We start from the raw sequence: 106,688 nt of genomic DNA, 5'->3' as shown, positions 1-106,688 counted from the left end.
GTTTTCACTTTGGCCGTAATCATCAATCGTTTTGACCCTATTGAAATCAAAACCGCGCGAATCGAGGCCACAATAGGAAACGTTTCCAGTTTCTTCGACACAATCATTCCCATCTGGCGCATCCCCAGCCATCCAGAGTGCCGTGACCTCCGCATCGCAGCGGAATCGCACAGGCAACGACCGGGCCTGCAGCTGTATCGCAGGGTTCCTGGGCCAGGCACCGCCAGCATCCACCTCAGAGCATGTGCCGAGCGATGTCCCGATATTTCACCTTTGCCGACTACCGCCGTTTCGGCAACCGCCATGGCTTCGATTACCGCGCCGATCCAGAACACCTGCGCGACGACCAGTGGGCCGGCCACGGCGAGGTCAACGAACAGTTCCTGCGCGGCGGAATGAGCCTGATCGCATCCGATGTGCACAATCGCTTCCCCTACGTCGCCACTGCCCAGCAGCGACCCGGGCTGGCCATCCGCGTGATGCTGCAGGGCGAGGTCGACGTGCGCATGCCACGACGCGCCGGCTTCACTCTGCGCGCCGGCACGGCGATGACCGCGCACCACCGCGAACAGATCGAGATGACCGGCGCGCATCCTGGGGAAACACGCATGCGTGGGGTCAGCGTGATGGTGCCGAGCGAGCTCGATCCGGACCTGTTCCAGCTGCCGCAGCTGGAGAGCGCACTCAATGCGCATCTGGAATGCCGCCACTGGGCGATTCCGCACACGCTGCTGCCGGTGTTGGGGCAACTGTTCGACAGCCCCTGGCAGGACGGCATCGATGCGCTGTGGCGCGAGGGCGTGGCCCTGCAGTTGCTGGCGGTGGGCCTGCAGGCCGAGGATCTACAGACCGACCACGTGCGCACGCTGCGCGCGGGACAGCGCGAGCGGCTGGAGCGTGTGCGCGCCTATCTGCATGATGACCCCAGCCACGCCCACAGCCTGCTCGAACTGGCGCAGCTGGCATGCATGAGCCCGAGCTCGCTGCGTCGGCACTTCGCCCAGCAATATGGCAGTTCGGTGTTCGACTACCTGCACGAGCAGCGCATGCGCCACGCCGAACAAGGCCTGCGCGAAGATGGCTGGACGGTCGAGCAGGCGGCGGCCGCCAGTGGCTACCGTCACCCCAGCAATTTCGCGGCCGCGTTCCGCAAGCGTTTCGGCCTGGTGCCCAGCCGCTGGCGGACCGGTCCGTCAAAGGTCGGGTAGCAGCTCCTGCCCTGGCAGGTGTCGACCTTGGTCGACACGCTTTGGCACCGTCGCGGATGCCGGCCAGCGGCCGGAACTACCCCCATCATGCGACCACGGCCAACGCGCCATGGCCCCGCATTGGTAGGTGTCGACCTTGGTCGACACGCTTCGGCGCTACCGCAGCCGCCGGGCATCGCGTGCCCGGCGCATCTCATCAAACTCAATACACCGGCAGATCGATGTAGCTGGCCTGCGCCGCGCTGTGCCAGACCCGCTGCGTGGCCTTCTGGTAGTCGCCCGGTTTGGCCAGGTAGATGTTCGGCACGTAGGTCTGCGGGTTGCGGTCGTACAGCGGGAACAGGCTGGACTGCACCTGCACCATCACCCGGTGCCCCTTCTGGAAGGTGTGGTTGGCGTTGGGCAGGTCGAAGCGGTACGGCAGCACTTCGTTGGCAGCCAGCGGCTTCGGATCGCTGAAGCTCTCGCGGTAGCGGCCGCGGAAGATCGCCAACGACACAGGCAGCTCGTAACCGCCCATCTCCGGCGTCGACGCTTCCTGGTCCGGATACACGTCGATCAGCTTCACCACCCAGTCGCTGTCGGTGCCGCTGGTCGACGCCTGCAGGTGAACCACCGGCGCGCCGCCGATGCGCAGCGGCGCGGTCAGCGGTTCGGTGATGAAGGTCAGCACGTCCGGGCGGCCATCAACGAAGCGCTGGTCCTTGACCAGCCAGGTGGTCCACATGTCGCGGTCGCCGAAGCGCACCGGGCGCGGCACGAACGGCACCGGCTTGGCCGGGTCGGATACGTATTCCTCGAAGTCACCCTCGCCCGCCGCCGGCGCCTGGAACGCCAGCTTGCCGCCGGCACGCAGGTACAGCGGCTTGCTGCTGGCGGCACAGCCCTTGTCACAGCTGCGCGGCCAGCCCTTCAGGCGGTCCCAGTGATTCTCGCCCGTGTTGTAGATCAGCACCGGCGGCGTGTCGGCCTTCGGCGCTCCGTCCACCAGGTACTGGTCGAAGAACGGCTTGAGTACATCGCGGCGGAACTGCAGCGCGGTATCGCCATCGAACTTCAGCGCACCCAGTTCGTTGCCGCTGTAATTCACCTGGCTGTGCCGCCACGGGCCCATCACCAGGTAGTTGCGGTTGTTGCCGCTGTCGCGCCCTTCCATCGCCTGGTAGGCGTGGTTGGCACCCCACATGTCTTCCTGATCCCACAGGCCTTGCAGCCACATGGTCGGCACCTTCAACGGCGTCTTGGCCATCACCGCGTCCAGCGCCTGGCCCTGCCAGAAGGCGTCATAGGTCGGATGCTCGACCAGCTTCTTCCACCAGGTCAGCTGGTCCACGCCGGTGAACCGCGCGTAGTCGCCGGCCGAACCGATGCGCAGGAAGGTGCTGTAGTCGTCGTAGCCGAGACTGGGCAGCGGCGTGCCCTTGCCGCGCTTCTCGGTCTGCATCGCGAAATAGTTGAAGTTGACCTGGCGGAACGCGCCGTAGTTGAACCAGTCGTCACCCATCCAGCCGTCCACCATCGGGCTCTGCGGCGCGGCCACCTTCAACGCGGGGTGTGGGTCGGTCAGCGCCATCACCACGGTGAAGCCTTCATACGACGAACCGAGCATGCCGACCTTGCCGTTGCTCTCCGGCACGTGCTTCACCAGCCAGTCGATGGTGTCCCAGGCATCGGTGGAATGGTCGACCTTGGTGTTGTTCAATGGCCCGCGCAGGGGCCGGGTCATCACGTAATCCCCCTCGGAGCCGTACTTGCCACGGATGTCCTGGAACACGCGGATGTAGCCGCCATCGACGAACACCTCGTCGCCCTGCGGCAGCAGGTCGCGCATGCGCGGCGAATCGCTGCGGTTGGCCCGGCCGGCGGCATCGTAGGGCGTGCGGGTCAGCAGGATCGGCGCGTTGCGGGCGCCCTTGGGCACCACGATCACCGTGTACAGCTTGGTACCATCGCGCATCGGCACCATCACCACGCGCTTGTCGTAGTCGCGGCCGACATCCGGCGCGACGAAGGGTTTGCCGCTGATGTCCGGGGTCATCGGCGGGGTATCGGCAGCCAGCACGCTGCTGGACAGGCAAAGGGCGATGGCTACAGCAACGGCTTGCACACGCATGGACAACCCCTTCCGGCAGGAAAGCCCCAAGCCTACTCCCGCCGGGTGCCGGGGAGTGTGGGCGGGCTTTGCATTCTGCGGCGGATGCAGGCAGGACTGATGGCACATGTGCCATCGCCCGGTAGTGCCGGCCGCTGGCCGGCAACGTCATGATCCCGGGGGCCGGTACGCGGTTGCCGGTCAGCGGCCGGCACGACCGATCAGGCTGTCGCTACTTCGTGCAGCGCCAGCCAGTGCCAGCGCCCTGCTTCCTGCCGCAGCACCGCCAGCGATTCCCGCCATGCGGGTGCGCCGCCATCGATCGAATGTCCTTCGCGATAGCGAAGCACTGCCAGTGGCGACGGCGCATCCACCACCTGTATGGAGTCGATGGAAATCTGCAATCCTGGGCGCGCGCCATGACCACCGGCGAACAGTGCCTGCACGGCATCGCAGTCCAGTCGACGGCCGCTGATGCCGACCATGCTGAAGTCCGCACAGAAGTGCGTCATCAGATCATCGAGCGCATCTGCGCCGACGTCGGCACGGAACCAGGCCTGCAGTTTGTCGTGCAGGTGGTGGATTTCATGTTCTGCGGTGGTATCCATCAGGCATTCTCTGGTTGCGGGAGGGAAAGCAGCTGCGGCCGGTGCAACAGCGCCAACGGCAGCAAGGTCAGTACAGCGGCCAGTCCCAGCGCCACGCTCGTGGCGCGTGCCGGCAGCCATTGCATGGCCAATGCCAGCAGCAGCGCGATGGCGGCGGTGCCAAGGCAGAAACTGAGCTGGCGGTTGAGATTCCACAGCGCGCTGGCATCGCCCAGTGCGTCGCCCTCGACACCGTGGAAAGCCAACGTCTGCGCGGTGCTGCTGCACAGGCTGCCGCCAGCACCCATCAGGGCAAACAGCGTGGCAGCCACGGCAAATAGCGGCTGCGGCAGCAGTGCCATCAGCAGCAGTCCAGTGGCCTGCAGCAGCATGCCGATGCGCAGGACCCTCACCGCGCCGAAACGCGCCAGCAGGCGCTTGCTGGCCGTAATCGCCAGCGCCGAGGCCAGCGCCCATGGCAGCATCAGCGCACCGATGCGTGCAGCGCTGTAGCCGGCCTGGTGCAGCTGCAACGTGCTGGCCAGTTGGCTGCCAATGAACACACCGGGTACTGCCAGATACACCAGCATTGCCAGCCGCAGCCCGCGATGGGACAGCAGCGACCAGCGCAGCAACGGATGGACCTGCCGCCGTGCATGCCGCAGGTGGGCCACCGCCAGCAGCAATGCGATCAGCAGCAGAACGGCACCGGCGGCACGATGGCCGGGCTCGCCCAACCAGGTGAGTGCCAGCAGCAGCACGCCCAGCGCGCTCATCGCCGTAGCCAACGCATAGGCCTGCAGGTGGGGGGCACGGCGTTCGCCATCGGCCGGCATCCACGCCAGCAACAGACCGATCGCCACCAGCGCCAACGGCAGGCTGGCCCAGAGCACGCCGCGCCAGGACAGCCACTGCACCAGCAACCCGCCCAGCGCCGGCGCCAATGCGGGCACCAGCAGCGCCACCAGCAGGATGCGCCGGGTCAACGCGCCGCGTTGGTCAGGCGTGCAGTGCCGGTACGCTGCCGCCTGCGCCACCGGAATCAGCAGGCCACCGGCCAGGCCCTGCAGCAGGCGCCAGCCCAGCAGCCAGCCAATGCCCGGCGCAGCACCTGCCAGCGCGGCAGCGGCCGCGAACAGCAGCAGTGCCGCCAGCAGCAGGCGGCGCTCGCCACAGCGTGCGGCCAGCCATGGCGCCAACGGGATTACCACGCTCAGGCCCAGCATGTAGGCGGTACCGACCCAGGCTAGGGTGCCGACGTCGGCATGCAGCTCGGCCGCCAATGCCGGATAGGCCACCGTGGCAATGAACATGTTGACCAGGTCCAGGGCGAACACCAGCAGGAAGATCGCCTCATGGCGCAGGCGGGGGGACGGCATCGACGGCGCTCCAGCAGGGAAGCGGCCAGCATGCCTTCCCGACCTTGTTGGAAAAACAAGACGACAACTGCAACACTGTCAAATCTGATTTGACAATTGATGCCCATGGTCAGCCTTGATCGCTTCGATATCTTCCGCGCCGTGGTCGAGGCCGGCAGCCTGACCGCCGCGGCCGACCGCCTCGGCCTGAGCCGCGCGGTGGTCAGCTTCAACCTGAAGCGGCTGGAACAGGAGCTGGGCGTGACCCTGCTGTTGCGCAGCACCCGCCACCTGGCCCTGACCGAGGCCGGTGAACAGTTCCTGCAGCACTGCGTGCAGGCGCTGGATGCTGCACAGGCGGCGATCGATGCCGCGCGCCGCGACCAGCACCAGCTGCAGGGCGTACTACGCCTGACCACCACACCAGAGTACGCACAGCTGCGCCTGATTCCGGCGTTGGAAGCGTTCCGCGCGCGGCATCCTGCCTTGCAGCTGCACCTGTCGACCTCGCCGGCACCGGCTGACCTGATTCCGGAGCGTTTCGATCTGGCCATCCGCCTTGGCCGCCTGCCCGATTCAGGGCTGCATGCCATCGAACTGGAAAGGCATCCGCTGTGTGCAGTGGCAGCCCCTTCCCTGCTGGCACGCCTACCCTCCGCCGAGGCCGTCGATGATCCGGTACAACTGGGCACCCTGCCCCGTCTGGGCTATCCGCGCCTGGCCGACGTGCCGGTGGTGGCCCCTGACGGCAGCGACGCCCTGTTTGCCACCAACCCGGGCACTGCGGTGGTGCGCGTGGATGGCGCCAGCAGCCTGCGTGCGTTCGCCGTGGCCGGTGCCGGCGTTACCGTGCTGCCGCGCTGGCTGATCGAGGACGACCTGGCCATGGACCGGCTGCGGCCCGTGCTGCGCCTGCATCGTTTCCCCCAACAGAGCGTGTACGCGGTCTATCCCCACAGCACGCAGCCGTCGCCCAAAGTGCGGCAGCTGATCGATTTCCTACGCGACTGGTTTGGCGCATGAAAAAAGGGGACGGAGGGAATCAAGTCGTTTATGACGAAAACGACTTGATCCCCTACGTCCCCTTTCTCAGACACGGCCCTTGCGGGGCCGTGTCCGCGTGCATCAGCGCAGCACCTGCTCCACCAGCTGCACGTCCACGCTCTGCAGTGGCTCGGCCGCGTTGCGCGACAGCTGCACCTGGTATGTACCGCCATCAATCTTCCACTGGCGGGCCTGCGCGTCGTAATGGGCCAGCGTCTTCGGCTCGGCTTCAATGCGGATGCGGCGCTGTTCGCCCGGCTGCAGGTTCACCTTGTCGTAGCCGATCAGGCGGATCGGCGTGGTGCTGCCGGCCGGAAGCTTCAGGTAAAGCTGGGCCACATCGGCACCGGTACGCTTGCCGGTGTTGCGGATGTCGACGCTGGCGACCAAGCGCGAGCCTTCCACGCTCACCTTCAGGTTTTCATAGGCGAACGTGGTGTAGGACAGGCCGTGGCCGAACGCGAAGGTCGGGGTCAGGCCCTTGGCCGCCATCCACTTGTAGCCGACGTTGGCGCCTTCAATATCGAAATCGAACACATCACCGAACGGCTTGGCCGGCTTGAAGCCGAGGCCGTCGATGTGCGGGCGCGGCAGCTGCGATTCGTCCACCACCCAGGTCACCGGCAGGCGGCCGGACGGATTGGCCTGGCCGGTCAGCAGCGCGGCGATGCCTTCGCCACCGCGGATGCCCGGATACCACGCCTGCAGCATCGCCGGCACCTGCGCCAGCCACGGGGTGCGCACCGGGCCGTTGGTTTCCAGCACCAGCACGGTCTTCGGGTTGGCCTTGGCCACGGCCGAGATCAGGGCGTCCTGGTTGTCCGGCAGCTGCATGTCCGGCAGGTCCACCGATTCGGCCGCCCACTGGGTGGCGAACACGATGGCGACGTCGGCCTGCGCGGCTGCCTTGGCCGCAGCGGCGGCGTTGCTGCCGTCCACATATTCGATGGTCGCGTCGGGGCGCGCTGCACGCAGCGATTCCAGCGGCGAAGACGGGTGGAAGATCACCGGGCCCGGCCAGGTGGTCGGCATCACGCCCGGCACCGCATTGGTGCCCTTGGCGGTCACGCCCACCATCGACGAACCGCCGCCACCGATCACGCCCTTGTCGGCATGGCCGCCGATGATGACGATGCGCTTCACGCTGTCGGCCAGCGGCAGCAGGTTGCCCTCGTTGCGCAGCAGCACGCTGCCTTCTTCCACCGTGCGCTGGGCAACGGCGAAGCCGGCCTCGGCATCCACTTTCTGGTGCTGCGGCGGGTTGTCGAAGTTGCCGTGCAGGAACATCGTGCGCAGGATGCGCGCCACCATGTCGTTCAGGCGCGCCTGCGGCACCACGCCACCGTGCACGGCCAGGCGCAGCGGTTCGTCGAAGAAGACGGCGGCGTCGAATACTTCACCGGCCGACTGCTGGTCCAGGCCGGCCAGCGCCGCCTTCGAGCCACTGTGCACGCCACCCCAGTCGGACATCACGAAACCGGGGAACTTCCATTCCTGCTTCAGCACCTGGTTCATCAGGTAGCCGTTCTCACAGCCGTAAGTGCCGTTGATCTTGTTGTACGAGCACATCGCCACGCCCGGGCGGCCCGCTTCCAGCGCGATCTCGAAGGCCAGCAGATCCGACTCGTGCATGGCCTGTTCGCCGATGCGCACATCGTGGAAGTTGCGGCGGGTCTCCATGTCGTTCAGCGCGAAGTGCTTCATCGAGGAGATCACGTGCTGGCTCTGCACGCCCTGGATCAGCGCGCCGACCATCGAACCGGCCAGCAGCGGGTCTTCGCCGGCGTACTCGAAGTTGCGGCCATTGCGCGGGTCGCGCTGCAGGTTGACGCTGCCCGACAGCAGGATGTTGAAGCGCTGCTGCCAGGCCTCGCGGCCCATGGTGGCGCCGCCGGCAAAGGCCACTTCGCGGTTCCAGCTGGACGCAGTGGACGGGCCCGACGGCATCGCGGTGGCGAAGTCGCCCGGACGGATGCCACCCGGATTGGTCACGCCGACGCCGGCATCGGCCGACTGCTGCGAGGGAATGCCCAGGCGCGGCACCGCCGGGACGAAGCCGGCCGAACCGACCGCGCCTTCCGGCAGCGGACCACCATCCTTGCCCAGCCCGAAGTAGCTGTGCAGCATCTGGAACTTCTCATCCTCGGTCATCGCCTTCAGCAGCAGCGCAGCGCGCGCATCGGCGTTGAGGGTGGTGTCCATCCACGGCGTGTCGCCATGCGTGTCGGCGGCATAGGCCAGGGTCAGCAGCGTGGCACGCAGGCTGCTGCCTTCCACCTTGAACGGCGCACTGCTGGCGGCCTGGAAGCCATCGCTGAAGTAGCTGGCGTCCGCTTCCAGTGCGACACGCGCCGGATCGAAGCCGGCCGCCGTGGCCGACTCGCCAGCCACCGCACCGAGCAGCACCGCCGGCGCACCCAACCGCGAACGCGTGACCAGTGCCGGCAGCTGTGCCGCGCCTGCACCGGCATCGGTATAGACCGCCACGGTGTGGCGGCCATCGTCCAGGCGCAGGTAGTTCAGGCCCGGCTGGTCGGGGCCGGACTCAGCGGCGATCGGCAGCCGGGTCAGCACGGCCTGGCCGCGCTGAGTCTGGCCATCGTCCTTGCCGGCGGCAATGAAGCGGTACTCGTAGCCCAACCCATCGGCCAGCACCTGCAGCGGATCGACCTGGCCGATGCCGCGCTGCACCTGGCGCACGCTCACCGCGTCCACCTTCAGGCTCTTCAGCTGCGCAGCCAGCGCCGGCATCGCTTCGGCGCCGGGCGCCTGTTCCAGGGTCAGCACAGTGAACGCCGCAGGGTCGGCCCAGGCCGGGGTGGCGAGCGCAGCAGACAGGGCGAGGGAGAGGGCAAGCGGCTTTGTAAACGTTTTCATCGGCAGGCGTAATTCCGTTGCCAAGGCAATCGGTCCAGGGAAAGTGCCGCCGAAGGGTGCAGCGTTCATGCCGCGCAGGGGTTGCCAGGCAACGTCCCGCAGGCCGAAGGACGGGCCGGTCTGCGCGCGGGACCCTCCTCCCGGCGTGACAACCTGCCTGTCCGGGCCGCGCAGGGCGACCCAATCCTGTGAAGATTGTGCGAGGGCGTTCACACCTGTCAACAGGACCTAAGTCACAGGGGCAACCTGGTCACCGGTTATCAGGCCATCACCGGCAGTCATCAGCAGGCCGCACGGGGCTGCCGATAATGGGGCGTCACCGGCCCTGAAACCCGCCCATGAACATACACCGCGACTTCGATCATCTCTGGCGCGACCGCTGTGATACCTCGAGCCAACGCAGCCCACGCGTGTTGATCCGGGTGTTCGTGGCCCCGGGCCAGCTGGAGCAGAGCGTGGCTTTCTACGAGCAGTTGCAGGGCGTCGTGGCCGATGCGGGCTTCCCGTTCCCCGATGCCGGCCTGCGCCTGGCGATGGTCGGAGCCTTCCTGCTGATCGAAGGGTGCGAGGAAGCGCTGGCCCCCTTCACTTCGACCACCGGGACGCTGCTGGTCGACGACGTGCGGCCTTATCACGACCGACTGGTCGCGGCGGGGGCCGAAATCATCTTCCCGCTGCAGGTGGTGCCGACCGGCGCGGCGTTCAACGCAGTGCATCCCGATGGCACGGTGGTCGAGTACGTGCATCACCGGCCCGACCCGCACGGGCGCTGAGGGCACGCGCCACATCTCAGTAGATCCACGCCACGCGTGGATGGCTTGCCCACGAAGCCCTGCAGCACGATGAACGCTATCCACGCATGGCGTGGATCTACTGCCCAACCTGCTGCATGACCCCAGCGCATGCACCATCCACGCATGGCGTGGATCTACACTTCCTCCATGTCCTCTCCCGCCCTGCCCTGGAATGGCACGCTGCTGCTGGATGCCCACCTGGCCGTGCTGCAGGGCCATGCCGGTGGCAGCGCTGCGCATGCGCACTACGCCCATCAACTGCTGCTGAGCGATGGTGCACCGTGGCAGGTCGAGATCGATGGCGTGCAGCAGCAGGGCCAGCGGCTGTGGCTGCCTTCCTTCCAGTCGCATGCCATCCTTTCGGCACCACAGGACGGTTGCACGGTATTTCTTGAGCCGGCACATGCCGATCCCACACAGATCCAGCGGTATCTGCACGACCTGCCTGGCAACGCGGTGGCACTGCAGGACTGGCTGCCACGACTGAGCCGTCCGCAGCCGCTGGATCGACGCGTGCAGGCGGCACTGGCCCGTATCACCCACTACCTGCCTGGCCCGGTGCCGGCCGCCGATATCGCCGCAGCGGCGCATCTGTCGACCAGCCAGCTGCATCGGCGCTTCCAGTCCGACCTGTCGGTGACCCTGCGCGGCTGGGTGCTGTGGCAACGGCTGCGCAGCGCGCTCGCGCATCATCTGCGCGGGCACAGCCTGACCGACAGCGCGCACGCGGCCGGGTTTGCCGACCTGGCCCATCTGTCACGCAACCTGCACCGTATGTTCGGCATCGGTGCCGTGCAGTTGCAGGGCCTGCAGCTGCACGCGATCTGACACGCGGGATCATCCGCGCCTGCGCAATCCTTCGGGCAGCTCCGGTACCTCGCCATGTGGCAGCTCACGGAACGGTGCCAGCAGCTGCCCGGGATAATCGCGCGGATAATCCGGCTGGCTGCCGATGCCCAGATCGCGTTGCCGCAGCCGATAGCCCGGTGCATCGAAGGCGGTTCCCAGCAGATGATCCCAGACGGTCAGGAACAGCCCGAAGTTGACGTCGCCGGCGGTGCCGTAGCGCATGTGGTGGAAACGGTGCAGCGGTGCCCACGCCATCACCCGGCCCAGCACGCCGGGGCGCATGTCCACGTTGGAATGCTGCAACAGCAGCTGGATGGCAATGGCGAACGCCAGCACCGCCGCCACCGGCATCGGCAGGCCCAGCACCAGCAGCGGCAGCACACCGCCCACTGCTTCGGCCGCCTGGTGCAGCGGGTGTTTCATCAGGCCGTTGAAGCCGTACATGCGGGTGACGCTGTGGTGCACCGCATGCAGCCGCCACAGCCAGCCGATGCGATGGCTGGCGTAGTGCACCAGGGTGATGCCGAGATCGGCGGCGATGATGGCCAGCAGTACCTGCAGCGCGAAGGGCCACTGCACCGGCCAGGCCTGCCACGGAATGAGCGCTGCCAGCAGCGGCACCGCGGCGATCGAAAGCAGGTTCAGGCTTTCGTTGACCAGCGCATGCAGGGTGTCACGCACGCTGTCGCCCTGGTCGTGGTTGAACGCAGGGTCGTAGGGCCACGCGCGTTCGGCGGCAAACGAGAGCGCGATGGCAAGCGCCAGCAAGGCCAGCAGCCACAGCGGGTCGCCCTGTTGATGGCCAACCCAGGCAATGGCAGCGGCGACGAATCCAAGCAGGAACAGGGGGGCATACAGGCGGAGCATCCAGTGCTTCATGGGCAACCCGGAAAATGAGGGGCCTGCATGCTGGCGTGACGTGTGGGTTGCTGGCTTGAACAAACGGCGCAAGCGCGTGCCGCGGGTGGATGCGGAGCGTGGTCGGCACCGTGTTTCCTGCATCCACGCGTGGCGTGGATCTACAATGGCGCCCTCATCGCGCCCGGGACCGGCATGGACTCCTTCAACCTGATGCGTGCCTTCCGCCGCATCGTCGAACGTGGCGGCCTGGCCCGTGCCGCCGAAGACCTGGGCATGTCGCCGGCCGGATTGAGCAAACAGCTGCGCACGCTGGAAACCCACCTGGGCGTGGTGTTGCTGCAGCGGACCACGCGGCGCATGAGCCTGACCGAAACCGGCCATGCCTATTACCGTGAGTGCTGCCGCCTGCTCGACGAGCTGGACGCGCTGGAACGTGGCATCGCCGAACAGCGTGGCGAAGTGGCCGGGCGCCTGCGCGTCAATACGCCGCAGTCGTTCGCGCTGAGCACGCTGTCACCGCTGCTGCCGCGCTTCCTGCAGCAGCACCCGCAGCTGTCGCTGGACCTGGTGATGGAAGACCGCCTGCTCGATGCGGTCGGCGAAGGCTTCGATGTGTCGCTGCGGCTGCGCGCCGAGCTGGACGACTCGCGATTGGTGGCGCGCCGGCTGGCCTCGCTGCAGCAGGTGCTGTGCGCGGCCCCGTCCTACCTGCAGCAGCATCCGGCACCACAAGCGGTGGAGGATCTGCAGGCGCACAGCGTGCTGGCCTACAGCCTGTCCGATTCACCCGGCAGCTGGCCGCTGCTCGGCCCCGATGGCCAGGTAACGATCACCCTGCCGGCACGCGTCACCGTCAACAACAGCCTGATGCTGCGCGATCTGCTGGTGGCCGGTATGGGCATCGGCGCCCTGCCCTCGTTCCTGGCGGCGCCGTCACTGGCCCGCGGCGAACTGCAGCAGGTGCTGCCCGACCACCGCTATCCACCGCGCTTCGTGCATGCGGTCTACCCCACCTCGCGCCACCTGCAGCCCAAGGTGCGTGCCTTCATCGATTTCCTGCACGCCGAGCTGCCCGCCTGCGCCGGCCTGGATTCGTAACCGCCAGCGAAAACTGAGCTGCCTGCGGCGTGCTGTTTCAGCCATGCCGCGCTGCCTACTCTGCCGCCTCCCTTCTCACCGATGGCAGGCCGATGTCTTCCGTTTCTTCCCCCGCCACTGCCGCGCCAGTGGTCGATTTCTTCCACGACGTGGTCTGCGGCTGGTGCTTCGTACTGGCCCCGCGCCTGCAGCAGGTCTCGGCCGAACTCGGCATCCAGGTGCGCCACCGCAGCTTCGTGCTGCAGGACTCGCGCGCGCAGATGATCGAGGTATTCGGCTCGATGGAGCGCGCCAAGGCGATCATCCTGCGCCACTGGACCGACTGCGCCGCGCATGAAGACAGCGCGCGCATCGATATCGAAGGCATGCGCGCGCAGGACTTCGAATACCCCTCCGGCTGGCTGGGTGCACTGGCCTGCCAGGCCGCCGGCATGCTTGGCGGCAATGAGGCCCACGGCGTGATGTTCGACGCGGTGCAATGGGCGCACCTGCACCAGCACCGCAACATCGGCGACGCCGAAGTGCTGCTCGATATCGCCGAATCGCTGGGCCATCCCCGTGGCGCCTTCGCTGACCACATGCGCAGCGACGCAGTACGCCAACGCGTACAGGCCGACCGCGCCGACGCCGCTGCGCTCGGTATCCGTTCCATTCCCACCGTGATCGGCGACAACGGCCTGCGCCTGCAGACCCTGCCGCTGCCGCACCTGCGCCAGGCCCTGGCGCCGCTGGTCGCGGCCTGAGCCGCGCCCCCCACCCTGCAAGGAGATTCCCCATGACCCCACGTACCCTGGCCACTACACTGGCCCTGCTGCTGGCCGGCACCGCCGCTTCCACCACGGTGTCCGCGCACGAACGCGTTCCTTCCGGCCAGCAGGTCGGCACCAGCCCCTGGGGGCCGAAGGACGAGATCGGCCGCCTCAACCTGATCACCGAGGCGTCGCGCGCAGCGATCCTGTCGCGGGTCAGCGGCGGCAAGGCCTATGACCTGGCCACCGAGTACTACGTCGGCATGCCCAGCTGGCAGGACGCCGGCGACCCGCACTACCAGTTCTGGATGACCCACACCCCGCGCGGCACGGTGATGGACGATCCGATGGGCGTGGGCGAGACCATGAACCTCACCCGCAGCTACACCGGCACGGCGTTCTCGATGTACAGCCACACCGGCACCCACATCGATGCGCTGAACCACTTCGGCATCCACGGAAAGATCTGGAACGGCTTCGAGGCCGACACGCATCTGGGCGATCGTGGCTGGAAGGTCACCGGCATCGAGAAGTTCCCGCCGCTGATCGCGCGTGGCGTACTGATCGACGTGGCCGGTGCCAAGGGCGTGGACATGCTGCCGGACAGCTACCGCGTCACCCGCCAGGACCTGAAGGATGCGCTGGCACGCCAGCGGGTGAAGCTGCAGCAGGGTGACATCGTGCTGATCCGCACCGGCCGCATGCGCCTGTTCGAACAGCCCAGGGCCTACATGGCCAACCCGCCGGGCATGGGCCTGGACGCGGCGCGCTTCCTGGTCGAAGACAGCGGCGCGATGATCGTCGGCGCCGACAACCTCAGCTTCGAGACCTTCCCTTCGGAAGTGTCCGATGACTACGTGCCACTGCACACCTACCTGCTGGCCCAGCAGGGCGCGCCGATCATCGAGCTGGTGGCGCTGGACGAACTGGCCCGCGACAAGGTCTACGAATTCGCCTTCATCGGCGGTCCGTTGAAGATCCGCGGCGGCGATGCCGCGCCGCTGCGCCCGGTGGCGTTGCCGGTCCGCCCGTAACCGGGGCCCGTGGGTGCCGACCTTGGTCGGCATTCCGTCGCATGCCGGGTGGGTGCCGACCTTGGTCGGCACTCCTTTCCCCCTTCAGCAACCTGAAACCCGACCCTTCAATTTCATTAGTAATTCTACTCACAACACGAGTAGCATGTCCGGTCTCAGCCCCTGATACCGGCCCGTCGATACTCGCTCCATGCCCGCCGTTTCCGCCCATTCCTGTCGTCCCCAGCCCGCCCGGCACCTCCCCTGGAGGACCGGCTGATGGGCGCCGTCGTCGCCCTCGACCGGCTGCTGGACGGGCGCCAGCTGTGGCGCGGCCCGGCTCGGCAGGGCCCGGCCAGCGACCACCTGGCCAGCGGCCACCCGGCACTGGATGCACGCCTGCCCGGCGGTGGCTGGCCGGCCAGCGGGCTGTGCGAGGTGTTGCAGGCAGCACCCGGCGTGGGCGAGTTGGCGCTGGTCTGGCCGGCGCTGGCGAAGCTGAGCCAGCGCGAACGCCCGATCGTGCTGGTCGCCCCGCCCTATCGCCCGCATGCGCCGGCCTGGGCGGCGGCCGGGCTGGACCTGGCCCAGCTGCAGATCATCCACGCTGCGCCGAAGCAGGCGCTGTGGGCCACCGAACAATGCCTGCGTTCTGCGGCCTGCGCCGCGGTGCTGTGCTGGCCCCAGCAGGCCGACGACCGCGCCCTGCGCCGGCTGCAGGTGGCCGCCGACAGCGGCCAGTGCCTGGGCTTCGTGTTCCGCGAGGCGCAGGCAGCGCGCAACCCCTCCCCGGCCAGCCTGCGCCTGCAGCTCGACCACGGCCAGGTGCAGGTGCTGAAGTGCCGTGGCGGATTGCCGCCCGCGCAGCCGTTGCCGCTGGCCATCGCCCACTGAGGTCGCGCCATGCACTGGGCCTGCCTGTTGTTGCCGCAGCTGGCGCTGGACAGCGTGCTGCGCCTGCAGCCGGACCCGCAGCGGCCACTGGTGCTGCTGCAGGGGCCGGCGCAGCGTCGCGTGCTGCGAGCGGTCAGCCCGTCCGCACGCGCAGCCGGGCTGCGCCCGGGCATGCTGCTCTCGGCCGCGCAGGTGCTGGTGCAGGACATGCACCTGCACGACTACGACCCGAACGCGGAGCAGCACACGCGGCAGCTGCTGGCCAGCTGGGCCTACGCCTACAGCTCGCAGGTCAGCCTCGATTTTCCGCATGCGCTGGTATTGGAGATCGGTGCCAGCCGTGCCCTGTTCGGTGACTGGCTGACCATCGAACAGCGCCTGCGCAACGAACTGCACGAACTCGGTTTCCGCCACCGCCTGGTGGCCGCGCCCACCCCGCATGCCGCACGCGTGCTGGCCAATGTGCATGACGGCCTCGGCATCGATGCACAACAGTTGCCAGCCGTGCTGGCACAGCTGCCGTTGCCACGCTGCGGCCTGCCCGGCGATGCGGTGACCGTGCTCGGCCGTTCCGGCCTGCGCACGCTGGGCGCGGTACTGGACCTGCCACGTGACAGCCTGGCCCGCCGTTTCGCGCCCGAGGTGCTGCAGCAGCTGGACGCGCTGCGTGGCCTGCCTACCGCGCCGCTACGCTACTACCAGCCACCGGATCGTTTCGACGCACGCATCGAGTTCGAGTACGAGATCGAATCCAGCCAGGCCCTGCTGTTTCCACTGCGTCGCCTGCTGCTGGACCTGGCCGCCTTCCTGTGCTCGCGCGATGGTGGCGTGCAGCGCTTCGACCTGCATTTCGAGCACGACCTGCTGCCACCCAGCGTGCTGACCATCGGCTTGCTGGCGCCCGAACGCGATGCCGCACTGCTGTTCGAAATCGCGCGCAACCGCATGGAAGCCTTCGCCCTGCCCGCCGGCAGCCGCGCACTGCGCCTGCAGGCCGAGCAGCTGCCGCCCTTCGTGCCCGCCGCGCGCGACCTGTTCGACACCCGGCCGGCGCAGGCGATGCCCTGGAGCCAGTTGCGCGAGCGTCTGCGTGCGCGGTTGGGCGATGACGCCGTGCAGCCACTGGCGGTGCAGGCCGACCATCGCCCCGAACGCGCCAGTGGTACCCAGCCGGCGATCAAACCGCCGTCGTATTGGCCGCTACGCCCGGGCTGGCTGCTGGATACGCCGCAACCGCTGCGTGATCCACGCCTGCGCATCGTCGCCGGGCCGGAGCGGATCGAATCGGGCTGGTGGGACCAGGCCGATGCGCGGCGCGATTACTACGTGGTGGAAACCACGCATGGCCAGCGCGGCTGGGCTTTCCGTGAGCGCAACGATCCGCATGCGCCGTGGATGCTGCACGGCTGGTTCGGCTGAGCCGCCATGCCCAGCGAACTGCCCGGCTACGCCGAACTGCATTGCCTGTCGGCCTTCAGTTTCCAGCGCGGCGCCTCGATCGCCGAAGAGTTGTTCGCGCGCGCCGCCGGCCAGGGCTATCGTGCGCTGGCAATCACCGACGAATGTTCGCTGGCCGGCATCGTGCGCGCCTGGCAGGCGGCGAAGACGCATGGCGTGGCGCTGATCGTGGGTGCCGAATTCCAGGTCGAGGACGGCCCGAAGCTGGCCCTGCTGTGCACCGACCAGGCCGCCTATGCCGGGCTGTGCCAGTTGATCACCACCTGCCGGCGGCGGGCTGCCAAAGGCGAATACCGCTGCCTGCGCGAGGACCTGCTCGGCCTGCCCGACGGCCTGCTGTGCCTGTGGCTGGACCGGCAGCCGGCCGCTACCGATCTGGAGCTGCTGCGCACCGGCTTCGATGATCGCCTGTGGCTGGCGGTGGAGCTGCACCACGAGCATGACGACGCGCGACGCCTGCAGCAGCTGCAGGCCTTCGGCGAACGCCATCGGCTACCCCTGGTCGCCAGCGGTGATGTGCACATGCATGTGCGTCGCCGCCGCGCGCTGCAGGACACGCTGACCGCGATCCGCCACCGCTGCAGCGTGGCCGAAGCCGGCTGGCGCCTGTTCCCCAACGGCGAGCGCCACCTGCGCCCGCGCACCGCACTGGCCCAGCTGTATCCACCCGAACTGCTGGCCGAGACCCTGCGCATCGCCGAACGCTGCCACTTCACCCTGGAGCAGCTGCAGTACACCTACCCGCGCGAACTGGTGCCGGAGGGCCATGACCCGGACAGCTGGCTGCGCGTACTGGTCGAGCGCGGCATCCCGTGGCGCTGGAAAGATGGCATCGAACCGGCACAACGCACGCAGATCGAACACGAACTGGCGTTGATCCGGCAGAAGAACTACGCCTCCTACTTCCTCACCGTGCAGGACATCGTGCGCTTCGCGCGCAGCCAGGGCATCCTCTGCCAGGGCCGTGGCTCGGCAGCCAACTCGGCGGTGTGCTTCGTGCTGGGCGTGACCGAGATCGACCCGGCGCGCAGCAACCTGTTGTTCGAGCGTTTCATCTCCGCCGAGCGCGATGAACCGCCGGATATCGACATCGACTTCGAGCACGAGCGCCGCGAGGAAGTACTGCAGTACGTGTTCAAGCGCTATGGGCGTGAACGTGCTGCATTGACGGCAGTGGCGATCAGCTACCGCGGCCGCAGCGCGATCCGCGACGTCGCCCGCGCGCTCGGCCTGCCGATGGACCAGGTCAACGAGCTGGGCGCGGCGATGGACCACTGGGGCGGCCACGTGCCACTGCCCGAGACACTGCGCGAGCGCGGTTTCGATCCGGAAACCCCGCTGATGCGCCGGCTGCTGTCACTGACCGCCGAGCTGATCGACTTTCCGCGCCACCTGTCGCAGCACCCAGGCGGTTTCGTGATTTCCGAGCATCCGCTGTCGACCCTGGTGCCGGTCGAGAACGCGGCGATGGCCGACCGCACCGTCATCCAATGGGACAAGGATGACCTCGATGCCACCGGCCTGATGAAAGTCGACTGCCTGGCGCTGGGCATGCTCACCGCCATCCGCAAGTGCCTGGCGATGCTGCAGCAGCACGGCCTGCACGAAGGGCGCATGGATGCGATTCCTGATCAAGACGGCCCGACCTACGACATGATCTGCGCCGCCGACACCATCGGCGTGTTCCAGATCGAGTCGCGCGCGCAGATGGCGATGCTGCCACGCCTGCAGCCACGCGAGTTCTATGACCTGGTGATCGAGGTGGCGATCGTGCGCCCCGGCCCGATCCAGGGCGACATGGTGCACCCCTACCTGGAACGGCGAAAGATCCTGCGCGAACAGGGTCCGGACGCGTTGAACGATCCGGACAATCCGCTCTATCCAGCGCAGTTGGAACGCGTGTTCGCCCGTACCCTCGGCGTGCCACTGTTCCAGGAACAGGTCATGCAGCTGGCGGTGGAAGCCGCCGACTACACGCCTGGCCAGGCCGATGCCCTGCGCCGCTCGATGGCCGCGTGGAAACGCCGTGGTGGCCTGGAACCGCATCGCGAGAAGCTGCTGGCGGGCATGTTGAAGAACGGCTTCAGCCGCGAGTACGGCGAACACCTGTTCGAGCAGATCAAGGGCTTCGGCGATTACGGCTTCCCGGAAAGCCACGCCGCCAGCTTCGCCCTGCTGACCTATGCCAGCTGCTGGTTGAAGTGCCACCACCCGGCCGCGTTCACCGCCAGCCTGATCAACAGCCAGCCGCTGGGCTTCTACAGCCCCGACCAGCTGCTGCAGGACGCGCGCCGACATGGCATTCGCGTGCTGCCGGTGGACGTGCGCCACAGCGACTGGGACTGCACGCTGGATTTCAGCAAGGGCGCGGCCGCAATCCGGCTCGGCCTGCGCCTGGTCGATGGCTGCAACGAGCCCGCCGTGCAGGCCATCATGCGCGAGCGCGCGCGACGCCCGTTCGACGACGTGGGCGACCTGTGCCAGCGCACCGCGCTGGACCGCCGCCAGCAGGGCCTGCTGGCCGATGCTGGCGCGTTGCGTGGGCTCAGCGGCCATCGCCATCGTGCGCGCTGGGATATCTCCGGTGTGGAGAACCGGTTGCCATTGTTCGATCAGGCGCGTGCCACCGCCGAGGCCCGCGTACCGTTGCCGCTGCCCAGCGCGTGGGAGGACATGCAGGCCGATTACCGCAGTACCGGCACCACGCTGGGCCGCCATCCGCTCTCGTTCCTGCGCGCGCAGCTGCGCAGCCGGGGCTGCCTGGATGCCGCGCAACTGGCGGGTCACGGCCATGGCCGCCGCGTGCGCATTGCCGGCCTGGTGCGCATGCGCCAGCGTCCGCAGACCGCCAGTGGCGTGACCTTCCTCACTCTTGAGGACGAGACCGGCATGGTCAACGCGGTGGTCTGGCGCCACCTGGCCGATCGCCAGCACCGCGTGCTGGTTGATACCCAGCTGATGCAGATCGACGGCCGCCTGGAGCGCGTCGATGGCGTGCAGCATGTCATCGTGCAGCGCATGCACTGCCTGGATGAGCTGCTGCAGGGACTGCGCAGCCACAGCCGCGATTTCCACTGACGATACACAACGTCACACAACGAACTGGCCATTGCCGGTCCGCATCCGCTATCGTCGGCACATCCAAGGAAGGACGATCCGATGCCCCGTGCACTGCTGCTGACCACCCTGGTGGTCTCGACCCTTGCCCTGCTTGTTTCCGGCTGGACGGCCTGGAGCCTGCATCGCAGCCAATCGCCCCAGCGCATCATCGAAGCGCGCGGCCTGGTCATCCACGATGACAGCGGCCAGCCGCGGGTGATCCTCGGCGCACCGGTTCCCGACCCCCTCAATCAGGGCCGCCCCCTGGGACCGCGTGCCACGGCATTGTCCGGGCTCATCCTGCTCGGCCCGGACGGTACCGAGCGGGGTGGCTATGGCACCAGCGACCGCGGTGGCGAAGCCCTGCTGACCCTGGACGACGCCAGCGGCAGCACCGAAGTGTTCAAGGTGGTGGCCAACCCGGATCGCGGTGCAAGCCTGATGGTCAAGCACCAGAACAACACCGGCGCGATGCTCACCTCCTGGCAGGGCAAGCCGGAGCTGATGTTCGTCGATGACAGCGGCCAGTCCTACTACGTGCGGCCGGGTGCCAACGCCGCGCCCTGATCTGCTTTTGTAGCGTCGAGCTTGCTCGACTTTTGTTGGCACGAGCAGTCGAGCAAGCTCGACTCTACAGTCCAAACACCCCCGCCAGATCGTCGGCCAGCTGCCGCTGCTGCACCAACCCCAGCGCCGCGCAGGTGATGCGCAGGCCATGCCCCGGCGACGCGACTGCAAATACTTCGCCCGCGCGCACATGCCATCCGCGCGACGCCAGCGCCAGCACCTGTGGATGGCTGTCAGCCTGCAACGGCAGCCACAGGTTCAATCCTTCCATCGGCTGCGGCGTCGGCACGCCCCGTGCACCCAGCAATTCCTGCAACGACAGCAGCCGTTGCTGATAGCGCTCGCCCGCAGAAGCGATCTTCGCCCGCTGCGACGCCGAGCCCAGCACCGACGTCGCCGCATCCTGCAGAAGGTGGCTGACCCAGCCGGTACCGGACGCCAACCGCAGCCGCAACCGCGTCGCCGTCTCTTCATCGCAGGCCAGCCAGGCCAGCCGCAGATCCGGACCCAAGGGCTTGGACAGCGAGCGCAGCAATGCCCAGCGCCGGCCATCAAGCGGCAGTACCGAGTGATAGGCCTGCTGCGAAAGCAGCGCGTAGTGATCGTCGATCAGCACCGCCACCTGCGGATAGGCCGCCAGCAACTGGCGCAACGCACGCGCCCGCTTCGCATCGAGGCTGGCCCCGGTCGGGTTGTGCGCACGCGGGGTCAGCAGCACCGCGCGTGCGCCGGCCTCCAGTGCGGCACGCAGCGATTCAACCTGCATGCCATGCGCATCCACCGCAACCGGCAAGGGCGCATGGCCTACCGCGTTGAGTACGTTGAGGCTGCCGAGGAAACATGGATCTTCCACCGCGATGCGATCACCCGGCAGCAGCCACGCCGCCAGCAGGCGCTCAATGCCATCGACCGCGCCATGGGTCAGCTCCAGCGCATAACCCTCGGGGCAATCCGCATCCAGCGAGGCCCGTGCCAGCGCCTGCAACCGCGGGTCGACCGTGCCCACCCCATACAACCGTGGCGCCGCCGGAGCCAGTCGCAGGTTCGGCAGCAGGCGCGGATCCGGGTTGCCACCGGCCAGGTCATGCAGGGCCAGCCCCGGCGTGCTGCCCTCGCGTGCGATCGTTGGCGGCAGCCCACGCACCACCGTGCCGCGGCGGCCCGCCGTGCTGGCCAGGCCGGCCGCATCCAGTCGCTTGTAGGCGGCGGCCACCGTATTGCGGTTCACGCCCAGCTGCTCGGCCAGCTCGCGTACCGGCGGCAGCACGCTGCCGGCTGGCAGGCGGCCCTTGCCGATGCCATCACGGATGCTGTCGAAGATCGACTCAGCGCTATGCCCGGTGATTTTCATTTTGTCCTATGCCAAACTATGTCTTGTCCTGTGCCAGTGTATCCCACCCTGGCCCTCCGCATTGAAGGTGCCCGCATGCCTCTTGCCGCAGCCGACTGGCCCGTTGCCCAGTCCGTCGAACAGATCGCCGCCAACCTGGTCACGGTGCGCCAACGCATCGCCGAAGCCTGCGCCCGCGTTGGCCGCGATCCGTCCAGTGTCCGCCTGCTGCCAGTCAGCAAGACCGTCGATGACGCCCGCATCCGCATGGCCGTGGCCGCTGGCTGCCACGAACTGGGCGAGAACAAGGTCCAGGAGGCACAACGCAAGGCCGAGGCCATGGCCGACCTGGGGGTGCATTGGTCGGTGATCGGGCACCTGCAGACCAACAAGGCGCGTTACGTGGCGCGCTTTGCCAGCGAGTTCCAGGCGCTGGACAGCCTGCGCGTGGCCGAGGCGCTGCAACAGCGCCTGCAGCTGGAAGACCGTACGCTGGATGTATTCGTACAGGTCAACACTTCGGCCGAACCCAGCAAGTACGGCCTGGAGCCCGGCGCGGTCGATGCATTCGTGCAGCAGCTGCCGGCGTTCGATCGCCTGCGTGTCCGCGGCCTGATGACCTTGGCCATCTTCACCCCCGAGGTCGAGCGCGTGCGTGCCTGCTTCGTGCGCCTGCGCGAACTGCGCGACCAGCTGCAGCACATCGCGCCTGCCGGCATCGACCTGTCGCAGCTGTCGATGGGCATGTCCGGTGACTTCGAAGTGGCGATCGAGGAAGGCGCCACCGTGGTCCGCGTCGGCCAGGCCATCTTTGGCGCCCGTGCTACCCCGGACAGTTTCTACTGGCCCAACAGCGGAGCACCGGCATGAAGCACGCGGTGGTCCTGCAGCACGTTGCCTTCGAGGATCTCGGCACCCTGAAGCCGCTGCTGCTGGCGCAGGGCTGGCAGCTGCAGGTGGTACAGGCAGGCGTCGACGGGCTCGAACCGGCCTGGGCGGCCGACCTGCTGGTGGTGCTGGGCGGCCCCATCAGCGTCAACGAGGTTGATCGTTATCCGTTCCTCAACGACAGCATCAGGCTGTTGCAACAGCGCCTGGAACAGCAGCGCCCCACCCTCGGCATCTGCCTCGGCGCGCAGCTGATGGCGCGTGCGCTCGGCGCCCATGTCGTCGCCAGCGGCGGCAAGGAGATCGGCTTCGCGCCACTGCTGCTCACCGATGACGGCCAGCGTTCACCGCTGCTGGCACTGCAGGGCATTCCGGTGCTGCATTGGCACGGCGAGGCGTTTGAACTGCCCGCGAGGGCACGCCGCCTGGCCAGCACTCCGGCCTGCCGCCACCAGGCCTTTGCCATCGGCAATTACGCACTGGCGCTGCAATGCCATCCGGAACTGGACGCGCGCCAGTTCGAGCGCTGGCTGATCGGGCACACCCTTGAGCTGGCCCAGGCCGGCATCAATCCCAGTGACCTGCGCGCACAGGCCCGCCGCTATGGCGCACCGCTCGCCGCGGCTGCCACCGCGATGTTCGCCCATTGGTTGCAGGAACTGCCGGAGACCGCACGATGAACTACCGTCTTCAGATCCATCGCCACGGCGCCTACTGGGGCCACTTCGACTGCAGCGGGCCCGGCGCCCTGCAGCGCCTGGACGCCATCGCGGCGCAGCTGCCTGCCGAGCAGGGCTTCCTGCTGAAGCGGCAGAAAGGTAGTGGCGAAGAACGCATCCTGTCCAGCACTGCCGATGGCCTGCGCGTGCTCGCCGCGCAGATCCAGTACCGCGACATCTGACCCGATGAGGGTGGTGCCGGTCGCTGCTGGCTCGACACCCCCGCACAGGCGATACTGCGCGAATGCTCGACGTACCGGCCAGCCTGCATGACATCGCCTGCGATCTTCAGCAACGGTTGCAACGCATCGAGCTGCAGCCCAGCAATGGCGACTACCGGCTTTTGATCGGTGGAGAAATGCTGCGCTTCCCCTATCGCATCTACGCCGACAGCACGCGCCTGAGCCGCTTGGCATCTTCGTTGCATGGCGATGCACGCCTGCTGTGCCTGTGCCTGATCACCCGCCATCCGGATGGATTCATGCGACAACGTGCCATCGAGGCGATGGGGCCGGTTTCTGCACCGTGGGCGCTGGCGTTCCATCTGGCGCAGCTCAATGAGTATGTCGAAGAGATAGCGCTGGCGATCGATCAGCAGGCCCGGCAGATCGGCCTGACCGCCTACGCGCCGCTGATCGGCGAAAACTCCCTCTTCTTCGAACGCTGCCTACAGCGCGCCGCAAGCTACTGGAATGTCTACCATCGGCAAAAGCATCCAACGCTGCGCACGTTTCCCGCCCACCGGCTGCTGCGGGACATGCGACGCGCCAGCCATACGGGCTGACCAGGCAGCCGGCCACCCGACAACTTGATGCAAATGATTCTCTTTTGCTGTAAGGTGCAGCCGCTGCCCTTGCCGCCGCGGGCTGTTCCCTTTCCCAGTTGTCGCCCGCCCCGTGTCCACGCCTGTCGAACCGACGGATGTCGCGCATCTGTGCGCGGCCCATTACCGGCCGCTGCGCGCCCATGTCCGCCGCAAACTCCCGCAACCCAGCGACGCCGATGACGTCGTCCAGGAAACCTGGCTGCGTGTCGTCAAGGTCGCTGCCAGCGGCCTGCTGAACAACGGCCGCGCTTATCTGTACCGCGTTGCCCACAACCTGATCGCGGATCACTACCGGCAGCGCCAGCGCCGTCGCGAAGAGACGCTGGATGACGCCCAGCTGCATGCCATCGCCGACCCTGCGCCCCTGCCGGAGCAGCGCCTGCTGGATGCAGAGCAGCTGCGTCACCTCGATGCGATCATCGCCGCGCTGCCACCGCGCTCGCGCCAGGTCTTTCTGCTGGCCCGCGTGGAACAGATGGCGTTGGCTGAAATTGGCCGCCAGCTTGGCATCAGCCGGCAGACCGCGCATGGCCACCTGTTGCGCGCCCTGGTTGCTCTGCAGCAGGTGCCCAGCCCATGAGCCAGGAGGCAATTGCACGCGAAGCCGCCCGCTGGTGGCTGGATGGGCACGACGGCGACCGCGACGAGAACGCGTTCGACCAGTGGTGTCGAGCCGATCCGCGCCATGCCGCACAGTACCTGCACCTGCAGCAGCTGTGGCAGGCCGGCGCGGCGATGCCCAGCCTGCAGCGGCAGCAGCAACGGCGGCAGCGGCGGCGCCTGGGTGAAGCTGGCGTTGCGGTGCTGCTGCTGTGTGCGCTCGGCCTTTACAGTCGCCATACCTCGCCGCCTGCCGCACAGGTAGTGCGCACCGCCGCCGGCGAGATCCGTGACGAAGCCCTGCCGGACGGTTCGCATGTCCTGCTGTCGCCGGGCAGCGAAGTGTACGTGCGCATCAGCGCAGAACGCCGCCAGCTGCAGCTGAAACGCGGGCAGGCCTGGTTCCAGGTGGCTGCCGACGCCCGGCGACCGTTCCAGGTGCATACGCCACACGGCACCGTCACCGCGTTGGGTACCGCCTTCGACCTTGCCGTACAGGGCAGCAGCAGCGTGGTCACCGTCACCGAGCATCGCGTCGGCGTGGAAAGCGGCAGCGACAGCCTGCAGGCGCTCGAAGGCCAGCAGCTGCGTTTCGACGGCCAGACGCCGGCCCTGCCCCGCGCCGCCGATGCAGGTGCATTGGCCTGGCGCGAGCGGCGCCTGCACTGGGTCTCTGCGCCGCTCGCCGAAGTAACCCAAGGCCTGGATCGCTGGCACGGCGGGCACACCTGGATTGTCGGCGCGCGCCTGCGCCAACAGCCGGTTACCCTGCTCGGCAGTGCCGACGGCGCGGCCGGCAATCGCGACCAGCTGGCCTCGCAACTGCACGTCCGCGTGCTGCGGATCGGTGCAGGGATGCAGGTATGGCTGCCGCCGCGACGGGAACAACGCAATGCACCCTGACATCGGCCCCTCTTCTGCGTCTGCCCAGGATGACGACGCTCTGCGTCAGCCCCTGGAGCCCCCGATGCTGTGCCCCCGCCCCCTTGTCCTTGCCCTGTCGCTGGCCTGCGCCAGCACCGTTGCGCTGCTGCCCGCCAATGCCCACGCACAGGCCGCCACACGCACCTTTGACCTGCCCGCCCAACCACTGCCTGCCGCGCTGGATGCCTACAGCCGGCTGACCGGCATCGATCTGGTCGTTGCCGCGGCGCTTCCCGCCGGCCACGCGGCACCGGCGCTGCGTGGCGATTTCGACGATGCGCAGGCCCTGTCACACCTGCTGGTCGGCAGTGGCCTGCGCCCACGTTTCATCAATGCACGTCGTGCCACGCTGGAACCAGCGCCCGCCGAGCGCCGCGATGGCAGCCGCCGCACCGGGCCCCTGCGCGTGCAGGGCGACACCGCGCACGGCCAGGCACCAGGCACCGGCGCCAGCCAGTACGTGCCGGCCACCCGCGATGGCTTCACGCCCGCGATCGGCAGCGAGCGCATCGCCATGGCCGAGCGCCAGGAAGGCAACAGCCTGCTGCGCTCGATGCCCGGCACCCACAGCTTCCATTCGCGCAGCCAGCCCGGCCTGCAGCTCAACATCCGCGGCATGACCGGCTCCGGCCGCGTCAACACCATGATCGACGGCGTCACCCAGACGTTCCGCAACAATGCCGGGCACGGCTCGGGGGGGCCGTTCGCGTACGTCGATCCGTTCCTGCTGGCCGGCGTGGACGTGCAGCGCGGCGCGGTTGCCGGTGGCGATGGCGCTGGCACGCTGGCCGGCAGCGCCAACTTCCGCACCCTGGACATCGACGATCTGCTCGGCGCAGGCCGTGACTGGGGCCTGCGCGCGGGCTACCGCCAAGGCAACAACGGCTATGGCAACGGCCGCACCTTCGCCGGCGCCTGGCGCCACAGCGAGGACGGCGGTGACCGCCAGTTCGGCCTGTTGGCCGCTGCCAGCAGCAGCCGCAGCAGCGAATACGCCACCGCCCGTGGGCAGAAGAACAGTGCCGATCCGGGCAGCCAGCAGCCCAGCAGCTGGCTGCTGAAAGCCCGCCTGCAGCCCAGCGACCAGCATCGGCTCGACCTGAGCCACATGCATTACGAAAACGACTTCTACCACAACTACCCGTGGCAGATTTCCGCGCGCAACCAGCGCGCCAGCTACCACTACACGCCCTATACGCCGTGGATTGACCTGCGTGCGACCTTCGCCAGCAACAAGACCCGGCTGTTCTACCCGCCGGTGGAGGATTCGAGCTACATCGGCCGCCGCACCCACAGCAGCCTGAGCAGCTGGACCGTGGACAACACCAGCCGCTTCGACATCGGCGCGCTGCAGGCGCGCTGGAACACCGGCATCAAGCACCAGTCGGACATCTTCGTGGCCGACACGCCGACCCTGCGCGGCGCCAACCCACAGGGGCGCAGCCAGCTCGACAGCGTGTTCAGCACGCTGCAACTGCAGTACGACATCTACGCAGTGACCGCCGGCCTGCGCCAGGACCGCTATGGCATCCGTGGCCATATCCCCACGTTCTCCGACGTGCCGGGCCAGTGCGCGGAGATCAACGGCGGCGACATCGATGTGCGCCGCACCGAGCGTGCACTCAGCCCCAGCCTGGCGGTTTCGCTGCAGGCCACCGACTGGCTGCAGCTGTTCGCGGAAGTCTCACGCACCTCGCGGCCACCGCGGGTGCAGGAAATGTTCTTCGAAAAGATTCCGCTGGAGGGCATGAGCGATGCCGACGGCGTCGGCGCCAATCCGTTCCTGCGCCGCGAGCGCTCGCGCAACCTGCAGTTCGGCGCCAACCTCAGCACCGACTCGCTGCTGGTTGACGGCGACCTGGCACAGCTGCGCATCACCCGGTTCGACAACCGCATCCGTGATTACATCAAGCCGCAGTACCTGCTGATCGTGCATCCACCGGAAGTGGCGCCGTTCGTGGTGCCGATCGACAGCGACCCGCAGCTCAACGCCTGGACCGATGTGCTGGATGCCGACGATTTCAGTGCCACCACACGCTGGATGAACCACCAGGGCATCGTGCGCATGCGCGGCATCGAGCTGGAGGCGCACTACGCCAGCGAGCATTACCACGCCACCCTCAGCTGGACCCGCTCGCAGACCAGCGCGCCGGCCATCGAGTTCGTCAACCTGGAAGACATCACCGCCCTGCCCGACCGCTACTGGACGCTGGACGTCGGCGGCCGCTGGTGGCAGCAGCGCGTGCAGGCCGGCCTGCGCGCCGAGTATTCCGGTCCCACCGAGGAAGGCTACGACTTCTTCCAGACCCGCAAGACCGGCGGCACCGGCGTGCTGCTGGACTTCTACGCCAGCTTCAAGCCCCAGCCCAACACCACGCTGTGGCTGAACATCGAAAACCTGCAGAACAAGTCCTATGACAACAATGCCTCGATCGACAGCATCTTCAGCCCGATCCTGGACCGCGGCAACGGCCGTGGCCGCACCGTCTCGATGGGCGTCACTGTGGCGTTCTAGCCGTCGCTGGTTGCCGCTGTGCCTGCTCGCGCTGGCCGCACTGGCCAGCGCGCAGCCGATGCCCGGCACGGTGATCGACCTGGCCAGCGGCGAGCGCCTGGACGAGGCCGCGTTCATCCAGCGTGCGGCTGGCGCCCAGCGACTGCTGCTGGGCGAGCGACATGACCTGCCGGGTGACCATGCTGCCCAGCGCTGGTTGCTGCAGACGCTGCAACAGCAGCGCCCGCAGGGTGCGCTGGTGATGGAGATGATCGCCAGCGAGCGCCAGCCGCGGCTGCAACGCGTGCAGCGCTGGCTTGCCAAGGGTAATCACGCCGACGGCTCACGCCTGCAGGAACTGCTGGACTGGGATGCGCGCTGGCCGTGGGCCGCCTACGGCGGGCTCGTGCAGGACGCCGCGATTGCGGGCATTGCGCTGGTCGGCGGCAACCTGTCGCGCACCGAGGTCAACACGTTGCTGGCCTCGTCGGAACCGGTCGCATTCCCGGTTGCTGCGGCTCGGCAACGGTTGTCGGCGGTGGTGCTGGCGCAGCATGCAGATGCAGCACCGATGCTGGACGGGATGCTGGCTGTACAGTACGCCCGCGATCGCCGCATGGCACACGTACTGACCGATGCGCCGGCCCCGGCGCTGCTGGTCGCCGGGCGCTGGCATGTGCTGCGCGGCACCGGCGTGCCGGGCCATCTACCACCGGGCGGCGCAGCGCTGGTGATCGTGCTGGCGTCGCCAGGCGAACAGGTCGATGCGACCGACGCCGACCTGCTGTGGGTGCTGGACGATGAGTGAACGCGGCCAGCATTGGCGCGCGGTCGCGATCAGCATCGGCCTGCATCTGCTGCCTTTGCTGCTGCTGGTGCACTGGGTTGCGACGCCGCCGTCACTCCCGCCGCCCGAGCAGGACGTGCGCATCAGCCTGCGCCTGCTGGCACCGGCCACGCCGCCGCAGCCGGTGGAGGAACGCCAGGCCGACACGCCCAGCCAGGCGCAACAGGCACGTGCATCGCAGCCGACGAAATCGCCCCCACCGCCCACCCCCACCGCAGCACGCGAGGGTGAGCTGGCCGCCAGCGAGACCGGTGGCCGTGGCCGGCAGCCGCTGCCGGTCGCCCCGCCAGCGGCCGTGGCCGATGCAAGTCCCGCACCCGCATCGATCACGGCCGCGCCGCCCGCTCCAGACGCACCCCCTGCGGACTTCCAGGCCGGCGCCGCCAGCGACCAGTGGGAAGCCCGCCTGATGGCGCGGCTGGAGCGCTATCGCTACTACCCTGCTGCCGCGCGCTCGCGTCGCCAGCAGGGCACGGCCTGGGTCAGGGCCAGCATCGACCGCGAAGGTCGGCTGCTGGCGCTGCGGTTGGAGCAGTCCAGTGGCCAGCCGATGCTGGATGATGCGGCGCTGCAGACCTTCCGCCGCGCGCAGCCGCTGCCGTCCATTCCCGCTGAAATGAAGGCGCCGCAGGAACTGGTGGTGCCGGTGGAATACTACCTGCGCTAGGCGATATGCAACTGCGAGGCAGTCTGCGACCTCAACCCGGGTTGAGGTCAACTACATCCGACGCAACAGAGTAGTCCGGCACGCGCAATGATCGCGATCCCTCGTAGCGTCGAGCTTGCTCGACCCTACGATGCCGGATCACGTCCACGCCGGATCGGCGGTAAAATCGATGGTCAACCAGAACGTGCTGCCGCGAGCATCCAGCCGCACCGCGATCTCGTCACGCATCGCATCGACCTCGCCCACCGAGCCCAACGGCGTCGCCGGGTCGGCCAGCACATGGATCTCGATGAAGCGCATCCGCCCCATCTTCGCCACGTGGCTGGTGAAACCGGCATAGCCACGCTCGGCCACGAACGCCTGCATCACCTGCTGTACGCGCCGGTCCAGGTCATCCGGCGCCACCTGCAGCACTTCACGCATGGCCCTCCAGGCGCTGCGTGCAGGCACCGGCAGCACGGCCAGGCTGATCAACGCCAGTACCAGCGAATCCAGATAGGGCACCCAGTGATGCCACTCGCCGCCGTGCAATCCCAGCGCCAGCACGAAGGCCAGCACCACCGCCAGGCTCATCAATCCGCCCAGCAGCCAGCCGCGCACGTCCAACCACAGCAGCGCCGAGCGCAGGCGCCTTGCACGCTGCGCGACGAACGCGGCCATTGCCAGGTTGCTGGCACTCAGCAACGCCGCCCACCACAATGCGGGCCCGAACTTCACTTCGTGCCCGCCCGTGGTCAATCCAATCACCGCGTTGGCCAGCGCATAGACGCAGGCGAGCGACAGGATGACCCCGCCGAGTGCCTCCACCATCGGTTCCAGGTGCCAGTAGCCGTACTGGAAGCGCGGGCTTTGTTCCCGCGCCACCAGCCGCAGTACCGACAACGACACCAGCGTCAGGGCTACGTCGACCAGGCTGTACACACCATCGAACAGGATGGCCTGCGATCCCACCAGCAGGCCACCGATGAAGCCGACCGCGCTGACCGCAATGGTGACCCCGATCGAGAACTTCAGGATGCGTTGCTCGCGCGCGGTATCCATCGTTCGCCGAAGGGCCGACCGTCGCCGGTCAGGCCTTCAACACCTCCACCTTGTACGACGTCTCATCGCCCTCGTGCTCGATGATCAGCCCGTGCACGTCCGACTCGAAGCCCGGGAAACGGGCATTCTGCTCGCGGGCGATGCGCAGCGACTGGATGATCGGCTCGTCGCTGTCGCCGAAGCGCTCACCCGGCATGATGGTCGGGATGCCCGGCGGATAAGGTACCAGCATGGTCGCGGCGACACGGCCACTGATCTGCTCGATGTCGACCCGCTCGATCTGGCCCTTGACCAGATGGTTGTAGGCATCGGCCGGGGTCATCACCGGCGTCGGCAGGTCCACGTACATCTCGCGCATCACCTTGGCCACCGAGAATTCCTGGTTGAACGCATGCAGCGCGTCGCACAGGTCCCGCAGGCCCCAGCCGGCATAGGCATTGGGATAGTCAGCGGCCAGCGATGGCAATGCCTGGCTCAGCGGCGCGTTGCGGTCGTACAGCTCCTTGAACGCCATCAGCTCGGTGACCAGCGTGCTCCACTTGCCCTTGGTGATGCCCATCGAGAACAGGAACAGCACCGAGTACAGGTTGGTCTTTTCCACCGTGATGCCGCGGCCCCACAGGAACTTGCTCAGCACCGCCGCCGGGATGCCCAGCTTGCCCATGCTGCCGTCCATCGCCAGCCCCGGGGTCAGCAGGGTCACCTTGATCGGGTCGATCAGCACATAGTCGTCGACCAGGTTTTCGAAGCCGTGCCAGTGCGCATCCGGCTGCAGGTACCACTCCTCGCGCTTGGCTACCAGCGGTGCCGGCGTATCACCCTTGTCCAGGCTGCGCTCGACCTTGGTGGGCTGCCACACGCTGAACCACCAGTCGTCGCGGCCCAGGTCATCGCGCACGTGCAGCATCGCGCGGCGGAACGCGATCGCCTCGTCATGCATCTCCTGCACCAGCGAACGGCCGGCGTCGCCTTCCATCATCTTCGAGGCCACGTCACAGGCCGCGATCACCCCGTAATGCGGGCTGGTCGAGGTGTGCATCATGAACGACTCGTTGAAGCGCTCGGCATCCAGGTTGCGCTGCGCGGAGTTGCGCACGTGGATCATCGAGGCCTGCGAGAACGCGGCCAGCAGCTTGTGGGTGGAATGGGTGGTGAAGATGATCGCATCCTGCTCACGCGGCTTGCCCTTGGCCATGCCGTAGTGGTTCTCGTAGAACGGATGGAACGCGGCGTAGGCGTACCAGGCTTCGTCGAAGTGCAGGAAGTCGACGGCGCTGCCGATCTCGTCGGCGATCTTCTCGGCGTTGTAGCACAGGCCGTCGTAGGTCGAGTTGGTCACCACCGCGATGCGCGGCTTGGAGCCGGCCTGGTAGGCCTTGCTGGCCAGCGGATTGGCGGCGATGCGCTGCTGCAGCGACTCGGGCGTGAACTGGTCCAGGCTGATCGGGCCGATGATGCCGTGCGCGTTGCGGCTGGGGGTGAAGTACACCGGCACCGCGCCGGTCATGATCAGCGCGTGCAGCAGCGACTTGTGGCAGTTGCGGTCGACGAACACCACGTCGCCACGGGCCACCGTGCCGTGCCAGACGATCTTGTTGGCGGTGGAGGTGCCGTTGGTGACGAAGAACGTATGGTCGGCACCGAAATTGCGCGCTGCCTCTTCCTCGGCATCCTTGATCGGGCCGGTATGGTCGAGCAGCGAGCCCAGTTCCGGCACCGAGATCGACAGATCACTGCGCAGGGTGTTCTCACCATAGAACTGGTGGAAGGCGCGCCCCACCGGTGACTTGGTGAAGGCCACGCCGCCGGCATGGCCCGGCGTGTGCCAGGAATAGTTCGATTCGGCAGCGTGGTGGATCAGGGCCTTGAAGAACGGCGGCAGCAGGTTCTTCATGTAGTCTTCGGCCGCGCGCATCACCTGCCGCGAGATGAAGCTCTTGGTGTCTTCGAACAGGAAGATGAAGCCGTGGATGTACTTGAGCAGCTTGCTCGGCACCTTCTCGATGGTGCGGCGCTCGCCGTACAGGAACACCGGCAGGTTGGCGCGGCGTGCGCTCTGCTCACGCAGGAAGGCGGTCAGGCGCTGGAATTCGCCGTCCACCTCTTCGCTGCCATCGATCGAGATCAGCACCGCCGAGGCCGCCACGTAGGTGCGGGCACCGGCACGGGCATCATCCAGGTTGAGCCCGCACAGCACGCGCTGGTCATTGCTGCGCAGCTCCTCCACCAGCGCACGGATGAGAATGCCGCCGATGCGCGGCGAATCGTAGTCGTTGTCGATGACAATGACCGGATAGTCCAGGGACTTGAAGTACACGTTGATTCTCCTTGTCTAACTCAGGAACGCTGGGCACTGGCGGTGATCGCCGATGCCTCGCGGGCGCGCCGCCGCTGCTGGCGGCGCTCCTCGCTGAAGAAGGGATAGAACACGGTGATGAACAGCACGAACAGGAACGCGTACTGCACGATGGTTCCCGACGAGCCGTAGATCGCCCACAGGCAGTACACGACGGTCAGGCTGGTCAGGGTCCAGAACGCGCCGGTATGGATGATCGTGTGCGAGCGTTCGACCACGAAGTAGCAGGCCACGCACGAGTAGATGTAGGGCAGCAGGGTCAGCACCACCGCCGCGGAGGTGATGACGTCGAACTGCGCCGAAGCGGTTTCCGAGGTGGAGGTGACCAGCACCGCCAGGGTCATCAGCACCGCCACGATCAGCACGCCCTTGACCGGCACGTCATCCTTGTTGGTCTTGCTGAAGATGCTCGGGAACAGGCCGTCATCCGATGCTGCCTTGGCGCTCTGTGCGGTCAGCAGGATCCAGCCGCCCAGCGAGCCGGCGGCACCGATGAAGGCGCACAGGCTGACCAGCGCGCCGCCCCAGCCACCCACTGCCTTGGCCGCGGCCAACGCGAACGGCGCATCGGAGGTCTGCAGTTCACCATTGGGCACCATGCCCATGATCACCGAGGAACTGGCGATGTAGGCGATCGCGGCCAGGAACACGCCGGCCAGGGTTGCGCGGGCAACGTTCTTTTCCGGGTTCTCGACCACGCCCGCCGTCACCGAGGCCGACTCGACACCAATGAAGGCCCACAGGGTCAGCGCGGCGGCGCTGGAGATCGCGCCGAAGTTGGATTCGCCGGACACGTTGTAGGCGCCCTTGAAGATGTCGGCATCGAAGAAGAACCAGCCGAAGATGGCGATGCCCAGGATCGGCACCAGCGCGAAACTGGTGGTGACGGTCTGCACGCGGCTGACGAAGGCCGGGCCGATCATGTTGGCAAAGCTGAGCGCCCACACCAGCACCAGTACCGCGATGCAGCGCACCAGCGGCTCGGACAGGATCGGGAAGAAGTAACTGAAGTAGCCCACCGCGGCGATCGGGATGGCGACATTGCCGATCCAGTTGGCGAACCAGTAGATGGTATTGGTCTGGAAGCCCATGTAGGGCCCGAACCAGTCACGCGCATAGGCGTACGGACCGCCCGCCTTCGGTGCCAGCTTGCCCAGCTTGGCGAACACGAACGCCAGCAGCAGCGCGCCGGCAGTGGTGATCAGCCAGCCCCAGATCGAGGCGGTACCGATCTTGGCCAGGCTGGACGGCAACAGGAACACACCCGAGCCCATCATGTTGCCGGCGACGAGGAAGGTGGCTCCGACCACCCCGATTTTCTTTGCTTCTGCCATGACAATCTCCTGTACTGGCATGAGCCCGGTGCGACCGGGCGTGGGGACGGTTGCGCTGGCGTACGGCCGCTGGCGCTTACTTGATGAAGTTGTATTGCAGACTGCCCTGCACCCGGACCGTGTCGCCACGCGCACCGCCCTGCTGTTCCAGGCGGCCATACAGCAGCTCCATGCCCATCGTCCACGACGGCGCCGGGCTCCAGATCAGGTTGAACACGCCGTAGCGACTCTGCCGGAACGCGTCGGCCGCCAGTGCCGCGTTCCGCTCCAAAGTCAGCTGGCCGAAGATCAGGTTCGAACGCCACAGCTCGGACCAGTAATGGGTGTAACCCACGAAGCCACCGTGCAGGTCCAATGCATCCAGGCGGCCATCGGCGCCGACCACCGCGTCCAGGCCGGAGCCGGTCAGGTCGGCGGTGTAGCGACTGAGGCCGCGGCCACCGAGGGCACCGAACAGCAACAGGTCGCGTTCGCCCATCGAGGCCGAGCCACTCAGCTGCAGGCCACCGGCCATGCGCCGGTCGCGCTCGCCATCGCCGTCATAGGCCAGGCTTCGCGCCACCGCGCCCAGTTGCAGATGGCCCCAGTCGCGTTCCATGCGCGCAGTCACCGTCACATCCGGCAGCCGGTTCACGGCGGCCCGTTCCTCGGTGGCGCCAGCCAATTCGGTCTTCGGGTCTTCGGCCGCCACGGTCAGGGTGTTGCCCTTGCCCATCGCGAAGCTGTGGTGAATGCCCGCCACCAGCAGATAGCCGGCGCCGCCCGGCCCTGCGAAATCCAGCGTGTCGGGCAGGCTGTCCGGATCCATGAAGCTGGAGTAGCCGTAGCCGGCGTAGGTATTGCCGAGCTGGCCATACGCGTGGCGCAGCCGGAACTCATAGCCGTCGCTGCTGCCGAAGAAGTCGTTTTCCAGGTAGAAGCGCAGATTGCCGTGCGTGGTCGGGCGCCGCGCTTCAAAACTGAAGCGGGTCTGCTTGGCGTGGATATTGAAGTTGGACACGTCGCGATGGCTGCCACCCACCGGCATCGATGACGGAATGAACTGATCCTCGTCGCCGGCCGCGCGCGAGTCGGCGATGGCATCGAGCTTGGCGTAGCCCCCGATGCGGATCACCGTATCGGTCCCGGGAATGGCGAAGAAACCCTTCAGGTCGGGATCGGTTGGGCCGGCCGCACTGTCCGGACGCGATGCCGCAGTGGACGGATCGGCCACGGATTCGCGTTGCGGCAGCACCGGCTGCGCCACGCCCGGCACCTGGGTGCGATGGATCACATCAGCCGTGGCCGGGGTGACCGCCGTTGCAGCACCTGGCGCTACAGGCGCTGCCGGCACCTGCGCCAACGCAGCCGCAGGTGTCGCGTCGCGCTGTTCAAGCCGGTCCAGGCGCTGCTGCATGCCCTCCAGCGCCTGGCGCATGGTGGCAATCTCACGCCGCAGTGCCTGCGCATCCTCCACATCGAGCGGTTGCGCATACGCTGGCGTGATCGCCAGTGCACCCAGACATGCCAGACTCAGTACCGCCAAACGCATGGCATCCTCCCCGGACGAACACTCGCATCACGTTCCCGGAGCGCACGTATGCGCCGCCCTGGCTTCGCGTTGCCGTTGCTGGAAATGCGGGTACTGCGTCGACGACACCGGTCAGCCTGCGCGTGGCAGGCAACAGAACGATGACACTGCCCTGCCTGCACCCATGTCGACTCCATCGAGGCCGCGCTGCCGGAGAGGTGGCGACCGCAGCCGACTGGGTAACAAGCAGGGAGTGAGAGTGTCGTGAATGGCTGTGCCGGCCTGCCCGGATCAGGGCAGCCGCGGCGCGGCATCCATGGCGCGTTGACGCTGTATTCCATGCGTCAAAGGCTAGTCCACCTGCCGTTTTCGGCCTTGATTGGAATCAAGGCGCAATGCTTGATCTCAGTCACGATTCAGGCGTGACGAAGGACAGGTCATGCGCAGACGGTTGTGTCTGGCTTGACCGCAGGACGCAGCAGGCCCGCATGTCACCATGCGGGCCTGCGGTTCACGTCATGCGATGCGGGTTTCGATCAGCGCGGGCCGAGCACCGTCTGCAGATCATCACCCTGCGGCAGGCCGGCACGACGCTGTACCTGACCCTGCGCGTCCTGGAACAGGATACCCGGCGTGCCCTGGAAGCCCATCTCGACCATCAGCACCTGATTGGCGTCGAGCTTGCCCGCGATGTCGCGGCTGATGCTCGGCAATGCCTTGATGCCGCCACGGTCGAACTGGTGCTCGTTCTGCAGCAGCGCCGCACTCGGATCGCGCGCGGCAAGGATCGCCGCCGCCTTGGCCGGGCTGTCCTCACGGATCACGCCCACCATGATGTGACGCAACTGGACCTTGCCCGCATCGACCCAGGGGCGTGCCGCTTCCCAGAACTTGTGGCAGTAGGGGCAGTTGGCGTCGCTGAAGGTATAGACCACCCGCGGTGCATCGGCCTTGCCATCGCGCACCCATGCGCTGGCTTCCAGCTTGGTCCACATCTTGGCCGACATCGGCGCGGCCACCAGCTTCTCCACCGCCTCGGCGGCCACGTCGTTGCCTTCAGCATCGAACAGGCTGCCGACCAGCACGTGCTTGCCATCGGCAGTGACATAGGCTGCAGCCGGCTGCTGGCCACCCACCACACCGGCGAAGCCTCGCAGCCCGCCTGGCGCATCGAATTCGGCGACGACCTCGAAGCCGTGCTTCTCGATGCCCTTCAACACGGCAGGGCGATCACCCTGGGTGGCAGTGGCCGACGCGCTTGCGGTCGGTGCCGCGGCAGTCTTGCCCGGCGGTGTCTGCGCCTGGCTGCAGGCGGCCAATGCCAGCATGACCGGCAGCAGGAGCACCGCCGGGGCAGTGCGCAGGGAAGTCGACAACATGAGAACTCCGTAGTGAGATGCCCGCGCAGGCTACCGCAGCCGGCGAAGTTTGTGTTCAAGACCGGCTGCAGTCAGTTCGCCCAGGTGCAGTTCACGCAGGCGGCCATCGGCATCGAAGAACAGCGTTGAGGGATAGGCCTGCACACCCAGCACGGTGGCAGCGGCGGCCTGATAGTCGAGCAGGACATTGCCGAGCGCCAGCCCTTCACCAGCAAGGAAATCCTGGACCTCGCCAAGCGTTTCCCCCTGGTTGAGAAACACGAACTGCACCTCCGCGTGCGTTTTCTGTGCTGCCGACAGCACGGGCATCTCCCGTCGACAGGGCCCGCACCAGGTCGCCCAGAGATTCAGTACTAAAGGCTTTCCACGAAACTGCTGCAGATCGACCTTGCCACCGTGCAGGTCCACCACCTGCAGGGTGGGCAACGGCATTTGCCGCTCCTGCCAGGCCGACAGCACCTGGCCGCCTCCCACCCACGCCAGTACACCGGCCAGCGCACCCGCCAGCACCGACGCCCGCAGCGCGCGCCACGGGCGCAGCCGCCACAGGCCCCACGCCAGCCCTGCCACCAGCACCACGCCCACGTGATAACCGCCATCGGTGATCTGCAGAATGCTCCAGGGTGCCTCCTGATACAGGGTGAAGTTCAAAACAACGAAGCTGATGCGACCGCACAGCAGACCGATCAGCAGCATGTCCAGCACCATGCTGCCTGCCGACGGCAACGGCATGTCATCGCTTCTGCGCGGCCACAGATGGGCTATGACCATCGCCAACATCGCGCAGACAAGGATCAACACCACCGGCATCGGCACCGGTCCAACGCTCGACATCAGCCCACCCGTTCAGTCATCAACTGCCTGCATGGTCGAAGCGGCGCGCCCAGGTTGCAAGCGCCGCCGCACAACAGGCATCACGCAGCACTTCGCCCCAGCTGTGCCGCCGAAGGCGCCTGCAGCCCGCGCAGACTACCTGCTACTGCCGGCATCAGAGGACGTTCACGCCGCTTGCTGTTGACGTGACGGCGATAGTTGGCAGGCGTCATGCCGACGATGCGCAGGAACAGGCGACGGAACGCGCTCTGGTCGGCATAGCCCACCCCCCACGCCACCTCGTCGATCCCCGACCCCTGCTGCAGCAGGGTCTGCGCCTTGGCAATGCGCAGCCGCTGGCAGTATTCGATTGGTCGCAGACCGGTGGCGCGCAGGAACCGCCGCTGCAGCGTGCGCGGCTCCAGCCCGGAGACCTCGCAGATTGCAGCCAAGGTCGCGCCTCGTGCCGCCGTTGTATGCAGCCAACGTTGCGCTTTGAGGACATCGCGGTCGCCGTGGGCGAAGTTGGCACTGAAGCGCTCCAGGTCCTGCTGGATCGCCGCCGGCACGGTGATTCCCAGTTGTTGTGCAACCGTACTCGCCACCCCCTGGCCATGCAGCCGGTACAACAGCCGCAGGCCGAGGAAGCGCCAGGCCTGCGATCCGCCCACCGTCAGCAGATCGCCGTCGTCAACCAGCGCCCGTTCGCTCGGCGCCCAACTGGCTGCCTGTGCCTGCAATCCGGGATGTCGGCCGAGATCGGGCCCGCTGACCGTACGCCCGGCCAGCAGGCCCGCGCGCGCCAGCACGCTGACCCCATCGCTGGCGGCGGCCAACAGGCTGCCACCGTCGTAGTGGGCCCGCAGCCAGTCCAGCAGGACCTCCTCGGCACGCAGGCAGGTACCCGGACTGATCTGGCCGGGAACGGCGATCACTGCCGGAATGGCCGCGTCCAGCATCTCCGCTCCAGCGATGCGGTGCACGCCGGTCTGGCTGGCAGGGACGATCCAGCGGGTGACCACGACCCGTTTGAACGGACGCCGCTGCTGCTGGGCCAGGCGATTGGCGACGTGCGCCATTTCCGCCAGCACCGAAGCCGCAGAAGGGTCGCCTCCGGGGTACTCGACCACCGCGACCTCGACGAATCCTTCGTGCTTGATTCCCTCCATAGACCCTCTCCTCGATTCATGTCCGGCCATCGAACGGCCGGTTCAGGCGAAGGGTAGGAACTGGTCCTGCGGCGGGGCTATGAAGAAAGTTGCAAAGTGCGCTGAATACGGGCATTCAGACCGGGGCTTGACGCTTGACCAGACTCAAGACTTCACAATGGCGCGAGCATCCGCAGGACTCCGTCATGAACATTGGACAACTGGCCCGCCAGGCGGGCGTACCGATCGATACGGTCCGCTACTACGAACGGCAGCAGCTGCTGCCGAAGGCGGCACGTTCGGCCGGCGGCTACCGCATCTTCGGTGACCCGGACCTGCGTCGGTTGCGGTTCATCCGGCGCGCCAAGGCGCTGGGCTTCACCCTCGAGGAAATCGGCGAACTGCTTGCGCTCAGCGATCACCATCAACAGGACATGGGCAGCGTGCGCGACACCGCCCAGGCTCGCCTGCAGGACATCGCGCAACGCATGGCCGAACTGCAACGCATGCACACGGCACTGTCGCAACTGGTCGAGGCCTGCCCGGGCCATGGCGCGCTGGATCAATGCCCGATCCTGGCCGCGTTGACCGATGAAAACCGATAGCGGTGCAAGGCCGACTTCGACGTGCCGATGGGCGTGAAGAAAAGTGCAACAAATGCTTGCCAACCCCCAGGGGCAAGGCTATTATTTCGCTCCTCAGCGACGTGGGGCCATAGCTCAGCTGGGAGAGCGCCTGCATGGCATGCAGGAGGTCAGCGGTTCGATCCCGCTTGGCTCCACCAATCTTTCGGCATTAGGCCGTCGAAAGGTCGCTAAAGAACATTGATGAGAATTGCGTCCCCATCGTCTAGAGGCCTAGGACATCACCCTTTCACGGTGGCGACCGGGGTTCGAATCCCCGTGGGGACGCCACTCATCATGAACAACGAGGACCCGGCCGATAACCGGGTCTTTTTTGTTCACCGCCTACCGGCATTCAGGTTGTGGCGTTGCGGCTCCCCCGCCCTTGTGGCGACGGTTGAACCGGAACGAAAAAAGTTCAAAAAAGACTTCCACAAATGTGAACACGCAGGTATGATAGGCGGCTCGGTAACACGGGGCCATAGCTCAGCTGGGAGAGCGCCTGCATGGCATGCAGGAGGTCAGCGGTTCGATCCCGCTTGGCTCCACCACTTTCGACAATAGGCCGTCGAGAGTTCTACAACTTGAAGTTTTTCGTGCGTCCCCATCGTCTAGAGGCCTAGGACATCACCCTTTCACGGTGGCGACCGGGGTTCGAATCCCCGTGGGGACGCCAGTTATAAAACGGACTCTGCTCCCGGCAGATCATCCGGAGTTTCATCGGGGCCATAGCTCAGCTGGGAGAGCGCCTGCATGGCATGCAGGAGGTCAGCGGTTCGATCCCGCTTGGCTCCACCACTTCGACATTAGGCCGTCGAAGCATCTACAACTTGAAGTTTTCGTGCGTCCCCATCGTCTAGAGGCCTAGGACATCACCCTTTCACGGTGGCGACCGGGGTTCGAATCCCCGTGGGGACGCCAATTCTTAAAAACCTCGGTTTCGGCCGGGGTTTTTCTTTGCCTGCGTTTCATGGGAAGGCCCTATCCACGCATGGCGTGGATCTACCGCAGGGCCCGGGCAGATCCACGCCATGCGTGGATGGCCCCCTCCCCTCAGAACCGGCGATACATCCCGATCGAGGCCGGCGCGGTGGGTGCGAATCCAAACTGTGCGTACAGACGATGCGCTTCGCCATCGGCCAGCAGGCTGACATACGCCGACGGCGGCAGGTTCACCTGCATCCAGGCATCCAGGCGCTGCATGACCTCCTTGCCCAGCCCCTGCCCCTGCAACCGGGGCAGCACGGCGATGTCGCAGACCTGCAGGTGGCATCCCCCATCACCCACAATGCGTCCCATCGCCACCAGCTCGCTGCCCTGGTACGCACATACACCGAACACCGTATTGGGCAGCGCGCGGCTGGCAGCTTCCGGGCTCTTGGCACTGAGGCCGGCCAGTACACGCAGCTGGCAGTAGTCCTCCACCGTGGGCACGGCCTCGCGGAACTGGCAGGCGACCGAATCACTCATGCGCTTTCTCCCTGTAGGTGGAGCTATCCTGCCGCATCCGCGTCGCAGCCGTTGCGACCCATGCTGGTCGAGTTCCCATGTGCTATTCCGCCCTGATCCGCGCCGACTACGCCAAACTGGTGCGCGAGTTCGGCGCCATCCTCTCGCTGGAGGAATTCGCCGAGCTGTACGCGCACGATCCCGGCAAAAAGCGCCCGAAGACCCCCAAGGCCATGGATGATGGCTTTGCCGGCGCGCGCACCGAGCAGGGCCGCGACATCGTCGCGAAGATCCAGCAATGGCATGCGCAGGAGCGCCAGGACCTGGAAGCCGAACTCTCCCGGCAGCGTGAACGCCGGGACATCGCCCATGCCACCCTCGCCACCCGCCCTACCCAGAAGGCACGAAACGACCTGCGCGTGGCCGGCAACCGCATCGAGCGTGCGCAGGCGCGGCTGGAAGACCTGCACCGGGTGCAGCTGCTGCCACGCGACAACCGCATCTTTCCGGGTACCTATGCACCGGTGATGGTCAGCGAGAACGGCCAGCGGGTGATCAAGCCGATGCGCTATCAATGCCGGCTGCCCGACAAGCCGGCGCGCAACGATGTGCTCTACCCCGGCACCTACAACGCGCGGCGCGACAGCCTGGAAGGCTACTGGCGAGGTGCATTCGGCCTGCGTCACGGCGTGGTGGTGGTGCAGGCGTTCTACGAACACGTGCCCCGTCACGCCATCGCCGGGCGCTCGCTCGAAACCGACGAGAAGGAACAGGACGTGGTGCTGGAATTCCGCACCGACCCGCCGCGCGACCTGCTGCTGGCGTGCCTGTGGGCGGAATGGGAGGGACCGGAAGGCCGCCTGTTGTCGTTTGCCACGATCACCGATGCCCCGCCCAGCGACATTGCCGCAGCCGGGCACGATCGTGGCGTGGTACCCATCCGCCGGGAGCACCTGGACGCGTGGCTCAACCCGGATCCCGAGGACCTGCCACGGCAGTACCGCATCCTCGATGACCGCGAGGACATCCGTTACGTGTACGAAGAGATCGCCTGAGCCGTAGAACTCAGGCCTTGACGCTGGAACGGCCCACTGCGCGATCCAGCGCCCGGGTCAGATCCGCCGACAGATACGGCTTGACCAGCAGTGTTCCGGCCAGCATCGACGCCGGCAGCTGTTCGGCCAGCATCCCGGTGGCCAGCACGAAGGGCACCCGTCGTGCCGATAACGCGGCAGCCACCGGCTCACTGGTCTCGTTGTGGGCCAGGCGATAGTCGAGCAGAGCCACATCCGGCGTGGTGTCTTCCAGCAGCCGCAGCGCTTCGGCGACGCTCGCCGCCAACCCGACCACGGTCGCGCCGGCGTGCACCAGCTGCATCTGCAGCAGTGCGGCGCTCATCTCGTCGTTCTCGACCACCAGCACCCTCAGGTCCTGCAACACGGTCATTGGCTACTGCTCCTGGAGGCATACAAGCCGCCGCAGTATAGCCACCATGGGGGCGATGCCGACAGGATGCGCCCTGATCGCCCCTCCCCCTTTGAAAGCCCGGCTGACCTCGGTTACACTCGCACGCTGCCTGCCGGTGTGGCGGAATGGTATACGCAGCTGACTCAAAATCAGCCGGGGGTAACCCCATGAAGGTTCGAGTCCTTTCACCGGCACCAAAGACCCTTGCAGCATAAGGGCTTCAACGAAAATGGCGTAATGGAGTCGTGAATCTTCCGGCTCCGCCTTTTTTCTTAACTACCCTCTCGCTACACGCCGCGCTGCATCTGCTGCAGCCCTGCCCTCACCCACGCCTTGCGCGCGTCCTTCGGGCGGGGCTTGGTCTCTGCCGGCGGCTTGCGTGGCTCCAGCGCTGCCTTGATCCGCTCGACCTCCTCAGCTCCAGCCTCAGCCAAGCGACGAGCCTGTTGCTGCTGCTCGCGGGTCGGCGGCAGGCCGGGCAGTGGTGACGGCGGCTGGATCGGCGTGCTGTCGGTCAGCCGGGCGACTGCCTCGCGCAGGGGCAGATAGGGATAGAGCCTGGCCGCGCACCAGCGCTCCGCGTAGCGCTTCGCCTGCCGGACGTTGGCCGCGCGCGCTTCCTTGGTCTGCCACATCTTCTGGCCTTCCATCCACAGCCGGACGCCAGGACCGCCATCGAACGTGACGTTCGCCGTTTCCCGGCCGTTGTACCAGAGCGCCCAGCGCTCGCCGGTCTGAACCCAGCCAGAGGGAATCGGGGCAGTGCGGAAGCCGTGGGAGGAATACATGGCCGGAAGGATACGACCGGCCGTCGCAGATCCTGCGAACGGCGCGGCCACCTCCATGAACCGTTCGGGATCACATGCCGGCCACGGCCGGCAGCGCTACCCTCCGGCCATGTGCGGCCGATTCGTCCAGCTCCCCGTGATCGACTTCGGCCAGCCGGGGCTGGCTGACCTTGCCCCCGGCCTGGCCGAGATCCAGCCCAGCTACAACTTGGCGCCGACGCAGCGCGCTTCGGTGATCCTGGACCGCGGCGAAGGTAGACAGGTGACCCGCCTGGCGTGGGGCTTGCTCCCGTTCTGGGCCAAGGCCAAGGGCCTGCAGGGCTCGACCATCAATGCCCGCATCGAGACGGTGGCCACGAAGCCTGCATTCCGCTCAGCGTTCAAGAAGCGCCGGTGCGTGATCCCGATGGCTGGCTACTACGAGTGGTCGGTCAGCCCTGAGGACGGGAAGAAGGATCCGTGGTTCATCCACGCCAAGGGGCCACTGCTGGCCGCCGGCCTGTGGGAGGACACCAGTCCGGTGCTGCCCGACGGCAGCCTGGGCACCTTCACCATCATCACCGGCGACAGCAGCGGCGTATCGGCCGACATCCACGACCGCATGCCGGTCTGGCTGACCGTCGGCCAGATCGATGAGTGGATGGGCGGCAGCCCTGACGACGCGATGGAGATGCTCCTAGCCAGCAAGCCGCCGGCCATGGAGGCCTACCGGGTCAGCCGCTCGGTCAACACGCCGCGGAACAACCGCGAGGATCTGCTCGAGCCAGTGGCCTGAACATGTTCGCGGCGGCCAAACGCGAACGGCTTTGCATAAGGCGCATGCCCCCGATTGGGCGTAACCTCTGCCCATTCCCCTCTACCCGGAGTGCAGGATGCGTGCGACCCTCATCACCGCCATTATCGGTCTTACTGCATCCTCACAAGGTTTCGCGGCCGACGCCATCATCGGTCAGCCGCGAACGGTCAGCCTTTTCCATGAAACCTCTTTCCAGGGTGAGAGCGTGGAGGCGTTCGTGCTGCGAATTGCCTACCGGATCTCGAAGGAGACTGACAGGATCAATGCAGAGGTCTGTGCCGTCATTGTCAACGAGGATGACCGGCATATGGTTGACGTACGAACCAGCAAAAGACTGACGAGCTGCGACGTACCCAAAGGGGATTTTGTTACGGTCCACAGCCACCCCCGCCTTGCCACCCCAGAATTCTCGCCGAGCGACTACGAAACACCCGGCTATCTGGTGCATGGAAGGAACGTGTATTTCCAAGATGGGCCAGGAACCAGCCGCTTTATTGGCCGGGCTTCAAAATCCCGTTACGTCGAGCACCAAAAATCGGGCGTCGTAGTTGACGATAGGATTAAGGAATGAAGAGGGTCCAGTCTGCACAGTATAGATGGCCGTCTTCAGATCAGCGGATTGCCTGTAGCTTCCTCTGATCTGGACAATGTTGTAGTACGAGTTCGGGCCACCTGGAATGGGCACGTTCGCGGTAACCATTCCTGGCTGCGCATGCACCATCAGGTAGGTCCTCCCCGCCGGAACCGGATAGGACAGCTCCGATCCGGAGTTGTAGGCGATCCGAAGGAAATCCACGACCCGCGCATATCGAAATAGCGAGTCGTACCTAAGTGACCCGTCGGCACCGAAGACCTGCAACCCGTATGTTGACGGTGATGAGTTCGGCGGCTTGTCGAAGAAGTAGCAGGTGTATGCGTAAGTACCAGCGTTTGCGCCGAAGCAGATTCGGTAGTTGTAAGTGTTACCAACCACGCTCCTGAGCTGCAAAAAGTGCATCTGGCTTGTGTCCACCGCAACCATCGGCGGGTTCGAGCCGGTCACGGTGAACGAGACATCGGCGTGCGGCCGCGTGCCCCAGGATTCCGTTGAGCCGACGTCGAAGGTGGACTGGCCTGACACCTTACTGATGAGACAGAGGTTGTTGTAGTCGTCACCGATCTGCACGGTGTTGGCGTCGTTGTATACGGTTATCCCGGCTGGCATCAGTAGGTCCCATAGACAATGGTCGCAGAGCGGGCATACGCAGTCCCACCTGCATTGAAGAAACTCCAGCTGATCCTAGTTCCGCTGATCTCTACGTTTGGAACGATGTTGCCGAAATCTGCAGCTAGGAGACTGTACCAGGGCGCCCCCTGAGCCAGGCTGGGCACATCAATGAATCCATCCACGATTCCCGTTACGACGCTGCCCATGACGCGAGTGATCCGCCAATTCGTGTCCAGCGCCACGCTTCTGTCAGCATGGAAAACCTGCAGTCCCTGACTCAAAAGCCCACCCCCACTCGTACGCGCAGAACCCCATTCCCGTCGAACACTCTGATCAGGCTATCGCTGATCGTGAGGTATCCCCCATTGCTCGGTCCCGTCATTGTCAACGTTCCGTTCTTGTCGAGTTTCCACCGCGGCTGCCCGCCAGCACCGACCGCCGTCGACTGGATCACGTCACCGATCATCGCGTTCTGGATCCAGCCAGTGCCGATCAGCGCCTGGCTGATGAACGTCTGGCCGCCCTGGATCACGAAGGGCGTGGTCACCTGCCCGTTTACAAGGTTGATCAGCGCCAAGCGATCGGCCTGGAACAGGATCTGGCTCTGATAGCTGCCGTCCGGCTGCTGCTCAACGCCAAGGCCCATGCCCGCCGCATAGATCTGACCGCCCGCGGTGACCTGCGCGCGCAAGGTGTAGGTGCTGCTGACCTTTCCATCCAGCGTGACAACTGACTGACTTACCTGCTGCACGGTCGCTTTCGTGTCGGCGAGGCTCGCATTGGTGGTGTCTACCCGACTTCCAAGCGATGCATCGGCTGTGGCCCGCGCAGTGGCCTCCGACTGCACTGCCGCATTCGCCTGGCCCAGCCCGACCTCGACCTGATCGGTACGAATGGCCTGCGCCAGGTCTGCATTGGAGAACACGCTCTGGATCGTGACAGTGCCCGCGTACACGTCAACGCTGCCAGCGCCCCAACTCGCATCCCCTGCCCCCTTGGGAGAGATCTGCGCGGTGATGCCGGAGATCACCTGCCCCTGCGCCGTTACCTTCCCATCGATGATTCCGATGTTCTGCGTGTTGACGTTGACCTGGCTCACCAGCGCGCCGTAGCCGGCCATGCCGGCACCCACGTCCTGCCAGTTGGGCCCCGGTGGCTGCTGGTTTCCCGGCGTCGGGTTGGTCCAGCTGTAGGTTCTGCCATCCCGCACCACGGTCTGGCCCTGGCTGTAGGTAGCGCCGGGGCTCCAGAGCAGCGGCAGCAAAGGCTGCAGACTGGTGATCGAGTCGATCTTGCCCAGCAGGCTCTGGCCCAGCGCGCTCTCACTGACCCTTCCAGCGAGGTAGGCGTCGTAGTCGCTCTGGTCGGTGCTGGCCTCGCCCATGACACCGGCGCCGGCCGGATGCCACGGACCGATGTTGCCGCTGCGGTCCACCAGTCGGCCCCAGAAGTAGAACCGGGCGCCGGCGGCCAGGCCGTCCAGCTGCAGCCGATCCTGCGGATAGGCGTAGTCACCCAGCTTCACCGCGCTGTCCTGGTTGGGGCCGGTGCTGCGCCAGATCTCGGTCCGTTGCGTATCGGTGGCGCCCTGAGGGAAGCCCCATTTCAGCGCGATCGCGAACGGAAGCGAGGTGGCCGTCAGCGAGGTCAGCGCCGGCGGCGGCGTGGTCTTGCCTTCGATGTTTGTCAGCGGGCTTAGCGCAGGCTGTGACACCGCCCCCACGGCATTGATCGCTCGCACGCGCGCCAGGTACTGCCCGGCGTAGACGCCCGGGACATCAATGCTCTGCGTGGAAGAGCGGCCAGCCCGCACCCAGTCCAGGTCGCCGCGCTTCCACTCCACGTCGTAGGCGATGGCCTTCTCGGCCTGGTCCCACGCGATCGTCAGCACGTGGGTGGCGATCCCCTGGTCGATGACCGAATGCGACGACAGGTGCACGTTGGCCGGTGGCGGCTGCACGCTCGGCGGGATGATGCTGATCGGCGGTTGCTCGATCCGGGTGCCGTCATCGATCGCGGCGAACTTGCCCGGCACATGCTTCAGGCCGACCACGTCGTAGGTGATGCCGTCCTCGCCGGTGATCGGGCGCTCCGTGATCGAGATGATACGGACAAGCTGCAGCGCCAGCTCGGGCGATTCCATGGCCCAAACCGACTGCGCGACCGGCACGGTCGACCACGGCACCGTGACGCGCACCTCGTTGCCGTTGACCGACTGAATGGTCCGGGTCTCGGTAACGCCGCTGGGCAGCGTGGCGTGAATCGTATGTCCGGCGGCAGTTTGCTCCGGCACCCGGTCCAGCACCAGCGAATTGGCCGTAGCGCTACGGATGCGTCCGCCCATGCGCCGCCCGGCCTTGTCGGGGTCGGCGATGCGGGCGATATCCCCAACGCTCACGCGCAGCGAATCAAGGCCCACCGAAAATGAGATGGTTCCTGTCTCGAGGTTCTCGCTGTAGAGAATGTGATTGCCAACGCGTTGGGCCTGGCTGCGGCGATCGCAACCGAACGCGGTGACGCTGGTGCTGTTGATGCCGTGGCGGGCCATGCCGCTGCGCAGCTGGACCGTCTCGACCTTCTGTCGGCCGAAGTCGTCAGGATCGGTCCACGACACCTGGGCGACGGTGTGGCGCGCCTTGCGCCCGGTGCCCTCGTCTGTGAAGCGACCATCCACAACGTTGGCCTGGGTGTAGGTAAAGGTCGGATCCTTGGGCATATCCGCCGAAGCAAACACCTGCCCTGCGGCGTAGAAGCTGATTCCGCGGAACATGGACGCCATATCCTGCAGGACACGGAACGCATCGGCCTCGGTCTGCAGGTACAGGCTGCACGTGAAGCGCGGCTCCATGCCGCCCATGCCGTCGCTCACCAGCTGGTCGCAGTAGCGCGCGATCGCGTACAGGTTCCACTTGTCGACGTAGGCCTGGGGGATCCGGTGGCCAAGGCCGAACCGGTCATTGGTCACGATGTCGTAGAACACCCATGCCGGGTTGTTCGTCCATGCCGACTTGAACGTGCCATCCCACACGCCCGAATAGGTGTGGTTCAGTGGGTCATAGTTGGACGGCACCCGGATGATGCGGCCCCAGATGCGGTAGGCGGTGCTCGGCTTGCCCTGGAACTGGCTGCCGTCCACCTGAATCGCCGAGAGGGCGCAGTTCGGGTAGCGCAGCTTTGCGTCGATCACCTCAGTGATCGAGGCGACGGTGGTCGTGTCGGCGATGGTCTGGCTGTCAGCGTTGGGTGTCAGCCGTCGGACGCGGGCCTGCCACTGACTCCCCGCGGGAAGATCGATGCGATGGCTGCGCTGATACTCGGTCGTGGTCTTGCCTGTGAAGGCAGACGTTATCACCGTATTGAACGGCCCATTGTCCGTCGACAGGTCAATGGCGTAGTCGATGGTGTAACCCTCTGCGTCGCCGTTCTCGGTGTTGCGCTTCACCAGCTGTGGAACGGCCAAGCGCACACGAATTGCCGACAAGCTGGATCCCGAAACGGCACGCGTCACCGGCGCATTGCTGCGCAGCTCAACGCCCACACCGATCTCGTTCTCCACCGATGGGAAGCCCGCGATGTGAGGCTGGTCCTGCGTCCCTGAGCGGGTCTCGACACTGACACCCTGGAAATTCAGGGTGCCGTCGGCGTTCTGGATCGGCACCTGGTCCAGGTAAATCGACTGGTTGCCCGCGACCAGGCCACGGATCTCGCCCTCGCTGATGAGGTCGAGAACGCGGGCAAACGAACGCGATCGCAGGGTGTCAGGACCTTCGACCGGCTCGCGCGACTTGCTCTGGCCCTTCTTGGCGCCGCCCAGGTGCAGGTGACTCGGCTTGGCCGCGGTAAGCTCGTTGCGGATGGCGCCGACAATGGGCAGCTGGCGCATGACCGCTGCGCTGGGTTGGGTCATGGTCACAGCTGGTCCTCTGCGTAGATGCCGCCACTGATGATTGCCGAGCCCACCAGCATCCCTTTTTCGTCGTGGCCGCCATAGGACAGCGGCACGGGACCACCAGCGGCTTGCGTGTTGACAACGCCGTTCATGCTGTAGTTCGGGGTGTTCTCGGGCTTTTCCTTGCTGCCGAGCGTCTTGGGCGGCGGCGCCAGCATCTGCGACACGCCGCCGAGCGTCAGGGCCATACCCACATTGGCTGCCGCCGAGTACGCGGCCAAGGCGAAGCCAGTGGCGCCGATGCTCATGAAGGTGGCCACGCCCCACAGCACGCCGCCGACGATGGTCTGCAGCGCGCCGCTCTTGGCGCCCACCAGCACTGGGGCGATCTTGATCACTTCCTCGCCAGGCGGATCGAGCAGCTGATCCTTTCCGACGTTCTCGGCGCCGACGAAGATCGCGAACCGAACGCCTTTGCCCTCAGCCTCAAGCAGGTACTGCTGGAAGCCGTCGAACAGCACGCCGAGCGCGCGCACAGCCTCAGCAGCGTTTGCCACTGCCAGGCGGTGCTCGCGACCGAAGCGCTTGCCCAGTGCTCCGTAGAGCCGGATCTTGCGCAAGCGGTCAGTCATGGCGTGCCTCGCGGTGTCGCACGATGTAGCGGGTGCGCTCCGCCCACATACCGCCATAGACGGCCTTCTCAGACAGCCGACCGTACAGGTGGTGCAGCATCAGGTCGTCGCCCAGGTAGACGCCGGCGTGGTTCGGAACCGGCGAGCGGACCTGCATCAGGATCATGTCGCCGCGGCGCGGGGCGCCATCGATCAGTTCGAAGCCCTCGGCGCGCAGGCGGTCCAGGCTGTAGAGGTCCTGGCCGTTGTCCCACCAGTTATCGTCGCGCTCGTACTGGCTGAGCGTGATGCCCAGCTCGAGCGCGTAGAAATCCCGCACCAGGCTGTAGCAATCGAGGATGCCGTGGGAGAACTGACGGCCCTCCAGCGGCACCACATAGCCGCACGGCTCGATGGTCTGGATGTCGTGACAGCCAGGCACCTCGCCCGCCACCTGGCCCACGCTGACGATGTGCCAAGGCAGGCCACTGGCCTCGCACATGACCCGGTCAGCGTCCGAGGCGGCGGCGGAGGCGTTCGGGTGGCTGTGCACCACAGCGATCACATCGCCACGATCCTCCGCCGCGGCATAGTCCTCCGCCGGCATGCGGAACTGGTCGGAAGGCTTGGCCGCGGTGTTGGCGCAGGGAACATAGTCCTCGCCGGCGGCGGTGGCCACGACCAGACCGCAGCACTCGCGCGGGTACTCGGCCACGGCGTGCGCCTGGATGGCCTGAAGGGTGCTCTGTTCCATGTGTCGCTCACGAAAAAGCCCGCGCGAGGCGGGCTGTGGGGTTGCTGTCGATGTGCTGCAGAATCAGGTGCGGACCAGGCCAGCAGCGGGGAACCCACCGTACGGAAGTTCGTTGTTCTCGCCGAACCGGCGTTTGCAGCTGCGAACCAGGCCGGCGCACACGTCCTGGCCGGGGTCGCTCACCGGATTGTCATTGATGTCGAAGTAAGCCGCGCCGGTGTAGCCGCAGTACGGCCCCCGGTAGCCGCCACGCAGCAGCCAGGTGCACACGTTTGACATGATCTGGCGCCCCGGCAGCACCTCGCCGTTGAGGTGGATGGCCGTGTCCAGCTCGAACTCGACCATTTCCTTGGTCTCCGCGACCTTGCGCTCGATGAACCAGATTTCGTCCCGAAAGTGCTCGCCAGGATCGGCAGTCGGATTCCCCTCGGCGAAGTTCGCCGCGTCCAGATACTTCACCAGCGTCTGCCGGCGGATGATCCTGGCTCCGACGAGATCGTCGTACAGCTGGCACATGACGCCGATGCGGCCGTCGCCGTTGCCGACCCGAAGGCGCGGAGCTGGCTGCTGGTCACCGGTCTGGGCGAACCCGGTGGCCTCGATCGGCCAGGCCCCGTACTGCTGGCCCTGCCACCAGATGACGCCGGCCTGCAGGTGCTGGTGGAACCACAGCTGGTCCGCACCAATGCTGGTCGCGTCCAGCTCGTACACGGTCACGCGGCCACCGGGTTCGAGCTGTTGAGCATCGGCGGTGATCATGATGCGCTGGCCTGGAGATCAGCCATCGCTTGCTGAAGGCCCACAAATGCGGCCTCCAGATCGCGGATGCGCTTGTCCTTCGTCTGGTGTCCGCGCACGCAGAGCGCCACCATAGCCATCAAGTTGACGTTCATTGGCACGTGGCGAGTTACCTCGCGCCATGCTGTTTCAATAGTATCCATCTCGACAGCATGCGAGCCGTCGCCGGTCTCGTTGGGAACCTGCACCGTGACCTTCACCGGCCGCTCGTAGGGTTCTTTCTCCACGACGTCATAGTCGCCGTCCGTCGCAATAGGAATGACGCTGTGGACATTCTCCGCAAGAAGGCTCAAGTAGCTCTTCTGACTTTCCAAGAAACTGGGCCGGTACTTGTGGGTGATGACCACCAGGCGATTGAGGTCCGTGTCAGCATCACCGCTGTAGCCCTCTATGAAATCCTTCACATCCGCCGACGAGGTTGGATTGAAGGATGCTGCGCTGCAGGATCCATCCGGTGCCAATAACAGCTGGCCAGCGCTGTTGGTTGCTCCATTCGGCCTGAGAAAGACAGCGCTACCAACGGAACCTGTCGCCAGCACGACGTTCGATGTAGTGCTAGAAAATGTGAGGTTTGCGGATATGCCGCCACTCACCGACACCGGTCCATTGAGATTGATAGCAGAACCACGAATGGACAACGGGGCGTAGCTGCTGTTCGAGTTGTTGACCGCATCCAACGTCACACCGGATGCGCCCTCTGATCTGAAGAACAGTTGATCCCCTGATGTGTTTGGCGTGACCCGGAGCGTGCCCCCGAAGATCACGGTATCCCCAGTGATGGTTCCGCCGCTTTTCGGCAAGGAAGGCCCATTAGGGCCATACAGCTCAGCGAAGTTCGCATTGACCTTGTTGAAGGCCGTGGGCGCCGGATCTCCACTCGGCGGTGATGTATCGATAATCTGGCGTGCCATGGGATCTCCTTACGGCTGGAACGTTTGTTCGAAGGTGGCGGCGAGCGTATAGAGGCCATTGCCATGCGGGGTCACGGTGTAGGTTTTGCACAGGTACAGACCCTGCACACCAAGGGGCGGTGTCCAGATGAACGAGACAGCACCCTTTCTCGCCCGCAAGAAGGCGAGAGCCGGGCCAACCTTGGACTCGCGGCCGACGATCGAGATCGGCCACTGCTGGCTCTCGTTGTTGAGGCCGTCCGCAGAGGTCTGCCGGTAGCCGTCACCAAACTGGGCCCCCTTGACCAGGAAGTCGCCGGTGCCGGTGATTTCGGTGCGCACGCACCATGTGAATACCTCAGCCATCAGCGGGTCCCCTGCCGGTTGAACAGGCCGCCGGGACGCATGTTGTCCACTGCCCACCGGTTCATCATCTGGGTGAGTGATTGCTGCAGCTGCTGCCCTTGTGCACCTGAACCCTGCTGGGTGGTGCTGGTGCCATCCGATGTGATGTTCAGCGTGGTGTTGAAGACGTTGCCCGAAGCGCCACCGCCGACTGCTGATGAAGACGGCAGCCCGGCCGTGATCGGACGTACAGAGCCAGCATCACCAGGTATCAGGTAGGTCTTCCCGCCCTGATCAAACAGCTCCGGGCGGCCACCCTCGCCCACTCGGTACATGCTGCCGGCCGCCACAGGGCCGCCGCCAGCGCGGCCGCCCGAGCTACCGCCGATCGCCCGGCCGATTGCATTGATCCAGCTGGATCCGCCGCCCGAGTATCCGTTGGCCCAGCTGCCGACCAGTTCGAATATCTTGGATGCAGCCACCTGCGCGGCCATCTTCTGCAACGTCTTGGCGAAGTTGGAAGCCATGCCGCCAAGACCTTCTGAGAATGGATCGAAGAGGAAGTCGGCGAAGGCGTCCTGCATGTTGCGCGCCGCCTGGTCTGCGTAGGCGGTCCACTGGTTGAACTTGTCCTCCACCACCGAGCTGGAGTCGTCATCGATCCCGAACATGCCATCGAAGGCATCGGCGAACTTTTGGGCGCTCTCGGCCATGATCGACTCGGCCTCATCGATGTTGCCGAGCATGTCCAGCAGCGAGGCACTGGATCGGAGCGCGAGCTGTGCAGCGCTGTCGATGCCCTTCAAGCCGCCGGACTGGATCTCGTAGTTGACGCGGGCTGATTCCGAACTGTTGTCGAACAGCGCGATTTGCCTCTCCAGCTGCTCGTTGGCTGTCTTGTAGGAGCTCTGAAGCTTCTTGGCAGCCTTCTCATCTTCCGTGGCAGCGGCCTTTTTCTTCTTCGCACTTTCCGCCCACGACGACTGCAGCTTGGCCTCCCATTCGGCCGCCTTCTGGCGCTGCTCAGCCTGCTCCTTGGCAGCCTGTACTTCCTCTGCAGTCGATCGCGTGCTGCGCCCTCTCGGTCCGCTGCGAGCGCCATCGGGAATTGCTCCGCCGCCCTGCATCGCCGCCCATCCCTTGTCGGCATAGGCGGTGCCGACCATGTAGTCCTTAGCGAAGGCGTCCCATCCGCCTCCCTGCGATCCGAACAGGCCGCTGTACTGGCCGGTGGCCAGCTTGATGACTGCGTTGCCCTGCTTCTCCACCGCCACCAGGCCGCCACGCAGCCGATCGAGCCAGTCCTCGACCACCCCGAAGATCTCAGCCGCCTTGCCGATCTCGCGGAACGCCGAGGCGATCCCGTGAGCGACATCGCGGACGCCGCCGCCCTCCTTGGCGACGTCCACCAGTTGCGTGGTCAAGTCAGTCAGCGTAGGCAACAGCTCGCTGGCCAGCTGGGTAAACCAGCCCTGCGTTGCGGCGCGCAGGTCGTCCAGGCGATCGTTGAACTCGGCCGCAGCCCCTGCAGTGTCCGAGTCGATGACGATGCCGAGCGAACGCGCACGCTCCTCCATGGTCCGCATGCCGTCGGCACCGAGACTGAGGAACTCCAGGAACTCCGCGCCCGACTTGCCGAACAGCTGCATCGCCAGCGCGGTCTTCGTGGTCTCGTTACTGATGCCAGCGAACCGATTCTGCACCTCGGGCAGAAGGTCCTCGAAGCTCCGAAGGTTCCCGGCTTGGTCTTTGACCGAGATCCCGAGTGCCCTGAACGTCTTGTCCGCGTCGCTGCCGGCTTTCGACGCATCCGCAATGTTCTTGCTGAACTTGGGAATGATGCCGACCAGACCTTCCAAGTCCGAGCCAGTCATCTTGGCGGCGTAGCCCCACCCCGACAGCGTCTCCGTGGAGATGCTGAACCTGGCCGACAGTTCGTCGATGCGATCGGCAGCGTTGATCGCATTGCTCAGGCCGGTGATCGCTGCGTCCACGCTCGCGAATGCTGCGATGGCTCCGCCGATCACGCTGCCGATGGCAGTGAATCCGGCGACGATGCCCTTGCTGACGCCGGCCGCGGTCCGCTCCATCGATTTCATCGACTTCTCGGCCCGCTGGGTGTCCGTCACGAACGACCCGGTTTTCATCAACAGGTCGATGACGATGGAGCCGGCAGTTGCCATGCGATCAGCCTCTCGGGGGTTTCAGGCCGAATGCTGCGAGGGTTCGCAGATCGGCATCGGGGAACTCATGCGCAACCGGAGTCGGCTGCAGGAAGTCGAGGTTCTTCTGGATCGACCCGCCGAAGCTGGCGCCGATAAGCGCGGCTGGGCGGTGGTAGCGATGCAGATCGTCGAATGGGTACAGCTGATAGAACGCCAGCCATCGCTGGAATTCAGGCTCGGGCAGATCGTCGATCTCCCCCAGCGTTTTGCCGAGCGCGAGGCCTAGGATGCAGCTGAAGTACTCGCGTCCACGCTCGGCTATGACTTTTTTGCGTCTTCACCGATGCCGGCCACAGCCATGACGTGGGGGAACAGGTCGGTGAGGCCGTTTGCAGTCAGATTCTGCGACTCTGCCTCGCTCAGCACCAGCTTCCCGTCGGCGTCGCACAGGCTGGCCGCAACCAGGCGCTGCATTGCAAAGCAGGTTTCGTCTTCGTTGCCGGAGGCTTCCGCCGCACGCCAGCGGCGCATCTGGCCGGCGCTGACCTGCCGAAAGTGCACGGTCTCGGTGGTTCCGTCGCTAAATTTCACCTCGCGCGCGACTGGGGCGTTGCTCGTCAGGATCTTGCTCTTGTCCATCAGCCGTTCTCAGTAGGTGGGGGCCGGGTACGCGACGGCTGGGCGCGCAGAGCCGGACACCCCGAAGGTCTATGCGTGAGCCGTCAGGCCGAGTACGGCCCGTTCCAGTGGGGGACGACACTGCCGCTGCGCTGGATCGTCAGCGTGCCGCGCACGATTTCGTTGGTGGCGATGTCGATGTTCAGATCCGAGACGTAGCCGCGGAAGCCGATCGAGGTGCGTCTGGGCGAAGCCGGAGCGACCAGTTCCTCATCGCTGTCCAGCGTTGGCGGGGAGACACCGTCGCTCAGTCCGATCAACCACGGCAGGACTTCTCGGGACTCTTTGAGATCGAACAGGATCTGGTGAGAACCACTGCGCGGAATGAAGTTGAAGGGAACGCTGACCTGTCCGGGGTTGCCCAGGCCACCCTCATATTCCTTGTCGCCCTTCGTGTCCAGACAGGTGGATTCGATCTGGTCGGCAGCGCCGCCCAGGCCGGTGATGCCAGTCGGGCACTCGAACTTCAGGACCGAGGCGACGCTGGAACTCAGCTTGTCCACGGTGAAGAGCTCGGACCCCTGGGTTTTGATGACGCCCTCGGTCATTGCAAAGTCCTCTGGTCAAAGAAAAACCGCCTCGCGGCGGCCGTTGGGGTGATGCCAGCGGCTCAGCGCTGGTCGATGAAGTCGGCCTCCATGCCGACCCGGTAAAGCTTCGTGTCAGGGTCGCGGCTGTTGATCACTACCCGGTTGCAGATCAGGCCGGCGTCCAGTGCCCCGCGAACAGCCAGCGCCAGTTGCTCTGCGCCGGCATCGGTAGCGTGGTAGCAGTCCAGCTGCACCGTGGTGAAGTCGCCACCAGGCGCACTGCTCAAATTGTCGAAAGGCTGCCCGCTGATGATCTGCCAAGTGATGTAAGGGCGGGTCTCGGTCTGGGATACCTCGCCATGCCGGCCAATGCGTGTATCAACGATCGCGGCAACTGCCGGCGTCCGGACGGTACGGTAGACCTTGGGGAACATCAGCGGCCTCCCCGGTTCTGCTGAGCCAACTTCGCCACCAGGCGATCAATCCTCACGGTCAGGTCGCCGACCACCAGGTTGATCGTTTCCGCTCCGCGCTCGTTCACCGTTCGACGGATGAATGAGCGCGCAGGCTGGTGCACCGATCCGTACTCCTTCAGCTGTGCCGACTTCAGAGTGCTGACCTGCTCACCCTTGCGGCCCGGATACATCCTCCGCTTGATCCGGACCAGGTAGCGCTCGCCGTTGCCGTCGCTGGGCGCCTTACCGCGCGTGGCGATGATGTTCTGCGCCAGCAGGCCGGTGGACTCGTCGCCCGGTTCGAGCACCGCCTGCAGGTTCTGTCGCTCCTTGTCACGCAGAAACCGCGCGCCTTTAGCCAGCGCCAGCTTCACCGGCCCGCCCTTCTTGCTCACGACCTCGGCCGGAAGGCTGCTCAGCGTGCGGATGATCCCAGGGATGCCGGTGATGTTGAACTCGACTTTCACAGGTACACCTCTGCATCCTCGCCGACCCAGTTCCTCAGCAAGGCACCACAGGGATCAGCTTCACCATTGAAATCCGGGTCATGCCCCATCCCTATGCCACCGCGACCCGGCAGACCCTTGATGCCCACGACACGGTGGCCACCGAACAGCCGGCGGCCACGGGGGCGGCGCCACAGCTCCAGGTCGATGAACTTCGGACGTGATCGGCAGGCATCGGCGAAGTCCCGGAGCGCTGCACCGCGCATGGCCGAGCTGCACAGGCTGGCGTGACCTGTGTTGGCCAGCTGCCGGCCGCGCCGCTGCTCCACGTTGTAGTAGCGAGCGCGATGCTCGCCCACCAGCTCGGCATGCTCCAGCTCGGCCGCGATCGTGGCCAGCCAGTCAGGCGCATACCAGTCATCGTCCTCGATGATCACCAGCCGCTCGTCCGGACCAACCGCGGCGAGCCCCTTCAACAGGTTGCGGGCCTGCGTGTTCTGCCCGGGCGCCCAGTGTGGCGATGGGCGCACCAGCACCAGCTGCCAACCCTCGCGCCTGAACGTCACCGGCTGCGGCTCAGGGCCGTCGTCCACGATGATCCAGCGGACGGGTCCGGCGTAGTCCTGCCGGGCCATCCAGCGCTCACACAGCGCCCAGGCGGCCGGCCGGGCACCGGTGGCCGTGAGCACCGTCAGCATCGCGCCACCGCGAAGGTGTGCATCGGCAGGCGCCGGCGGGCCACACCGCGCTCACCATGGTCGTTCAGTTCGATCGGCACCTCGCCGCCGTACTCGGTCGCGATCTCGCTGAATCCGGCATCGGCCAGCAGCAGCCGCAGGCCGCTCTGGCTGTAGCGGTAGTAGTCGTCGGGGTAGCCGTGCTCGGGGAAGGCGAACAGCGTGGTGATCACCAGCAGGCCACCGGGCTGCAGCACCCGGCGAAGCTCCGGCAGCGCCATCCACGGCCGGGCCACGTGCTCCAGCACCTCGGAGCACACGATGCCGCTGAAGCGCCTGGACCATTCCGCCGGCAGCTCGTGGATGTCGGCCACCTGGTCGACGCCCTCGCCCGCCTGCATGTCGATGCCGGTCCACTGCCCATTGGCCAAGTCACGGTTGGTGCACCACCAAGCGGCCGGGTCATGGATGCGGCTGCCGACCTCCAGCACGTCATCTCCCAGGGCGCCGGCATGGCGCTCGATGTAGGCGCGGATGCGCCCGCGCACCGAGTTAAGCGGCAGTCTGTTCATCGAAATCGAAGCACCTGAGCGCTGAGCCGGCCGTGCAGTTCACGACGCGGACGTGGGGGTTCTGGCTCGCCCACAGGGCGAACTGTTGCTTGTGGATCTCACGGCGATGCGGCGCCGTGTTGGTCAGGCCGTTGGAGTACGGCCCGAAGAAGTGGCTGCCGTGCATATCAAAGCCGTGCAGGCGAACCAGCGTCGCGCCCAGGTGGGCGGAAACCGCCAGCGCCAGCACGCCGCTGTTCCAGTTGGTCAGTGCCCCGCGCAGCTGGATCACTCCGCCGATCCGGTGGCTGCTGTAACGCGCTCCAGCGAACCGCCGCGCCTCCGGGTACTTGTCCCACCACTGCCGGTCGCTGGCCGCCAGGAACTCAGCCCACGGCGCAAGCTCGAAGGCGTTGCCGACCACGCCCACGCGGCGGCCGCGCAGCCGCTCGGCCAGGCTTGCCGATGCGCTCGGGCCTGGTCCAAGAAGGTCGATCTCGATCATTGGCCGTCGTTGACCCCGGCCGAGACGGGAATGGTGATGTACTCCAGCCCCGAGGCCTTGTCCGGCAGCAGCCCGGCAATGTTGAAGATCTCGCCGCGGTGGAACAGGCGCATCGACGGCAACAGTCCGTCGCGGTAGCGCATGGTGATGCGTGCCGTGACTGCTGATTGGGTCTGACCGGACTGGATGAACTCTCGGGCTGACAGCGGCTCTACCGAGGCCCACACAGTGGCCACGTCGACCCATGCCGTCTGCTCGATACCATCACTGTCCCGGGTGGTCACCTGCTGCTGGATCAGCACCCGGTGCCGCAGGGTTCCGCTGGCAACGTTGCTCATCAGGCCACCGTCGTGCGGCGCAGCGGCGCCAACTGTGCGGTGGCGGCCTTCGACAGAACGTAGCCGTGGCCAGCATCGGCCGGCACCACGTTGTCGCCCTCGCCTTCGCGGAAGCGGTACTGCGAGGCCAGCTCCAGCAACGTGGCGGCGATCACCGAAGGGTGCAGGATCGGCTCGCCGCTGCTGTCCTCGGCCGGCACAGGCCGGCCTGCGCTGTCGCGCACCAGTTTCCCGGCCGAATCTCGCTGCAGCACATACAGACGCCATTCCTCCTTCAGCCAAGCCGCCACGGCCGCGGACACGATCGGAATCCATAGCGCCAGCCAGCGGTCATCGGCGCCACTGTCGATGCGCATCTGCTCGCGGGCATCCGCCGGGGTGATGAACTCACGCATGGCTGCCACCCAGCTGCACGGGCTCGGCCGGAACGCGCACGCTCTTGCCGTCCTTGCCGTCGCGTCCCTTGCGTGCACCCAGCGCCCAGTCCTGGTCGTTCTCCAGGCAGGGCTTCGACGCGTTGCTCCGCTTGGCGATCCAAAGGGCGCCGTCGTGGGTGATGGATTCGCCCGCCTTCACGCCTAGGCCTTCGCGCCAGAACCCGCGGTGCACCATGTAGGGCAGCACGAACTCCTTTCGGCGGTCGCCGGCGCCCAGCGTGATGACGAAGCCACGCTCGGCGTCGTAGTCACCGGCGGCTGTCTCGAAGCTGAGGCCGTCCCGGCCATCCTCACCAACGACCTTGCCCAGCCTGATCGTCTCGCCCTTCGTGGTGGTGATCACCAGCTCGCCGGCGCGATCGATCATGGCGCCGGCCAGGCCAACACCGTCGGCACCGGCCTGCGGCGGGTTCTCGGCCAGGTGCTTTCCCACCGCCGCAGCCAACTGCTGTTCGGTGACCGGATCCGCGTCCCGGCCATCCTTCGGCACCGGCAGTGCGTCGACAGCGGCCTTCACCGTTGCCTCAATCACCGCGGGGTCTGCATCGCGGCCGTGCTGAACTGGGTTGGCTTCGAAATGCTTGGAGACGGCATCGGCCGTGGCCAGGTCGACCAACGTCTGCAGGCGCGGAGATTCCAGCAGCTTGGCCACGACCAGGTCGGCCAGCGCATCCACGTCCACCGGCTCGGCGTCCTGGCCGGGGTCGCCCTTCTCCGGAGCCCGCTCGCGCAGCTCCTCCAGCTCCCGCTTCACCGGCGCGATCGCCTCACGGATCAGGCCGCCGATCTCCTTGCCGAAGTCGATGGGGTCAGTCATTGCGGAATACCTCGGCTCGCGCGGCGTGAAGGGCCTTCATCATGAAATTCTCCTGCTGCAGCGCGCGCAGCTCATCGCTGTCGTCAGGCGGTGTGTCGTCGGTCTTGGCGGACGGCGCCACCGGTGCGGCCTCGGGCTCGGCCGCGATCTTGTTCTGCCGGACCTGGTCGAGCGGGAAGTCCTGCTGCTGCATATAGACGGTGTCGCCACCCTCCAGCGGCGGAAGGTTGAACGCCAGTCGGCCCTCGTTCGGGGTCTCAATGCCACCACCGGTCAGCTTGGTGTGCACGTCCGCCTGTTTGCCCACGTCCATGCGCAACAGTGGCTCCAGATCCAGCTCCACGCCCATCGGGCGGGAGATGCCCAGGCCCTCGTCCAGCAGCTCTTCGATGCCCTCGATGTGTGCCTGCAGCGCATCCGAGTAGTACAGCTGGTTGATGTCGTCGACCTTCATGCCCGCAGGGATGGAGCCGATGCCGATCTTGAATGGCGGGATGCCGAATGGCTGGCACACCTGCTCGTCGGAGTACCGCATCTGCTCGACCAACTGCGAATCCGCCGCCTTGAAGGCGAACGGGGTGAACTTCATGTCGGCGCCTACCACCGCCACCTTGCCGGCGTTGGAACCCTGGAAACTGCTGTTCCAGTAGTCCTTCACTGCCTGCGCGTCCTCGTCGGACATGCCAGCCGGTGCGGTCAGGATTCCGCCCGGATTGGCGCCGTTGGAGAAGAAGGTGGTCGAGTCCTTCAGGATCTTCAGGTTCTTCACCGCCGGCCAGTGCGCTGCGCAGAGCGGCGGCACGCCGATCAGTTGGTGATGGAAGCAGTTCATCCGGTCGTGAATGATCTCGGTGGCCGGCACGATCAGTTGCGTGCCTGGGTAGTTCTTCGGCAGCAGGTTCTCGCCGGTGCTGTAGTTGAGCTGGTAGAAGACCTCGCCGCTGTCGGACACCATGGGCTGCACGCTGCAGGGATCGAGCACCCAGAGCCGGTTGACGACGCGGCGCTCATCGCGGCCCTTCAGCACGTAGGTGTTGCCCTGGATCAGCTTGGACAACATCCAGGCGGCGCGGAACTGCTGCGCAATCTGGTAGTTGTTCGGCTTGCGCAGGACGGGCCAGTACGCCGTGTTGCTCCTTTCGACCCGCCAGATTCCATTCTCGTCCTCAGACTTCAACACGAACGGCAGCTTGCCGATGTCAGAAGCGATGCGGTTGAGACACGCGTATAGGGTCGGGTAGCAAAGGATCGTACTGTGCCGCTCTTCCTTGTTCTGCTGCCATGCGCCGGAGAACGGCTCGCGCACGGTCAGCGAGTGCCAGCCCTCTCGCCCCGGCCGCGCATCGACCGGCGACAGGCTCCGCAGGTACTCGACGCCATGCTGGCGAACGCCCATCGCAGTGGCCAGTTCGCGGGGCGAGAATCCGGTCATCAGTCTTTGCCCTTGGCTTCCGCAGCCTTCTGCTGCGCTTCGGCCTTCTTCGCCGCCTTCTTGGCAGCGGCCTCGGAAGCCTTCCGTGCCCTGACTTCCGCAGCCTTCTGCTGCGCTGCTGCAAGCTCTTCCGGCGTCGGGCCGGCCGGCGGCTGCGCCTGCATGTCGCGGCGCAGATACCCATGGCGCTGCACCAGCATGTCGGCCACTCGCGGGGGGACTTTCGCCACCCTGCCACGCTTCTCGATCTCGACCTTGGTCATGATGTCCTCACCTGGTCCTGTGAACGCGCGAAGCGGCAGGGGCCGAAGCCCCCACCGCCGCCGATAGCCGTTGGTTACGCGCCGCCCCAGCTCACTCCGGTCAGGTAGGCCACGCCGGATGCGCGACGCCGTGCCCAGTTGATGTAGCGCTCTGCGCGGAAGGCCGTGCTGTTGGTCTGGAACATCGAGACCATGGTGGTCGGCGTGCCGCTTGCCGAGTTGTTGGTCGGATTGTCCAGCATCTGCAGCGAGGCCTCCTGCGATGCGTCGACCGTGACCTGGCCATCGTCCGCCAGCCAGATGTCGGATGCGTTGACCAGCACCACAATGCCGCCATCGCTGGTGACCGGCAGGTAGTCGGACACGATCACCGGCACACCGTTGAAGGTGCCGCCGTTCATGGTGATGCCCGGGAACTCCAGCTGACCCAGCGGGTTGAGCATCAGGCTCAGGGCCAGCGCGGTGGTGCTGTCCATGATGTACACCGCGCTGCGCGGTGGATTGCGCGCCGCGATGAACGGTGCCCACAGCGCCTTCAGGTCCGCACGGATGGCGTCGGCATCGCTGCCCGAGGAAGCAATCGCGGTCGCGCCGTTGGTGATTGATGCCGGGGACACATTGGCCACGGCCGCCTTCGCCGGGTTGACGAAGTCGATGTCCAGACGCTCATTCACGGCAGCGGCCAGCGCATCGCGAACCAGTCGCTCGGCCGACGGGCTGGAGAAGCTGATCAGCTCGTTGGTCAGAACCGAGATTGCCGCGACCTTCGCCCAGCGCAGCTCGGTCGCGTTGAAATCGAACGCGGTGAGCGGCTTCGGAGCACCTTCACCCACCCAGCCGGCGCTGCCGCCACTGGTCTGGCCGGCGATGCGCACGTTGAATGGGATGCTGTTCAGCGCCGGGATGTTGCCCTGGCCGAACTGGCCGATGATGCCCCGCGGGCGCTGGAACTCGACGAAGTCGCCAGCGAAGTTCTGGTAGTCCACCAGCGGCGCAGCGAAGGTCGGATCCAGCGTGGTGCCGGCTTCGATCGTCGCCTTCATGATCAGTTCGAGGTCAGCGCCCTCGGCCTGGGCCTTCAGCGTGCGCACGACGCGATCGCTTTCCGGGAAGTGTCGCTCGGCGAGGCGGAACGCCTTCTCGGCATTGCCCTTGGCCTTCAGCTGGCACATGGCATAGCGAGCGAACTCGATGCCCTTCTCCAGCTTCTGGGTGTTCTTCACCTGGACCGGCTCCAGGCTGCGGCCTTCGCCGCCGCCGACGCGGTTGCCGTTCTCGTCGGCGATGGGCGCGACCGGCTTGGCCGACTTGGCCTGGATGGCCACCAGCTTATCGAAGCGCTCGATGTCACCGTCCAGATTCTTGATCTGGTCGCCGATGGCATCGAACTCTTCCTGCTCGGCAGTGTTCATCGATCGCTTCTCGGCCATCGACTTTTCAACGACGGTGCTGAGCTTCTTTTCCAGCTCGGCGCGGGTTGCGCGGAGGGCTTCCAGCTGTTCTGCGAGGGTCATGTCAGTTTCCTTGTGGCGCAGCCGTTCGGCCCGGGTTCCACGCCGGGCAGTGCCTGCAGATGATGGGAAGCGGGTTCCACCCCGCAGGGCCGTCAGGCCCAGTGCTTCAGTGCAGCAACTTCACCGCTCCGTCGGCCGGTCGTTCGACCTTGGCCGCCTGGCGCTGGATGAGCGGAACGCCATAGTTCACCGGTCGCCGGGCGCCGGTATCCATGGCCTTGATCGTCTGGATGGTCGCCGCGGCGTTGGCCGGGATGGTGACCAGGGAAAGCTCGTAGATCTCGGTCTCGGTGAACCGGATACCGCCGCCATCCATGTAGCTGTACTCCAGCGCGCGGAAGCCGATCGACACGCCGCGCACCAGCTGCTCCTTCACCGACTGCCAGGCGAGGTCGCAGAGATCCTTCAGCGCGCCTGGGGTGGCGATCTTCGCCACATTCGCCGTGAACGGGATGCCCTTGGCCGTCGGCTTGCCGAACTTCACGATGCCCACCGGGCTGTCGTGGCGGTGCTGCCACAGCAGCGGAAGCTCGGCCGCGAACTTGGCACCCAGGGGCTCGACGACGTCGCCGTAGCGATCCGGCTCCGGCGTGGTCGCCCAGCCGGTGATGATCTGCTGGTCGTCGTCATAGGACTTGACCTCCAACACGCTGTAGGCGCGATTCTCGGTGTTCATTCGGTTCCACCCAGGGTCATGAGGACGAGTTTCTTGTTGCTCTTCTCTTCCGCCACCGGAATGCTGATGCCAATGGCCATCAGCAGCGCGGTGATGTCGTCGATCTTGTCGGCGGACCGGCGCTTGTCCGGCGCCATGTTCAGGTTCACGTCTTTGCGAGCGACCAGGTTTGCCGCGCACCAAGCCAGCACAGGGTCACCGTCGTGCACCAGCCGCTTGCCGATGTAGGCGCGCTCCAGATCCACCATTGCTGGGTGGTAGGACTTCGTACCCTGAATGAACTCAACCAGCGGAACCTCTGCCGCTACCAGACGGCTGACCATCTCGGTCGCGTTCCAGCGGTCGAAGGCAAGCGACTGCAGGTTGAAACGCTCGTGCACGTCCAGAACCGCCTGCTCAATCACCGCGTAGTCAGTGACCTCGCCCTCGGTCTGCTCCAGTAGCCCGGCCGCGACCCAGCCCGCATACGGGACAGTGCCGCGCTCGGTGCGCTGCGCCACTGCCGACTCAGGCACCCAGCGGCGGCCCCAAGTGATGATCTTGTCGTCCAAACGCCAGACCAGCCGCAGCGATGCAAGGTCGCGCGTGCTGGCCAAGTCAAGCCCGCCCCAGCAGGGAACGTCCTTCAGCGCGTCGAGATCGACCACGCCATGGCAGGCATTCCATTTCGGCAGAAGGATGAAGCCGTTTGCCGCTGCCGCGGGCCGGTTCAACCGCTTGATCTGGAACTCCGCGAGCTTCGAAGGCATCGCCTTCGCCTCGATCGACTCCTTCCTGATTGCCGCCAGCAGATGAGGATTCACGTCCATCAACGGGTTGGCCTTGTGCCAGGCCTTCTCATCGAAGTCCCCGTCGTCCTTATCCACTGCGAAGAAGATCGCCAGGAAGTGGTCGGCAGCATCGCCGAACACCCCCTCCAACAACTGTGTGGCGAACTGCCGTATTTCCGACCAGGGACCGGGGTTCGCGTAACCCTCTGTGGTCGTGAACAACCAGAGAGGATTCCGGCGCGCGCCGGCCGCCGACTGCAACACGTTCAGCAGATCGGGCGTCTTGTGCGCATGGATCTCGTCGAGGCCAACGTGGGACGGATTCAGGCCGTCCTGCGTTGACGCCTTGGCGTTGATCGGCTTGAACGTCGCACCCGTCTCGACGCGACTGATCGCATTGGCCCAGCACTCAAGCCCGTAGGCTTCCCGTAGGTCCGCCTTCTTCTCGGCCATCCGCTTGGCCACGTTGAAAATGATGCGCGCCTGGCTGCCGGTAGTTGCCGCCGAGATGACCTGCGCGCCCTCTTCTTCTTCACAGCATTCGCAGTACAGCAGGATGGCAGCCGACAGCGTCGACTTCGCGTTCTTTCGCGCCACCGCGAACAGCGCAGACGTGAACCGCCGAGTTCCGTCAGGTTTTCGGAACCCGAACAGTTGGACCACGAACCAGACGTGCGACGGGTGAAGCCGGATCTCCGGCGTCTCCCACTTGCCTTCCACGTGCGGGAGCAGTTCGATCCAGCTGCAGGCGTGATTGGCGTGATCGCGCGAGAAGGAGAACGGTGCGCCCTTTTTCTTGGCGCGCTTCAGGTCGTCCAGGAACCGCTTCGCGGCCAGCTTGATCAGCCTGCCGAACCTGCCTCCCCTATCTGCCGCAGCCGCCTTCGCGTATGCGATTGCAACGTCGACGTAGTCATTTTCCGGCGGCGTGGGGCTTTCCGAGCGCGGCGAACGCGTTGCTCGGCTTTGCCGTGTCGCCATTCGGTTTCACCTTTCCCTGCGCCACCGGCGTCAGGCCAAAGTCATTCATCAGCCCGCGCAGCTGGGCGACCATCGATGCGACCGGTGCCTCGCCGGCGGCATACAGCTGGACGGTCTTCCCGTGGAGGGCGCATAGCTGGCCGAGCGCCGACAGTCCGGCCTCGGTCAGGAGCTTGTTGGCATGGAGGATCGGGGCAAGCCGGTCCCATTCCTTGGATGCATGGGCGTTGGGCAGCCAGTCCGGTGCCGGTGGAACGTCGGACACCAAGGGGAGTTCAGCCGCGGCTGGCGCTTCTCGGTCCGGCCGGTCGGTGCCGGCCACCACCTTCAGCGCTGTCGGCTTGCGGGGGCGGGACATAGACAGGCCTCAAAAACTGAATTTTCTGAATTGACGGTGCAAAAAAACGACTGAGCGGCCGGTGTCCGAGGGGAACGCTTCGAACTTTTTCCCCTCCCCCCGGGGCATTTGATGCGAATCGCTCGCATTCATCGCTTCGAGAGGTATGGATGAGAACGGTTCGCGCCTCGCGCTGCCTCTGCCTTGGTCTTAGTGCCATGGCATTCGCAGCAGATCGCTTGCAGGTTGCCCAACGCATCCGTGCCACCTTCTGCCTGCGGCACAACGTGGTCGACCTCTTCCGCCTGGCGGATGCGACCAGCAGCGCGGCACGGCTGGCACAGGTACATGTCACGCGCCATCACCGCATCGCGCTTGCGGCGCCATGGCCGACCGCCTCGCCCTTTGCCGTAGTTCTCTTGAGCGGCCTGGGCAACATGCACAGGCGCTAGCTGGGGCATAGGGCGGTGACGACCTGGGAAGCTAGCCATCATGGTTTCTCGCTCCTGCGCGCGGTGCAGCTCAGACTTGTGGCGTCGATGTTCACACCAGCGATGCGAAGCGCGAGCCGCCGCCACCACGAGAGCTGCCGGCGCGACTCCACCTCCAACAACATGCCAGGCATCACCTGCACCTTAGCGACGCATTCGATGCGGGCGCGCCACACATCGTCGACGCTGGCGACCAGCTCTACCTTGGTCACCCCCTTCAGCTCTTGGCCGTCGACCAGCACCTTGGTGCCTTGGGTACGGGTGAGTCCCGAGCCGTCGTCAACCGGTGGCGGGATGATCGTGACGATACCCATCAGCCGAGGCTCTGCGACTGGTCGCGCTCACCGGGCACCAGCTCACCATCCAGGCTGCGGGCCGGCTCTTCCTGTTCTTCCTCGCCCTCGGCTGCCAGTGCCGCCAACAGGGCATCGACCTTCTCGCCGAGCAGAGCTGTTGCTCTGCTCTGTTCTTCCTGCCGCAGTTCAATGCGGCGCAAGCGCTCAGACAGGCTCACTGGTCGGCCCCTCATTCGGCCCCATGCCTTGGATCTTGAGGCTGCCGTCCTTCATCAGTTTCCATGACGCCTCGGGGCAGCGGCCATAGAGAACACCACCTGGTCGTTGCTCACGATCCGCCCACTGCCCGATGGCCTTATCGATCTTCTCGGCCAGCGCCATGCCCAAGGACACTTGGGCATCTGCGCATTCGAATGGATGAGCGACCGGCTGACCCTGTGCATGGGTGTTCACCACCGCAAAGCGCTCTGCCGTCAGGGTCACGCGGTTGGGAAGCTCCTGACCGATCGATGCTTCCGCTGCCGTGGGCTTCAGCAGCCAGTTGCGCAACCACACACGCGGGTTGAATCGGTCAAGGATCACGGCTTCACCTGCTTCTGTTCGTTGGCCGGAGCCAGCTTCTCGATGGCGCCCAGCTGGCTGTTGCACTGCTCCAGGCTCAGCACGTTGGCGTTGTAGGCCGACACCACGCTCTCGATGGTCCGGGCGGCTGCGCGCTTCACCGGGCAGCGGGCGGTCAGCGGCGCCGGCACAGCCACGGTGCGCTCGACTGGGACGTACACCACCTTGGGCAGGTCAGGCTTCTCGACCTTGCTGCAGCTGCCGAACCCGCACAGCGGCAGCGCCGCGGCCAGGATCACAGCAACGGAATGGCGTCGCATAGGTTCTGCTCCAACTGCTGCCGGCATCCCGGCTGGGTCTTGGCCGCCTGCAGGGCCTGCTCGGCCTGGGTGGCGCGACGCTGGCTCTGGGCTGCTGCCGCTTCGGCCTGACGGGCGGCCTCCTTGGCTGCCTGCTGCTGCCGGGCGGCTTCATCAATGGCCAACTGGGTCTGCCGGTTCACCTGCTGCAGCAGCTGGCCACAGGCGTTCGCCGCACGCAGGTTCTCGTCGGAGCTGGCCTTGGCCAGGTCGCGCTGCTTCTCGGCGGCGGCGATCAGGGCCTGGTCTTTCTTGCTTCGATAGTCCGCCCCGAGCCGGGCACCCATCAGCAGGACAGCGCCCACCGCGGCAACCCACAGCCCCATGCGGATCAGGCCCACATAGGGCCGCAGCGGGTCAGGGATCAGCATCGCCGTTGCTCAGCTTGGGCTGCACGAAGATGCGGGACACCGCAGCGAGGAACGAGGTGACGCCAGCCGATGCCAGAGCGCTGTAGGCCACGGTCTGCTTGAACCCGTCGTGCACCACCGGCAGCCAGTCCGCCGGCAGCAACATATAGGCGCCGATGATGCCAAGCGCGGTGGCACTGATGATGCCAGCCAGCAACGACAGACGAACCGACCAGAATCGCCAGAAATGGCGCCGGTCGCTGGTGAGTTTCACGTTCTTCACTTCAGCCCCCTGAGCTGCTTCAGCTCGCGGATGTCTGCCTTGTTCTGCTCTACCTGCACGGCCTGCTTGGCCAACTCCAGCTTCAGCGCCGGCACGTCCGCCAGCTGGGTGTTCATGATTTGCAGCTGCTGCTGCAGCCCGGTGATCTGCTGGTTCGTTACCTGCTGCTGGGTTAGAACCGACTGCATTGAACCCACCAGCCAGTAACCGATGCTCACGATGGCCCCGGCGATAACGAGTGCAATCCAGCGCTCCACCGGTCCCAGGGAGATCTTGGTGCGGCCGTCCTGGCTCGGCTGGGCTTCCATCGTCATGTACCTGCCACCTTCCCACCAGCTGCGCGGAATACAGACAGCAGGTCGGCCAGCTTGCGCTCGTACTGGCCGTAGCCGGCACCCGGAAGGCTTGCCCAGATGTTGCTGACCGCCTTGATGGCCTCCGGGATCTTGCCCGCCTGGATCAGCTGCAGCGCGCGGCGCTCCCGGATCTGTTGCAGCGCGATCAGATCCTGGCTCAAGGGCGCGAAGTCTTTCAGGCCCAGCGTCTTCTTGTACGCGTCGTAGTAGCGGCGCAGCAGCTGGTAGCGGCCGGCTGCCGTCGACTGAATCTTCAGCTTAGGCAGATCCACCAGCACGCGCGGATGGTCGGCGTAGCTCTTAAACAACTGCCCGCCGACAATCACGTCATAGCCGCGGTCCTTGGTGGCCTGCTTGCCGTTGTCCGTACCTTCGGACCAGGCCAGCATGTCGAGGAAGGCCACGACGTTCACGCCGCCAGCTTGTTGGGGGGTGATCTGTGCCATGGCGGATCCTGAAATGAAAAACCCCGGCTGGGTGGCCGGGGTCGGGTCGTGCGCGATGGTAGTGAATCTACCCCTAAAAGTGCGGGAGTGTCACTCCCGCATTCTCACCTGATCGAAAGCAACTTCGCGAGGTCATCAAGACTCAGCTTGCGGCGGTCCAGCAGTTCGCGCCTCATCGGTTCGAAGAGCTCGTACATCTCGCGGTAGCGGGCGGCCATGGGCCCGTGCGAGTTGAAGTCGCGTCCCTCAAACTCAGTGAACCGGTGCAGATCTTCAACAAGAAGCCTGCAGTGGGACATCAACTCTGTTTCGTTGTTGCCATCAAAACCATGGAACCGAGGGTCGTTCCCACGTGGACCAACACGGTCAACTAGCTCTTGGCGTTGAGCTGCGTCCAGCCCCTCGTAGGCCCGCTCGATGAATGACCACATGTCCAAGACGTTGATGACGAACTTGAAGCTTTCGGGTAGATCCTGATCGTCAAACAACAGCCCATGTTCGAAGGGAATCGCGAACTCTTCCTTATATGCCGCCACCTTCGAGATGAAGCCGGGATCAAACTCACCTCGAATTTTCAGCGCCTTCTGGATGTCCGCCAGCATCAGCACTATCAGACGTTGCTCATCAGTGAACTTCATACTTCCTCCGTGATTGACGCGCCCCCTGGCACGCCTATCGCTGATTCTATGCGCTGGGCAGGTTAGGCGGCTTGGTTCAGTGCATTAGAAAGCGCCCAGCATGCTTCCTGCTCAGCCTCAGTCATCTTTTGCAGCAGCCACTCATAGACCCCGCGCCACTTCGCCCGGTAGGTCGACTCGTCGCGCCCAATAGAGGCAGCCCGACGCCGGTCGCTGACCGGGCCGAGCCCTGATCCGCCGCACACCTTGCAGGGCGCCAGCAGCTCCCCAACCAACCCCTGGCCCCTGCCCTCGCAGGCCGCGCAGTGCGGCCGCTTGGCGATCTCGCCGATCACCGCCGCCGCCAGCGTTGGCAGCGACTCCAGGGTGCTGATCGGCCAGCATTGCGCCTTCACCCGGCCCAGCCGCTGCTGGGCCGCGTCGCGGTTGGCCCGCTGCTCCGCCGTCGCCGCGCCGCCCCACCCCATGCACACCTCGGCCAGGCCGAGATCCGTCCGGGCCTCAGCCAGCCGCCGCTGCTGGCGCTGCAGCTCCGGCGTCACCAGCGCGATCACCGCGTCCCGCAGCTTGTGCCGGCGCAGCGCAGCGCCATCCGGCCACCAGCACGCCTCCAGCAGCTCCCGGCCGAGGCCTGCCGGCACCATGCCCAGCGCCGCGGCAATGTCCTGGTTCGTCAGGTCGGGCTTCCCGCCTCCCCGGCCGATGTCGAACTTCACCGTACTCGGCCCCAGCCGCGCCATCGTCTCTCGTGGATTCATGCCCGTTCCCCTGTCGTTGAGTGGCCGGCCGCTGCCGGCCCGCCCGTAATTCGCACCACCACCTGGCCACCCGGCCGCCGCTCGTCCTTCACGAACAGGTGCCCATAGAACAGCGCGTCATCGATCCCCAGAAGCTGGGCAATTCCGTCGCGGTATGGCTTGCAGCGGCCGACCATGTTGTCGTCGTCAGGCAGCTTCTTTCCCGGCGCCTGGTAGCAGTCGATCCACAGGTGCAGCCGGCCTGGCGGGAGCACCATTCCGCGCCAGCCCGCCTCGTTCGCCAGCACCGCCGCCGTCTGCCGGGCCAGCTTCGTGGCCCGGGCCTTTACCCGGAAGTGCACGCGCGCGTTCGGCGACAGATCCTTGCTCGGCCAGGGAAGCACCAGCTCCAGCGCGCGGTCAGCCTGCATGGGCGCCCTCGTTCTGCTCCATCGCATCGCGGAAGGCCGCACGCCAACGGAATGCCGTCGCCCGGCTCACGCCGAAGTCGGCCCGAAGCTGGGCAACCGATGGGATGCGGTCTCCGTACATGCGAACCATCCGTACAGCAGCAGTGAGCGTCAGGTTCTGCCGGCCCCACGCCGGCCAGCCAGGCTCGCGGTTGTGGTGGTGATCGGTGGGTTGCTGACTCATGGCTTCACCTGCACAGCATCGATGCGATCCAGTGATCGCAGCAGATCCACCAGCGCCTCCAGCTCACCACGCTCGAAGTGCAGGATCCGCCCGTTCAAGCTGAAGCTGTAGGCGTCTGATGTGCTCTGGTAGAACAAGATGCCGGTGTGACCGGGGCAGCCGCTCATCTCGCAGTCATCGCTGCATCGGTACGTCAGTGAGCGCTCGATGTTCGCCATCACGGCACCTCCGGGCGAGCGGCGATCATGGCCCGCCAGGAGTAGACCGGGTCAGGCGCTTCGTCTCCATCCCCATGCCGCCAAGCGGCAGCGATCATCTCCTCAGTCGGCTGCGCCGGCACCAGCAAGAAGCCATCGGGCGGCGTGAGGGCGGCGATGATGGCCTGAACTACTCCGGATTCTGCAAGGAACAGGTCACCGGATGGACTCACAACGCCACCGACTTCCAGCGACCCAACGTTCTGCGCCAGGATCTCCCGCGCCCGCTTCTCGATGGCGTCCATCACTTCACCCCCAGCGCAGCGCGCGCCTTGGCGTACTTGGCCCGCAGGCGAGCCGCCATGTCCTGGTCCAGCAGAGCCAGTCGTGACTCGTCGCTGTTGTCGGCGATATCTGCCAGCTTCACCTTGAGCGACAGCGGGTTCTGTCGAATTTTCCAGTTGTAGAACGCCTCGCTCTTGTTCACGCCGCGCGTCAGATCGAACACAGCCTCCACCACGGCCTGCGGGAACAGCATGACTTGGGTCGCGAATGCCGGTTGATCCTCCAGCACGTCGTGGAGCCAGGCCACCATTTCGGCGGCGTCATCGCCGGCGACCGCCGCTGCGACCCGAGCCACATGCTCGATGTACGGGCGGCCGGCCTTGTCGGTTTGGCTGGCATGCGCCTCTTCCGCCAGCCATCGGGCCTCATTCACTAGTGCACCGCTCATCAGGCCACCTCCGGGCCGGCCGGCTCGGCCGCATAGTGCGTGATCGCCGGGTTGTCACCCCGCCAGCTGCCGAACACCGGCCGCTGTGTCTCCGAGTCCCACAGCATCAATCGGGTGCCGTCCTGCGGTGCCTCGTCAATGGGGCGCCAGTTCACCGCTCCTGCAGCTCGCCTGTTCCACGACTCGACAGCCGCCGAAGGGGACCTCGCGAGGAAAGTCATTGGCCCCGGGCTGCAATCATCTACGTCGTTCTCGCAGCCAGCGCTCCAACCCATTTCATCGTTTCCGATCAGTTCTGCAGCTCCACCGCAGAACGGGCATGACTTTAATGCGGCGGCGGTCATGCTCGCTGCTCCCAGCTGGCCGTCAGGCGCTGCACCTGCCCGCCGCGTGCCTCGAACTGCTCCACCGTCTCGGCCGGCCGCTGGCCGTCCTTCTCCTTGCCCCACGCCTTGGCCGGGGCCAGGTCCGCCAGAAGCGCCACGCGCGACCGGTTGATGGTCATCTTGTCCACGCGCGGTGCCTTCGGCTGTGCGCCGTTGCGCGCTCGGTAGGCGCGGCCGCGCTCGATGCGCCGCTCGCGAAGTTCCTCCGCCGTCGCCTTGTGGAAGCGCATGCCCTTTCCGCTGTAGCGGTACGCGGCGGTAGCCCGGGCGCCGGTCTTCACTAGGTAGCCGCAGCTCACCAGCCACGTCAGAACGTCGCGTACGCCGTTGCGCTCCTTCGTCTTTCCGAGGCCGGTCACGTCCATCAACTCGAACACCTGGTGGTGGCCGAGCGACTGGCCCTTCCTCTCTTCGAAAATGGTCCTGACCTCGTCGGACAGGCCTGTCGGCTTAGCCATTGGTGTCACCCCTCAGTTCGTTGATGTACGTCTGGTTTGCGATTAGCTCGTCGTCGGAGCCGTATGTCTCGCGGAAGGTCCGCGAGCCATCCATCAGGCTCGGGCCGTAGATCTGGCGCATCGTCGCGAAGGTGTTCCCCTCCATCGGATGCCGCATGTGGTGCCACTTGCATAGGGCGTAGCCGAACATATGGCCGCGCCGCAGGTTTCCGCTCTTGGCGTGGTTGTAGTCGCAGCCGTAGACCACCAGCTCCGGCTCCAGCAGCTGCTGCTCCAGCAGCGCCAGGCAGGCCATGCACGGGCCCTTCTTGGCCAGCTCGATCCGGGCGGCTTCTTCCCTGGTCGGCGGCGGGGCCTTGGACCACATCAGCGCGCGGCCTCGTCGGCCAGACGCCACCCGTGCTGCCAGGCCTCGGCCTTCTCGCCCAGCGGACCGGCGCGGCGGTTGTCGCCGTCCTCCGTTTCGCATTCGATCCACACCAGGTGCGGGTTGTCGCTCAGGCGCTGCCCGTTCAGCCGAGCCGAGTAGCCGGCGTTGATCTCCTTGGCAAACTTGCTGCGTGTGCTGTACTTGGTGAAGTCCATCAGCGTCTGTTCCTCGTGGTGCTGCGGCGTGCCGCGCTCAGTTCCTGGTCCCGCATGTCCCATCCGCCCTGCCAGCGGCGTCGACGCGTCACTCCGTCCTGCCCCATCTCGTACCGCGGTGCCGATTCCCGGCTGCGGCAGGCATCTCGCGCCCATCGCCCGGCCTGCTCCGCTTGGGCCAGCTCGGCCTCAGTCGCCATCGGTATCGATCCAGTTCCGGATGAACCAACGCACGTTGCATGGCCGCCAGTTCACCGCCAGGGCTATCTCTGCAACGCTGCAGCGCTCGGCGTGGAGCAGCCGCACCGTGTCGTGCTTGCTCATGCGCCTTCCCCGAACCCGAGGTCGACCGCAGCCCGCTCCATCGCAGCGCGCGCGGAATCCCGGTCACGCACCGGCCGCACGCCGTGCTTCTCCTGCTCGATCGCCAGCACCGGCTGCGGCAACGGCTTGCCGTCGACCACGTGCTGGACTGCGCGCGTGTAGGCTTCCTCCAGCATCCGGCGCTGCTGCGATCCGTGGTCGGCCGAGGCGTAGACGTGCAGGTCCAGCAGCGACCGCACCAGAACCGTGAAGCCGCTCTGCGGCCGGCCCGGCGCCATCTCCCGCTCAACCGCCGCCATGACCGGAATGTCCAGGCACATGGTCAGGAACCTCGGTGGGTTCGGCGGCCACTCCCGGCCCTCGGTCAGGCAGCAGGCCATGCCGCGCGCGTGCTGTGCCCGGCTGCGGCCCTTCAGCACCTGGAACCACGTGCTGGCCGCGATGGTCAGGCTGCCGTCCTTCTTGAATGGCGCAGCGCCGTTCTCGCGCTCCCACTTGCCCGGGAACATTGCCGTCATCTGCTTCCAGAATTCCCACAGGTAGGCCGACTGCGACTCGCTCAGCGGCTCAGCCGACGACGGCAAACTCGGCGTCGACGACATCGCTTGGTTCAAACCCAGCGCCGCCACCGTGGCCACCGCCTCGGCGTTGGGCGTAGAACTGCTGTTCGAGCTGCTCGGTGCGGTCGGCAGAACCGTGTTGAGGGCTTGCATGGGTTGCTCCTGCGGATGGCTGGGCGACAGGGATCACGGGCAGCGACAGGCCGGCGGCCATCGTCTGCTTCAGGGATTCGTTCGGGTCGTGGCCGGCGGTGATCAGGTCCAGCAGCTGCTGGCGGACCTGCAACCAGCCCTGGACCGACAGCGGGCGGCGGATCGCGGCGCGGTGCCGGACGAACCGGGCCAGCTGCTCGCGGTCGATGCCATGTGGCGTGCTACCGAATCCGGCCAGCTCGCGGTCGACCTGGTCAGCGGTCAACGCCAGTGGATCGGCCTCGCGCTCACACTCGCGGTGTGAGGGTTGCTCTTGGTTGCTTTTGGTTGCTTTAGGTTCGGGTGCAATAGCTGTTGCACCCTTTTCGACGTCTGGTTGCACCCTTTCCTGCGTCGTTTTGCACCCTTTCCGACTCTGTTTTGCACCCTTTGCAAAGGGTGCAGAATTTGCACCCTTTGAACTTTCGGGCTGTTCTCCAGCGTCCCCATCCATGGCCAGATCACCACCGGCGATCCAGTACGGGCTGATCCGGTACTCACGCGGACGGCCGCCGGACTTGTAGCCCTTCATGCGGCCACCGCCCTCGCTGACGACCTCCAGCCAGCCGATGCGCTCCATCTTCCGGAGCTGGTACTGCACCGAGCGCTCCGACTGCCTGGACTTCACAGCCAACGTGGCAACGGACGGGAAGATGCGGGTGCCGTCGTCGTGCGAGTTGTCGGCCAGAGCCAGCGCCAGCAGCAGCTCACCGCCACCACCCGGATAGCGCTCGAAAACCATGCCTGTCATGCGTGCAGCCACGTCAGATCCCCAATGCCAGGTTCTGGCCCGGGGCGACTGGCCACCAGGTGCACGCCGTGCGGCCGCTGACCGCGCACGGCTTGTTCGGGCCGCGCCACACGCGCCCGGCCTTGATCAGTTCAGGCAGACGGCGGGCCAGCATGTAGCGGTCCAGGCCCGTGGCCTGCGCCAGCTCGTTGCTGGTCATACCCGGGTTGTCCGTCACAGCCTTGGCGCTCTGGTCGTGCTGGTGCGCCTGCAGGCCGCTCGAGACCACGTAGTGCGCCGCGTCGTGGCTGGTGCTCAGGTCGCTGGAACGTGCCGGATGGTTCATTGCGCATCCCTCGCGGCAGCGTTCGCCGCATGCTGAGCAAGCTCGGCAAAGATCTCCTGCAGGCGCGCGCAGTGCTGCGCGATGGTGCTGGCCTCGTTCGGCGTGATCCGCTGATCAGCCATCGCCTCGGCAATGACCTCGGCCAAATCACCCTTGGCGCCGGCGGCCGCAAGCAGCGCGCCGATCAGGCTGCCGCTGGTCCTGCCTTCCATCTTGCTCAGCGTGTAGCCGTGCTCGCCGGCCAAGGCGTGCAGGATTCGGTAGTCACCGGTCACGCCCATCACCTCGCTGGCTTCGACCAGCGTCAGGTGGTGCGTCGAGTTGTTCGGATTGACCTTGTTGCGGAGCACCGCCGCTGACATGGCAATGCGAGGTGCCAGAGACTCGCTACCGCCTGGATAGGCATGCACGGTCTTGTGGGCTGCGTCGATGATGTTCATTCGGGGCTCTCGTGAACGTGGTTTCAGGCATTCGTGCGGCGCAACATGTGCGCCATGGACATCAACTACCCATGGATGGCAGGCGCCTACGGCGCCCGGAGCGCGTTCCCCGCGCCGCCGGAAATCAGCCGCATTGCCAACACCTCCCATTGCTGGAAGGCCCGCAGCCGGCGATGGATCGCCAGTCGTCGCTTCAGCGCGCGCATGTCAGGCAACCTCCAGGGGGGCGTAACGGTTCTCGTCAGGGTCGTGCGGCGCGGGCTGCGCCTGCGGTTGTTCCTGGACGCCCAGCAGCCGCTGGATCTCCGGCAGCGCCGGCAAGGCGCCCTCTTCCGTCCAGGACTCGACCTGCTCGATCGGCAGCTGCAGCACCTTGGCCAGCTGCCTATCTGTGGACAGGCCAAGCCGGGCGCGCAGCGCGCGCTTGCTCATGCGGCTGTCCAGCAGCGGGCCCAAGTCCTTGATTGGCCGGGACGCGCTCATCTTGGGCTGCGTCGGTCGGCGCTTACGGCGACGGGCGGCAGCCAGGTCAACCAGGGCCTTTCCGACCGCATAGGACGGACGCCGCTTGCCATTGCGGATTCGGTTGATGGTGGACTGCCGCACACCGACGGCAGAGGCGATGGCCTCATCCGTCAGGCGGGCGGCACGCAGTTCGTCGATGGCAGCGATGGGGTCCATACCCCGATTATGCCTATAGGAATGCCTCGGTCAAGCAATTCGATGCCTATAGGCATTCGACCCGACGAACGGTAACCGCGAACCTTCCGCTATGGACTTTCTCATCAAGAATCTGCGCTTCCTCACCACGTCTCAGCTGCAGGGCGGCCAAGGCCGCGCCAGCTCTGCGGCGGGTGTCGGCCAACCGGCCATCAGCAAGATCATCAACGGCACAACCAAGATGCCGGGCTATGCCACCGTCGCCGGATTGGCGCGCCACTTCGGCGTGTCGATCGACGACCTGGTCTGGCGGGACCTTGAAGCACAAGGACCGTCTCAGGCGTCTCAGAATGTGGGATTGGACCCTGCAAAGCTGGCGTCCCTGATCGAGACAGTAGAGGCGGCAACCGCACAGAGCGGTCGTAGCGTTCCTGCAAGGCTCAAAGCCCGCATGATCTCCGCTCTCTATGCCCACGATCCGGAACTGGCAGCCAGCACCCCGCAAGCGGTGCAGGCACTCCTGGCAAGCATAATGATGACGGTGGAAGAGACATGAACCCCTTGCTTCGTGACGAGCTCGCAGCGCTGATCGCAGAGGAAATGACCCGGCCGGAGGCCAAGCGAACCGAGTCCGCCACGAGGCGAGACGCCATGCTACGCCGGATCATAGACCTCCAGACGCTGTATCAGCTCGGATGGCTGGTTCGGCAAGAAACGATGCACGTCTATGGCGTTCTGGAATGTCTCTCGGATGCCGACTTGGAGTCGCTGATCGACACGCTACAGCGCGCGGAACAGGCCATCCACGATGGGGTGCCGTTCGTAGAAGTAGGCCTGATCAAGGGCGCCACCTGCAATTGGGTGGCATGATTGGCCGAGGCCGGCTTGTCGCCGGCCATGGAGGCTCTATGGATCCGATCTTCGGAACGGGAAATCTCGTTCTTCAGGTCCTTTTCTTGATCTTTGCGATCGTCTGAATGTTCGTCCCCTTCGCCGTCCTGGCGATCCGACGATTGCTGGTGCAGCTGGTCCAGAAGCAGGACGAAACCAACAACCTTCTCCGTTCGCTCATTCCGCTGCGGAACCCGCAAAGCGCACCGGACACATCGCCAGAGCGGGATCGCCCGACCCTGGGCAACATCATGAAGCAGGTCCGAGAGGGCTAACAGCAGCAAGAAACCGATGAATGCGGGCATACCGTTCGTCGGCTCCTGCAAAATATTATGCCTATAGGCATTGACCAATCAATTCCTATAGGCATACTTGCCTCCAGCCGCCCAAGAAGCCTCCCAACAGAGGCAGGGCGCCGGAGACCAGCATGCGCACCGCAAACCGGCCCCTCTGGGCCACCCTCCGCCCCATCGCTGCCGCCTTCGCGGCCGCGTTCGGCGAGGCCTTCAGCAGCTGCGTCAGCAGCAAGAAGGCCTGAGCCATGGCCGCGATCACCACCACCAGCCGCGGCGCAGCGCGCGTCGAATCCCGGCCCCACGCCGGAACCGTCGTCGTCCAGGTCGGCGGCACAGCCCTCCTCAGCCTGACCTCGTCCGAGGCCCGCGAGTTGGCCGAGCACCTCGCCGTGTGCGCTGACGCGATCGACGAAGGCGCGACCGAAGTCGCCACCATCGCTCGCAGCAAGCCGCTGGCCCTCCAGCAGGCGGCTGCAGCATGAGCGCCGTCATCCTGCAGTTCCCGACCCGCCGAGTCCGCGCCAAGGCTGTCGCTGACGCGGTCCGTCACGCCGCGCTGCGCCTCGGATACCACCCCCACAACGCCGACACCGCCGCCGCCATCGCCCGCGCAGACTTCCTCAGCGGCCGATACAGCGCCGCGCGCGCCGTCAGCGAAATGGTCGACCAGCTCGGCGCGGCCATGCGCCTGATGCGCGCTCAAGGCGGTGCCGCATGACCTCCCTCCTCCGCATCCCGGCCGCGATTCAGACCTTCACCCTGCCACGCGGCGAAGACCTCCAGCGCTCCGACGCATCGCCGCCCAACAAGTTCACCGGCTTCGTAGTCGGACCGTTCTTCTGCCATCACGTCTACAGCGATGACGAGAAGACCATGATGGGCGATCGCACGGTAGCCGAGCTGGGCGACTGGCAGGTCACTCACGTGGAGACCGGCGCGTGTGTGCAGCGCGGCTTGCCGACCCACTACCGCGCCATTTGGTTGGCCGAGAAGCTGTCCGCCTTCCAGGACTTCGCCCTGCCCTCGTTCCAGGCCATCAAAGACGCCCTGGCGCCGCATGAGGAAGAGATCGCGTCGCTGCGCTGGGAAGCCAGGAACGGCAACTGTCAGCGCTCCTGCAATTTCAGCTTCACGGGGGTGCAGCCGTGACCGACCCCGACTTCTTCGCCGCCATGGCCGTCGGCATCCCGCCCATCACCCCGCCCGTCAGCCCGGCGCCCGCGCCGGCCGAGCCCACCACCGAACAGGAGACCGAGTAATGCGCCACCTGGTCCTGCCCTTCTTCTGTGTCGTGTTCCTCGGCGTCGCGCTGGCCTATGCCGTCACCAGCGGGATCTCTTCCCGCTTCGGCGCGGCCTTCCTGGCCGCGGCGCTCCTGTGGGCCGTCATCGCCTACATCGAGATCCGCGCGGCCTGGCCGCCCTTCGCCGCGGCAATGCAGCGTCGCCGCGAAGAGCGACAGCGCGCTCCCCTGCCTGCCGACGACACGCACTGAGCAATCGCCCGGCCGGCGCTACCGGCCTCCCACGCCGGCAGGACTTCCACACAGCCGGCAACCTATTCCTCAGAGATCCGCCATGACCGATTCCGTCGTTGTCGATTTCCAACATGAGCCCGAGTTCTCCAAAAAGGAGAACGGGGAGCTGCCCCGCATCGAACTTATCCGCGAACAGGTCGCCGGGTTCGTTGACGGCTACACGACCGCCAAGGGCCAACGGCCGCCGCGCAGCGTGCTGCAGATATCCGACCTCAAGCACTGCGTTCGCCGGATCTTGGCCCGAATGCAAAAGCCGCATCGGGATGAAGCCAAGGCGGCATGGATGCGAGCGCGCAAGGCCGGATCGAAACAGCCCTGGCGCGAAGCGAGGCCCGAGCCAATTCCCGGCGCAACGCTCACCTGGTGTGGGATTCCCATCGAAGGCATGGGCTACAGCCGCCATCGCACCGTCGACAAGCACTGACCCATGGCCAAGCCGGTCCAGATGGACATTTTCGATGACGACCCAGCGCGCGAAGCAGTCGCCTGGCGCGTGCAGGCGGAAGAGTCACTGAAGCACTTCCAGTTCCCCGAATCGATCCGTCTGGAACGGCACGCCTACTACCTCGGCGTGGCCGAGCAACTTGAAGCCAGGGCGCGCGGTGCGCGCTCCACCAACAGCAAGGACATGCAGGCATGAGCAACGACAACAAGACCCTGGCGGGCGCGCAGCCGGGTGGGAGGGTGAGGCTGGGGGATCAGGCCGAGCGGGCGCGGTTTGAGGATTGGGGCTTGGCTGAGGGGCTGCCGCTTGCCCGGGGCAGGCTCGGTGGCTATGCCTTCGAGGTGACAGCAAAGGCTTGGATCGCTTGGCAGCACCTCGCCGCCCAGCCCTCCCCGGGTGGTCAGGGGGATGACAGCGATCTGCTGGACGAGCTGCGTGACGTGGTGGACTACTTCCAAGACGTAGATCCCAACCCGATTCATCTTGCGACCGTACACGCTGCAATCGAAGTCCTCGCCGCCCGCCAGCCGGTGGGGGAGCCGGTGGCTTGGTACTACAGTTTCTCCGACACCGGCGAGGCTGGGCCGGTCACATTCGGCGGGAATCCGGGCGCGGAAGCAATCGCATGGGCAGAGCGCCACGGTCACACGCTGCACTACCTCTACGCCGCCCCGGCCGCGCAGACCGTGGGCCCGTGGCCTGTGATCGACCGGGTTGCGAAAAACTGGGACGGATGCAGCATTGGCCCTGCGATTCGCGCTGAGGCCGAGAAGGTGATCGGCCAGCCGGCGCAGGCCGTGGACCTGTCCTACTCGCTCGATGCCGATCCGGCAGGCATCCGCGCCCGTGTGGCAGACGCGATCACTGGCACGCTGATGGTTGCTTCCCAAGGCCATACCCCGCCACCGGCTGGGCACTGGGCCCAACCGTTCTGGCAGGCCGCCAGGCACGATGCTGCCCGCTCGCTCAACGTGTCGCTAAGGCTCCGCGAGTTGGTGGCTGCGTCCAAGTTCATGCGCGACCGAGTCGTGGAAACGCGCGGAGTGAAGTGCATGGACGATCTCGACTATGCGATCGAGCAAGCAGAGAGGGCCCTGCTCGACAGCCAGGCGGTGGGCAATGGCTGACGCTCTGCCAGCGGTCCTCGACCCCTGCTGCGGCAGCCGCATGATGTGGTTCGACCCCAGCGACCAGCGCGGCCTGTTCGGCGACCAGCGGCACGAAACCATCACGGTGATCGATCGCACCCACCGCGTCGACGGCACGCGCGTCCTATCCATCCATCCGGACTGCCTGATGGACTTCCGCGCCCTGCCCTTCGCGGACGGATCGTTCCCGCTGGTGGTGTTCGATCCTCCCCACCTGGTGCGCGCCGGCAAGGACAGCTGGCTGGCGGCCAAATACGGGAAGTTGAGCAAGGACTGGCGCGCGGATCTCCGCGCCGGGTTCGCCGAGTGCTTCCGCGTGCTGCGACCCGAGGGCGTGCTGGTCTTCAAGTGGTCTGAGGTGCAGGTGACCACGCGCGAGGTGCTGGCCCTGACCGATGCTCGCCCGCTGTTCGGGCATCCGTCCGGGAAGCGCGCCGGCACGCACTGGATCTGCTTCATGAAGGAGCCGACCAATGGCTGACCAGCTGCTCACCGCTGCACCTGTCCGCAACGTCACCAGCGCGAAGTTCGTCCCTTCTCCTGGGGCCAGCGTCCTGACTGGACGGTTCCAGTGCCTCCTGTCCTGCGGCCACATCGTCATCCGCCAGGGTGAGCACGTCCGCGGGACCAGGTTCTCTCTGCGCGCTCCCCACACCGCTCCCTGCAACAAGTGTCCGAAGGAGGCTCCCAATGGCTGACCAAGAACCGAACACCGCCCAATCCGCGGAGCCGCCTTCGTATTACCACGGCCCTGTGTGGGACGCGTTCGGGCTCACCCGCGCCGCCTACCTGGTCGTCCCGCGCCGGACCCTGCAGTCCATGCCGCTGGAATGGCAGCAGCAGTTCGTGGCGTTGATGGATGAGGCGCAAGCCCGCCTGCCCGCCGAGGCTTTCCCCGAATACAGCGTGCGCCGCGTGGTCAACGGCAAGTTCGTCGCCGACCCACTGCGTGACTACCGCCACACCGGCCCCATCGCTCCCAAGGACTCCTCCAATGGCTGACGGCTCCCGCGCTTTCAACTTCCCCATGCCGCAGCGCTCCCGACTGCGCCCCGGCGAGATCGTTGTGGATCTCTTCGCCGGCGGCGGCGGGGCATCGGAAGGGCTCAAGCAGGCCCTCGGCATCGATCCCGCCCTGGCCTACAACCACGACGAGCTGGCCATCGGCATGCACGCCGCCAACCACCCGCTGACCCAGCACCACCGCGAGGATATCTGGCATGCCGACCCGCGCGTGGACGTGGCCGGCCGCCCCATCGGCTGGTTCCATGCCTCACCCGACTGCACGCACTTCAGCCAAGCCAAGGGCGGCCAGCCGCGCAGCAGGAAGACCCGCGCCTTGTCGTGGGTGGTGTTGAAGTGGGTGGGCCAGCTGCTGCGCGCTGATCGCCTGCACGGCACCAACACCGCGCCGCGCATCATTTCCATGGAGAACGTCTGGCAGATTCTGACCTGGGGTCCGCTGGTGGCCAAGCGCTGCAAGGTCACCGGACGTGTCATCAAGATGGACGGAACCGTTGCAGCGCGCGGTGAGCGCGTGCCGGTCGAGAATCAGCAGCTGGTGCCAGACAAGCGCCACAGCGGCCGCACCTGGCAGCAGTTCGTTGCCGCTCTGCGGGCGCTGGGCTACGTGGTCGACTGGCGGAAGCTGGTGGCCAGCGACTACGGCGCCGGCACCAGCCGGGAACGCCTGTTCCTGCTCGGCCGCCGCGACGGTGAGGCCATAGTGTGGCCGGAAGCCAGCCACGGCCCAGCGCCGGACCAGACGCCGCGCGTCACAGCCGCCGACTGCCTGGACTTCTCGATCCCCTGCCCGTCCATCTTCACCCGAGCCCGCCCGCTGGCTGACGCCACCATGCGCCGCATCGCCAAGGGCGTCATGCGCCACGTAATCAACTCGGCCGATCCCTTCATCGTTCCGGTGACGCACCAGGGCGGCGACCGTGTCCATGACGTGCGCGATCCCCTGCGCACCATCACCGCCGCCAACCGCGGGGAGCTGATGCTGGCTGCGCCGGAGCTGGCGCCGTTCCTCACCGAACATGCCAACGCCAGCAGACAACGCACCATGTCCGGCGACCAGCCGCTGCCAACCGTCTGCGCCGGTGTAAAGGGTGGCCACTTCTCTGTTGTGACGCCGATCCTAGCCGGCGTCGGCGGCCGGGCCGGACAGTCCGAGCCCCGCTCAGGCAGCGAACCGCTCTACACGATGACCACGAAGGCAGACACCGCGTTGGTAGCGCCGCATCTGGTCAAGTTCAGGGGCGACAGCATCGGCACGCCAGCCTCCGAGCCCGTGCCAACCATCACCTCCGGCGCTGGCGCTGCGCGCCCGGCCGGAGCCGCGCACGCCCTCGGCGTGGCCGCCGCCTCGCTGGTCACCCTGCGGCGGAGCATGGTCGGCGCTGATGCACGTACGCCGCTCACCACCGTGGCCGCGCAGGCAGAGCATCACGCCGTTTCCAGCGCCTTCATGGTCCAGGCAGCGCACGGCGAAGGGAAGCCTGGCGGCGTCCAGCGCTGGGGCAACGGCAGCAAGGATGCCCGCGCTCCCGTCGGCACGGTCACAGCGAGCGGCAACGGTGGACACGCCATGGCCGAGGCGGAATTGGCGCAGCTGTCTCCCGATCAGGAAGCCGGTGCGCTGCGCGTCGCCGCGTTCCTGGTGAAGTACTACGGGACTGGTGCCAACGTTCCTTCCCTGCTTGATCCCGTGGACACGGTCACCACCCGAGACCGCCTGGCGCTGGTCACCGTCCACATCCAGGGCGTGCCGCACGTCATCGTGGATATCGGGCTGCGCATGCTCAAGCCGCATGAGCTGTACCGCGCCCAAGGCTTCCCGGCCAGCTACATCATCGATCGCACGGCAAACGGCACTCCGCTCAGCACCAGCGCCGCCGTGCGCATGGTCGGCAACAGTGTGAGCCCGCCACCCCTGCGTGCCCTGGCCGAGGCGAACCTTGACCGGGTGCCGGCCGACATGGCAGTGGCGGCATGACCGGCGCTGCTCTGGCCAAGCACGTGGCCCGCGTGCTGCTGACGGAATGCAGGGCACGCCGGCATGGCCACGGTTTCTGGTTCGCCTTCAACGCCGCACAGCGCGCGCGCATCCGCGCCACCGCCCCACTGCCGACACCGCCGCGCGCACCAGCACTGCCGGCTCAACTGGACCTGTTCGCATGACCGCACCACTGCCCATTTCCCCGGCAACCGTTGTCGAGGCCACCAAGGCATCGTCGCCTGTCGCAGCGGTCGTCTCCGCTATGCGCCGCGTGGATCCGGCCGGCGGCGCCGTTGCCGCCAACCAGGTGCGCGCGTGGGCCGACACCCTGATGACCGCGCTCTACTCCGCGCAGCCTGTCCGCTGGGAATACCGGCGCAAGGATGACTTCGCGCCAGGCTGTTGGGTCCAGGCCGACGCAGGACACGTGTACGCCGCTCATCAGCGTGGACTCGTTGTGCGCGCCCTGTTCGAGACACCGCGCGTCATCCAGCCCGAGAAGGTCCACGACTTTCAGCGGCGCGTCTGCACGCGCTGCGGCATGAGCGAGGACTGGGCAGGCCCGGACTGCTTCCCACCTGACAAAAAGCCCGACCCACGCACCCTGCTCCCCTTCAATCCCAGCTGGCTCATCCAGCCACTGCAGTGGCTCATCGATGCGCCGGCCCACCTCAACACCTACGACCGCCGCCACCGCGCGGCGCAAGCCGCCTTCCTGCTGGAAAAGCTCGAAGCCCACATTCAGGAGTGCAACAAGCCATGACCCAGGAACATATCAGCCACCCCGAAGGGTTGCCGAACTGCGCCGCCGGCCACCGCGCGCGCCACATCCACGACAAGCGCTGTGCCGCTGCCGGCGGTGGCCACCTGGTCGAGTGCGCCTGCAGGTCGACCAGCAAGCACGCCGATCCCGATGTGGCCATTGCTGCCTGGCGCAGGCTCAACCGTCCGGCGCGCAGCGCGCGCTCGGCCGCGGTGCCTGCGGCGGTCGACAACGTCCTGCAGTTCCAGCTCAGCCTGGCCGAACGTAAACCCAAGACCCAGCGCGCGGCGCTGGCGTCGATCTGAAGGAGGAAATTATGGGAGCTGCCGAAAACATCCCATTCGAGCTGCGAGCCATCGGTGCCGAGGAAGTCGGCACCCTACTCGGACTGGCTGCGCGAACGGTGCTGGAGACCGTCGCTTGCAGGCCGGACTTCCCCGTCCGGATCAGCATGCGCCCGGCTACATGGATTGCCGGCGAGGTGCTGGCGTGGCGCCAAGCTAACCGAGCCGGTCAGCCAGCTCGTCGGCGTCGGTCTGGTAGTAAATCAAGAGGCTCTTCAGGTCCCGGTGGCCAATGACCCGGGCCAGCTCCATCACGTCCAGCTTCTTCGACAGCCGCCAGATCGCTTCTGCGCGACTGTCGTGGAAGTGCAGGTTCTCGATCTGAGCAGCATCCCGCGCACGGCGGAACAGGGTGTCTCGCGTGCCGGGGTCCAGATCGAAAACCCTATCCGCCTCCTGCGGCAGCAGGCTGATAATCTCCCGTGCGCGGGCTGACATTGGCACACGGCGCACGTCGCCGTTCTTGGTCTTCGGCAAGGTCACGGATTTGGCCGACACGTCGGCCCACTTCATGCCCAAGATCTCGCCAGCGCGCATGGCCGTCTCCAGGGCGAACATGAAGCACAGCGCGACCCGGTGCTGAGCCGTCTCCGGCACGCCGCCGTCGTATCCCAGCGCCAGCGTCAGCCGGTCGATCTCTTCTTGGGCCACCCTGCGCTTCCGGCTGGCCGGCGCCTGCGGCCGGTCCACGTCCTTGATCGGGTCCCCGTTCAGCCATCCCCAATCCTTCCGGCAGGATTTGAAGACCGACTGCAGCAGGTTCATCTCGCGCCGGACGGAGGCGGGTGCGACCTGGCCAAGGCGGCGCTCGCGCCATTCGGCCAGGTGGATCGGGCGCAGTGCGGGAAGGCGCACGAGCGCCAGGGGATCCCGTTCCAGCAATCCCAGCCGGGCCAGCTCCCACCGCGCCCCCTTGTGCTTCGGCGCCACCTCATCGGCATAGCGGCGCAGGGCGTCCTTCACGGTATTCTCTGGGAGGCGCGCACCCGTGAGCTCGGCTTCGCGCATTAGCGCCCACTGGACCGCCTGCGCCTTCGTGGGGAGGGTGTTCGACTCGCGTCGACCGTCCTTGTAGATCTCGGCACGCCAGGAGGTGCCGCGTCGTTGGATAGATGCCATGCCGCCAATCTTCGGCGTAATTCTGGCGTAACGCTATCGGGCAGACACGGGCCAACGCGTGATTAGAGCGATTCGCGCAGCGCGCGCAAGCCACTGAATCCGTTGGATATAGTCGCTATTCGGGTGTGATCGGGATTGAGCGAGAAACGTGCCGTAGTGCCTTTCACCGGCACCACTGCATCAAAGGCCAGGTCCATGACCTGGCCTTTTGCTTTTCCAGGCCCACGGTGTCCACACTGCCTGGCATGCCCGCGTCATTTCCGCCGTCACTTCCAGATTCCCTGCCCGTCCGCCTGCGCGCCCTGCAGGTGGATGATGCGGCCGCATAGTCCCGCTACCTCTCTCTGCCGGGCATGGTCGAACACACCCGCTGATGCGCAACCGCGACTTGTGACAAGACTGGAATTAGATGAAGTTCACACTTTTCTTGCCAGCCTCACCCGCATCTGCCTATCGTGACCCCAGCCGGACCTGAGGGCGGGGGAATGCATGACGTTGCGTGCTGCACTGTTTTTCCTGGTCACGCACGCGCTTGTCATCGCCCTGCTCGGTCCAGACGACCCCGTGGGCTCCTTCCTGCTGCTGATGGCCGCCCCCGTGCTGGCCGCGCTGGCCTGCCTGCGCCGCGCGCGCGACAGCCAGGCCGCCTGCCAATGGCGGATGCTGGCCTTCGCCGTCAGTCTGTTCTCGATCGCCCTGTCCGCCGTGCTGTACCGAAGCATCGCCGCGGCCGGGCCCACGCAGATGATCCTGTCATCGTTGGTCCTGTATGTCTTCTACCGGATCCCGCTGACCTACGTGGCGGCCAGCCCGGGCGGCGACAACCGCTATGTCCGCGCCGTCGACCTGACGATCATCGCGCTGCTGTGGCTGCTGTACTACGTGCATACGCGGTCGCTGGCGCACCTCAGCACCGCGCTGTGGATAGAGGGCCTGGCCACGATGAGCACCGTGCAGAACAGCCTGGTGTTCTGCTTCGCGCTGATCCGCTTCCTGGCCGAAGACAACGCTGATCGCCGTGATTTCTTCCGCGCCCTGGCACTCTATGCACTGGGCTACTTCCTGCTGGCGCTCTACATCAACACCTGGCAGCCGCAGGTGCCCGATGGAGGATGGGCCGACCTGCTGATCAGCGCACTGTTCGTACTGCTGGCGGTCATGGCCGGCAGCAGCCGGCGCCGGCCAACGGTGCCGGTGTCGCGCGCCCTGCGCCGCGTGGTCGATGCTGGTGTGCCGTTGATGCTGCCCCTGCTGCTGGTGATGGTTGCGCTGCTGGTCGCGGACGCGCATCCCACGCTGGCGTCCGTCGGATTCGTCGGCGCCATGCTTGGCTATGCCCTGCGCAGCGTACTGACCCAGGTCGAGATCCAGCGCCAGCGCGATGAGCTGGAAACCCTGGCCCGGCGCGATCCGTTGACCGGCCTCGGCAACCGGCGCAGCTTCGACGAATCGCTCGGCCGCGCCCATCGCCGTGCCCGTCGCCAGAACCTCGGGCTGGCCGTGCTGATGATCGACATCGACCATTTCAAGCGCCTCAATGACACCTACGGGCACCCCGAGGGGGATCGCCGGCTGCGCGCAGTGGCGACGATCCTTGACCACGGCCTGCAGCGCGGTGACGACCTGCTGGCCCGCTACGGCGGCGAGGAGTTCATCGCTGCGCTGGCCTCATCCGAAGCGGCACAGGCAGCGCAGCTGGGCGAACGCCTGCGCGCCGCGGTTGAAGCGGCGCGCCTGCCGGCCGCCGATGGCCATGTAACCATCAGCGTGGGCGTGGCCTGGCAGGCAGCGGACGACGAACGCAACCCGGCCGACCTGGTCGATCGCGCCGACCAGGCCCTGTACCGGGCCAAGCACGCAGGGCGCAACTGCGTGCAGCTGGCCACGGTGTCCGACGCGCTGGAACCGCGCGCCGGACAGCCCGCCTAGACCACGCGCAGCACCGCACCCGCGTGCGGATGCCCGGCACCGTCCTGCACGCGGAAACCGGCGACGGTCTGCAGCAGGTGTGCCGATTGCTCCTCCATGCTGCGTGCTGCCGCCGAGGCTTCCTCGACCAGCGCTGCGTTCTGCTGCGTACCCTGGTCGATCAGGTCCACCGCATGGTTCATCTGCTGGATGTCATCGCTCTGCTGCTGCGAGGCTGTGCTGATCTCGGTCATCAGGTCGCTGACCCGGCGCACGTTGCTCACGATCTCGTCCATGGTGCGGCCCGCGCTCTCGACCTGGGCGGTACCGGCCCCGACATTGGCCACCGACTCATCGATCAACTGCTTGATCTCCTTGGCGGCGCTGGCCGAGCGCTGCGACAGCTCGCGGATCTCGGTGGCCACCACCGCAAAGCCGCGCCCATGCTCGCCGGCACGTGCGGCTTCCACCGCGGCATTCAGCGCAAGGATGTTGGTCTGGAACGCGATGCCGTCGATCACGCCGATGATATCGACGATGCGCCGCGAAGATGCATTGATCACCGCCATCGTCTCCACCACTTCGTGCACCACGCTGCCGCCCCGTGCGGCGACATCGGCCGCACCACCGGCCAGCTGGCTGGCCTGGCGCGCGTTGGTGGCGGTGCGCTGCACTGTCTCGGCGAGCCCCTTCATCGACACCGCGGTTTCCTCAAGCGACGCCGCCTGCTGCTCGGTGCGCTGCGACAGGTCGCTGTTGCCCTGGGCGATCTCGGTCGCACCGACCGCGATGGTATCGGCGGCGAACTTGATCTGGCCGATGATGGCCGCCATCGCCTCGACCAGCGAATTCACGCCGTCGCACAGATCGGCGATGGGCCCCTGCTTGTCGGCCATCGCCACGCGCCGGGTCAGGTCACCCTGCTTGGCGGCGGCCACCACCTCGCGGGTCTGCGCCACGGCGCGCTGCATGGCCTGGTTCTCATGGACCTGCGCGGTGATGTCGGTAGCGTACTTGACGACCTTGAACGGCTTTCCATTGAGATCGAGGATGGGGTTGTAGGAAGCCTGGATCCAGACTTCGCGACCGCCCTTGCCCAGCCGCCGGTACTGCCCGGCATCGTATTCGCCGCGCCCAAGCTTTTCCCAGAACTGGCGATATTCCGCGCTGCCGCGGTGCTCGGGCTCGACGAACAGCGAGTGGTGCTGCCCGCGCACTTCCTCGAGGCTGTAGCCGGTGGTGGCGAGAAAATTGTCGTTGGCCGAGAGAATCCGGCCGTCCATGCTGAACTCGATCACCGCCTGCGACTTGCCGATCGCGGCCAGCTGCCCGGCCGAATCGGCCGCCTGCAGTTTCTGCGCGGTGATGTCGGTGGCGAACTTGACCACCTTGTACGGGCGCCCCTGGCGGTCCAGCACCGGGTTGTACGAGGCCTGGATCCAGATCTCGCGCTGCCCCTTGCCGAAGCGGCGGTACTGCCCGGCGTCGTACTCGCCACGTCCCAGCCGCGCCCAGAAGTCGCGGTACTCGGCGCTGCGTGCATGCTCCGGATCGACGAACAGTGCGTGGTGCTTGCCCTGGATTTCCTCCAGTCGATAGCCCATCGCCTGCAGGAAATTGTCGTTGGCCTGCAGGATGGTGCCGTCGAGCGCGAACTCGATGACGGCCTGCACGCGATGCAACGCCGCGACCTGGGCCTCGAGTTCGGCGCGATCGGTCGCCGCTGCCTCGGCGCGGCTGCGCGGGCGTGGCCCCAGGGCGCCCAGCAGCGCGCGCCACGGCGACCAACGGGTATTCAGCTCGGCCGGCGCCTGCGCGCCCGCCGTGAAGCCTGGGATGAGCATTGTCTGATCCTCGGTGTCCAACAAAGGGTTGCGGCCCGACGGGCGGGATGCCCGGCGGCAACTTCAGTTGCTAAGGACTACAGGTGCCGGCTGGCACCCCTCGAGCGGCTGGCAAGAACGTCTGGTGCGGGTGCGATCTGCATCTGGGAGCAGCGGAACACACAGCGCGGGCCGCCCATCGGGGGCAGCCTGGGGTCCTGCAGCGGGTGACTGGAGCGGGATCCAGAGGGGATATCGGCGATGCCATCGACGGCTTTAGCAGGATTCCGCGACGTCCGTCGCAACTTGCGGTGCTGGCGCCGGGATGCGGTAGATGATCGCGACCTACTTCACATTCTGCTCACGCGCAACGGTAACGCCACCCAGCGATTCCGCCAGGCGTCGGCTGGGCGCGTTCTGCTGGGCCACCGGGTAGCGGTTTGCATGACCAACGGGAGATCCCGCAGCAGATGAAAACGGCCAGCATGCAGCGATCTGCAGGATTGTTCACTGACATGGAGATCGTATGTTCGCTCGCTTGGGCAGCCTCATCATCCTCAGCCTGTGCAGCACCGGCGTTCTGGCCGCCGAGGCCGGCTATCGACCCGCCTTCCAGCCGGACCAGCTGAAGGGGCCGCCCCCGGGCCGCCCGAACGAAGTGCTGGTGCTCGGCACCCCCCATCTTTCCGGGCTGCCGAAAACCTTTACTCCGGAGCTGTTGGAGCCCCTGCTGAAGCGCCTGCAGGCCTGGCAACCGACCGCCATCGCCGTGGAAAACCTATCCGGCCTGCAGTGCGACTTCATGCGTCGCAACCCCACCCGCTACGCCGACAGTGTCGAGACCTACTGTATCGACCCGGCACCGGCGCAGGCCGCAACCGGCCTGGACGTTCCCCACGCCAACGCCGAGATGGAACGCCTGCTCGCACAGTGGCCGAAGGACCCCACGCCCGCGCAGCGCCGTCGCCTGGCCGCCGTGTTCCTGGCCGCCGGCGAGAATGGCTCGGCCGTGGTGCAATGGCTGCGCCTGCCCAAGGACGAACGTCGCGCCGCCGACAGCCTCACACCGGAGCTGGTGCAGTTCCTCGACAAGCGCATGGCCAAGCGTGACGAGGTGGGCATGATCGCCGGCGTACTCGCCGCGCGCCTGGGCCTGGAGCGCTTGTGGTCGGTCGATGACCACACGGGCGATGCCCCCATTCCGAAGGCGCAGGAAAAGGCCTACGGTGCGGCCCTGCGGGCAGCCTGGGACAACCCGGCAAGTGCGGCACGGTTCGCCGCGGACGAGCCGCTGGAGGCCAACCTGGGCAAGCCCGATGGCCTGCTTGCGCTCTATCGCAACTACAACGCCCCGGAAACGGCGATGACCGTCTACAACAGCGACTTCGGCGCCAACCTGGTCGAACCGTCACCCGAGGCCTTCGGCCGCAACTACGTCGGCTATTGGGAAACCCGCAACCTGCGCATGGTCGCCAACATGCGCGACGTGCTGGGCCAGCACCCCGGCAGCCGCATGCTGACCATCGTCGGTGCCTCGCACAAGGGCTACTACGAGGCCTACCTCAACCAGATGCACGATGTGCAGTTGGTTTCGGCGGACGAAGTATTGCGCTGACGGTGGATGGTGCCGGCCCTACGCCGGCACTATCCTGCAGGGCCCACGCCGCAGGTACCGACATGCTCAAGGTGATCGCCGAGGATTTCATCCATCCCGATGCCGTGGAAGCCGTGCTTCCGTTCTACCGGGAGCTGGTCGCGTGCACGCAGCGCGAGCCGCTCTGCCTCGGCTATGAACTGTTCGTCGACCAGAAGGATCCAGGGCACTTCGTCTTCATCGAGCTATGGCCGGACCGCGCCGCACTCGACCTCCACTGCGCCAGCGAACATTTCCAGCGCCTGGTGCCGCAGATCAATGCCTTCCAGCGTGCGCCCTGCCGGTTCGTGCTGATGGATGGCGCACCACTGTAGTACCCGCATCGCGGCGCCCTCCTCGCCACAGCACCACGCTGGCCGCCACCGTGCACGACAGCGTCAGCACCAGCAACGCCACCACGCCCCCGTGCAGCACCGGCAGCACGGCCTGGGCGAGGCGGTCGTCACGCAGCTGTTCCAGGCGCAGCCCGCCAGCCAGTGCCAGGCACCAGCCGATCATTGCCGGGGCGTACGCGGCGACGGCATTCCGATTCCAGGTGATCATCCGGTGCTCTCTTGTGCGGGAGGAGGTGGCGATTGTTCCGCCCCTCCCTCTCACAGGCTGAGACCCGTTCCAACCACTATCGCGACCAGCCTCCGCCCAGCGCCGCCATCAGCGCCGCGCTGGCCTGCAGCTGGCGACTCTGGATGTCCTGCAGTCCGAGCTGGGCCTGGCGGGCATCGGTCTGCGCGCTGACCACATCCAGGTAACTGACCGCACCGCCGGTGTAGCGGTCATGCGCGATCTGCTCCGCACGCCGCGCGGCCTGCACGGCCTCCTGCTCGTGGCCGCGCTGGGTATCGAGCTGGCGCAGCAGGGTCAGCTGGTCTTCGACCTGGCGGATCGCCGCCAGCACGGTGGCGCGGTACTGTGCCGACGCAGCGTCGAACTCCGCATAGGCTTCGGCCTTGGCCGCCTTGCGCCGGCCGCCATCGAACACCGGCAATGCAGCCAACGGACCCAGCGCCCAGTAGCGGTTGCCCGCGTCGAGCAGCGCGCTGCCACCCGACGTCTGGCCACCCAGCAGCCCGCTCAGACTGAGCTGCGGGAACCATGCGGCGCGTGCCACGCCGATGCCCGCATTGGCGGCGAACACCCGGCGCTCAGCAGCGGCGATATCCGGACGTCGCTGCAGCAGGCTGCTGGGCAGATCGGCTGGCACCGATGGCAGTGCCGGCAGACCCGCGTCGGCGATGACGAAGCCGGTGGCCGGCGCGCCGACCAGTTCGGCAATGGCATGCCGCAGCAGTTCATGGCGGCCATCGAGCGCATCCAGATCGGCCTGCGCGCTGGCCAGCTGATGTTGCGCGCGCGATACATCCAGTTGCGAAGCGATCTCGCCACGGAAACGGTCTTCGGTCAGCGCCAACGCCTGCCGGTAATCCTCGATGCTGCCGCGCAGGATCGCCTGCTGGGCTTCGGCGCCGCGCAGCTGCAGATAGAGCCCGGCCAACTGCTGCGACAGGCTCAGCCGTGCAGCGGCAAGGTCATCGCCACTGGCTTCGGCGCGTGCCTTGCCCGCGGCAGCCGCGTTGCGCAGGCGGCCCCACAGATCCAGGTCGAACGACAGCGAGAACGTGGCGGTATTGCTGTCATAGATGGCCGGCTGGGTGGCGCTGCGCAGCGGCTTGTCATCGGACTGCCGCTGGCGCACCGGGCCAGTACTGAAGCCGACCTGCGGCGCCCGCGCCGATGCCACTTCACCCGCCGTGGCGCGTGCCGCATCGTAGTGCGCCACGGCCAACGACAGGCTTGGGTTGGCCGCACTCAACTGTTGTTGCAGCTGGTCCAGCACCGGATCCTGGAAGGCCCGCCACCAGGCCTGTGGCAGCGCCGAGTGGATGGCGGCTGTTTCGGCATGTTCATAGGTGGCAGGCATCGCCACTACCGGCGTTTGGTAGGCCGGCGCCAACGAGCAGCCTCCCAGCAGCAGGCCCATCACCGCCAGCGTCGCTGTGCGCTCAACCGCGGGCATGCGCAGGCTCCGTAGTGCCGGCCACCACACGTACATGATCACCCTCGCGCAAAGCATCCGGCGGATTGGGGATGACCCGGTCCCCGGCCTTCAGGCCACGGTCGACGCGCAGCGTGCTGCCCAGGTCACTGGCGATATGGATGTCGCGCAGGTGCACGATGTCCTTGCTGCCGACCACCGCCACCTGGGTGCCCTTGGCCCGGAAAATCAACACCTCTGCCGGCACGCTCACCCCAGTTCCCCCGCCCTGCAGCGGCAGCGTCACTTCCGCGTAGCTGCCGGGCAGCAGTGCGCCATCGGCATTGTCGACCACGAACTGTGCCAGCAGGGTGCCGGAACTGCGGTCGATCGCGCTGGAGTCTCCCTGCAGGGTGGCGGTGAAATGGCGCCCTTCCTGGCCCGGTACCTGCAAGGTTGCCTGCAGCCCGGGACGGATGCTGGCCGCGCTGTTCTGCGGTACCGGCACCATCAGGCGCAGGCGTCGGGTATCGGCGATGTTGAACAACTCGCGCCCGCTGTCATCGGCGCGGATCAACTGGCCGACGTCGGTCTGTCGCGAGGTGACCGTGCCATCGAACGGCGCACGCAGGGTGCGGTAACGACCGAGCTCCTGCAGCCGCGCGTAGTCGGCCTGCGCTGCTTCCACGCTCGCCTGTGCGGCCACCGCATTGGCCTGCTTCTCGTCGGCTTCCTGGCGCGATACCGAATGGCTGCCGAGCATGCCCTGCCAGCGCTCGGCGCTGACCTTGGCCAGCGCCGCGTCGGCCTGCACCTGCAGCAGATGGGCATGCGCCTGCGCGATCTGCTGGTCCAGCTCCGGGCTGTCGATCACCGCCAGCACCTGCCCCGCCTTCACCGGCTGGCCGATGTCGGCGCTCCACGACTTCAGGTAGCCACCCACGCGCGCGTGGATCGGTGCTTCGGTCCAGGCACTCAGGTGCGATGGCAGCGTCATCGTGCCCGCGGTGCCCTGCGCCCCCGCGGTGACCACCTGCACCGACGGCACCGCCTGGCGCTCGGTCCACTCGACCACGGCGTGTGCCTGCTGCGCGCGCAGGGCCAGGCCACCGGCAACGAGGATGACCACCACGGCGGCGGCCAGGACCAGAGGACGGCGCAGCGAACGCTGCGGCAGCGAAGACTCAGACATGCAGGGGTTCTCCGGCAGGAGCAGTACGGGTTTTACGGGAATGGGCCAATGCGAACACCACCGGCACGAACAGCAGCGTGGCGCAGGTGGCCAACAGCAGGCCGCCGATCACCGCGCGGCCCAGCGGCGCATTCTGTTCGGTGGACAGTGCGGTCGGCAGCATGCCCAGGATCATCGCCAGCGCGGTCATGCAGACTGGGCGGAAGCGGGTGAAACCCCCTTCCAGTGCGGCCTTGACCGCGTCGCCGTGCTCGGCCAGGCGTTCGCGGCAGAAACTGACCACCAGGATCGAGTTGGCCGTGGCCACGCCCATGCACAGGATGGCACCGGTCAATGCCGGCACCGACAACGTGGTGTGGGTCAGGAACAGCATCCAGACCACGCCGGCCAGGCCCGCCGGCAGCGCGGTGATGATCACGAACGGGTCGGTCCAGGACTGGAAGTTGATGACGATCAGCAAATAGATCAGCACGATCGCGGCCAGCAGGCCATAGCCGAGGCCGCTGAAGGCCACATGCAGCGCATCGATCTGGCCGTGCAGGCCTACCTCGGTGCCGCGTGGGCGCTGGCTGGCCATGCCGTCGATGACCTTCTGCACATCGGTGGCCACGGCGCCGAGATCGCGGCCCTGCACGCTGGCATATACGTCCAGCGTGGGTTGCACGTTGTAATGGGTGACCACCGCCGAACTGGAACCGCGCCGGATCTCGGCCAGGCCACCCAACACCTGCGGCGTGCCGCTGCTGCCGGTCACCGGCAGCGCCTGCAGTGCGGCCAGGCTGTCCATGCGGTACTGCGGCGTGGCGGCGACCACGCTGTAGGAAATGCCGTTCTTTGGGCTCAACCAGAACGTCGGTGCCACCTGTCCGCTACCGGCCAGCGACGCCACCATGCTGTTGGTGACATCGCGCTCGGTGATGCCCAGCCCGTTGGCGCGAAGCCGATCGACATCCACCTTCAGGGTCGGATAGCCATCGGGCTGCTGCAGGCGCAGGTCGACCAGGCCCGGCACGTGGCGCAGGCGGCGCTGCAGTTCCTGCGCATAGGCGCGGTTGCCGGCGGCATCGGGCCCGGCAATGCGCACGTCCAGCGGCGCAGGGGAGCCGAAGTTGAGGATCTGGCTGCTGGTGTCGGCCGGCAGGAACGCAACGCTGACGCCCGGGAAAGCCGTCGGCAGCACCTCCCGCAGGCGCCGCGCGTATTCGGCGGCATCGCCGTGACCCGGTTTCAGCGAGACCTGGATGTCACCATCCTGCGGACCGATGGTGCCACTGGCGCTGTAGGCCATGTTGATGCCGGTCATCGGCAGCCCCAGGTTGTCGACGATGGCATCGATCTCCTGCGGGGGAATCTCCTGGCGGATGCGCGCTTCGATGCGATCAAAGGCCGCGGCGGTTTCCTCGATGCGCGTACCCAAGGGCAGGCGCACATGCAGCGACAGCGCACTGGCTTCGGTGGCCGGGAAGAAGTCCTGCCCCAGCGTCGGCAGCAATGCAAAGGACACCAGTACGCAGGCCATGAAGCCCAGCAGGAAGCGGCCACGGTGCGCCAGCGCCAGGCCCAGCAGCGCGTGGTAGCGGTCACGGGTAGCGGAGAACCCGGCTTCGAAGCGCTGCTGCCAACGCACCAGCGTGGCCGTGAAGCGCGCGCGGCGGTGCTGCGGATGATCGCCTTCATGATGGTTGAGGAAGGCATCTTCGGGATGGTGCCCTTCCCCGCCCTCCACCCGGTGTGGGCGCAACAGGTACAGCGCCATGGTCGGCACCAGCGTGCGCGACAGCACGAACGAGCTGGCCATGGCGAAGATCACCGCCAGCGCCATCGGCCGGAACAGGTAGCCGGCAATGCCGTCGAGCAGGAACATCGGCACGAACACGATGCAGATGCACAGCAGCGACACGAACGCCGGGCCGACGATCTGCGCGGCGCCATCGAGGATCGCCTCGCGCACGCCCTTGCCCTGCTCCAGGTGCCAGTTGACGTTCTCGATGGTGACCGTCGCATCGTCGACCAGGATGCCCACGGCCAGTGCCAGGCCACCCAGGGTCATCACATTGAGCGTCTGCCCCGCAGCCGACAGCAGCGCGATGGCCGACAGCACCGCCAACGGGATCGAGGCGGCGATGATCACGGTCGAGCGCCAGCTGCCGAGGAACACCAGGATCATCACGCTGGTCAGCAGCGCAGCGATGATGCCCTCGCGGGCGACGCTGCTGATCGATTCACGCACGAAGGTGGAGGCATCACCCAGCAGCGAGATCTTCAGCGACGGTGGCAGCGACTCGCCGATCTGCGGCAGCATCGCGCGGATGCGGCTGACCAGGGTCAGGGTGGAGGCATCGCCATTCTTCAGCGCGGCCATCAGCACCGAGTGCCCGCCGTTGACCCGCACGATGTTGGTCTGCGGCGGCGAGCCATCGCGCACATGGGCGACCTGGCCGATGGTGACCACCGCGCCGTTGACGGTGCGGATCGGCAGATCATTCAGCGCTTCGATCTCGCTGGGGCTGTTGTTGAGCAGCACGGTGAATTCGTTGCTGCCCAGCTTGGCGGTACCGACCGGGGTGATCTGGTTCTGCGCGGCCAGCGCGTTGCCCACGTCCTGTGCCGACAGACCCTTGGCCGCCATTGCCTGCGGGTCCAGGTCGAGGGTGATCTGGCGCTGCTTGCCACCATAGGGCGCGGGAATGGCCAGGCCAGGAATCGAGGTCAACGGTGGACGCACGGTGTTCTGCGCCAGGTCGCGGATCTGCGATTCGCCCAGGGTCGGGCTGGAGAACGCCATCTGCAGCACCGGCACGGTGGAAGCGCTGTAGTTGAGGATCAGCGGCGGCGTCATGCCGGCCGGCATCTGCTTGACGATGGTCTGCGAGATGGCGGTGATCTGCGCATTGGCGGTGCGGATGTCCACGCCGGGCTGGAAGAACACCTTGACCACGCCCATGCCGGCCAGCGACTGCGATTCGATGTGCTCGATGTCGTTGACGGTGGTGCTGAGCGCACGCTCGTAGGGCGAGATCACCCGCCCGGCCATCGCATCCGGCGACAGGCCGGTGTACTGCCAGACCACGGCGATGACCGGGATGCCGATATCGGGAAACACATCGGTGGGGGTACGCAATGCGCTGAGCGGACCGACGATGCAGATGAAAATGGCCATCACCACGAAGGTGTAAGGCTTGTTGAGCGCGGTCCTGACCAACCCGAGCATGCGGCTCTCCGACGGTGCCACTGCCCACCGCGGGCAGCGCAGGCGGGAAGTATCGGCGCTGGCAGCTAAAACAAAGCTGTGCCGCAGATGAAACATATTTCATGAAGGGGCTGGGTTCGGCAGGGCTGCGCCCTGCACCTGCCGTAGTGCCGGCCGCTGGCCGGCAACAGCAAAAGCAAAAGCTGCTGTCCGTGGCTGTTGGTGGGTGTCGACCTGGGTCGACACATCTTCCAGATATCGAATGATTCATCCACGCATGGCGTGGATCTACCGTGTCGACCAAGGTCGACACCCACCAGAGCAGAATGCCGGCTTTTGAAGTTGACGTTGACGTTGCTTCGGCAGGTGCAGGGCTGCAAGCCCTGCAGAAAAACACCCCCTACAGCACCTGCGGCCGGCACAGCAGGCTGAAGCGCGCGCCGCCCAGCGAGGACGAGGTCACCTGCAGGCGGAATCCATGCAGGCCCGCAATCGCTGCCACGATCGACAGTCCCAGCCCGAAACCACCGCCCTTGCTGGCCTCCGCCCGATGGAAACGCTGGAACACCAGGCTGCGCTCCGTCTCGGGTATGCCCGGCCCGGAATCCTCCACCGCAATGCAGGTCGCACCGTCTTCCCCCCGCGCCGACAGCTGCACGCGGCCGCCCTCCGGTGCGAACCGGATCGCGTTGTCTAGCAGGTTGCCGATCGCTTCGAACAACAGGCCACGATCGCCCATCACGCCCGGCAGATCGGCCGCCAGCTCCAGCAGCAGCACCTGCCCCTTTTCCTCGGCCAGCGGTGCATAGAAGGCGTGGATCTCCTGCAGCAGCGTGTCCGGCGCAAGCATGCTGAATCCGGAACGTCGCTGATGGTCTTCCAGCTCGGAAATCCGCAGCAGCGCACGGAAGCGTGCCATCAAGGTGTCGGTCTCCTCCAGCACCTGCTCCAGCGGCAACGACTGCGGGTCACCGTCGGCCACCTGCTGGCGCATGCGATACAGCTGCGCTCGCACCCGCGTCAGAGGCGTGCGCAGATCGTGGGCGATGTTGTCACACACCCCTTTGACCTCGGTCATCAGCTGCTCGATGCGATCAAGCATCGCGTTGACGATGGCCGCCAGCATGTCCAGTTCATCGCGGCGGTTGGACAGCGGTAGACGCTGGCCCAGGTTGCCGGCAACGATTCCGGCGGTCGCCTGCTCGATCGCCTGGATGCGCCGCAGCGGACGCTGCCGCAGCAGGTGCCAGCCCAGCAGCCCGGGCAGCAGGGTCAACGACACACCCCACAACAAGGCATCGAGGATCAGGTGATTGACCTCGTTCAGCGGCCCGCTGTAACGCACCAGCACCAGGATGCGGCCGTCGCGGGTCGGCATCGCCAGGCCGAAGCCACGCTTGCCGCGCGCGTAGGCATCGGTGATCGGCAGGCCGGAGACCGGATGCGCGCTGCCATCAAGCGGCAGCTGCGCTGGCAACGACTTCAACATGCCCGCCAACGGCTCTCCATCGGGCGTGAACAACCCATAGGCATCGATGCCGTGCAGGTCGTAGCGGCGATTCTCGCGCAGCGCTGCGGTCAACCCATCGCCGGTGAAATGCTCGAACAGGTGCGCGCGTTGCAGCACCGCCGACTGTGCCAGCTCGTCCAGGTACAGCGACACCCGCCAGTACAGCACGCCCAGCAGCGCGCACGACCAGGCCACGAACAGCAGGCTGTACAGGCCCAGCAGGCGGCTGCTGGACGAGCGCCAGCCGTCAGACAGTTTCGCTGAGGACATAGCCGCTGCCACGCACGGTACGGATCAGTGACGGTGCCTCTGCGTGGTCCAGCTTGCGCCGCAGGCGGCCGATGTGGACGTCGATCAGGTTGGTGCCGGGGTCGAAGTGATAGCCCCACACTTCCTCGAACAGCATCATCCGGGTCAGTACCTGGCCGGCATTGCGCATCAGGTACTCCAGCAGCTTGAACTCGGTGGGCAGCAGGCTCAGGCTGCGGCCGCCGCGATGGGCGGTGCGCGCCAGCAGGTCCAGCTGCAGATCGCCCACGCGCAATACGGTCTCGTTGCTGGCCGGGCGCTGGCGACGGCGCAACAGCACTTCCACCCGCGCGGCCATCTCATCGGAGGCGAACGGCTTGGTCAGGTAGTCATCACCGCCAGCGCGCAGGCCACGCACGCGCTCGTCCACGTCCGACAGCGCGCTGAGCATCAGCACCGGCGTATCAATGCCGATCCGGCGCAGCGTGGTGACGATGGCCAGGCCGTCCAGCCCCGGCAGCATGCGATCCAGCGTGATCGCGTCGTAATCGCCGCTGGCCGCGCGCACCAGGCCTTCGCGGCCATCAGCCACCCAATCCACCTGCAGGCCATGGCTGCCCAGTTCCGCCACGATCTCCTGGGCAGTGATGGCGTCATCCTCAATGGTCAATACGCGCGACATGGGCACCACGGAAGTCCAGGCTGGCCCATGCTCGCCAAATCGGCCGGCGCGGGCAAATGAAACATCCTTCATCCGCGCCCGTGGGTGCGGACCGGTTCAGCCCGTTTCGCCGTCGTCAGCCGGCAGCTCGGACAACTCGCCCTGCACCTGTACGTTGTTGCGGCCCATCGCCTTGGCCCGGTAGCACTGCGCATCGGCCGCGGCCACCGCCTGGTCCACGCTCATGCCGCCGGCCAGCGGCGCAATGCCGATGCTGGCGCCGATCCGCAGCCGGCCCTGGTCCCACGGAATCGACAGCGAGGCCAGGGTGTGCAGCAGTTCGCCACCGATGCGCGCAGCGCGGCGCGGCGTGCAGCCGGGCAGGATCACCGCGAATTCATCGCCACCCAGCCGTGCCACCACATCCGAGTCGCGCACGCCATGGCGCAGCACGCTGGCCACCGCCCACAGCACGGCGTCTCCGGCCAGGTGGCCCCAGGTATCGTTGATCGGCTTGAAACGGTCCAGGTCGATGAACATCAGCGACGCGGCCTGGCCAGTGCGTTCCACACGGGTGATCGCCTGCTGCAGGTGCACCTCGAAACCACGGCGGTTGCCCAGTTCGGTCAACGGATCGATCTCGGCCAGGTGCCGCGCCTCGCGCTGGCGCGCACGCTGCTGGGTATCGTCGCGCAGCACCCACACCGCACCGCGCACATGGCCTTCGTCATCACGCAGCCAGGCCCGGGTCAGATCCACCGGCACCGTGGCGGTACCCAGCCGCAGCAGCAGGTCGGCATGCAGGTCCACCGCATTGCTTTCCGGGTCCAGCAACACCGACACATCCAGCAGCGAACCCGGCGCGTACTCGGTTGTCAGCGCCAGCACGTCCTGCACCTTGTGCCCGGCCAGCGACAGCGCGCCATCACCGGCCAGCGTGCGTACCGCCGCCGCGTTGGCATACTCGATGCGGCCCTCCAGGCTGACGCTGAGTACCAGGTCGGCCACCGCGTCCAGGGTGATGCGGCTGCGCTGCTCGCTCTCGAACAGGCGCTGCTCACTGCTGCGCTGGGCCGTGATGTCCTGGATCTGCGACACGAAATGCAGCGGTTCGCCGTGTTCGTTGCGTACCAGCGATACCGACAAACGCGCCCATATGGTGCGGCCGTCGCGGTCGAGATAGCGCTTTTCAAGATGGTACTGGCTGCGCCGACCGGCCAGCAGGTCCTGCACCAGGGCCAGGTCGGTCTGCAGGTCATCGGCGTGGGTCAGACGCTGGAAATCCACCTGCAGCAACTCTTCGCGCGGGTAGCCCAGGATCCGGCACAGCGCGTCGTTGACGTCCAGCCAGCGCCCCTCCAGCGATACCAACGCCATGCCCAGCGCCGCCGAAGTGAACGCACCGGCAAATTTTTCCGCCGACAGGCGGGCCTCGGCGCGGGCCTGCAGGATCTCGGTGATGTCCAGGGCCATGCCGACATAGCCGATGCGCGCACCGTCGGCGCCGTCCATGCGGCTGATCGACAGGCGCACCTGGCGCGGCTGGCCATCCTTGCGCAGCAACGTCCACTGCCGCGAATAGGTCTGGCCATCGGCTCGCGCACTGAGCGCTTCGAACACGCCCGGCAGCCGGCCCTCGGCATCGGCCAGTGGCTGCAGCCAGGCGCGCAGTTCGTCCGGATCGTGGAACGCATCCAGGCAGCGCTGGCCGACCACCTCCTCGGCGCTGTAGCCCAGCAGCCGCTGGGCACCGGTGTTGAACAGGGTGATGGTGCCATCGGTATCGGTGGCGATCACCGCCACTTCATCAGAGGCATCGACCACGGACTGCAAGCGCTGGCGGGTCTCGGCCGCATCGTGGCGGGCCTGCTGCAGTTCGGTCACATCGGCGTGCGCGCCGGCCATCCACAGCGGGCGGCCCTGCCCGTCCCACTCGAAGACCCGGCCCCGGTCCTGGATCCAGATCCACTGGCCGTTCTTGTGCCGCATGCGCAACAGGCACGCATAGTTGTCGCTGCGACCGGCGAAATGATCCTCCAGTGCGGCATCGGACAACGCGATGTCATCGGGATGCACCAGTTTCAGGAACGTCTGCTGGCAGATCGGCTCCAGCTCTTCCAGCCGGTAGCCCACGATCTCGGCCCAGCGCGCATTGACCCGCATCTGGCCGGTCTGCACGTTCCACTCCCAGGTCCCGGCGGCGGTGCCGTCGATGATCATCGCCAGCCGGCGACGCTCTTCGGCCAGCTCCTGCAGGCGGCGTTCCAGCAACCCGCTGCCGTTGTTTCCCTGGCCCGCCATCAACCCGTACCCCGGCCCGCGCAGGCATGCATCTGCCGCAGCGATGCGCTGCAGCGTGCAACGAAGACGGCGGGTCGTGCTGGCGTCATGGCCCTCCCCAGCGACAGCGGGGGCGGCCTGACGCCTCCCCTCAAGCGCAAGTGTGCGCAATCGCGGGGAAAATCGACACCCCCCCGCCACGGCTCAACCGTGACGGGGGGCACGAACCTCAGCTGCGCTTGGCGCGGGCGAAGGCCTCGGCCAAGGCATTGTTGGCCGGCGCCGCCGACGGGCCGGGGCGGCCGCCATTGCCTTGGCCCCGGTTCGGCCCACGGTTCGGGCCACCTGCGTCACGGCGCGGCCCCTGGCCCGGGCTGCGCTCGTCGCGCTGGCCGGGGCGGCTGGTGGCCTGGCCCGGGGTATCGTCCAGGCGCCGGGTCAGCGCGATGCGCTTGCGCGCCACGTCCACCTCCAGCACCTTCACCTTGACGATATCGCCGGCCTTGACCACGTCGCGCGGGTCTTTCACGAAGGTATCGGACAGCGCCGAGATGTGGATCAGGCCATCCTGGTGCACGCCGATATCGACAAAGGCACCGAACGCCGCCACGTTGCTGACCACGCCTTCCAGCACCATGCCTTCGCGCAGATCCTTGATGTCCTCCACGCCCTCGGCAAAGCGCGCGGCCTTGAACTCCGGGCGCGGGTCACGGCCCGGCTTTTCCAGCTCCTTGAGGATGTCGCGCACGGTCGGCACGCCGAACGTCCCGTCGGTGAACTGCTCGGCCTTCAGGCCGCGCAGGAAGCTGCCGTCACCGATCAGCGCCTTGATCGGGCGTGCGGTGCTGGCCACGATGCGCTCCACCACCGGGTAGGCTTCCGGGTGCACCGCCGACGCATCCAGCGGCTGGTCACCATCGGCGATGCGCAGGAAGCCCGCGCACTGCTCGAAGGTCTTTTCACCCAGGCGCGCGACCTTCAACAGGTCCTTGCGACGCTTGAACGGGCCGTTGTCGTCACGATGGCGGACGATGTTCTCGGCCACTGTCGCCGACAGCCCCGACACACGCGACAGCAGCGCGGCCGAGGCAGTGTTCACGTACACGCCGACCGCGTTCACGCAGTCCTCCACGCGCGCATCCAGCGCCCGCGCCAGGCGGTACTGGTCGACGTCGTGCTGGTACTGGCCGACACCGATCGCCTTCGGTTCGATCTTCACCAGTTCGGCCAGCGGGTCCTGCAGGCGGCGCGCGATCGATACCGCACCGCGCAGCGACACGTCCAGGCCCGGAAACTCCTTGGCCGCGAATTCGGAGGCCGAGTACACCGACGCGCCGGCCTCGCTGACCACCACCTTCTGCAGCTTCGGGTTGGCGACCGCCGTGATCGCTTCACCAGCCAGCTTGTCGGTCTCGCGGCTGGCGGTGCCGTTGCCGATCGCGATCAGCTCTACGTTGTGCTTGGCGCACAGCTGCTTGATCGTCTGCAGCGACTGCTCCCACTGCCGGCGCGGCTCGTGCGGGTAGATGGTGTCGGTGGCCACCAGCTTGCCGGTGGCGTCGACCACGGCGATCTTGCAGCCGGTGCGGATGCCCGGGTCCAGGCCGAGCACGGTCTTCGCGCCGGCCGGTGCGGCCAGCAGCAGATCCTTCAGGTTGTCACCGAACACCGCGATGGCTTCAGCCTCGGCCTTCTCGCGGGCCTGGTTGAACAGGTCCAGCAGCAGATGCGTGTGCAGCTTGGCGCGCCAGGTCAGGCGACAGGCGTCCAGCAGCCAACGGTCGGCGGCACGGCCCTCGTCGGCGATGCCGGCCTTGCGCGCCACGCGCCCCTCGGCGTACTGATGGCCGGCCTCGGCCTCGCTGCCCGGGTCCAGCTCCAGGAACAGGATTTCCTCGCGTCGCGCACGGAACAGTGCCAGCAGCCGGTGTGAGGGAATCTTCGCCAGTGCCTCGGCATGCTCGAAATAGTCGCGGTACTTGGCGCCCTCGGTTTCCTTGCCCTCGGCCACGCGGGCACGGATCACCCCGGTTTCGCCCAGCCACATGCGCAGTTCGCCCACCAGCGCGGCGTCTTCGCCCCAGCGCTCCATCAGGATCGCGCGCGCGCCTTCCAGCGCGGCCTTGGTGTCGGCCACGCCCTTGTCGGTATCGACGAAGCCGGCCGCAAAAGCCTGCGGATCCAGCCTCGGGTCGGCCAGCAGGCCATCCGCCAGCGGCTCCAGCCCCGCCTCGCGGGCGATCTGCGCGCGGGTGCGGCGCTTGGGCTTGTACGGCAGGTACAGATCCTCCAGCCGGCTCTTGGTATCGGCGGCGAGAATGTCGTTGCGCAGTTCATCGCTGAGCTTGCCCTGCTCGCCGATGCTGGCCAGCACCGCGGCGCGCCGGTCTTCCAGTTCGCGCAGGTAGGTCAGGCGCACTTCCAGGTTGCGCAGCTGGGTGTCATCCAGGCCGCCGGTCACTTCCTTGCGGTAGCGCGCGATGAACGGAACGCTGGCGCCCTCGTCGAGCAGGCCGACGGCGGCACGTACCTGGGCGGACTGGGCACCGATCTCATCGGCGATGGTCTGGGCGATCTGCTGGGCGAGCGCGCTCTGGGCGTTCTTGGCGTCGTGCATTGCTTCAGGTCTGTGCCGCGTTACGGGAAGACCTCATTCTGGCAACCGACGACGGAGCCGGACAAGGCATTGACAGGGGGCGAGGTTCAGCGGCGGGCCCGGAGTGGACGCCGGCATCCTGGCGGAGAGAGGGCTCGGACGGGCCCTGGGCTGGGATGCCGGCGCGGGCGCACGATGGTGGGCGCGCCCTGCCGCGTAGTGCGAAGGTCAGCGGTAGTGGCGGGCGGCTCGCTGCATGACGATCTCGTCACGCATGCTTTCCAGGGCCATCAGGCGGACCTTGCCGACACCCTGCAGTTCCATGAACCGCTCCGTGTAGAACTCCGGCCCCAGCGCAGTGTCGGCGCGGGATTTGCTGAAGCCGTAGGGCACCACGCCCTTCTCGCCATCCTTGCTACCACCGACATAGAGAACGATTGCCATGTGATGTATTCCTCCAAATTGCTACTGCGTACTGCACTCGATGAGCGATGCTGCGAGCTCATCGAGGGAGAGCTTACCGCGTCGAACCTGACTGGAACGTCACGAAGGCTAATGACGATCGGTTGCATGCAGATGACTGCGGGATCGCAGCAGAATGCTTACGGATCTTTAACTTCCGGCTAACGAATCCCGGGCATTCCTGCCAACGGCGCAGCCCCTCGTGGCTGGGTCGCGAAATGCGCTTCATGTGATTGGATCGGTCGGGGT

Annotated in this window: 121 protein-coding genes and 7 tRNA genes; 50 read left to right on the top strand and 78 right to left on the bottom strand. The window is 66.4% G+C overall.

Annotated features, from left to right (window positions below; genetic code table 11):
* Positions 1-254 precede the first annotated feature (254 nt).
* Entirely contained in the window at positions 255-1,208 is a 954-nt protein-coding gene (locus ACMZPQ_RS03370) for a helix-turn-helix transcriptional regulator (RefSeq protein ID WP_197583134.1), read from the top strand.
* Between the two features lie 202 nt (positions 1,209-1,410).
* On the opposite strand, the gene ACMZPQ_RS03365 is transcribed toward ACMZPQ_RS03370, so the two are convergent.
* The 3 genes from ACMZPQ_RS03365 to ACMZPQ_RS03355 all read right to left on the bottom strand — a co-directional run bounded on the left by ACMZPQ_RS03365 (position 1,411) and on the right by ACMZPQ_RS03355 (position 5,266).
* Positions 1,411-3,321: a CocE/NonD family hydrolase gene (locus ACMZPQ_RS03365; RefSeq protein ID WP_197582609.1), complete on the bottom strand. Its 1,911-nt coding sequence runs from the start codon at positions 3,319-3,321 to the stop codon at positions 1,411-1,413.
* Positions 3,322-3,521: 200 nt separating this feature from the next.
* Positions 3,522-3,908, bottom strand: a complete 387-nt coding sequence (locus ACMZPQ_RS03360; protein ID WP_197583236.1) for a DUF4440 domain-containing protein — start codon at positions 3,906-3,908, stop codon at positions 3,522-3,524.
* Complete coding sequence (locus tag ACMZPQ_RS03355; RefSeq protein ID WP_197583237.1) at positions 3,908-5,266, bottom strand: MFS transporter; 1,359 nt, start codon at positions 5,264-5,266, stop codon at positions 3,908-3,910. The genes ACMZPQ_RS03360 and ACMZPQ_RS03355 overlap by 1 nt, the downstream gene beginning before the upstream one ends.
* 105 nt (positions 5,267-5,371) lie before the next feature.
* Here ACMZPQ_RS03355 and ACMZPQ_RS03350 point away from each other — a divergent pair, with 105 nt between their 5' ends.
* Positions 5,372-6,268 (top strand): LysR substrate-binding domain-containing protein, encoded by an 897-nt coding sequence (locus tag ACMZPQ_RS03350; protein ID WP_197583238.1) that lies wholly within the window; start codon positions 5,372-5,374, stop codon positions 6,266-6,268.
* Between the two features lie 102 nt (positions 6,269-6,370).
* On the opposite strand, the gene ACMZPQ_RS03345 is transcribed toward ACMZPQ_RS03350, so the two are convergent.
* A complete protein-coding gene (locus ACMZPQ_RS03345) occupies positions 6,371-9,166 on the bottom strand; it encodes a glycoside hydrolase family 3 C-terminal domain-containing protein (protein ID WP_197583239.1) in 2,796 nt (931 codons plus the stop codon).
* Positions 9,167-9,504: 338 nt separating this feature from the next.
* Here ACMZPQ_RS03345 and ACMZPQ_RS03340 point away from each other — a divergent pair, with 338 nt between their 5' ends.
* Positions 9,505-9,939: a VOC family protein gene (locus ACMZPQ_RS03340; protein WP_040007487.1), complete on the top strand. Its 435-nt coding sequence runs from the start codon at positions 9,505-9,507 to the stop codon at positions 9,937-9,939.
* A 144-nt stretch (positions 9,940-10,083) separates the two neighbouring features.
* The gene (locus tag ACMZPQ_RS03335; protein ID WP_197583240.1) at positions 10,084-10,788 is read left to right on the top strand and encodes a helix-turn-helix domain-containing protein; all 705 of its coding nucleotides are present in this window, start codon (positions 10,084-10,086) and stop codon (positions 10,786-10,788) included.
* 9 nt (positions 10,789-10,797) lie between these two features.
* On the opposite strand, the gene ACMZPQ_RS03330 is transcribed toward ACMZPQ_RS03335, so the two are convergent.
* Complete coding sequence (locus ACMZPQ_RS03330) at positions 10,798-11,676, bottom strand: sterol desaturase family protein (protein WP_312647095.1); 879 nt, start codon at positions 11,674-11,676, stop codon at positions 10,798-10,800.
* Positions 11,677-11,862: 186 nt separating this feature from the next.
* Here ACMZPQ_RS03330 and ACMZPQ_RS03325 point away from each other — a divergent pair, with 186 nt between their 5' ends.
* From ACMZPQ_RS03325 to ACMZPQ_RS03295, 7 genes are all read left to right on the top strand, one after another.
* Entirely contained in the window at positions 11,863-12,768 is a 906-nt protein-coding gene (locus ACMZPQ_RS03325) for a LysR substrate-binding domain-containing protein (RefSeq protein ID WP_197583242.1), read from the top strand.
* A gap of 92 nt (positions 12,769-12,860) precedes the next feature.
* On the top strand, positions 12,861-13,511 hold the full coding sequence (locus tag ACMZPQ_RS03320; RefSeq protein WP_197583243.1) for a DsbA family oxidoreductase: 651 nt from the start codon (positions 12,861-12,863) through the stop codon (positions 13,509-13,511).
* Positions 13,512-13,543: 32 nt separating this feature from the next.
* Positions 13,544-14,551, top strand: coding sequence for a cyclase family protein (locus ACMZPQ_RS03315; protein ID WP_197583244.1), 1,008 nt, complete (start codon positions 13,544-13,546; stop codon positions 14,549-14,551).
* A 258-nt stretch (positions 14,552-14,809) separates the two neighbouring features.
* A complete protein-coding gene (gene imuA / locus ACMZPQ_RS03310; RefSeq protein WP_197583245.1) occupies positions 14,810-15,424 on the top strand; it encodes a translesion DNA synthesis-associated protein ImuA in 615 nt (204 codons plus the stop codon).
* Positions 15,425-15,433: 9 nt separating this feature from the next.
* Complete coding sequence (locus ACMZPQ_RS03305) at positions 15,434-16,843, top strand: Y-family DNA polymerase (protein ID WP_197583246.1); 1,410 nt, start codon at positions 15,434-15,436, stop codon at positions 16,841-16,843.
* A 6-nt stretch (positions 16,844-16,849) separates the two neighbouring features.
* Entirely contained in the window at positions 16,850-19,960 is a 3,111-nt protein-coding gene (locus tag ACMZPQ_RS03300; RefSeq protein WP_197583247.1) for an error-prone DNA polymerase, read from the top strand.
* A gap of 81 nt (positions 19,961-20,041) precedes the next feature.
* Positions 20,042-20,548, top strand: coding sequence for a hypothetical protein (locus ACMZPQ_RS03295; protein WP_197583248.1), 507 nt, complete (start codon positions 20,042-20,044; stop codon positions 20,546-20,548).
* A 64-nt stretch (positions 20,549-20,612) separates the two neighbouring features.
* Here ACMZPQ_RS03295 and ptsJ read toward each other — a convergent pair whose 3' ends face one another.
* Positions 20,613-21,899 (bottom strand): MocR-like B6 salvage transcription factor PtsJ, encoded by a 1,287-nt coding sequence (ptsJ, locus tag ACMZPQ_RS03290; protein WP_197581645.1) that lies wholly within the window; start codon positions 21,897-21,899, stop codon positions 20,613-20,615.
* Positions 21,900-21,974: 75 nt separating this feature from the next.
* On the opposite strand from ptsJ, the gene ACMZPQ_RS03285 reads away from it, so the two are divergent.
* The 9 genes from ACMZPQ_RS03285 (at position 21,975) to ACMZPQ_RS03245 (ending at position 29,843) form a co-directional block, all read left to right on the top strand.
* On the top strand, positions 21,975-22,748 hold the full coding sequence (locus ACMZPQ_RS03285; RefSeq protein ID WP_197581643.1) for a YggS family pyridoxal phosphate-dependent enzyme: 774 nt from the start codon (positions 21,975-21,977) through the stop codon (positions 22,746-22,748).
* Positions 22,745-23,446 (top strand): glutamine amidotransferase, encoded by a 702-nt coding sequence (locus ACMZPQ_RS03280; RefSeq protein WP_197581641.1) that lies wholly within the window; start codon positions 22,745-22,747, stop codon positions 23,444-23,446. Before ACMZPQ_RS03285 ends, ACMZPQ_RS03280 begins: the two co-directional genes overlap by 4 nt.
* Positions 23,443-23,667: a hypothetical protein gene (locus ACMZPQ_RS03275; protein ID WP_197581639.1), complete on the top strand. Its 225-nt coding sequence runs from the start codon at positions 23,443-23,445 to the stop codon at positions 23,665-23,667. Before ACMZPQ_RS03280 ends, ACMZPQ_RS03275 begins: the two co-directional genes overlap by 4 nt.
* Positions 23,668-23,783: 116 nt before the next feature.
* Positions 23,784-24,269 carry a hypothetical protein gene (locus tag ACMZPQ_RS03270; protein WP_312647484.1) on the top strand — a complete coding sequence of 162 codons (486 nt, stop codon included), beginning with the start codon at positions 23,784-23,786 and terminating at the stop codon, positions 24,267-24,269.
* 112 nt (positions 24,270-24,381) lie between these two features.
* Positions 24,382-24,891 (top strand): RNA polymerase sigma factor, encoded by a 510-nt coding sequence (locus ACMZPQ_RS03265; RefSeq protein ID WP_197581635.1) that lies wholly within the window; start codon positions 24,382-24,384, stop codon positions 24,889-24,891.
* Positions 24,888-25,814, top strand: a complete 927-nt coding sequence (locus ACMZPQ_RS03260) for a FecR domain-containing protein (protein WP_197581633.1) — start codon at positions 24,888-24,890, stop codon at positions 25,812-25,814. The genes ACMZPQ_RS03265 and ACMZPQ_RS03260 overlap by 4 nt, the downstream gene beginning before the upstream one ends.
* Positions 25,815-25,878: 64 nt before the next feature.
* Entirely contained in the window at positions 25,879-28,350 is a 2,472-nt protein-coding gene (locus ACMZPQ_RS03255) for a TonB-dependent receptor domain-containing protein (RefSeq protein ID WP_414486121.1), read from the top strand.
* On the top strand, positions 28,337-29,137 hold the full coding sequence (locus ACMZPQ_RS03250; RefSeq protein WP_197581647.1) for a ChaN family lipoprotein: 801 nt from the start codon (positions 28,337-28,339) through the stop codon (positions 29,135-29,137). Before ACMZPQ_RS03255 ends, ACMZPQ_RS03250 begins: the two co-directional genes overlap by 14 nt.
* The gene (locus ACMZPQ_RS03245; RefSeq protein WP_197581629.1) at positions 29,130-29,843 is read left to right on the top strand and encodes an energy transducer TonB family protein; all 714 of its coding nucleotides are present in this window, start codon (positions 29,130-29,132) and stop codon (positions 29,841-29,843) included. Before ACMZPQ_RS03250 ends, ACMZPQ_RS03245 begins: the two co-directional genes overlap by 8 nt.
* A 138-nt stretch (positions 29,844-29,981) precedes the next feature.
* On the opposite strand, the gene ACMZPQ_RS03240 is transcribed toward ACMZPQ_RS03245, so the two are convergent.
* From ACMZPQ_RS03240 to ACMZPQ_RS03210, 7 genes are all read right to left on the bottom strand, one after another.
* The gene (locus tag ACMZPQ_RS03240; protein ID WP_197581627.1) at positions 29,982-30,884 is read right to left on the bottom strand and encodes a cation diffusion facilitator family transporter; all 903 of its coding nucleotides are present in this window, start codon (positions 30,882-30,884) and stop codon (positions 29,982-29,984) included.
* A gap of 28 nt (positions 30,885-30,912) precedes the next feature.
* Positions 30,913-33,201: an Orn/Lys/Arg family decarboxylase gene (locus ACMZPQ_RS03235; protein WP_197581625.1), complete on the bottom strand. Its 2,289-nt coding sequence runs from the start codon at positions 33,199-33,201 to the stop codon at positions 30,913-30,915.
* 20 nt (positions 33,202-33,221) lie between these two features.
* Entirely contained in the window at positions 33,222-34,574 is a 1,353-nt protein-coding gene (gene adiC, locus ACMZPQ_RS03230) for an arginine/agmatine antiporter (RefSeq protein WP_197581623.1), read from the bottom strand.
* A gap of 76 nt (positions 34,575-34,650) precedes the next feature.
* Positions 34,651-36,105 carry a DcaP family trimeric outer membrane transporter gene (locus tag ACMZPQ_RS03225; protein WP_197581621.1) on the bottom strand — a complete coding sequence of 485 codons (1,455 nt, stop codon included), beginning with the start codon at positions 36,103-36,105 and terminating at the stop codon, positions 34,651-34,653.
* 515 nt (positions 36,106-36,620) lie between these two features.
* The gene (dsbG, locus tag ACMZPQ_RS03220; protein WP_197581619.1) at positions 36,621-37,463 is read right to left on the bottom strand and encodes a thiol:disulfide interchange protein DsbG; all 843 of its coding nucleotides are present in this window, start codon (positions 37,461-37,463) and stop codon (positions 36,621-36,623) included.
* Positions 37,464-37,493: 30 nt separating this feature from the next.
* Complete coding sequence (locus ACMZPQ_RS03215) at positions 37,494-38,297, bottom strand: redoxin family protein (RefSeq protein ID WP_197581617.1); 804 nt, start codon at positions 38,295-38,297, stop codon at positions 37,494-37,496.
* Positions 38,298-38,377: 80 nt separating this feature from the next.
* Positions 38,378-39,445: a GlxA family transcriptional regulator gene (locus tag ACMZPQ_RS03210; protein ID WP_197581615.1), complete on the bottom strand. Its 1,068-nt coding sequence runs from the start codon at positions 39,443-39,445 to the stop codon at positions 38,378-38,380.
* A gap of 185 nt (positions 39,446-39,630) precedes the next feature.
* On the opposite strand from ACMZPQ_RS03210, the gene ACMZPQ_RS03205 reads away from it, so the two are divergent.
* From ACMZPQ_RS03205 to ACMZPQ_RS03175, 7 genes are all read left to right on the top strand, one after another.
* Complete coding sequence (locus tag ACMZPQ_RS03205; protein WP_197581613.1) at positions 39,631-40,029, top strand: heavy metal-responsive transcriptional regulator; 399 nt, start codon at positions 39,631-39,633, stop codon at positions 40,027-40,029.
* Positions 40,030-40,132: 103 nt separating this feature from the next.
* A tRNA-Ala gene (locus ACMZPQ_RS03200) sits at positions 40,133-40,208 on the top strand.
* 54 nt (positions 40,209-40,262) lie between these two features.
* A tRNA-Glu gene (locus ACMZPQ_RS03195) sits at positions 40,263-40,338 on the top strand.
* 184 nt (positions 40,339-40,522) lie between these two features.
* A tRNA-Ala gene (locus tag ACMZPQ_RS03190) sits at positions 40,523-40,598 on the top strand.
* A gap of 49 nt (positions 40,599-40,647) precedes the next feature.
* A tRNA-Glu gene (locus ACMZPQ_RS03185) sits at positions 40,648-40,723 on the top strand.
* A gap of 46 nt (positions 40,724-40,769) precedes the next feature.
* Positions 40,770-40,845: transfer RNA gene (locus tag ACMZPQ_RS03180), tRNA-Ala, on the top strand.
* 47 nt (positions 40,846-40,892) lie between these two features.
* Positions 40,893-40,968: transfer RNA gene (locus ACMZPQ_RS03175), tRNA-Glu, on the top strand.
* Between the two features lie 132 nt (positions 40,969-41,100).
* On the opposite strand, the gene ACMZPQ_RS03170 is transcribed toward ACMZPQ_RS03175, so the two are convergent.
* The gene (locus ACMZPQ_RS03170) at positions 41,101-41,517 is read right to left on the bottom strand and encodes a GNAT family N-acetyltransferase (RefSeq protein ID WP_197581611.1); all 417 of its coding nucleotides are present in this window, start codon (positions 41,515-41,517) and stop codon (positions 41,101-41,103) included.
* A 77-nt stretch (positions 41,518-41,594) separates the two neighbouring features.
* Here ACMZPQ_RS03170 and ACMZPQ_RS03165 point away from each other — a divergent pair, with 77 nt between their 5' ends.
* A complete protein-coding gene (locus tag ACMZPQ_RS03165; RefSeq protein ID WP_197581609.1) occupies positions 41,595-42,551 on the top strand; it encodes an SOS response-associated peptidase family protein in 957 nt (318 codons plus the stop codon).
* A 10-nt stretch (positions 42,552-42,561) separates the two neighbouring features.
* Here the strand turns inward: ACMZPQ_RS03165 and ACMZPQ_RS03160 are convergent, their stop codons facing one another.
* Positions 42,562-42,942: a response regulator gene (locus tag ACMZPQ_RS03160; protein ID WP_197581607.1), complete on the bottom strand. Its 381-nt coding sequence runs from the start codon at positions 42,940-42,942 to the stop codon at positions 42,562-42,564.
* A 132-nt stretch (positions 42,943-43,074) separates the two neighbouring features.
* On the opposite strand from ACMZPQ_RS03160, the gene ACMZPQ_RS03155 reads away from it, so the two are divergent.
* Positions 43,075-43,160: transfer RNA gene (locus tag ACMZPQ_RS03155), tRNA-Leu, on the top strand.
* Positions 43,161-43,250: 90 nt separating this feature from the next.
* Here ACMZPQ_RS03155 and ACMZPQ_RS03150 read toward each other — a convergent pair.
* Positions 43,251-43,751: a hypothetical protein gene (locus ACMZPQ_RS03150; protein ID WP_414486064.1), complete on the bottom strand. Its 501-nt coding sequence runs from the start codon at positions 43,749-43,751 to the stop codon at positions 43,251-43,253.
* A 109-nt stretch (positions 43,752-43,860) separates the two neighbouring features.
* On the opposite strand from ACMZPQ_RS03150, the gene ACMZPQ_RS03145 reads away from it, so the two are divergent.
* Positions 43,861-44,526, top strand: coding sequence for an SOS response-associated peptidase (locus ACMZPQ_RS03145; protein WP_414486066.1), 666 nt, complete (start codon positions 43,861-43,863; stop codon positions 44,524-44,526).
* Between the two features lie 97 nt (positions 44,527-44,623).
* Positions 44,624-45,118: a hypothetical protein gene (locus ACMZPQ_RS03140; protein ID WP_414486063.1), complete on the top strand. Its 495-nt coding sequence runs from the start codon at positions 44,624-44,626 to the stop codon at positions 45,116-45,118.
* On the opposite strand, the gene ACMZPQ_RS03135 is transcribed toward ACMZPQ_RS03140, so the two are convergent.
* The 51 genes from ACMZPQ_RS03135 to ACMZPQ_RS02880 all read right to left on the bottom strand — a co-directional run bounded on the left by ACMZPQ_RS03135 (position 45,053) and on the right by ACMZPQ_RS02880 (position 77,416).
* Entirely contained in the window at positions 45,053-45,712 is a 660-nt protein-coding gene (locus ACMZPQ_RS03135) for a hypothetical protein (protein ID WP_279944598.1), read from the bottom strand. The genes ACMZPQ_RS03140 and ACMZPQ_RS03135 overlap by 66 nt on opposite strands.
* Positions 45,713-46,031: 319 nt before the next feature.
* Entirely contained in the window at positions 46,032-49,661 is a 3,630-nt protein-coding gene (locus ACMZPQ_RS03130) for a TipJ family phage tail tip protein (protein ID WP_414486062.1), read from the bottom strand.
* A 2-nt stretch (positions 49,662-49,663) separates the two neighbouring features.
* A complete protein-coding gene (locus ACMZPQ_RS03125) occupies positions 49,664-50,263 on the bottom strand; it encodes a tail assembly protein (RefSeq protein ID WP_414486061.1) in 600 nt (199 codons plus the stop codon).
* 4 nt (positions 50,264-50,267) lie between these two features.
* Complete coding sequence (locus tag ACMZPQ_RS03120; RefSeq protein ID WP_414486060.1) at positions 50,268-51,008, bottom strand: C40 family peptidase; 741 nt, start codon at positions 51,006-51,008, stop codon at positions 50,268-50,270.
* A gap of 63 nt (positions 51,009-51,071) precedes the next feature.
* Positions 51,072-51,767 carry a phage minor tail protein L gene (locus ACMZPQ_RS03115; protein WP_414486059.1) on the bottom strand — a complete coding sequence of 232 codons (696 nt, stop codon included), beginning with the start codon at positions 51,765-51,767 and terminating at the stop codon, positions 51,072-51,074.
* A complete protein-coding gene (locus ACMZPQ_RS03110; RefSeq protein ID WP_414486058.1) occupies positions 51,764-52,717 on the bottom strand; it encodes a hypothetical protein in 954 nt (317 codons plus the stop codon). The genes ACMZPQ_RS03115 and ACMZPQ_RS03110 overlap by 4 nt, the downstream gene beginning before the upstream one ends.
* A gap of 9 nt (positions 52,718-52,726) precedes the next feature.
* Positions 52,727-53,062, bottom strand: coding sequence for a phage tail protein (locus ACMZPQ_RS03105; RefSeq protein WP_414486057.1), 336 nt, complete (start codon positions 53,060-53,062; stop codon positions 52,727-52,729).
* Positions 53,062-55,224: a hypothetical protein gene (locus tag ACMZPQ_RS03100; RefSeq protein ID WP_414486056.1), complete on the bottom strand. Its 2,163-nt coding sequence runs from the start codon at positions 55,222-55,224 to the stop codon at positions 53,062-53,064. Before ACMZPQ_RS03100 ends, ACMZPQ_RS03105 begins: the two co-directional genes overlap by 1 nt.
* A gap of 4 nt (positions 55,225-55,228) precedes the next feature.
* Positions 55,229-55,390, bottom strand: a complete 162-nt coding sequence (locus tag ACMZPQ_RS03095; protein WP_425529290.1) for a hypothetical protein — start codon at positions 55,388-55,390, stop codon at positions 55,229-55,231.
* A 134-nt stretch (positions 55,391-55,524) separates the two neighbouring features.
* A complete protein-coding gene (locus ACMZPQ_RS03090) occupies positions 55,525-55,845 on the bottom strand; it encodes a phage tail assembly chaperone family protein, TAC (protein ID WP_414486054.1) in 321 nt (106 codons plus the stop codon).
* An 83-nt stretch (positions 55,846-55,928) separates the two neighbouring features.
* Positions 55,929-56,432 carry a phage tail tube protein gene (locus ACMZPQ_RS03085; protein ID WP_414486053.1) on the bottom strand — a complete coding sequence of 168 codons (504 nt, stop codon included), beginning with the start codon at positions 56,430-56,432 and terminating at the stop codon, positions 55,929-55,931.
* Between the two features lie 62 nt (positions 56,433-56,494).
* On the bottom strand, positions 56,495-56,848 hold the full coding sequence (gp17, locus tag ACMZPQ_RS03080) for a tail completion protein gp17 (RefSeq protein ID WP_111172979.1): 354 nt from the start codon (positions 56,846-56,848) through the stop codon (positions 56,495-56,497).
* Entirely contained in the window at positions 56,848-57,336 is a 489-nt protein-coding gene (locus ACMZPQ_RS03075; RefSeq protein ID WP_414486052.1) for an HK97-gp10 family putative phage morphogenesis protein, read from the bottom strand. Before ACMZPQ_RS03075 ends, gp17 begins: the two co-directional genes overlap by 1 nt.
* The gene (locus ACMZPQ_RS03070; RefSeq protein WP_414486051.1) at positions 57,333-58,013 is read right to left on the bottom strand and encodes a glycosyltransferase family A protein; all 681 of its coding nucleotides are present in this window, start codon (positions 58,011-58,013) and stop codon (positions 57,333-57,335) included. The genes ACMZPQ_RS03075 and ACMZPQ_RS03070 overlap by 4 nt, the downstream gene beginning before the upstream one ends.
* Complete coding sequence (locus tag ACMZPQ_RS03065; protein ID WP_414486050.1) at positions 58,007-58,564, bottom strand: class I SAM-dependent methyltransferase; 558 nt, start codon at positions 58,562-58,564, stop codon at positions 58,007-58,009. Before ACMZPQ_RS03065 ends, ACMZPQ_RS03070 begins: the two co-directional genes overlap by 7 nt.
* Positions 58,545-59,048: a hypothetical protein gene (locus ACMZPQ_RS03060; RefSeq protein WP_414486049.1), complete on the bottom strand. Its 504-nt coding sequence runs from the start codon at positions 59,046-59,048 to the stop codon at positions 58,545-58,547. Before ACMZPQ_RS03060 ends, ACMZPQ_RS03065 begins: the two co-directional genes overlap by 20 nt.
* Positions 59,045-59,386 carry a phage head closure protein gene (locus ACMZPQ_RS03055; protein WP_414486048.1) on the bottom strand — a complete coding sequence of 114 codons (342 nt, stop codon included), beginning with the start codon at positions 59,384-59,386 and terminating at the stop codon, positions 59,045-59,047. The genes ACMZPQ_RS03060 and ACMZPQ_RS03055 overlap by 4 nt, the downstream gene beginning before the upstream one ends.
* Complete coding sequence (locus tag ACMZPQ_RS03050) at positions 59,386-59,781, bottom strand: hypothetical protein (protein WP_414486047.1); 396 nt, start codon at positions 59,779-59,781, stop codon at positions 59,386-59,388. The genes ACMZPQ_RS03055 and ACMZPQ_RS03050 overlap by 1 nt, the downstream gene beginning before the upstream one ends.
* Positions 59,774-60,640 carry a hypothetical protein gene (locus ACMZPQ_RS03045; RefSeq protein WP_414486046.1) on the bottom strand — a complete coding sequence of 289 codons (867 nt, stop codon included), beginning with the start codon at positions 60,638-60,640 and terminating at the stop codon, positions 59,774-59,776. The genes ACMZPQ_RS03050 and ACMZPQ_RS03045 overlap by 8 nt, the downstream gene beginning before the upstream one ends.
* Positions 60,633-62,072 (bottom strand): phage portal protein, encoded by a 1,440-nt coding sequence (locus tag ACMZPQ_RS03040; RefSeq protein WP_414486045.1) that lies wholly within the window; start codon positions 62,070-62,072, stop codon positions 60,633-60,635. The genes ACMZPQ_RS03045 and ACMZPQ_RS03040 overlap by 8 nt, the downstream gene beginning before the upstream one ends.
* Positions 62,072-62,335 (bottom strand): hypothetical protein, encoded by a 264-nt coding sequence (locus ACMZPQ_RS03035; protein WP_414486044.1) that lies wholly within the window; start codon positions 62,333-62,335, stop codon positions 62,072-62,074. The genes ACMZPQ_RS03040 and ACMZPQ_RS03035 overlap by 1 nt, the downstream gene beginning before the upstream one ends.
* A 74-nt stretch (positions 62,336-62,409) precedes the next feature.
* Entirely contained in the window at positions 62,410-63,849 is a 1,440-nt protein-coding gene (locus ACMZPQ_RS03030; RefSeq protein ID WP_414486043.1) for a phage major capsid protein, read from the bottom strand.
* Between the two features lie 106 nt (positions 63,850-63,955).
* Positions 63,956-64,525 carry an HK97 family phage prohead protease gene (locus ACMZPQ_RS03025; RefSeq protein ID WP_414486042.1) on the bottom strand — a complete coding sequence of 190 codons (570 nt, stop codon included), beginning with the start codon at positions 64,523-64,525 and terminating at the stop codon, positions 63,956-63,958.
* A complete protein-coding gene (locus tag ACMZPQ_RS03020) occupies positions 64,522-66,276 on the bottom strand; it encodes a terminase large subunit (protein ID WP_414486041.1) in 1,755 nt (584 codons plus the stop codon). Before ACMZPQ_RS03020 ends, ACMZPQ_RS03025 begins: the two co-directional genes overlap by 4 nt.
* Positions 66,209-66,634 (bottom strand): hypothetical protein, encoded by a 426-nt coding sequence (locus ACMZPQ_RS03015; protein ID WP_414486040.1) that lies wholly within the window; start codon positions 66,632-66,634, stop codon positions 66,209-66,211. The genes ACMZPQ_RS03020 and ACMZPQ_RS03015 overlap by 68 nt, the downstream gene beginning before the upstream one ends.
* Before the next feature lie 128 nt (positions 66,635-66,762).
* Positions 66,763-66,963, bottom strand: coding sequence for an HNH endonuclease signature motif containing protein (locus ACMZPQ_RS03010; protein WP_414486065.1), 201 nt, complete (start codon positions 66,961-66,963; stop codon positions 66,763-66,765).
* 140 nt (positions 66,964-67,103) lie between these two features.
* Positions 67,104-67,418 (bottom strand): hypothetical protein, encoded by a 315-nt coding sequence (locus ACMZPQ_RS03005; protein WP_414486039.1) that lies wholly within the window; start codon positions 67,416-67,418, stop codon positions 67,104-67,106.
* Positions 67,418-67,618, bottom strand: a complete 201-nt coding sequence (locus ACMZPQ_RS03000) for a hypothetical protein (RefSeq protein ID WP_248858139.1) — start codon at positions 67,616-67,618, stop codon at positions 67,418-67,420. Before ACMZPQ_RS03000 ends, ACMZPQ_RS03005 begins: the two co-directional genes overlap by 1 nt.
* Positions 67,605-67,982, bottom strand: coding sequence for a hypothetical protein (locus ACMZPQ_RS02995; protein WP_414486038.1), 378 nt, complete (start codon positions 67,980-67,982; stop codon positions 67,605-67,607). Before ACMZPQ_RS02995 ends, ACMZPQ_RS03000 begins: the two co-directional genes overlap by 14 nt.
* Entirely contained in the window at positions 67,979-68,281 is a 303-nt protein-coding gene (gene lysC / locus ACMZPQ_RS02990; protein ID WP_248858141.1) for an Rz1-like lysis system protein LysC, read from the bottom strand. The genes ACMZPQ_RS02995 and lysC overlap by 4 nt, the downstream gene beginning before the upstream one ends.
* Positions 68,257-68,691, bottom strand: a complete 435-nt coding sequence (locus tag ACMZPQ_RS02985; RefSeq protein ID WP_414486037.1) for a hypothetical protein — start codon at positions 68,689-68,691, stop codon at positions 68,257-68,259. The genes lysC and ACMZPQ_RS02985 overlap by 25 nt, the downstream gene beginning before the upstream one ends.
* Entirely contained in the window at positions 68,678-68,944 is a 267-nt protein-coding gene (locus tag ACMZPQ_RS02980; RefSeq protein ID WP_152906889.1) for a DUF7940 domain-containing protein, read from the bottom strand. The genes ACMZPQ_RS02985 and ACMZPQ_RS02980 overlap by 14 nt, the downstream gene beginning before the upstream one ends.
* A gap of 5 nt (positions 68,945-68,949) precedes the next feature.
* Positions 68,950-69,267 carry a hypothetical protein gene (locus ACMZPQ_RS02975; protein ID WP_065427804.1) on the bottom strand — a complete coding sequence of 106 codons (318 nt, stop codon included), beginning with the start codon at positions 69,265-69,267 and terminating at the stop codon, positions 68,950-68,952.
* Complete coding sequence (locus ACMZPQ_RS02970; protein ID WP_414486036.1) at positions 69,264-69,755, bottom strand: glycoside hydrolase family 24 protein; 492 nt, start codon at positions 69,753-69,755, stop codon at positions 69,264-69,266. Before ACMZPQ_RS02970 ends, ACMZPQ_RS02975 begins: the two co-directional genes overlap by 4 nt.
* A 104-nt stretch (positions 69,756-69,859) precedes the next feature.
* Positions 69,860-70,393, bottom strand: coding sequence for a YfbU family protein (locus ACMZPQ_RS02965; RefSeq protein WP_414486035.1), 534 nt, complete (start codon positions 70,391-70,393; stop codon positions 69,860-69,862).
* A gap of 62 nt (positions 70,394-70,455) precedes the next feature.
* Positions 70,456-71,151, bottom strand: a complete 696-nt coding sequence (locus tag ACMZPQ_RS02960) for a hypothetical protein (protein WP_414486034.1) — start codon at positions 71,149-71,151, stop codon at positions 70,456-70,458.
* Entirely contained in the window at positions 71,148-71,561 is a 414-nt protein-coding gene (locus ACMZPQ_RS02955) for a RusA family crossover junction endodeoxyribonuclease (protein WP_414486033.1), read from the bottom strand. The genes ACMZPQ_RS02960 and ACMZPQ_RS02955 overlap by 4 nt, the downstream gene beginning before the upstream one ends.
* The gene (locus ACMZPQ_RS02950) at positions 71,551-71,784 is read right to left on the bottom strand and encodes a hypothetical protein (protein WP_414486032.1); all 234 of its coding nucleotides are present in this window, start codon (positions 71,782-71,784) and stop codon (positions 71,551-71,553) included. Before ACMZPQ_RS02950 ends, ACMZPQ_RS02955 begins: the two co-directional genes overlap by 11 nt.
* Positions 71,781-72,002, bottom strand: a complete 222-nt coding sequence (locus tag ACMZPQ_RS02945) for a hypothetical protein (RefSeq protein WP_414486031.1) — start codon at positions 72,000-72,002, stop codon at positions 71,781-71,783. Before ACMZPQ_RS02945 ends, ACMZPQ_RS02950 begins: the two co-directional genes overlap by 4 nt.
* Positions 72,002-72,286, bottom strand: a complete 285-nt coding sequence (locus ACMZPQ_RS02940) for a hypothetical protein (protein WP_414486030.1) — start codon at positions 72,284-72,286, stop codon at positions 72,002-72,004. The genes ACMZPQ_RS02945 and ACMZPQ_RS02940 overlap by 1 nt, the downstream gene beginning before the upstream one ends.
* On the bottom strand, positions 72,286-72,714 hold the full coding sequence (locus ACMZPQ_RS02935; protein WP_414486029.1) for an HD domain-containing protein: 429 nt from the start codon (positions 72,712-72,714) through the stop codon (positions 72,286-72,288). The genes ACMZPQ_RS02940 and ACMZPQ_RS02935 overlap by 1 nt, the downstream gene beginning before the upstream one ends.
* Complete coding sequence (locus tag ACMZPQ_RS22965) at positions 72,714-73,058, bottom strand: Lar family restriction alleviation protein (protein WP_502321126.1); 345 nt, start codon at positions 73,056-73,058, stop codon at positions 72,714-72,716. The genes ACMZPQ_RS02935 and ACMZPQ_RS22965 overlap by 1 nt, the downstream gene beginning before the upstream one ends.
* Positions 73,055-73,558, bottom strand: a complete 504-nt coding sequence (locus tag ACMZPQ_RS02920) for a hypothetical protein (RefSeq protein ID WP_414486028.1) — start codon at positions 73,556-73,558, stop codon at positions 73,055-73,057. Before ACMZPQ_RS02920 ends, ACMZPQ_RS22965 begins: the two co-directional genes overlap by 4 nt.
* The gene (locus ACMZPQ_RS02915; RefSeq protein ID WP_414486027.1) at positions 73,551-73,925 is read right to left on the bottom strand and encodes a Ref family recombination enhancement nuclease; all 375 of its coding nucleotides are present in this window, start codon (positions 73,923-73,925) and stop codon (positions 73,551-73,553) included. Before ACMZPQ_RS02915 ends, ACMZPQ_RS02920 begins: the two co-directional genes overlap by 8 nt.
* Positions 73,925-74,143, bottom strand: a complete 219-nt coding sequence (locus tag ACMZPQ_RS02910) for a hypothetical protein (RefSeq protein ID WP_414486026.1) — start codon at positions 74,141-74,143, stop codon at positions 73,925-73,927. Before ACMZPQ_RS02910 ends, ACMZPQ_RS02915 begins: the two co-directional genes overlap by 1 nt.
* A gap of 189 nt (positions 74,144-74,332) precedes the next feature.
* A complete protein-coding gene (locus ACMZPQ_RS02905; protein WP_275576706.1) occupies positions 74,333-74,467 on the bottom strand; it encodes a hypothetical protein in 135 nt (44 codons plus the stop codon).
* On the bottom strand, positions 74,464-75,069 hold the full coding sequence (locus ACMZPQ_RS02900; RefSeq protein WP_414486025.1) for a hypothetical protein: 606 nt from the start codon (positions 75,067-75,069) through the stop codon (positions 74,464-74,466). Before ACMZPQ_RS02900 ends, ACMZPQ_RS02905 begins: the two co-directional genes overlap by 4 nt.
* The gene (locus tag ACMZPQ_RS02895) at positions 75,035-75,982 is read right to left on the bottom strand and encodes a hypothetical protein (protein ID WP_495495820.1); all 948 of its coding nucleotides are present in this window, start codon (positions 75,980-75,982) and stop codon (positions 75,035-75,037) included. Before ACMZPQ_RS02895 ends, ACMZPQ_RS02900 begins: the two co-directional genes overlap by 35 nt.
* Position 75,983: 1 nt before the next feature.
* On the bottom strand, positions 75,984-76,295 hold the full coding sequence (locus ACMZPQ_RS02890) for a winged helix-turn-helix domain-containing protein (RefSeq protein WP_414486023.1): 312 nt from the start codon (positions 76,293-76,295) through the stop codon (positions 75,984-75,986).
* A complete protein-coding gene (locus ACMZPQ_RS02885; RefSeq protein ID WP_049469831.1) occupies positions 76,292-76,735 on the bottom strand; it encodes a phage regulatory CII family protein in 444 nt (147 codons plus the stop codon). Before ACMZPQ_RS02885 ends, ACMZPQ_RS02890 begins: the two co-directional genes overlap by 4 nt.
* A gap of 207 nt (positions 76,736-76,942) precedes the next feature.
* Positions 76,943-77,416, bottom strand: coding sequence for a helix-turn-helix domain-containing protein (locus tag ACMZPQ_RS02880; protein WP_414486022.1), 474 nt, complete (start codon positions 77,414-77,416; stop codon positions 76,943-76,945).
* Positions 77,417-77,507: 91 nt separating this feature from the next.
* Here ACMZPQ_RS02880 and ACMZPQ_RS02875 point away from each other — a divergent pair, with 91 nt between their 5' ends.
* The 16 genes from ACMZPQ_RS02875 to ACMZPQ_RS02800 all read left to right on the top strand — a co-directional run bounded on the left by ACMZPQ_RS02875 (position 77,508) and on the right by ACMZPQ_RS02800 (position 85,784).
* Positions 77,508-77,951 (top strand): helix-turn-helix domain-containing protein, encoded by a 444-nt coding sequence (locus tag ACMZPQ_RS02875; RefSeq protein WP_227852734.1) that lies wholly within the window; start codon positions 77,508-77,510, stop codon positions 77,949-77,951.
* Complete coding sequence (locus ACMZPQ_RS02870) at positions 77,948-78,265, top strand: hypothetical protein (RefSeq protein ID WP_414486021.1); 318 nt, start codon at positions 77,948-77,950, stop codon at positions 78,263-78,265. Before ACMZPQ_RS02875 ends, ACMZPQ_RS02870 begins: the two co-directional genes overlap by 4 nt.
* 107 nt (positions 78,266-78,372) lie before the next feature.
* On the top strand, positions 78,373-78,561 hold the full coding sequence (locus tag ACMZPQ_RS02865) for a hypothetical protein (RefSeq protein ID WP_414486020.1): 189 nt from the start codon (positions 78,373-78,375) through the stop codon (positions 78,559-78,561).
* A gap of 266 nt (positions 78,562-78,827) precedes the next feature.
* Positions 78,828-79,064 carry a hypothetical protein gene (locus tag ACMZPQ_RS02860; protein ID WP_414486019.1) on the top strand — a complete coding sequence of 79 codons (237 nt, stop codon included), beginning with the start codon at positions 78,828-78,830 and terminating at the stop codon, positions 79,062-79,064.
* Entirely contained in the window at positions 79,061-79,300 is a 240-nt protein-coding gene (locus tag ACMZPQ_RS02855) for a hypothetical protein (RefSeq protein ID WP_414486018.1), read from the top strand. The genes ACMZPQ_RS02860 and ACMZPQ_RS02855 overlap by 4 nt, the downstream gene beginning before the upstream one ends.
* A complete protein-coding gene (locus ACMZPQ_RS02850; protein WP_414486017.1) occupies positions 79,297-79,731 on the top strand; it encodes a hypothetical protein in 435 nt (144 codons plus the stop codon). The genes ACMZPQ_RS02855 and ACMZPQ_RS02850 overlap by 4 nt, the downstream gene beginning before the upstream one ends.
* A 109-nt stretch (positions 79,732-79,840) precedes the next feature.
* A complete protein-coding gene (locus ACMZPQ_RS02845) occupies positions 79,841-80,077 on the top strand; it encodes a hypothetical protein (protein ID WP_414486016.1) in 237 nt (78 codons plus the stop codon).
* 82 nt (positions 80,078-80,159) lie between these two features.
* Positions 80,160-80,543, top strand: coding sequence for a hypothetical protein (locus ACMZPQ_RS02840; RefSeq protein WP_414486015.1), 384 nt, complete (start codon positions 80,160-80,162; stop codon positions 80,541-80,543).
* A 3-nt stretch (positions 80,544-80,546) separates the two neighbouring features.
* Entirely contained in the window at positions 80,547-80,759 is a 213-nt protein-coding gene (locus ACMZPQ_RS02835) for a hypothetical protein (RefSeq protein WP_414486014.1), read from the top strand.
* Positions 80,756-81,691, top strand: a complete 936-nt coding sequence (locus ACMZPQ_RS02830) for a hypothetical protein (protein ID WP_414486013.1) — start codon at positions 80,756-80,758, stop codon at positions 81,689-81,691. The genes ACMZPQ_RS02835 and ACMZPQ_RS02830 overlap by 4 nt, the downstream gene beginning before the upstream one ends.
* A 43-nt stretch (positions 81,692-81,734) precedes the next feature.
* On the top strand, positions 81,735-82,193 hold the full coding sequence (locus ACMZPQ_RS02825) for an SAM-dependent methyltransferase (protein ID WP_414486012.1): 459 nt from the start codon (positions 81,735-81,737) through the stop codon (positions 82,191-82,193).
* Between the two features lie 209 nt (positions 82,194-82,402).
* On the top strand, positions 82,403-82,714 hold the full coding sequence (locus ACMZPQ_RS02820; protein ID WP_414486011.1) for a hypothetical protein: 312 nt from the start codon (positions 82,403-82,405) through the stop codon (positions 82,712-82,714).
* Complete coding sequence (locus tag ACMZPQ_RS02815) at positions 82,707-84,713, top strand: DNA cytosine methyltransferase (RefSeq protein ID WP_414486010.1); 2,007 nt, start codon at positions 82,707-82,709, stop codon at positions 84,711-84,713. The genes ACMZPQ_RS02820 and ACMZPQ_RS02815 overlap by 8 nt, the downstream gene beginning before the upstream one ends.
* Complete coding sequence (locus ACMZPQ_RS02810) at positions 84,710-84,898, top strand: hypothetical protein (RefSeq protein ID WP_414486009.1); 189 nt, start codon at positions 84,710-84,712, stop codon at positions 84,896-84,898. The genes ACMZPQ_RS02815 and ACMZPQ_RS02810 overlap by 4 nt, the downstream gene beginning before the upstream one ends.
* The gene (locus ACMZPQ_RS02805) at positions 84,895-85,479 is read left to right on the top strand and encodes a hypothetical protein (RefSeq protein ID WP_414486008.1); all 585 of its coding nucleotides are present in this window, start codon (positions 84,895-84,897) and stop codon (positions 85,477-85,479) included. The genes ACMZPQ_RS02810 and ACMZPQ_RS02805 overlap by 4 nt, the downstream gene beginning before the upstream one ends.
* Positions 85,476-85,784, top strand: a complete 309-nt coding sequence (locus ACMZPQ_RS02800; protein ID WP_414486007.1) for a hypothetical protein — start codon at positions 85,476-85,478, stop codon at positions 85,782-85,784. Before ACMZPQ_RS02805 ends, ACMZPQ_RS02800 begins: the two co-directional genes overlap by 4 nt.
* Before the next feature lie 195 nt (positions 85,785-85,979).
* Here the strand turns inward: ACMZPQ_RS02800 and ACMZPQ_RS02795 are convergent, their stop codons facing one another.
* Positions 85,980-86,942: a tyrosine-type recombinase/integrase gene (locus ACMZPQ_RS02795; RefSeq protein ID WP_414486006.1), complete on the bottom strand. Its 963-nt coding sequence runs from the start codon at positions 86,940-86,942 to the stop codon at positions 85,980-85,982.
* A 489-nt stretch (positions 86,943-87,431) separates the two neighbouring features.
* Between ACMZPQ_RS02795 and ACMZPQ_RS02790 the strand changes: the two genes are divergently transcribed.
* Positions 87,432-88,871: a GGDEF domain-containing protein gene (locus ACMZPQ_RS02790; RefSeq protein ID WP_197581605.1), complete on the top strand. Its 1,440-nt coding sequence runs from the start codon at positions 87,432-87,434 to the stop codon at positions 88,869-88,871.
* Here the strand turns inward: ACMZPQ_RS02790 and ACMZPQ_RS02785 are convergent.
* Positions 88,868-90,694, bottom strand: a complete 1,827-nt coding sequence (locus ACMZPQ_RS02785; protein WP_197581603.1) for a methyl-accepting chemotaxis protein — start codon at positions 90,692-90,694, stop codon at positions 88,868-88,870. The genes ACMZPQ_RS02790 and ACMZPQ_RS02785 overlap by 4 nt on opposite strands.
* Positions 90,695-91,199: 505 nt before the next feature.
* Between ACMZPQ_RS02785 and ACMZPQ_RS02780 the strand changes: the two genes are divergently transcribed.
* Positions 91,200-92,288, top strand: coding sequence for a DUF5694 domain-containing protein (locus tag ACMZPQ_RS02780; RefSeq protein WP_197581601.1), 1,089 nt, complete (start codon positions 91,200-91,202; stop codon positions 92,286-92,288).
* A 62-nt stretch (positions 92,289-92,350) separates the two neighbouring features.
* Positions 92,351-92,641: a putative quinol monooxygenase gene (locus ACMZPQ_RS02775; protein ID WP_197581599.1), complete on the top strand. Its 291-nt coding sequence runs from the start codon at positions 92,351-92,353 to the stop codon at positions 92,639-92,641.
* Here ACMZPQ_RS02775 and ACMZPQ_RS02770 read toward each other — a convergent pair.
* From ACMZPQ_RS02770 to ACMZPQ_RS02730, 9 genes are all read right to left on the bottom strand, one after another.
* Positions 92,583-92,870: a hypothetical protein gene (locus tag ACMZPQ_RS02770; RefSeq protein WP_197581597.1), complete on the bottom strand. Its 288-nt coding sequence runs from the start codon at positions 92,868-92,870 to the stop codon at positions 92,583-92,585. The genes ACMZPQ_RS02775 and ACMZPQ_RS02770 overlap by 59 nt on opposite strands.
* A 76-nt stretch (positions 92,871-92,946) precedes the next feature.
* A complete protein-coding gene (locus ACMZPQ_RS02765; RefSeq protein WP_197581595.1) occupies positions 92,947-94,341 on the bottom strand; it encodes an efflux transporter outer membrane subunit in 1,395 nt (464 codons plus the stop codon).
* A complete protein-coding gene (locus ACMZPQ_RS02760; RefSeq protein WP_197581594.1) occupies positions 94,328-95,491 on the bottom strand; it encodes an efflux RND transporter periplasmic adaptor subunit in 1,164 nt (387 codons plus the stop codon). The genes ACMZPQ_RS02765 and ACMZPQ_RS02760 overlap by 14 nt, the downstream gene beginning before the upstream one ends.
* Positions 95,484-98,702 (bottom strand): efflux RND transporter permease subunit, encoded by a 3,219-nt coding sequence (locus ACMZPQ_RS02755; RefSeq protein ID WP_197581592.1) that lies wholly within the window; start codon positions 98,700-98,702, stop codon positions 95,484-95,486. Before ACMZPQ_RS02755 ends, ACMZPQ_RS02760 begins: the two co-directional genes overlap by 8 nt.
* 379 nt (positions 98,703-99,081) lie before the next feature.
* Positions 99,082-100,461 (bottom strand): sensor histidine kinase, encoded by a 1,380-nt coding sequence (locus ACMZPQ_RS02750; protein WP_197581591.1) that lies wholly within the window; start codon positions 100,459-100,461, stop codon positions 99,082-99,084.
* On the bottom strand, positions 100,439-101,122 hold the full coding sequence (locus tag ACMZPQ_RS02745; RefSeq protein WP_197581590.1) for a winged helix-turn-helix domain-containing protein: 684 nt from the start codon (positions 101,120-101,122) through the stop codon (positions 100,439-100,441). Before ACMZPQ_RS02745 ends, ACMZPQ_RS02750 begins: the two co-directional genes overlap by 23 nt.
* 96 nt (positions 101,123-101,218) lie before the next feature.
* On the bottom strand, positions 101,219-103,402 hold the full coding sequence (locus ACMZPQ_RS02740; protein ID WP_197581588.1) for a PAS domain S-box protein: 2,184 nt from the start codon (positions 103,400-103,402) through the stop codon (positions 101,219-101,221).
* A 208-nt stretch (positions 103,403-103,610) separates the two neighbouring features.
* Positions 103,611-105,998: a Tex family protein gene (locus ACMZPQ_RS02735; protein WP_197581586.1), complete on the bottom strand. Its 2,388-nt coding sequence runs from the start codon at positions 105,996-105,998 to the stop codon at positions 103,611-103,613.
* Positions 105,999-106,205: 207 nt separating this feature from the next.
* Positions 106,206-106,421 (bottom strand): hypothetical protein, encoded by a 216-nt coding sequence (locus ACMZPQ_RS02730; RefSeq protein WP_006374014.1) that lies wholly within the window; start codon positions 106,419-106,421, stop codon positions 106,206-106,208.
* Positions 106,422-106,688: the final 267 nt, after the last annotated feature.

The organism is Stenotrophomonas maltophilia, assembly GCF_047497515.2.
Classification (GTDB): Bacteria; Pseudomonadota; Gammaproteobacteria; order Xanthomonadales; family Xanthomonadaceae; genus Stenotrophomonas.
This window is presented reverse-complemented; position numbering and strand designations above follow the sequence as displayed.

What these genes read in the sequence shown, in the direction of transcription:
- ACMZPQ_RS03350 (WP_197583238.1), top strand. Translation starts at nt 5,372, where the DNA reads ATGGTCAGCCTTGATCGCTTCGATATCTTCCGCGCCGTGGTCGAGGCC.
- ACMZPQ_RS03325 (WP_197583242.1), top strand. Translation starts at nt 11,863, where the DNA reads ATGGACTCCTTCAACCTGATGCGTGCCTTCCGCCGCATCGTCGAACGT.
- ACMZPQ_RS02965 (WP_414486035.1), bottom strand. Translation starts at nt 70,393, where the DNA reads ATGAAGTTCACTGATGAGCAACGTCTGATAGTGCTGATGCTGGCGGAC.
- ACMZPQ_RS22965 (WP_502321126.1), bottom strand. Translation starts at nt 73,058, where the DNA reads ATGACCGCCGCCGCATTAAAGTCATGCCCGTTCTGCGGTGGAGCTGCA.
- ACMZPQ_RS02920 (WP_414486028.1), bottom strand. Translation starts at nt 73,558, where the DNA reads ATGGCTAAGCCGACAGGCCTGTCCGACGAGGTCAGGACCATTTTCGAA.
- ACMZPQ_RS03215 (WP_197581617.1), bottom strand. Translation starts at nt 38,297, where the DNA reads ATGTCGAGCGTTGGACCGGTGCCGATGCCGGTGGTGTTGATCCTTGTC.
- ACMZPQ_RS03070 (WP_414486051.1), bottom strand. Translation starts at nt 58,013, where the DNA reads ATGCTGACGGTGCTCACGGCCACCGGTGCCCGGCCGGCCGCCTGGGCG.
- ACMZPQ_RS02815 (WP_414486010.1), top strand. Translation starts at nt 82,707, where the DNA reads ATGGCTGACGGCTCCCGCGCTTTCAACTTCCCCATGCCGCAGCGCTCC.
- ACMZPQ_RS02830 (WP_414486013.1), top strand. Translation starts at nt 80,756, where the DNA reads ATGAGCAACGACAACAAGACCCTGGCGGGCGCGCAGCCGGGTGGGAGG.
- ACMZPQ_RS02900 (WP_414486025.1), bottom strand. Translation starts at nt 75,069, where the DNA reads ATGTCGTCGACGCCGAGTTTGCCGTCGTCGGCTGAGCCGCTGAGCGAG.
- ACMZPQ_RS03280 (WP_197581641.1), top strand. Translation starts at nt 22,745, where the DNA reads ATGAAGCACGCGGTGGTCCTGCAGCACGTTGCCTTCGAGGATCTCGGC.
- ACMZPQ_RS03300 (WP_197583247.1), top strand. Translation starts at nt 16,850, where the DNA reads ATGCCCAGCGAACTGCCCGGCTACGCCGAACTGCATTGCCTGTCGGCC.
- ACMZPQ_RS03050 (WP_414486047.1), bottom strand. Translation starts at nt 59,781, where the DNA reads ATGCGTGAGTTCATCACCCCGGCGGATGCCCGCGAGCAGATGCGCATC.
- ACMZPQ_RS02795 (WP_414486006.1), bottom strand. Translation starts at nt 86,942, where the DNA reads ATGGCATCTATCCAACGACGCGGCACCTCCTGGCGTGCCGAGATCTAC.
- ACMZPQ_RS02790 (WP_197581605.1), top strand. Translation starts at nt 87,432, where the DNA reads ATGACGTTGCGTGCTGCACTGTTTTTCCTGGTCACGCACGCGCTTGTC.
- ACMZPQ_RS03100 (WP_414486056.1), bottom strand. Translation starts at nt 55,224, where the DNA reads ATGGCAACTGCCGGCTCCATCGTCATCGACCTGTTGATGAAAACCGGG.
- ACMZPQ_RS02845 (WP_414486016.1), top strand. Translation starts at nt 79,841, where the DNA reads ATGCGCCACCTGGTCCTGCCCTTCTTCTGTGTCGTGTTCCTCGGCGTC.
- ACMZPQ_RS02975 (WP_065427804.1), bottom strand. Translation starts at nt 69,267, where the DNA reads ATGACGATGGAAGCCCAGCCGAGCCAGGACGGCCGCACCAAGATCTCC.
- ACMZPQ_RS02730 (WP_006374014.1), bottom strand. Translation starts at nt 106,421, where the DNA reads ATGGCAATCGTTCTCTATGTCGGTGGTAGCAAGGATGGCGAGAAGGGC.
- dsbG (WP_197581619.1), bottom strand. Translation starts at nt 37,463, where the DNA reads ATGTTGTCGACTTCCCTGCGCACTGCCCCGGCGGTGCTCCTGCTGCCG.
- ACMZPQ_RS03065 (WP_414486050.1), bottom strand. Translation starts at nt 58,564, where the DNA reads ATGAACAGACTGCCGCTTAACTCGGTGCGCGGGCGCATCCGCGCCTAC.
- ACMZPQ_RS02810 (WP_414486009.1), top strand. Translation starts at nt 84,710, where the DNA reads ATGACCGGCGCTGCTCTGGCCAAGCACGTGGCCCGCGTGCTGCTGACG.
- ACMZPQ_RS03005 (WP_414486039.1), bottom strand. Translation starts at nt 67,418, where the DNA reads ATGGGTATCGTCACGATCATCCCGCCACCGGTTGACGACGGCTCGGGA.
- ACMZPQ_RS03010 (WP_414486065.1), bottom strand. Translation starts at nt 66,963, where the DNA reads ATGTACCTGTGCCAGCCGTGCCGCGCTGCTGGTCGCATCCGCCAGGCG.
- ACMZPQ_RS02855 (WP_414486018.1), top strand. Translation starts at nt 79,061, where the DNA reads ATGAGCGCCGTCATCCTGCAGTTCCCGACCCGCCGAGTCCGCGCCAAG.
- ACMZPQ_RS03225 (WP_197581621.1), bottom strand. Translation starts at nt 36,105, where the DNA reads ATGCGTTTGGCGGTACTGAGTCTGGCATGTCTGGGTGCACTGGCGATC.
- ACMZPQ_RS03015 (WP_414486040.1), bottom strand. Translation starts at nt 66,634, where the DNA reads ATGTCCCGCCCCCGCAAGCCGACAGCGCTGAAGGTGGTGGCCGGCACC.
- ACMZPQ_RS02805 (WP_414486008.1), top strand. Translation starts at nt 84,895, where the DNA reads ATGACCGCACCACTGCCCATTTCCCCGGCAACCGTTGTCGAGGCCACC.
- ACMZPQ_RS02970 (WP_414486036.1), bottom strand. Translation starts at nt 69,755, where the DNA reads ATGGCACAGATCACCCCCCAACAAGCTGGCGGCGTGAACGTCGTGGCC.
- ACMZPQ_RS03335 (WP_197583240.1), top strand. Translation starts at nt 10,084, where the DNA reads ATGGCGTGGATCTACACTTCCTCCATGTCCTCTCCCGCCCTGCCCTGG.
- ACMZPQ_RS02915 (WP_414486027.1), bottom strand. Translation starts at nt 73,925, where the DNA reads ATGTGGTCCAAGGCCCCGCCGCCGACCAGGGAAGAAGCCGCCCGGATC.
- ACMZPQ_RS02945 (WP_414486031.1), bottom strand. Translation starts at nt 72,002, where the DNA reads ATGGCGAACATCGAGCGCTCACTGACGTACCGATGCAGCGATGACTGC.
- ACMZPQ_RS03210 (WP_197581615.1), bottom strand. Translation starts at nt 39,445, where the DNA reads ATGGAGGGAATCAAGCACGAAGGATTCGTCGAGGTCGCGGTGGTCGAG.
- ACMZPQ_RS02960 (WP_414486034.1), bottom strand. Translation starts at nt 71,151, where the DNA reads ATGAATCCACGAGAGACGATGGCGCGGCTGGGGCCGAGTACGGTGAAG.
- ACMZPQ_RS03345 (WP_197583239.1), bottom strand. Translation starts at nt 9,166, where the DNA reads ATGAAAACGTTTACAAAGCCGCTTGCCCTCTCCCTCGCCCTGTCTGCT.
- ACMZPQ_RS03320 (WP_197583243.1), top strand. Translation starts at nt 12,861, where the DNA reads ATGTCTTCCGTTTCTTCCCCCGCCACTGCCGCGCCAGTGGTCGATTTC.
- ACMZPQ_RS03275 (WP_197581639.1), top strand. Translation starts at nt 23,443, where the DNA reads ATGAACTACCGTCTTCAGATCCATCGCCACGGCGCCTACTGGGGCCAC.
- ACMZPQ_RS02735 (WP_197581586.1), bottom strand. Translation starts at nt 105,998, where the DNA reads ATGCACGACGCCAAGAACGCCCAGAGCGCGCTCGCCCAGCAGATCGCC.
- ACMZPQ_RS02770 (WP_197581597.1), bottom strand. Translation starts at nt 92,870, where the DNA reads ATGATCACCTGGAATCGGAATGCCGTCGCCGCGTACGCCCCGGCAATG.
- ACMZPQ_RS03315 (WP_197583244.1), top strand. Translation starts at nt 13,544, where the DNA reads ATGACCCCACGTACCCTGGCCACTACACTGGCCCTGCTGCTGGCCGGC.
- ACMZPQ_RS03170 (WP_197581611.1), bottom strand. Translation starts at nt 41,517, where the DNA reads ATGAGTGATTCGGTCGCCTGCCAGTTCCGCGAGGCCGTGCCCACGGTG.
- ACMZPQ_RS03130 (WP_414486062.1), bottom strand. Translation starts at nt 49,661, where the DNA reads ATGACCCAACCCAGCGCAGCGGTCATGCGCCAGCTGCCCATTGTCGGC.
- ACMZPQ_RS03295 (WP_197583248.1), top strand. Translation starts at nt 20,042, where the DNA reads ATGCCCCGTGCACTGCTGCTGACCACCCTGGTGGTCTCGACCCTTGCC.
- adiC (WP_197581623.1), bottom strand. Translation starts at nt 34,574, where the DNA reads ATGGCAGAAGCAAAGAAAATCGGGGTGGTCGGAGCCACCTTCCTCGTC.
- ACMZPQ_RS02745 (WP_197581590.1), bottom strand. Translation starts at nt 101,122, where the DNA reads ATGTCGCGCGTATTGACCATTGAGGATGACGCCATCACTGCCCAGGAG.
- ACMZPQ_RS02850 (WP_414486017.1), top strand. Translation starts at nt 79,297, where the DNA reads ATGACCTCCCTCCTCCGCATCCCGGCCGCGATTCAGACCTTCACCCTG.
- ACMZPQ_RS02875 (WP_227852734.1), top strand. Translation starts at nt 77,508, where the DNA reads ATGGACTTTCTCATCAAGAATCTGCGCTTCCTCACCACGTCTCAGCTG.
- ACMZPQ_RS03045 (WP_414486046.1), bottom strand. Translation starts at nt 60,640, where the DNA reads ATGACTGACCCCATCGACTTCGGCAAGGAGATCGGCGGCCTGATCCGT.
- imuA (WP_197583245.1), top strand. Translation starts at nt 14,810, where the DNA reads ATGGGCGCCGTCGTCGCCCTCGACCGGCTGCTGGACGGGCGCCAGCTG.
- ACMZPQ_RS03030 (WP_414486043.1), bottom strand. Translation starts at nt 63,849, where the DNA reads ATGACCCTCGCAGAACAGCTGGAAGCCCTCCGCGCAACCCGCGCCGAG.
- ACMZPQ_RS03110 (WP_414486058.1), bottom strand. Translation starts at nt 52,717, where the DNA reads ATGGCACGCCAGATTATCGATACATCACCGCCGAGTGGAGATCCGGCG.
- ACMZPQ_RS03115 (WP_414486059.1), bottom strand. Translation starts at nt 51,767, where the DNA reads ATGATCACCGCCGATGCTCAACAGCTCGAACCCGGTGGCCGCGTGACC.
- ACMZPQ_RS02755 (WP_197581592.1), bottom strand. Translation starts at nt 98,702, where the DNA reads ATGCTCGGGTTGGTCAGGACCGCGCTCAACAAGCCTTACACCTTCGTG.
- ACMZPQ_RS02800 (WP_414486007.1), top strand. Translation starts at nt 85,476, where the DNA reads ATGACCCAGGAACATATCAGCCACCCCGAAGGGTTGCCGAACTGCGCC.
- ACMZPQ_RS02985 (WP_414486037.1), bottom strand. Translation starts at nt 68,691, where the DNA reads ATGCTGATCCCTGACCCGCTGCGGCCCTATGTGGGCCTGATCCGCATG.
- ACMZPQ_RS02775 (WP_197581599.1), top strand. Translation starts at nt 92,351, where the DNA reads ATGCTCAAGGTGATCGCCGAGGATTTCATCCATCCCGATGCCGTGGAA.
- ACMZPQ_RS02865 (WP_414486020.1), top strand. Translation starts at nt 78,373, where the DNA reads ATGTTCGTCCCCTTCGCCGTCCTGGCGATCCGACGATTGCTGGTGCAG.
- ACMZPQ_RS03060 (WP_414486049.1), bottom strand. Translation starts at nt 59,048, where the DNA reads ATGATCGAGATCGACCTTCTTGGACCAGGCCCGAGCGCATCGGCAAGC.
- ACMZPQ_RS02825 (WP_414486012.1), top strand. Translation starts at nt 81,735, where the DNA reads ATGTGGTTCGACCCCAGCGACCAGCGCGGCCTGTTCGGCGACCAGCGG.
- ACMZPQ_RS03140 (WP_414486063.1), top strand. Translation starts at nt 44,624, where the DNA reads ATGCGTGCGACCCTCATCACCGCCATTATCGGTCTTACTGCATCCTCA.
- ACMZPQ_RS02950 (WP_414486032.1), bottom strand. Translation starts at nt 71,784, where the DNA reads ATGAGTCAGCAACCCACCGATCACCACCACAACCGCGAGCCTGGCTGG.
- ACMZPQ_RS03145 (WP_414486066.1), top strand. Translation starts at nt 43,861, where the DNA reads ATGTGCGGCCGATTCGTCCAGCTCCCCGTGATCGACTTCGGCCAGCCG.
- ACMZPQ_RS03245 (WP_197581629.1), top strand. Translation starts at nt 29,130, where the DNA reads ATGAGTGAACGCGGCCAGCATTGGCGCGCGGTCGCGATCAGCATCGGC.
- ACMZPQ_RS02750 (WP_197581591.1), bottom strand. Translation starts at nt 100,461, where the DNA reads ATGTCCTCAGCGAAACTGTCTGACGGCTGGCGCTCGTCCAGCAGCCGC.
- ACMZPQ_RS03285 (WP_197581643.1), top strand. Translation starts at nt 21,975, where the DNA reads ATGCCTCTTGCCGCAGCCGACTGGCCCGTTGCCCAGTCCGTCGAACAG.
- lysC (WP_248858141.1), bottom strand. Translation starts at nt 68,281, where the DNA reads ATGCGACGCCATTCCGTTGCTGTGATCCTGGCCGCGGCGCTGCCGCTG.
- ACMZPQ_RS02785 (WP_197581603.1), bottom strand. Translation starts at nt 90,694, where the DNA reads ATGCTCATCCCAGGCTTCACGGCGGGCGCGCAGGCGCCGGCCGAGCTG.
- ACMZPQ_RS03120 (WP_414486060.1), bottom strand. Translation starts at nt 51,008, where the DNA reads ATGGAACAGAGCACCCTTCAGGCCATCCAGGCGCACGCCGTGGCCGAG.
- ACMZPQ_RS02835 (WP_414486014.1), top strand. Translation starts at nt 80,547, where the DNA reads ATGGCCAAGCCGGTCCAGATGGACATTTTCGATGACGACCCAGCGCGC.
- ACMZPQ_RS02820 (WP_414486011.1), top strand. Translation starts at nt 82,403, where the DNA reads ATGGCTGACCAAGAACCGAACACCGCCCAATCCGCGGAGCCGCCTTCG.
- ACMZPQ_RS02955 (WP_414486033.1), bottom strand. Translation starts at nt 71,561, where the DNA reads ATGCAGGCTGACCGCGCGCTGGAGCTGGTGCTTCCCTGGCCGAGCAAG.
- ACMZPQ_RS03240 (WP_197581627.1), bottom strand. Translation starts at nt 30,884, where the DNA reads ATGGATACCGCGCGCGAGCAACGCATCCTGAAGTTCTCGATCGGGGTC.
- ACMZPQ_RS03370 (WP_197583134.1), top strand. Translation starts at nt 255, where the DNA reads ATGTCCCGATATTTCACCTTTGCCGACTACCGCCGTTTCGGCAACCGC.
- ACMZPQ_RS03305 (WP_197583246.1), top strand. Translation starts at nt 15,434, where the DNA reads ATGCACTGGGCCTGCCTGTTGTTGCCGCAGCTGGCGCTGGACAGCGTG.
- ACMZPQ_RS03165 (WP_197581609.1), top strand. Translation starts at nt 41,595, where the DNA reads ATGTGCTATTCCGCCCTGATCCGCGCCGACTACGCCAAACTGGTGCGC.
- ACMZPQ_RS03055 (WP_414486048.1), bottom strand. Translation starts at nt 59,386, where the DNA reads ATGAGCAACGTTGCCAGCGGAACCCTGCGGCACCGGGTGCTGATCCAG.
- ACMZPQ_RS02910 (WP_414486026.1), bottom strand. Translation starts at nt 74,143, where the DNA reads ATGGACTTCACCAAGTACAGCACACGCAGCAAGTTTGCCAAGGAGATC.
- ACMZPQ_RS03090 (WP_414486054.1), bottom strand. Translation starts at nt 55,845, where the DNA reads ATGGACAAGAGCAAGATCCTGACGAGCAACGCCCCAGTCGCGCGCGAG.
- ACMZPQ_RS03160 (WP_197581607.1), bottom strand. Translation starts at nt 42,942, where the DNA reads ATGACCGTGTTGCAGGACCTGAGGGTGCTGGTGGTCGAGAACGACGAG.
- ACMZPQ_RS03330 (WP_312647095.1), bottom strand. Translation starts at nt 11,676, where the DNA reads ATGCTCCGCCTGTATGCCCCCCTGTTCCTGCTTGGATTCGTCGCCGCT.
- ACMZPQ_RS02905 (WP_275576706.1), bottom strand. Translation starts at nt 74,467, where the DNA reads ATGAGCAAGCACGACACGGTGCGGCTGCTCCACGCCGAGCGCTGCAGC.
- ACMZPQ_RS03355 (WP_197583237.1), bottom strand. Translation starts at nt 5,266, where the DNA reads ATGCCGTCCCCCCGCCTGCGCCATGAGGCGATCTTCCTGCTGGTGTTC.
- ACMZPQ_RS03085 (WP_414486053.1), bottom strand. Translation starts at nt 56,432, where the DNA reads ATGACCGAGGGCGTCATCAAAACCCAGGGGTCCGAGCTCTTCACCGTG.
- ACMZPQ_RS03260 (WP_197581633.1), top strand. Translation starts at nt 24,888, where the DNA reads ATGAGCCAGGAGGCAATTGCACGCGAAGCCGCCCGCTGGTGGCTGGAT.
- ACMZPQ_RS02780 (WP_197581601.1), top strand. Translation starts at nt 91,200, where the DNA reads ATGTTCGCTCGCTTGGGCAGCCTCATCATCCTCAGCCTGTGCAGCACC.
- ACMZPQ_RS02935 (WP_414486029.1), bottom strand. Translation starts at nt 72,714, where the DNA reads ATGAGCGGTGCACTAGTGAATGAGGCCCGATGGCTGGCGGAAGAGGCG.
- ACMZPQ_RS03360 (WP_197583236.1), bottom strand. Translation starts at nt 3,908, where the DNA reads ATGGATACCACCGCAGAACATGAAATCCACCACCTGCACGACAAACTG.
- ACMZPQ_RS02885 (WP_049469831.1), bottom strand. Translation starts at nt 76,735, where the DNA reads ATGAACATCATCGACGCAGCCCACAAGACCGTGCATGCCTATCCAGGC.
- ACMZPQ_RS03205 (WP_197581613.1), top strand. Translation starts at nt 39,631, where the DNA reads ATGAACATTGGACAACTGGCCCGCCAGGCGGGCGTACCGATCGATACG.
- ACMZPQ_RS02890 (WP_414486023.1), bottom strand. Translation starts at nt 76,295, where the DNA reads ATGAACCATCCGGCACGTTCCAGCGACCTGAGCACCAGCCACGACGCG.
- ACMZPQ_RS02880 (WP_414486022.1), bottom strand. Translation starts at nt 77,416, where the DNA reads ATGGACCCCATCGCTGCCATCGACGAACTGCGTGCCGCCCGCCTGACG.
- ACMZPQ_RS02870 (WP_414486021.1), top strand. Translation starts at nt 77,948, where the DNA reads ATGAACCCCTTGCTTCGTGACGAGCTCGCAGCGCTGATCGCAGAGGAA.
- ACMZPQ_RS03025 (WP_414486042.1), bottom strand. Translation starts at nt 64,525, where the DNA reads ATGAACACCGAGAATCGCGCCTACAGCGTGTTGGAGGTCAAGTCCTAT.
- ACMZPQ_RS03150 (WP_414486064.1), bottom strand. Translation starts at nt 43,751, where the DNA reads ATGTATTCCTCCCACGGCTTCCGCACTGCCCCGATTCCCTCTGGCTGG.
- ACMZPQ_RS02940 (WP_414486030.1), bottom strand. Translation starts at nt 72,286, where the DNA reads ATGGACGCCATCGAGAAGCGGGCGCGGGAGATCCTGGCGCAGAACGTT.
- ACMZPQ_RS02840 (WP_414486015.1), top strand. Translation starts at nt 80,160, where the DNA reads ATGACCGATTCCGTCGTTGTCGATTTCCAACATGAGCCCGAGTTCTCC.
- gp17 (WP_111172979.1), bottom strand. Translation starts at nt 56,848, where the DNA reads ATGTTCCCCAAGGTCTACCGTACCGTCCGGACGCCGGCAGTTGCCGCG.
- ptsJ (WP_197581645.1), bottom strand. Translation starts at nt 21,899, where the DNA reads ATGAAAATCACCGGGCATAGCGCTGAGTCGATCTTCGACAGCATCCGT.
- ACMZPQ_RS02765 (WP_197581595.1), bottom strand. Translation starts at nt 94,341, where the DNA reads ATGCCCGCGGTTGAGCGCACAGCGACGCTGGCGGTGATGGGCCTGCTG.
- ACMZPQ_RS02740 (WP_197581588.1), bottom strand. Translation starts at nt 103,402, where the DNA reads ATGGCGGGCCAGGGAAACAACGGCAGCGGGTTGCTGGAACGCCGCCTG.
- ACMZPQ_RS03255 (WP_414486121.1), top strand. Translation starts at nt 25,879, where the DNA reads ATGCTGTGCCCCCGCCCCCTTGTCCTTGCCCTGTCGCTGGCCTGCGCC.
- ACMZPQ_RS03340 (WP_040007487.1), top strand. Translation starts at nt 9,505, where the DNA reads ATGAACATACACCGCGACTTCGATCATCTCTGGCGCGACCGCTGTGAT.
- ACMZPQ_RS03035 (WP_414486044.1), bottom strand. Translation starts at nt 62,335, where the DNA reads ATGACCAAGGTCGAGATCGAGAAGCGTGGCAGGGTGGCGAAAGTCCCC.
- ACMZPQ_RS03020 (WP_414486041.1), bottom strand. Translation starts at nt 66,276, where the DNA reads ATGGCGACACGGCAAAGCCGAGCAACGCGTTCGCCGCGCTCGGAAAGC.
- ACMZPQ_RS03040 (WP_414486045.1), bottom strand. Translation starts at nt 62,072, where the DNA reads ATGACCGGATTCTCGCCCCGCGAACTGGCCACTGCGATGGGCGTTCGC.
- ACMZPQ_RS03365 (WP_197582609.1), bottom strand. Translation starts at nt 3,321, where the DNA reads ATGCGTGTGCAAGCCGTTGCTGTAGCCATCGCCCTTTGCCTGTCCAGC.
- ACMZPQ_RS03105 (WP_414486057.1), bottom strand. Translation starts at nt 53,062, where the DNA reads ATGGCTGAGGTATTCACATGGTGCGTGCGCACCGAAATCACCGGCACC.
- ACMZPQ_RS02860 (WP_414486019.1), top strand. Translation starts at nt 78,828, where the DNA reads ATGGCCGCGATCACCACCACCAGCCGCGGCGCAGCGCGCGTCGAATCC.
- ACMZPQ_RS02760 (WP_197581594.1), bottom strand. Translation starts at nt 95,491, where the DNA reads ATGTCTGAGTCTTCGCTGCCGCAGCGTTCGCTGCGCCGTCCTCTGGTC.